We start from the raw sequence: 108,670 nt of genomic DNA, 5'->3' as shown, positions 1-108,670 counted from the left end.
CGGTGTTGATGTCCTGGTCGAAGAAGAGCTGGCCGGTGTGGATGATCTCGCCGCCGGTGTACGAGTCGTCGGTCAGCGTCACATCGGTGTGCACCCGCAGATGCACGTGGATGGCGCGGGAGACGTAGTGCCCGGGCCAGATGGAGACGAGGCTCACCTGGCCGTTCGCGTCGGTCACCTGACCGCCGCGCAGGAAGGTGCCGTTGTCCTCCTCCTCGTGGCCGTTGCCGCCGACGAAGCCGGAGTACTCGCCGAGGTGGTCGCAGTGCCAGATCTCCACGAGGGCGTTGGCGAGCGGCGCGCAGTCGTTGTCCTGGTCGACGACCGTGAAGGTGTACTGGACCTCGAAGCCCTCCTTGTCCTCCCGGATGTCCTCACGCACGAGAGCACCGTCGAGGGAGTACGGGCCTTCGGTGACCTCGGCGTTGAGGGTGCAGATGCCGCTGGACGCGGAGGCCGACGCCGATGCGGAGGCCGAGGTGGACGCCTTCGTTTTGGCGGCCTTCTTCTTGCCGGGGTCGGCCGAGGCGATCCCGGCGATCGCGAGCCCGCCCGCCACGGCCGCGGTGCCGCCGCCGATCAGGACGCGGCGGCGCTGGACGCTCTTGTCCCTGCGGTGTTTGCCGGGCTCGCCGCTGTCGTGGTTGTCGTTGTTGTCGTGTTCTGCGGAGTGTTCCGTGTTTCCCGTCATGTCGAGAGAAGGTAAGGACGCAGTTAAGGAAATCCTTAATGTGCGGCTGTGAATGAGCTGGGGATGGACTGGCCAACTCTCCTTTATTTCAGCCGAGTTCATGACATAGCGTCGGGCGCGCTCGGTCGAGGCCGCGGTTCGGGGGGATTAGGATGTGCCGATGATTTCGGGCTATGACGGAGACGCGCTCCTTTCGGAACTCGAAGCGCTTTCCGACTCGCAGCGCGTGGCCTTCGCCGCGGCCTGCGCCGAGGCGCTGCTGACGTACTTCGGATCCGGCTCGACAGCCTCAGCGGCCATGGGTGCGGCGAAGTGCGCGCCGGCGGTCGCTTTCTGTTGGGGTTCGATCGAATCCTCGGGCTCCCCGGAGGCCGTGGACCCCTTTCTCGCGGAACTGGAGGAAATCCTTTCCGAGGACGAAGAGGGCGAGCTCGGAGTCATGGAGCACGTGATCGCCGGTGCGTATTACGCACTTGAGTGCTCCAAGGCCGGTGATGCGGGCCAGGCCGAGCTGGTGGCCAAGAACCTGTACGAGGCGGCTGACTATCTGGTTCTGGAGGATTCCGGGATCGATCTCGCCGATCCGAATTCGGGCCGTGAAATCCTCGCGTCCGATCTGATGCAGAGAACACTCTCCGGTATCGCGCACATTCGTGATCTTGTGGCGGCTCGCACATTCCGGGGTGACGATCGGCCCGTGGAGATCTCCCAGGTGCGGGAATTCGTCGGACGAGGGCTGGGTGGATGAGATGAGCCGCTTGGGCGTGCGGCCGCAGGGCGCGCTGGTGGAGTACGTCGCGGACGCCGCCGCCGCGGTGGGTGCGACGGGGAGTCCGGTACTGGTACTGGCGCCGCACGGACGCAGGATCGCGGCGCGGGTGGTGGACACGGTGATCGCGTCCGTGTTCGCGTGCCTCGGATTCATGGCCGCGGCGGCATCGAGTGACGGCATCGCGCTGTTGGTTCTCGTGCCCATGGGCTGCGCGGCGGGCGGGCTGTTGTACTACCTGCCCCTGGTGCACTGGTGGGGCACGACCGTGGGCAAGTGGATCTTCGGGCTCCGGGTGGTCCCCCTGTGGTCGGACGGGAGCGGTCCGCCGTCCTGGAAGGCCACGTTCACCCGGGAGTTCGACCGGGCGGCATTCCTGTCCATCCCGGTGCTGAACCTGCTCGTCGGCGCGATCCTGCTGGCGCAGCTGGCCAAGGACCGGGACACCTACCACCACAGCAAGTACGACCGCGCGGCCGGCACGGTCGTGGTGCTCGCTAGGGGATCCCGGTGACCGCCACCGTGTAGAAACGGGTCGTCTGCGTCTTGCTCTTGTTGTCGTCCGTGACCAGGTAGAGGGGGTGCCTGCCCTGGTACTCGCCCCGGGTCAGGGGCGGGCCGAGCGCGATGCCCTCCGCGTTGTCGAGCAGGGGGTTGCTCTGGGGCTCCTTCGCCTTGGCGCCGGACGCGGGGCAGTCGGCCAGGTCGACTACGGCCTTCTTGCGGACGAAGGGGGAGGGGGAGGCTGAGGTGAGGCCGGAGAGGGACGGGGTCTTCGTGATGTCGGGCAGGCCCGCGAAGGAGATCTCGTAGATGTGGACGCTGTTGCCCTGGCCGTCGGCGAAACCGCGCTCCAGGGCCAGAAAGCGGTCGCCCTCTCCCGTGGGGGTGAGGTCAGCGAGGCGCAGGCCCGAGTCCGTCTCGTAGGCGAACTCGGCGTCGGGGGCGTACCGGCCGCCCGGGGTGCCCGTGTAGCGCAGGACGCGGATGAGTTCGCGTCCCTGGGCGGAGCCGTCACCGCCGAGGGGCTCCTCCAGGCCGACGTACAGATGGCGGCCGTCCGGGGTGAGGGCCAGCGACTCGAAGGCCGCGTTGGCCACCGCGTGGCCGCCCTTCCCGGCCAGTCGGAAGCGCTCCGGCACCGGGAAGTCGTCGAGCAGTCGGCCGGTCTCCAGGCTGTAGCGGCTGACGGAGGGCCCGGCCTCGGAGGCCACCAGGACGGTCCTCCCGCCCTTCTCCAGGGCGACGGCCTCACCGTCGAAGTCCTTGTCCGCCGCCGAGTAGGGCGTTCCGTCGGCCTTGCGCAGCTGCGTCATCGCCGTGATCCGGGGCTCCGGCGGCTCACCCGGCTTCCCCAGCGACAGCCGGTACAGGTACGGCGGTGAGTTGTCCGCGAGCGACAGCGCCTCGGACTCGCCGGTCAGGGTGAGGGAGGAGAGGCCGTAGACGTCCTGCCCCCGGAACGCCGACTTGTCGAGACGGTCGGAGAAGCCGACCAGCGAGGCTCGCGGCGAGCACGCGGCGGACCCGGTGCCGCTGCCCGAGGGCCACCACAGCGGGGACGTCCCCGCGGCCAGCACCGTGACACCCGCCGCCACGACGACCGAGCAGCGTCTCCAACGCGAGGACGGGGGAGGGGGATCGGGCTCCCGGGCCACATTGCGTACGAAGGGCAGCCGGCCGATCTGCCCGCGGTCCTGCTGCTGCGGTCTGGGTCTGTTCTTGCCCTGGAGCGCGTCCCTGACCTGCCGGTAGATCATGTCGAGTGTGAGGTACGGCGAGGTCTCCTCGCCCTCCTCGCCGGGCACGCCGTACCGCAGCACATGCACCAGCTCGCCCGTGAACGCCGTGCACGGCTCCTTGTCCGGGGCCAGCGCCTTGACGTTCGCCGCGGCGGAGGTGAGCAGATAGCTGCCCTCGACGTCCGCCGCCGTCCTGAGCGGCGTCACCGACGGGCCGGCCATGTCCCCGATGGCACGTCCGCTGTAACAGCAGTCCAGGACGATGACCCGGCGCCGCGCCCGGTTGTGCTCCAGGAGGGCCTCCCGCAGCCAGTCGTACGGCACCGCCGTGTGCCGTGCCCCGTCCCGCGAGCCGACGCCGGTGAGGTGGAAGGCGCCGTGCCGGTCGACGAAGCCGTGCCCGGCGTAGTAGACGATCAGCAGGTCCCGGGCCTTGGTGGCCGCGGAGATGACCGGGTCGATCATGTCGCCCGACGTGCTCGGATCGGTGACCGTGACGCAGTTGTCGGCCGGCAGCCCCCAGATCTCCCGGTCGGTCAGGGCTTCCTTGAGCTGCGTGAGGTTGTTCGCCACGGTGGGCAGCCGGGGCAGGTGCCGGTAGCCGCTGACGCCGATGAGGACGGCGGCCGAGCGCGCGGGGTCGGGCAGGGACGCGCCCGGCGGGCTGGGTTGGTTCGGCTGGTTCTGCCGGTCCGGCTGGTTCACCGGCCGTCGCCTTCCGGTCCGCCCGGTGTGTCCTCGGGTTCCTCCGGCTCGTCCGGGTCCTCCGGTTCGGGCGGTGGCTCGAGCTCGTTCAGCAGATCCAGCGCGGCCAGGATCTGCTCGCGATCCATGTCGGCCGACACGACGACGGTGGAGTCGCCCCGCCGGATCTCCACGGACGAGCGCGGCCGCTGCGCCTGGCGCCAGAGCCCGATCGCGAGTCCGAGCGAGGCCAGCTGGATCCCGGAGTCGAGGACGAGCTGGATGATGTCGAAGGCGCTGCCCATGCTGGTGCCGGGCTCGTCCCGCGACGCAGTTGATGTATCGGGCTCCGCGGACAGCGTGATGTCCGCGAAGTGGCGCAGTTCCTGATCTCTCGTCAACCAGTCGTACAGCTGCTTCAGTTCGCCGCCGTCCGGGTCGTCGGGCAGCCGAAGACGAACGTCCATGCCCTACCTTCGCCCCCTGCCGAAATGGGCCCTGGGTAACCGCACTTCCAGCGTACGGTCACCCAGGGCGCGTTGGGGCGGGAGTTACGGGCTAGCTCTGGTCGACTCCCAACGTGAGCGTCCCGGCGTAACCGGCGGAGGTCGAGCTGCCCAGGGCGGTGAGGGTGAGGAGGCCGGAAGCGGCGCCTCCCTCGTCGTAGATGGAGTCCTGGGCGAGGGTCGTTCGGGTGACGGTGTTGGCCGCGTAGGTCGAGAGTGCGGCGACCTCAGTCGTGATCGCCTCGTCGAAGAAGAGCTGCCCGGTGTGGAGCTCCGTGCCGCCGGTGAACGAGCCGTCGGAGGTGAGCGTGACGTCGACGTGCACCTTGATGTGGATGTGCACGCAGCGGCCTCTGTACCAGCCGGGGTAGACCGTGGTGATGTTCGCGACGCCGCTGGAGCCCGTGAGGACGCCGCCGCGCAGGAAGGTGCCGTTGTCCGGTTCGTCGTGGCCGTTGTTGCCGACGAAGCCCGAGTACTCGCCGAGCGCGTCGCAGTGCCAGATCTCGACGAGGGCGTTGCTCAGGAGCGCGCAGGTGTCGTCATCGACGACGGTGAGGGCGAGCTCGAGCGGGATACCTGTCTTGTCCTCGCTGATGTCGGAGCGGACGTACTGTCCGTCGAGGTAGTAGGGGCCTTCGGTCATCTCCTTCGTGAGGGTGCAGACGGCCGCGGCGGCCACGGGGGTCGTGTCGTCGGCGGCTGTGGGGGCTTCGGGCGCGGCGGCGCCGACGGCCAGGGTGGCGGCCGTGGCTCCGGTGGCGATCAGTACGGTGCGGCGCCCGATCGTGGTCTGGGGGGCTTCCGAAGTGTCTGTCATGAACACGGCACCGTAGGAACGGATTCTGTCGCTCAGCTGTCAGTTGCGTAAAGTGACGGATCGTCAAGTTCCTTGCGAGACAACCTGTGCGCCGACACGGCCCGCGGCGTGCCCGGCGGCGGGCACGGTTTTCGCGGGGCTGTGGGCAGGGGTGGGGGCGGCTGCCGGGTTCGCAGGGCACGTCTCACGGCTCCGGCGGCCGGGTGGTCACGGTAGCGTGGCAGGGCAAAAGGTGAGAAGGAGGGCAAATGGGGCTGAGTGTGCGCGTCGAACGGCGTATCGCCGAGGACTTTCCCGGACGGGACGGCGAGGTGGTGGGGAACCTCCTCGCCGAGCTGGTGAACCATCTGACCGACAGAGGTGACCAGGAGGACAAGGAACGGATCGCCGCCGCCACCCTCCTGTGCGGACGCGGCCGCGTGGACCGTCTCCTCGACGCCGTCCAGCTGGCCAAGGAGGACTGGCGTGACGTGCTGGTCGGTGCGGGGCTGGCCGACGCGGGGTGGCGCGAACAGCTGGATGCGGACTTCGGTCCGCCGGGCCCGTCCGGACCGGCCGACTGACGCTTCCGGGGCCGAGTGACCGTGGGGTCGCCCCGCGGTCACCTGGAAACGGCGGTGAGAAAGTCGGCCCGGGCGGTGGGGAGAGGGCGACCTCGACGCAGTCGCCATCGCCGCCGCTGTTGTAGCTGCCGACCTTCCCGTTCACAGGTTTCACAGAGAAACGCTTCAGGTACGGCAGGGACTCTGCTCCGCATGCACGGACACCGACCCCGAACCCCCGAAGCCGAACGCAGCCGTCGCTGGTTCATGAACAAGGCGCTGCTCGCCGGCGGAGTCGCCGCCGTGGCGACCATGACCGGCTGCTCCTCGAGCTCCTCCGACACGGCGAGTTCCAGCTCCGCCGCCCCCAGTGGCATGCCCTCCGGTGGCCCCGGTGGTGGCGGAGCCGGCGGTATGGGCCCCGGCGCCTCCGAGGTGAAGTACGCCGACTTCGTGGGCGTCACCAACGACGGCAAGGTCGCGGGCGACCTGTACTCGATCCACTCCACCGACGTCTCCACCGACAAGGTGGTCAAGGCCGCCCAGGCCTTCCTGGACGGGCTCACCACCAAGGAGCACAAGGCCTCCGTCTTCGACGTCGACGACGACGAGTGGCTGAAGTGGAGCAACGTCGACGGCTACGAGCGCCAGGGCGCCCGCATGGGCGACCTGACCGAGAAGCAGCGCGACCTCGGCTGCGCCCTGCTCGGCGTCGCCCTGTCCGCCGACGGGCTCACCCAGACCCGCAACATCATGAAGCTCAACGCGTTCCTGGGCGACTACAGCGGCGGCGGCCGGGACACCCTCACCGAGGGCGCCTACTTCTTCACCTTCATGGGCACGCCGTCCACCACCAAGCCCTGGGGCTTCCAGTACGAGGGCCACCACGTGGCCGTCAACTACTTCGTCCTCGGCGACCAGGTCGTCATGACACCCACCTTCATGGGCTCCGAGCCGACCTCCGCCACCTACAACGGCGAGAAGATCACCCTCTTCAAGAAGGAGACCAAGGCCGGGCTCACCGTTCTGCGGTCCCTGACCTCCGCCCAGCAGAAGAAGGTCATCTCCTCCGAGAGCAAGGGCGGCGACAACCTCAAGGCCGGCGCCGGCCAGGACAATCTCAAGCTCGCCTACCAGGGCCTGGTCGCCAAGGGGTGGACCGAGACGCAGAAGAACCACCTCCTCGACCTGGTCCGTGTCTACGTCGGCAACATGAACGACGGTCACGCCGAGGTGAAGATGTCCGAGGTCGAGGACCACCTCGACGACACGTACTTCTACTGGATCGGCGAGACCAAGGACAGCTCGGCCTTCTACTACCGCGTGCACAGCCCGGTCGTGCTGATCGAGTACGACGCCCAGTCCCCGCTCGCCTACGGCAACAAGTCCAGCAGCGGCACCGGCGGGGGCGGGATGGGCGGCCCGAACGGTACGCCCACCCAGCAGCACATCCACACCATCATCCGCACGCCCAACGGCGGTGACTACGGCGTCGATCTCCTCAAGCTGCACCTGGAGAACGACCACTGACGCACCACTGGGGTTGCGCGGGCCATTGACGCGCAAGGGGTTCGATTCTACGGTCCCGTCCGAAGCTCTGATCGGCGATCGAAATACCGAACGGATTCCGAACGGACCGTATCCCCCCACCCCTTGGGAGCGTCAGCGTGAGCCGCACCTCTCGCACGTCTCGCAGAAGAACGGCCCTCCTCGCCGTCCCCGCCGCCGTCCTGCTCGCCCTGATCCCGAGCAGCGCGTCGGCGTACCCCAACCCCGGGACGGTCACCGGCGACACCGTCGTCCACGACCCGACGATGATCCGTACATCGTCGGGTCGTTACCTGCTCTACGGCACCGGAGGCGGCCTCGGCTACAAGACCTCCACCGACCGGATCGCGTTCACGGCCGGCAGCGACGCCTTCACCACCAAGCCGAGCTGGTGGTCGTCGTACGCCACCGAGGCCTGGGCGCCCGACATCTCGTACCACGGCGGCAAGTACCTGATGTACTACGCCGTCTCGACCTTCGGGTCCAACAAGTCGGCCATCGGTCTTGCCGGTTCTAGCACCGGTCTGCCCGGCTCCTGGACCGACTACGGCACCGTCTACACCTCCACCACCTCCAGCGACTACAACGCCATCGACCCGAACCTCTTCGTGGACGACGACGGCAAGTGGTGGCTGTCCTTCGGCAGTTGGTGGACGGGCCTGAAGATGATCCAGATCGACCCGTCCAGCGGGAAGCAGCTCTCCTCCAACACCACCCGGTACTCGATCGCCTCCCGCCCGACCGGGACCAAGGCGGTCGAGGCGCCGTACATCGTCAAGCGGAACGGCTACTACTACCTCTTCGCCTCGTACGACACCTGCTGCGCCGGCACCAGCTCCACCTACAAGGTCAAGGTCGGCCGCGCCACCAGCGTCACCGGGCCGTACTACGACCAGAGCGGCGTCGCGATGACGAACAACGGCGGGACGCCCGTGCTGGAGTCGCACGGCCGGTACATCGGCCCCGGCGGCCAGTCGATCATGAACGACTCCGACGGCGACCTGATCGTCTACCACTACTACGACGGCAACGACAACGGCACGCCCAAGCTCGGTATCAACCTTCTGAACTGGAGCAGCGGATGGCCCGTCGCGTACTGACCCTGCTGGCCGCGCTGATCCTCGCCCTGTCGCTCGGGCAGTCCTCCGCGAGCGCGGCCTCGTTCACGAACCCGGTCAAGGCGCAGAAGGGCGCCGACCCCTGGATCTCGTACTACAGCGGCAACTACTACATGGTGACGACGAGTTGGACCAACGCCATCACCATGCGCAAGTCGACGACCCTGGCCGGTCTCGCCACCGCGCCCAGCGTCCAGGTGTGGACCGGGGACGCCTCCTCGCGGTGCTGCAACATCTGGGCGCCGGAGATCCACTTCATCAACGGCCGCTGGTACCTGTACTACGTCGCCGGCCAGAACGTCTCCGACTACATCCCGACCCAGCGCACCCACGTCCTGGAGAGCGCGGGCTCGGACCCGATGGGCCCGTACACCTACCGCAACCAGCTCAACTCCGCCTGGATGCTGGACCCGACGGTGGCGACCATCAACGGCCAGCTGTATCTCTTCGGCAGTGCGAGCGGTGGGACGCAGAACCTCGTCGCGGCGAGGATGTCCAACCCGTACACCCTCGCCACCGGCTTCTCGACGATCTCCACGCCCACCAACTCCTGGGAGACGTCCGGAGGTTCGGTCAACGAAGGGCCGGAGATCCTCCAGCGCAACGGCCGGACCTTCCTGATCTACTCGGCGAGCGGCTGCTGGACCCCCGACTACAAGCTCGGCCAGCTGACGCTCACCGGCTCGGACCCGCTCTCGGCCTCCTCCTGGACGAAGAAGTCCACACCCGTCTTCCAGCGCAACGACTCCGCCGGGGTCTACGGGCCGGGCCACAACGGCTTCTTCACCTCACCCGACGGCACCGAGAACTGGATCGTCTACCACGCCAACGACTCCGCGTCCGACGGCTGCGACAACGGCCGTACGACCCGGGCGCAGAAGTTCACCTGGAACTCCGACGGCACACCGAACCTCGGTACGCCCGTCGCCCTGGGCGCGGGCCTGACCGGCCCGTCCGGCGAGCCGTCGTCCACCTCGACGACGTACACGATCACGAACCGTAACAGCGGCAAGTGCCTTGATGTCGCCGGGAGTTCGACGGCCGACGGCGCCAACGTCCAGCAGTACACCTGTAGCGGCGGCAACAACCAGAAGTGGCGCATCGAGGACCAGGGAGACGACACGAGCAGACTCGTGAACGTGGCGACCGGCAAGGTCCTGGACACCGCCGACTGCTCGACAGCCGACGGCGCGGACCTACGCCAGTGGACCTGGCTCAACAACACCTGCCAGAGGTTCCGCTTCCTCGTGACCGACAGCGGCTACGTAAGGATCGTCAACCAGGCAACGGGCAAGGTGGCGGACGTGGCGAACTGCTCGACAGCGGATGCAGCTGACGTCAGGCAGTGGACCTGGTTGAGCAACAACTGCCAACAGTGGCGATTGAACCCGGTGTAGAGCTGCCAACCCAGGGGCGCGGGGCTGTGTCGATTTGCGGCTCCGCCCCGCGAGGGCGTCAGCCGACCTGCTGCCCCATCCCCGCAGCGTTGGGCCAACTCCCCGCATTCGGCCACCCGCTAGCCGGAGCCGCCGTGAGATCCGACGGCGCGGCGCCGGGGGCCGTCATGCCGCGCACCTGCGCGGCGGTGAGCCCGCCACGCGCGGGCACCCCGGTAGGCGTAGGCCCGGCCATCGCGGCAGCGGCGGGCATCGGCGCAGGTGCCGGAACCCCGTACGGCTGCTGCGGAGCCGCCGCCGGCATCGGCATGGGCATCGGCTGCGGCTGCATGCCGCCCGGGAACCCCTGCCCGCCGGTGGCCATGGCCTGCGCGGCAAGCCCCTGCATGCCGGCGCCGTTGCTGGCGCCGACCAACCGGTCCACTGCCGCCGTACCCGAGCTGTAGCTGGTCCCTGTAGCGAGCTCGGGCACGGCGGCTCCCCTCCTGGTCCCGTAGAGCACCTGTTCCAGGCCGGACACCAGGCGACGCACGTCCACCTGGGGGCGCACCACAAGGCGCAGGAAGCGGCTGGAGGAACCGATCTTGTTGCCGCACTCGCGGACGAGGATCCGGTGCTCGGTGAGCAGCCGGTCCCGCACCACGGTGCCTTCGGCGCCCACGGGGAGGCGCACGAAGAGGAAGTTGCCCTGTGACGGATAGACCGTCAGACCGGGCAGCGCGGAGAGCTGGCTCGCCATGTCCAGGCGGTCCCGGTACACCTGGTGGAGGCTCTGCGCGTATTCGGCGCCGTGCTCCTTGAGCATGAACACCACGTACTCGGCGAAGGCGTTGAGGTTCCACTTCGGCAGCATCGAACGGACCCGGCCCGCGAGCGACGGGTTGGCGACCATGTAGCCGAAACGTATGCCGTGCAGGCCGAAGTTCTTGCCGAGGCTGCGCAGCACGATGACGTTCGGGCGGAGCATCGCTTCCTGGACGACGGACGGCTCGGCCTCCGCGTCCGCGAACTCCAGGAAGGACTCGTCGATGACGACCAGGTCCAGGTCGGCCATCGCGTCCATGAACTGCACCAGCGCGTGCTTGTGGAGGAAGCCGCCGTCGGGGTTGTTGGGGTTGCAGATGACGGCGACGCGGGTGCCGCGGGCCCGTATGAACTCGGCGTACTGCGCGAGGTCGAGGGCGAAACCGCTGGACTCCTGGAGCGGGAACATGTCGACCCGCTTGCCGGTCTCCATCGGCTGGTCGGTCCAGCGGCCGAAGGTGGGGACGGGGATGGCGAGGGACTCGCGGACCAGCAGGTGGTCGATCCAGGTGATGAGCTCAGTGGAGCCGTTGCCCATCGCGACGGCCTGCGGCGGCAGCTGGAGCAGGTTGCACAGCTCGGCCGTGATCGTGTCGGCACTGCTCGGGTAGTACGTGATGATGTCGCGCATCCGGTGCGACATCTCGTCGAACATGGCCGCGGTGGGGAAGTACGGGTTGCACGGGATACAGAAGTCGACCGGCCCGGCGCCGTCGCCGCCCTCACGCGTCAGTGCCGCCATCGACGGACTGTGCGCCGCGGTGCTGCGGAACAGCGAGGTGACGTTGTCGGCCATGGAACCTCCGTATGGGGCGGACCCGGTGGGGACGACCGGGTCCGTCGTCATTGGGTGGCCCGCGCGGGGGAGCACGGGCCGCCCTTACATACGGAGGCTGGGGTGACGTTGTTCAACGGGTGTGAAAAGAGTGTGAGTTCTGGAACCTCACGCTCCTGTTCTGCGTCACGCTCCCGAAGTCACGCTCTGAATCTATGAGTTGAACGAGTGAATCGTAGTCGTCCGGTACGTCTGCCCGGGCCGCAGCACGGTCGACGGGAACGACGGGTGGTTCGGCGAGTCGGGGAAGTGCTGGGTCTCCAGGCACAGCGCGTCGCCCTGGCGGTAGGTGTGCCCGCCGGGACCGACGAGGGTGCCGTCGAGGAAGTTGCCCGAGTAGAACTGCAGGCCAGGCTCGTTGGTGGCGATCTCCAGGGTGCGGCCGGAGGCCGGGTCGCGGAGGGTCGCCACGTGCTCGGGCTCGGCCGTGACGCCCTTGTCCAGCACCCAGTTGTGGTCGTAGCCCTTGGCGGCGAGCAGGTCCGGGTGCCCGGTGCGCAGGTCCCGGCCGATCGGCTTGGCCCGACGGAAGTCGAAGGCGGTGCCGGCGACCTCCGCCAGTTCACCGGTCGGGATCAGGCCCGGGTCGGTGGGCGTGTAGCGGGAGGCGGCGATCTCCAGCTCGTGGTCCTCGATCGTGCCGCTGCCCGCGCCGGCGAGGTTCCAGTAGACGTGGCTGGTGAGGTTGACGACCGTGGCCCTGTCGGTGGTGGCCTCGTAGTCGATACGCCAGTCGCCCCGCTCGGTGAGGGTGTACGTCACCTTCATCTCGAGCGTGCCCGGGTAGCCCATCTCGCCGTCGGCGGACGTGTAGGACAGGCGCAGGCCGACGTCGGAGCCCTCGGTGAACGGCTCGACGTCCCACACGCGCCGGTCGAAGCCGTCGGCGCCGCCGTGCAGGCTGTTCTCCCCGTCGTCGACGGAGAGTTGGTACGTCTCGCCGTCCAGTGTGAACCGGCCGTTGCCGATGCGGTTGCCGTACCGGCCGATCAGCGCGCCGAAGTACGGGCTGGAGGCGACGTACTCCTCGATGCGGTCGAAGCCCAGGGAGACGTCGGCGTACCGGCCGTGCCGGTCGGGGACCTCCAGGGACTGCACGATCCCGCCGTAGGACAGGACCTTCATGCGGGTGCCGCCGTTCTCCAGCGACCAGCTGTGGATCTCCGTACCGTCGGCGAGCCTGCCGAAGAGTGATGTCACCGGTCTCCCTCTCCCTCCCATGGGAAGGGCCCCGCCAGGAGGCGGGGCCCGATCCGGTCGAACCGGTCTACGAACCGACCTTGCGCTTGTTCCACACGTCGAACCCGACCGCCGCCAGCAGCGCGAGGCCCTTGATGACCTGCTGCCAGTCGGAACCGACGCTGAGAAGGTTCATGCCGTTGTTCAGCACGCCGAGGACGAGACCGCCGATGATCGCGCCGAGGACGGTGCCCACACCGCCGCTCATGGACGCGCCACCGATGAACGCCGAGGCGATCGCCTCGAGTTCGTAGTTCAGGCCCGCCTTCGGGGAGGCCGCGTTCAGTCGGGCGGCGATCGCCAGACCCGCCAGGGCCGCGAGCGCGCCCATGTTCAGGAAGACCAGGAAGGTGACCTTCTTGTCCTTCACACCGGACAGCTTCGCCGCCGGCAGGTTGCCGCCGATCGCGTAGATGTGGCGGCCGAAGACGGCGTTGCGCATGACGTAGCCGTAGCCGACGATCAGCACGCCCAGGATCAGCAGGATGATCGGCGCGCCCTTGTAGCTGGCGAGCAGCAGCGTGACGACGAGGGCCGCGGAGACGATCGAGACGAGCTTGAGCAGGAAGATGTTCCGCGGCAGCACGTCGAGCGAGAACTCCTGCTGGCGCTTGCGGTCCCGGACTTCCTGAAGGACCACGAAGACGATCAGGACCAGGCCGAGGAGCAGCGTGATGTTGTGATAGTTGGTCTCCGGGCCGGTCTCCGGCAGGAAGCCGTTGCCGATCTTCTGGAGGCTGTCCGGGAACGGGCCGAGGGTCTGGCCCTCCAGCAGGATCTCGGTGAAGCCGCGGAAGACGAGCATTCCGGCGAGGGTGACGATGAACGACGGTATGCCGAGATACGCGATGAAGAAGCCCTGTATCGCACCGGCTATCGCGCCGACCACGAGGCACAGCGCCACGGCGACCGGCCACGGCACGTCGTGCTGCACGGTCAGCACGGCCGCGAACGCGCCCACGAACGCCGTCAGCGAGCCGACCGAGAGGTCGATGTGGCCCGCGATGATGACCATCATCATGCCGATGGCGAGGATCAGGACGTAGCTGTTCTGCAGGACCAGGTTGGAGACGTTGCGCGGCTCGAGCAGGACACCGTCGGTCCACACCGCGAACAGGGCGACGATCAGACCCAGCGCGATCAGCATGCCGTACTGGCGCATGTTGCGCCGCAGGCCGTCCAGCATCAGCTGCAGCAGGCCGCCTCCCGCGGCCGCACCCCCGCTCTTCCCGGGCGGCGCCGGGGCCGGGGACTTGGCGGTCACATCCGTGCTCATCGCGTTACCTCTTTGTCCTTCGTCATCTGGCGCATCAACACTTCCTGCGAGGCCTCGGCCCGCAGGACCTCACCGGTGAGCCGCCCGGCGGCCATGGTGTAGATGCGGTCGCACATACCGAGCAGTTCGGGCAGCTCGGAGGAGATGAAGACGACCGCCTTGCCCTCGGCGGCCAGCTGGTCGATGACCGTGTAGATCTCGTACTTGGCGCCCACGTCGATGCCGCGCGTCGGCTCGTCCAGGATCAGCACCTCGGGACCCGCGAAGATCCACTTGCTGAGGACGACCTTCTGCTGGTTGCCGCCGGACAGCTTGCCCACTGGCTCGAAGACGGTCGGCGCCTTGATGTTCATGGACTTGCGGAAGCGCTCGGCGACCTGCCGCTCCTCGTGCTCGTCGACCACACCGCGCTTGGTGACCTTGTTGAGCGCGGTCAGCGAGATGTTGCGGTTGATGGTGTCGATGAGGTTGAGGCCGTAGTGCTTGCGGTCCTCGGTGACGTACGCGATCCCGTGTTTGACCGCCTCGGCGACGGTCTTCGTACGGATCTCCTTGCCGTCCTTGAGGACGGTGCCGCCCGCGTGCCGGCCGTAGGAGCGCCCGAAGACGCTCATCGCGAGCTCGGTACGCCCCGCGCCCATCAGGCCCGCGATACCGACGATCTCCCCGCGCTTGACGCTGATCGACACGTCGTCGACCACCTTGCGCTGCTGGTCGATCGGGTGGTGCACGGTCCAGTTGCGGATCTCAAGAGCCGGAGCCGCGTCCAACTCCTCTTCGTACGCGGTGCGTTCGGGGAAGCGGTGGTCGAGGTCGCGGCCCACCATGCCGGAGATGATCCGGTCCTCGGTGGTCTCCGCGGCCTTCACGTCGAGCGTCTCGATGGTCTGCCCGTCGCGCAGGATCGTCACCGAGTCGGCGACCTTGCGGATCTCGTTGAGCTTGTGGGAGATGATGATCGCGGTGATGCCCTGCTTCTTCAACTCCAGGATGAGATCCAGGAGTTTGCCGCTGTCCTCGTCGTTCAGAGCCGCGGTCGGCTCGTCGAGGATGAGCAGCTTCACCTTCTTGGAGAGCGCCTTGGCGATCTCCACGAGCTGCTGCTTGCCCACGCCGATGTCGGCGACGCGGGTCTCCGGGTGGTCGCTGAGACCGACCCGGCGCAGCAGCTCACTGGCGTGCCGCAGGGTCTCGTTCCAGTTGATGAGCCCGCCCTTGGCGTGCTCGTTGCCGAGGAAGATGTTCTCCGCGAGGGAGAGGTACGGCACCAGCGCCAGCTCCTGGTGGATGATGACGATGCCGCGCGCCTCGCTCGCCCGGATGTCCTTGAACTCGCAGGCCTCTCCCTCGAAGAGGATGTCGCCCTCGTACGTGCCGTGCGGATGGACGCCGGAGAGCACCTTCATCAAGGTGGACTTGCCGGCGCCGTTCTCGCCGCAGATGGCGTGGACCTCGCCCTGCCGGACGGTCAGCGTGACGTCCGAGAGCGCTTTGACACCGGGAAAGGTCTTGACGATCGAGCGCATTTCCAGGACGGGTCCCGCCATGGTCGTGCCTTCCAATCTGTGTTTGTTACAGGCGCCGACGGATTACTTGAGGTCGGCCGCGGTGTAGTAGCCGCCGTCGACCAGGACCTTCTCGTAGTTGGTCTTGTCGACGCTCACCGGCTCCAGCAGGTAGGCCGGGATGACCTTCGCACCGTTGTCGTACGTCTTGTCGTCGTTGATCTCCGGCTTCTTGCCGTTGAGCGCGGCGTCCACCATGTTCGAGGCGACCTTGGCCAGCTCACGGGTGTCCTTGTAGACGGTCTGCGTCTGACCGCCCGCGATGATCGACTTCACCGAGGCCAGCTCGGCGTCCTGGCCGGTGAGGACCGGCAGCGGCTTGGCCTTGGTGCCGTAGCCGTCGGACTTCAGCGCGGACAGGATGCCGATCGAGATGCCGTCGTACGGCGAGAGCACCGCGTCGACCCGGCCGCTCGTGTAGGTACGGGTCAGGATGTCGTCCATGCGCCGCTGGGCGGTGGCGCCGTCCCAGCGCAGGGTGGTGACCTGGGTGAGCTTGGTCTGGCCGGACTTGACGACGAGCTTCTTGTCGTTGATGTACGGCTGCAGGACGCTCATCGCGCCGTTGAAGAAGTACTTGGTGTTGTTGTCGTCGTTGGAGCCGGCGAAGAGCTCGATGTTGAAGGGGCCCTTGCCCTCCTTCAGGCCGAGCTTCTCGACGATGTAGTTGGCCTGGAGCTCGCCGACCTTGCTGTTGTCGAAGGACGCGTAGTAGTCGACGTTCGGGGTGCCGAGGATCAGGCGGTCGTAGGCGATGACCGGGATGCCCGCATCCTTGGCCTGCTGCAGCACGCCGTTCAGCGACTTGTTGTCGATCGCCGCGACGATCAGCGCCTTGACGTTCTGGGTGATCAGGTTCTCGATCTGCGAGACCTGGTTCTCCGGGTCGTCCTCGCCGAAGACCAGCTTGGTCTTGTAGCCCTTGGACTCCAGGTTCTTGACGACGTTGTTGCCGTCGGCGATCCAGCGCTCGGAGGACTTGGTCGGCATCGCGATGCCGATGGTGCCTCCCTTGGCGCTTTCGGTCTTCTCCTCGCTGCCGCCTTCGCTGCTCTGGCCGCAGGCGGTCAGGGTCAGTGCGAGGGAGGCGGCGGAGGCTATCGCGGCGAGTGCGGCTCTGCGAGTACGCATGATCATCTTCCTTGATGTCTTGGGGCAGGGGGCGGTCTGGCGGTACGGGCGCCCTGTAGGCAGTGCGAGAGGAGACCGAGAGGAGTCGTGTGGGAGTCTGTGCGACTGCGTCGTGTTTTGTGAAGGGGCGTTGTCCGGAACGTTATGCAGGTGTTTCGAACCGCTTCAGCGCGCCCGGCAGCCGTGAGCCGAGCGGCGCCATGTCGCCGTCCGCGCCGTGCCGCGCGAGCAGGTCCAGGGCGAGCCGGCCGCGCCGCACTCTTTCCTTGGCCGTGTTCAGCGTCAGGTCGCGCATGTGGTGCCCGTAGGGGTAGATCCCGGGCGCCTTCGACAGGCCGAACTTCAGGTAGAGCGGTGCGCCGCGCCGGATCAGCTCGGCGACCTCGTACATCCGCACATAGCCGCCGAGATCGTCGGGAGCCTCGATGTACATGTCCATGGGGGCGGCCGACACCCGCCGGATCTCGGTGAGGTGATCGAGCGTCAGATCGCTCGGCACGTTGAGCGAGTCGCCGCCGAGTTGCTCGTACACGGCGTACGCGGCCGGGTTCACCGGCCCGATCAGCGCCGACACCTTCAGCGTCGTGTCGGCCGGGATGATCCCGGCGACCCGCGCCCGGTGCAGGGTCCACAGCACCCCCTCGTCGGCGACGAGCAGGCACTTCACCCCCAGCTCGGTCGCGCGTACGGCGTCCTCGACGCACCCGGCGACCGCGTCGTGGCCGCGGGCCCGCAGCCCGGCGCCCTTGGAGTCGGTACGGGTGGAGCCGCCGATGTCCCAGGTGCCGCGCGGGCCGGTGAACAGGCAGAGCTCGATGTCACGCTCCGCCGTCGCCTCCACCATCTCGGTGATCTCGGCGTCGGTGAGCATCCAGACACCGCTGCCCTGGCTGACCCGGTGGATCGGTACATCGAGCCGCGAGGCCTCCTTGAGGACCACGGAGAGCGCCTCGGGCCCCTCCACGGAGGGAACCTCGGTACGCCAGCGGCCGCCGCCGGGGAAGGTGTGCGGAGAGGCGTCGGAGGGGTCGAGGGCCGGCGTGTTCAGGCCGAGCGCGGCGAGCGCCTGCTCACCGGGCCGTCGGGATGCGGGGGCGGTGGAGTCGGTCACAATCTGTCCTTCAGGTTCGGCAGGTTCGGTATTTCGGACGAGGTTCGCGGCTCTGGGTGCACAAGACTTTGGATGTATGCCGGTACGGAGTCGTCAGGCGCCCCGTACCGGCATACGGCTCAGGGGTGTGTCATGGCCGCAGCAGGACCTTCCCGACCTTCGGATCGCCGGACCCCACCAACTCGATGGCCTGCGGGAACTCGTCCAGCGGCAGCTCGTGCGTGACGAGCGGCAGCGGATCGAGGAGCCCGGCGCCGAAGACCCGCACGGTGTGCGCCCAGGCATCCGGCGCCGCACCGAACACGGTGTGCACCTCCAGCTGCCGTACGACGAGATCGGTCGGGTCGAGCCCGTCCGCACCCGGCGCGGGAATCCCCGTGAGGACCAGCCGCCCACCGCGTCTCAGCAGGGCGGCGGCGGTGCGTGCCGCGTCCGCGGACCCGGCGGTCTCGATGACGACGTCGAAGTCGTCGGGGAGTGCCTGGTCCTTCGTCCGGAAGTCCGTGGCGCCGAACCGCTTCGACAGCTCCGCCCGGTCCGGACGCGTCCCCACGACGAGCAGCTCGGCCGGCGATCCCGCCTTCAGGAACTGAACGGCGAACATCCCGAGCGTTCCCGTGCCCACGACGGCGACCCTCTCGCCCGGCAGCGCGTTCGCCTTGATCGCGGCGGCCGCGATGCACGCGGCCGGCTCCAGCAGCGCCGCCGCCGTCAGATCCGCGTCGTCGGACAGAACGTGCAGCAGACGGGCGGGCAGCGTGAGGGTGGTGGCCATGGCGCCCGGCTGGGTGAACCCGGTCTCCTCGTACCCGGCCGTGCACAGGGTGGTCTCGCCCGCGTGACAGCGGTCGCACACCTGGCAGTTCCGGAACCCCTCGCCAACTACCTTGCGGCCTACGAGACTCGAAGGCACCCCGGCCCCGACCGCCTCGACCGTTCCGGACCACTCGTGACCCGGGGTGAGGGGGTAACGGACGTACCCTTCCGGCCGGTTGCCCTGGTAGACCTCGCGGTCGCTGCCGCAGATGCCGGAGGCGTGGACCCGGACGAGCGCCTCGCCGGCCGCCGGCTGCCGCGGCTCGTGCGCGACGAGGCGGTGCTCGCCGGGAGCCTCGATGACGACGGCGGTGCCCCCGGCGTCAGCGGTGCTCACTTCTCGCTGCCCTTCGGCTTGCGCTGCTCCCAGCCCTCGGCCCACAGGTCGAACCGGGCCTGCTGCTGTGGGAACTCCGCCGCCGCGTCCACGTCCAGCTCGACACCGAGGCCGGGCTTGTCGGAGAGGTGGAAGTAGCCGTCCACGACCTCCGGCGCCCCCGAGATCACCTTCTTGATCTCCGCGTCCGCGAAGTCGTTGAAGTGCTCGAGGATCTTGAAGTTCGGCGAGGTGAACCCGACCTGGAGGGAGGCGGCGGTCAGGACCGGCCCGCCCACGTTGTGCGGCGCGACCAGCACGTAGTGCGCCTCGGCGGTCGCGGCCAGCTTGCGGGTCTCCCAGATGCCGCCGATGTGACCCACGTCCGGCTGGATGATGTCCACGGCCTGGCTCTCGAAGAGCTCCCGGAACTCGATCCGGTCGTGGATCCGCTCACCCGTGGCGACCGGGATGTCGACCTTGGCGGCGACCTTCTCCAGCGCCTTCAGGTTCTCCGGCGGGCAGGGCTCCTCCAGCCACGCGGGCTTGAAGGGCGCGAGCTCCTTGGCGAGGCGGATGGCGGTGGCGGGGGAGAAGCGGCCGTGCATCTCCAGCATCAGCTCGGAGTCCGGCCCGATGGCGTCGCGCACGGCCTCGATCAGGGAGACCGAGTACAGGGTCTCCTCGTGGTCCAGCTCGAAGTGCCCGGTCCCGAAGGGGTCGATCTTGAGCGCCTTGTAACCGCGCTCCATGACCTTCTGGGCCGCCTTGTGGTACGCCTCCGGGGTGCGCTCGGTGGTGTACCAGCCGTTGGCGTAGGCCTTGACCTTGTCGGTCACCTTGCCGCCGAGCAGCTGCCACACCGGCACCCCGAGGGCCTTGCCCTTGATGTCCCAGCAGGCCATCTCGATCACGGCGATGCCGGACATCACGATCTCGCCGGCGCGCCCGTAGTCGCCGTACTTCATCCGGCGGACCAGGTCCTCGACAGCGAACGGGTCCGACCCGAGAATGTGGTTGGCCTCTGCCTCGCGCAGATAGCCGAGCAGCGCGTCGGTGTGGCCCAGCATGCGGGTCTCGCCGACGCCGGTGAGTCCCTCGTCGGTGTGCACCTGGACGTAGGTCAGGTTCCGCCACGGCGTCCCGACCACGTGCGTGCTGATTCCCGTGATGCGCACGGTACTCCCCAGTCCTCTTTGACTTGTTCGAGATATCGTCACTTGTTCGAAATGCTGTCGCGACAGTAGGGACGACCCGGTCGGAGTGTCAATGGGTCGAACCCACAACGGTTCACAACGGTTCCTGCGCGACGGCCGGGACGGCGTCCGCCGGTCCGGTCCGCCCGACTTTCACGGCCGCACCCAGGGACGTTACCGGTCCCTCGTCGGTCGGGGCGGCCGCCTGCCGCGTTATCCAACCGTGACGACTTCCCTGATGCAGCCCTCTTGACCGCCATCAATTGTTAGCGCTCACAATGACGTCCGCATTCACCAGTCGTCTCCCAACGGCATCCAAGGAGGTACGAGCGTCGTGTCGGCAGTGCCTCAACCCGCTTTTCCGCCCGGTGTCTTGGGGCTTTCCGGAATCCCGGCGTGAAGCCGACGGCGCGGAACCATCCGCCCGCCCCACAGGACTTACCGGCAGACGACCACCAAGGAGGTGCGGCCGTGACCCACATCCAGCTCCGGCCGCCCACCATGGCCGACGTGGCACGCCTGGCCGGCGTGTCCCATCAGACCGTGTCCCGCGTGTTGGGGGATCACCCCAATGTGCGGGACGAGACACGGGCCAAGGTGCTGCACGCCATCGAGGAGATGGGCTACCGCCGCAACTCCTCCGCCCGGGCCCTGGCCACCCGGCGCACCCGCACCCTCGGTGTCGTCGCCTCCAACACCACGCTCTACGGACCGGCCAGCACGCTGTTCGCGCTGGAGGAGGCGGCGCGTGCCGAGGGGTATGTCGTCTCGACGGTCAGTCTGCGCAGGCTGACGGTGGAGACGCTGTCCGAGGCCCTGGCCCACCTCAGTGAGGGTGGGGTGGAGGGGGTGATCGCCCTCGCCCCGCAGCGGTCGGCGGTCGAGGCCCTCGCCGAACTCCGCCACCCCTTCCCGGTGGTGGCCGTGGGAACCGGGTCCGGCGTGGAGATCCCCAGCGTCAACGTGGACCAGCATCTGGGCGCGCGGTTGGCCACCGGCCATCTGCTGGCCTCCGGTCACCGCACGGTCTGGCATCTCGCCGGACCCGAGGACTGGCAGGAGGCGGCGGACCGGGCCGAGGGCTGGCGATCGACCCTCGAAGAGGCGGGTGTCGAACCGCCGCTGCCGCTGGGGGGTGACTGGAGTCCGCTGTCGGGCTACCGTGCGGGCCAGGAACTGGCCGGCTGGGTGGGCCGCGGCCTCACCGCCGTCTTCGTCGCCAACGACCAGATGGCACTGGGGGTGTTGCGGGCTCTGCGTGAGGCGGGAGTGCGCACTCCCCAGGACGTCGCGGTGGTCGGCTTCGACGACATCCCGGAGTCGGAGTTCTTCGCTCCGCCGCTCACCACCGTCCGGCAGGACTTCGCGACGGTGGGCAAGCGGAGCATCGGCCTGCTCCTCGATCTCATCGAGGGCCGTACCCCCTCCGGGACGTCCCGGATCGCCATCGAACCTCAACTCGTCGTCCGCGCCAGCACCTTTCCGTACATCCCCCAGCCGGGGGCCGCTCCCGGCTGAGGTGGCACCAACGGCACCAACGGCACCGACCGATCGACTTCCCGCCATCGGTGTGGCCGATATTTCGAACAATGATCGACAGGCTGGACGCAGCGCGGCCGGTCCCATCGAGCACCAGTGGTCCATCCCCGGACCGGCTCTTCAAAGGAGAAGACACATGCTCAGCAGAAGGAACTTCCTCACCGCGGCGGTCGGCGTGGCGGCTGCGACGGGCCTGGCGGCCTGCGCCAAGGAGGACGACAGCGCCTCGGACTCCACCTCCGGCGGCAGCAAGGCGCTCGTCCTCGGCTTCTCCCAGGTCGGCTCGGAGAGCGGCTGGCGCAGCGCCAACACCGACTCGGTGAAGGAAGCGGCCAAGACCGCGGGCTACACCCTGAAGTTCTCCGACGCGCAGCAGAAGCAGGAGAACCAGATCTCCGCGATCCGCAGCTACATCACCCAGGGCGTGGACGTCATAGCCTTCTCGCCGGTGGTCGTCACCGGCTGGGACGCGGTGCTGAAGGAGGCCAAGGCCAAGAAGATCCCGGTGGTCCTCACCGACCGCTCCGTCGAGACCTCCGACGAGTCCCTGTACGTGACCCTGGTCGGCTCCGACTTCACGGACGAGGGCCGGCGCGCCGCCAAGATCCTGGAGAAGGTCCTGGAGAAGGCCGGTCACAAGGGCGCCGTGAAGATCGCCCAGCTGGAGGGCACCACCGGTGCCGCCCCCGCGATCGAGCGCGCCAAGGGCTTCAAGGAGGTCATGGACGCCGACCACGCGGACGACTGGAAGATCGTCGTCAGCCAGACCGGCGACTTCACCCGGGCCGGCGGCAAGCAGGTCATGGCCGCCTTCCTGCAGTCCAACCCGGACATCGACGTGCTGTTCGCGCACAACGACGACATGGGCATCGGCGCCATCCAGGCCATCGAGGCGGCCGGCAAGAAGCCCGGCAAGGACATCCTGATCGTCACGGTCGACGGTGTGAAGGACGGCTTCATCGCCATGTCCGAGGGCAAGATCAACGCCATCGTCGAGTGCAACCCGCTGCTCGGCCCCCAGCTGATGGAGGTCGTCCAGAAGGTCAAGGACGGCGAGACGGTCGAGCGCTGGATCAAGACCAAGGAGGGCGACTTCATGCAGGACCAGGCCAAGGCCGCCCTCCCCACCCGCAAGTACTGACCGACCGCACCCACCGCCAGGGAGCCCCCGCCCGACCGAACCCTCAGTCGAGGGGGGCTGTCCAGGGGGCTCCCTGCGGGCCTGAACGAAATCGATGAGGAGCGCTGCCATGGCAGAGCCGCTGCCCGTCCTGGAGATGACGGGCATAGTCAAGGAGTTTCCGGGGGTACGGGCTCTGTCGGGCGTCGACTTCCGGCTCTTCCCCGGCGAGATCCACGCCCTGATGGGCGAGAACGGCGCCGGTAAATCCACTCTGATCAAGGTGCTGACCGGCGTCTACTCGCTGGACGGCGGCACGGTCACCCTCGACGGGAAGGCCGTGCGGATCGGCAGCCCGCTCCAGGCGCAGCAGGCCGGCATCAGCACGGTCTACCAGGAGGTGAACCTCTGCCCCAACCTGTCGGTGGCGGAGAACATCTTCATCGGACGTGAACCCACCCGCGCGGGCCGCATCCAGTGGAAGCGCATGCGCAAGGAGGCGGCGGAGCTGGTCGACCGGCTCGGCCTCGACATCGACGTCACCGCGCCCCTGTCCTCGTACCCGCTGGCCGTGCAGCAACTGGTCGCGATCGTACGGTCGGTCGGCACCGGCGACAGCGACGGCGCGGGAGCCGGCACCAAGGTGCTGGTCCTGGACGAGCCGACGTCCAGCCTCGACCGCGACGAGGTCCTCGAACTGTTCCGCCTGATGCGGCAGTTGAGGGACGAGGGCGTCGCGATCCTGTTCGTCTCGCACTTCCTCGACCAGATCTACGAGATCTGCGACCGCATGACCGTGCTGCGCAACGGCGCCCTGGTCGGCGAGCATCTGGTCAGCGAGCTCGACCAGGTCGGACTGATCCATCTCATGATCGGCAAGGCCATGGACCAGCTGGAGGAGCTCCACGAGCACCAGCTGCACGCCGACGTCGGCGAGGCGCTGCTGCACGCGGACGGCCTCGGCCGGACGGGCGGCATCGCGCCCTTCGATCTGGAGATCAAGAAGGGCGAGGTCGTCGGACTGGCCGGTCTGCTCGGCTCCGGCCGTACCGAACTCGCCCGGCTGCTCTTCGGCGCCGACCAGCCCGACAGCGGCAAGGTCACCATCGGCGGCAAGCAGGTCTCGATGAGTGCCCCGAACGACGCGATCTCCGCGGGCGTCGCCTTCTGCTCGGAGAACCGCAAGACCGAGGGCCTGGTACCCGACCTGACGGTGCGGGAGAACATCATCCTCGCCCTCCAGGCGGCCCGCGGCTGGACCCGGCCCATCCCGGCCGCCCAGCGCGACGAACTCGTCGCCAAGTACATCAAGGCGCTGGACATCCGCCCCGCCAACCCGGAGGCCCGGGTCGGCCAGTTGAGCGGCGGCAACCAGCAGAAGGTGCTGCTCGCCCGCTGGCTCATCACCCAGCCGAAGCTGCTGATCCTGGACGAACCGACGCGCGGCATCGACGTCGGCGCGAAGGCGGAGATCCAGAAACTCGTGGTCTCGCTCTCCGAGGAAGGCATGTCCGTGCTGTACATCGCGGCCGAACTGGAAGAGGTACTCCGGCTCAGCCACACCATCGGCGTGCTGCGCGACCGCAAGCTCGTCGCACAGATCGCCAACGGGCCCGAGATCACCCCCACCCGGATCCTGGAGACCATCGCGAGCGGAGAGCACCAGTGACCACCACTCCCCGATGGCGAGCGCTGACGCAGCATCACCTGTTCTGGCCGGTGGCCGTACTGGTCTTCCTGCTGCTGATCAACGTTCCCTTCACCCCCGACTTCTTCTCGATCAAGATGACGGACGGTCACCTCTACGGCAGCCTCGTCTCGATCGTGCTGTTCGGCTCGCCGCTCATCCTGGTGGCGGTCGGCATGACCCTGGTCATCGCCACCGGTGGCATCGACCTCTCCGTCGGCGCCGTGGTCGCCATCACCGGCGCCCTGACCTGTTCCTACATCAGCGACCAGGCCGACCAGAGCGCCCTGTCCGCGGTGCTGCTGGCCATGGGCATCGGACTGGTGGCCGCGGTGGTCTGCGGTCTGTGGAACGGCTTCCTGGTCGCCCGGATGGGCATCCAGCCGATCATCGCCACGCTGATCATCATGGTCGCCGGGCGCGGTGTCGCCCAGCTGATCACCGACGGCCAGATCATCACCATCAACAGCGAGCCGTACAAGCTGATCGGCGGCGGCTACTGGCTGACCCTGCCCTTCTCCATCTTCGTGGTGGCCGCGGTCGTGGCCGTCACCGTGGCACTGACCCGCCGCACGGCCCTCGGCCTGCTGGTCGAGTCGGTCGGCGGCAACGCCGAGGCCAGCCGCCTGGTCGGCATCAGGTCCCGCCGCATCAAGATCATGGTGTACGTGTTCTGCGCGCTGTGCGCCGGTATCGCGGGCCTGATGATCAGCTCCAACACCTCGGCCGCGGACGGCAACAACGCCGGTCTGTGGATCGAGCTCGACGCGATCCTCGCCGTGGTGATCGGCGGCACCTCGCTCCTGGGCGGCCGGTTCTCCATCGGCGGCACGGTGGTGGGCGCCCTCGTCATCCAGACCCTGACCACCACGATCTACACCATCGGTGTGCCCACCCAGACCAACCTGGTCTTCAAGGCCGCCGTCGTCATCGTCGTCTGCCTGCTGCAGTCCCCGAAGTTCCGCGCCAAGGTCTTCGGTGCCAAGTTCGGCTCCGGGTCCGGCGCGAAGGGCGGCGGCAAGCCGTCCGCCACCCCGGCGGACACCGCCCCGACGACCGCGGCAGCCCCCAAGATGGAGGTGTCGTGATGAGCACGGCCACCAAGACCCCCACCGTCCCGGACAGCCGTACGACGTCCAAGGGCGCGCGGCTGCTCGGCGACCGGCGCCTGCCCGTCCTGGTGACCGCCACGCTCTTCCTCGCGATGTACATCGCGGGCCTGAGCCGCTACACGAACTACGGTTTCGGCGAACCGCAGGTCTTCCTCAACCTCTTCATCGACAACGGCTACCTGCTGGTCGCCGCCGTCGGCGCCACCTTCGTGATTCTCTCCGGCGGCATCGACCTGTCGGTCGGCTCCGTGATCGGCTTCACGACCATGCTCACGGCATGGCTGGTGGAGAAGCAGGGCCTGCCCATCCTGGTCGTCATCCCCATCGCGCTGGGCGTGGGCGCCTTCGGCGGCTTCCTGATGGGCTATGTGATCCACAACTTCGAGATCCAGCCCTTCATCGTGACCCTCGCCGGCCTCTTCCTCTTCCGGGGCCTGTGCCTGGTCATCAGCAAGGAGTCGATCTCCATCGGCGACGCCTCGGTGAGCAGCATGGCGCAGGCGCAGGCGTCGCTGGGGGTGGGCTTCCTGTCGGTCGGCGCCATCGTCTCGCTCGTCGTCCTCGCCGTGGCGTTCTACGTCCTGCACTACACGCGCTTCGGACGCCGGGTGTACGCCATCGGCGGCAACGAGCAGTCGGCCATGCTGATGGGCCTGCCGCAGGGCGGCACCAAGATCGCCGTGTACACGGTGAGCGGCTTCTGCTCGGCCCTGGCCGGCCTGCTCTTCACCCTGTACATCCAGTCCGGTGACCCGCTGCACGCGACCGGCATGGAACTCGACGCGATCGCCGCGGTCGTCATCGGCGGCACGCTGCTGACGGGCGGCTCCGGCTACATCCTGGGCACCCTCTTCGGCGTCCTCGTCCTGGGCCTGATCAAGAGCATCATCCAGTTCGAGGGCACGCTCAGCTCCTGGTGGACGAAGATCGCCACCGGTGTGCTGCTGTGCGCGTTCATCCTGATCCAGCGCGCCATGACGACCCGTAAGAAGACCTGAGCGGAGAAGGACGCTTTTCGGGCCGGAGCGGTCCGTCGCACGGACCGTGCGACGGACCGCTCCGGTGTGTCGGAAGATGGCGCGGAATGGTGGGGCTTGACCTCAACTGGGCAAACGCGAAACGCCAGTTCCGCACGGAACCTTCACAGAGATCTCTAGGAACGCTCCCTGTGTGGAACTTATTCTTCCCGCGTCATGGACTACTGCTTCCCGTGCCGACGGCACCTCAACGGCGCCCTCGCCTGCCCGGGCTGCGGCACCTCGGTCGAAGAACTACGGGCGTACGCGGCGCAGCCGCATGCGCCTGTGTCTGCGCCTGTCCAGCCGCAGCAGGCGTACGGGGCCGACGGAGCGTACGGCGGCGGATACGCGGATGCCGGCCACACGGATGCGTACGGGAGCGCGGGCGCGCCCGCCGCGTACGGCGAGGGCCACGCGGCCGCCTCGTACGGGGACGGCCATGAGGCGGCGTCGTACGAGGCCGAGGCGGAGCCGGAGTCGTCGAGCGACCGGTCCGAGCCGCCGGCGGAGCCGACGGGCGGCCGAGCGGCTCGGCGCCGCGCACGGGGCCGTGGCGGCCGGACCGCTGCGGCGGCCGAAGCTCCCGAGGACCACGACGACTCCGAGTACCCCGATGACGACGGCGAGGAAGACCCCGACGGCTCCACGGCCGGCGCCAGCCGCCGCGACCGCAAAGCCGCGGCCCACCGCCGCCGGCGCCGCCGGGTCCTCCTGATCACCGCGGCCTGCGTCCTGGCGGCCGGCGGCCTCAGCCTCGCGGAACTCGGCATGGACGCCCCCGGCTCGTCCCCCACGCCGGCCGCGGCGGGCGCGACGGCCGAGCCGCTGGACGACCCGAGCGGAGCCGTCGCCTCGGCCACCCCGGACGCCTCGAAGTCCCCGTCCGCCTCGGCGTCGAAGAGCGAGAAGCCGGACAAGGACAAGGACGACGCCGACAAGGAGGCCCAGTCGGCGACGACCACGGCCCCGGACACGTCGGCCTCGGACCCGGCGACCACTCCGGCCGACCCCGCGACCCCCACCGCCGACCCGACGACCGCGGACCCGAGCCCGGATCCGTCACCCTCGGAGTGCGAGCGGTTCCTGTGGTGGTGCACCTGAGGCGGTTGCCTCTGTGGATCGGCTGAACGGTTCAGGCGGATGTCCCGCCCGCCTGATCACCCGTCGTCGCCCTGCGTGTCCGTGTCCAGCATCCGCCTCAACAGGTCCCGCAGGGACTCCCGTTCGCCGTGGGACAGTCCGGCGAGCGGTTCGCGGGCGAAGCGCAGTTCCTCTCGCAGTCCCCGGGCCACCCGCCGCCCCTCCTCCGTCGCCGCGGCCACCTTCACGCGGCGGTCCGTGGGATCCGGGCGGCGCTCCACGAGTCCCCGTGTCTCCAGGCGGTCCACGATCCCGGTGACGTTCGACGGCTCGCACTTCAGTTTCCGGGCGAGCTTGCGCATGGGCAGCGGTTCCAGGGACAGCAGGCTCAGCAGCCGCGCCTGCGCGCCGGTCAGCGCGTGTCCCGCGGCGGCGTCCTCGAAGTCCTCGTAGAAACGCGCCACGACGTCTCCGATGAGCTCGACGACCTCCATGGTCAGCGCGTCGGGTCGGCGGGTCTTCTCGGGTGTGGCCATGCGGTCCAGGATACCCCGTTACTTGACAACATGAAATATTCAGGCGCATTGTTGTTTCAGGTACTGAAGTAAATCGAAAGGCTCCGTCATGATCAACCGCGAGTGGCACCTCCTCTCCCGCCCCGTCGGCTGGCCCAAGCCCGAGGACTTCGCCCTGGTCGAGGCGGAGATCCGGCAGCCCGGCGAGGGTCAGGTCCTGGTCCGGAACAAGTACCTGTCCGTCGACCCGTACATGCGCGGCCGCATGAGCGCCGCCAAGTCGTACGTCGCCCCCTTCGAGCTCGGCAAGGCCATGCAGGGCGGCGCGGTCGGCGAGGTCGTCGCCTCGAGCGCCGAGGGCATCGCGGCCGGCGACCACGTCCTGCACTTCGGCGGCTGGCGCGAGTACGCCACGTTCGACGCCGCGCAGGCCGTCAAGGTCGACCCGGAGGCCGCGCCCCTCTCCACCTACCTCGGCGTCCTCGGCATGACCGGCCTCACCGCCTATGCCGGCCTCCTGCGCACCGCCGCCTTCAAGGAGGGCGACTCGGTCTTCGTCTCCGGCGCCGCTGGTGCCGTCGGCAGCCAGGTCGGCCAGATCGCCAAGCTCAAGGGCGCCTCCCGGGTCATCGGCTCGGCCGGCTCCGACGAGAAGGTCAAGATCCTCGTCGAGGAGTACGGCTTCGACGCGGCCTTCAACTACAAGAACGGTTCGGTCAGCGAGCAGCTGCGCGCCGCCGCTCCCGACGGCGTGGACGTCTACTTCGACAACGTCGGCGGCGACCACCTCGAGGCGGCCATCGGCTCCCTCAACCTGCACGGCCGTATCGCCATCTGCGGCATGATCTCCGTCTACAACAACACCGAGGCCGCCCCCGGTCCGAAGAATCTCGCCCGCCTCATCGCGACCCGCGGCCGCATCGAGGGCCTCCTGGTCGGCGACCACTACGACCTCCAGTCGCAGTTCGTCCAGGAGGTCGGCCCCTGGGTCGCCTCTGGCGCGCTGAAGTACCGCGAGACGGTCGTCGAGGGCATCGAGAACAACCTGGAGGCCTTCCTCGGCGTCCTGCGCGGCGACAACACCGGGAAGATGATCGTCAAGCTCTGACTCTGTCCTGGATTTCCGTCATGCGGTAACTTCTTTCCGAATTCCGTCGTCGATCGTGGGCGCGAGTCGCGGCGGACCGAGGAGGAAGACACCGCATGTCCATCCAGCAGTCCGACGTCCTGTACACCGCCGTCGCCACCGCCGAGAACGGTCGCGACGGCCGGGTCGCCACCGACGACGGCAAGCTCGACCTCGTCGTCAGCCCGCCCAAGGAGATGGGCGGCAGCGGCACCGGCACCAACCCGGAGCAGCTGTTCGCCGCCGGCTACAGCGCCTGCTTCCAGGGTGCCCTCGGCGTCGTCGCCCGCCAGGAGAAGGCCGATCTCTCCGGCTCGACCGTCACCGCGAAGGTCGGCATCGGCAAGAACAGCGACGGCTTCGGGCTCGTCGTCGAGATCTCGGCACACATCCCGGCCATCGACGCCGAGACCGCCAGGGCCCTGATTGAGAAGGCCCACCAGGTCTGCCCGTACTCGAAGGCGACGAGCGGCAACATCACCGTGACGCTTGTCTGAGCGCACTCGTTGCGCTTGACGGAGGCCGCACCCCTGGACGTGGGGTGCGGCTTCCTTTTTGGCTCTTTCGCCTGCGGGGCGCGGCTCTTTCGCGGCCGGTGGCCTGGGGACAGTGGACGTTGGTGGGCACTCGCCGGAGTCTCCGCGTCGCCGTCGGTTCAGCCGGCCAGTGCTGCCGTGTGCACCGCCTTCACCAGCCGTTGGTTCTCAGGGGCCGCCCCTCCCGGGAAAGCCATCCGCCTGCGTGTGTAGCCGTACGCCAGCCCGCTGCGCGGATCCGCGAAGGCCTGCGAACCGCCCGCGCCGCTGTGGCCGAACGTCCCGGCGCCCAGGAAGGGGTGCCAGGTGTCCGCGGTGGCCTGGAAGCCGAGGCCGTACGACTTGTGTGTCCGGGCCACCAGGTCGTACCCGATCGAATGGATCTGGCCGACCTCGGCGACGGTGTCCGGCTTCAGCAGTGGCGGACGCCCGTCCACCTCGCTGATCGCCGCCGCGTACATCCCGGCGAGCCCGCGCGCGGCGGCCACACCGCCCGCCGACGCGGGGCCCTTCGCCCGTACGGCACGGGAGTTGGCGTAGCTCTCCAGCGTCCCGGGCTCCGGCACATGGGTGTTGAACGCGATCGAGGCCAGCGTGTGCGGCCCCCTCGGCAGTGAGTCCAGCAGGGCCTGTTGCTCGTCCGTCGGGGTCATCGGCCGCACCGAGCGGTAACGGGGTTCCAGCGCCGCGGGCAGTCCCAGGAAGAAGTCCAGCCCGTACGGGGCGCGGATCCGCTCCTCGTACACCTCCTGGAGCGTACGGCCCGTCGCCCGCCGTACGACCTCACCGGCCAGCGCGCCGATCACGAGGGCGTGGTAGCCGAAGGCCGTGCCCGGTCGCCAGAACGGCTTCTGGTCCGCGAGCCGTTCGGCGATCGCACGGTCGTCGGCCAGCTCGTCGTCGGTGAAGCCCCCGTCGAGTCCGATCACACCGGCCCGGTGCGCGAGCAGGTCCCGCAGGGTCAGCTGGCCCTTGCCCTCGGCCCCGAACTCCGGCCAGTAGTACGTCACTTTGCGGTCCGGTTCGAGCGTGCCGTCCTGGACGAGGAGCGCGACCACGAGGTGTGCGGCGCCCTTGGTGGACGAGAACACGCCGTGCAGGGAGGTGGCGTCGGAGCCGTCCCTCACCCACAGGTCGACGACTCTGCGGCCGTGCACATACGCGCACAACTGCCCTTCGTAGTCCGGCCGTTCGCCCGTCACGAACGCGGCGAACTCCTCCCGCACCGCCTCGAAGCCGTCCGCGACGGTGCCGTGGATCTCCTGCGTCATCCGCTCTCCTCACCTGAACCGCTTCACGTGCCGACCACTGTGAACAACGCCCGTCCGACCTGGGCGAATTCCCCCTTCGGGTGGTCCCGGAAGAGGGGCTCCGTGCCGAACAGAACGGTCTGCGGGCCACTGACGACCGAGGCCTGTCCGGCCGCCGCGGCGGGCCCGCCCGAGCCGTCCGCGAGCGCCCGCCAGTGCCCGGACACGAGCGGGTTGCCGGTCGCGTACGACTGCTCCACGCGGACCTCCGGTCCGAGGTCGGTGAACCAGACGGGCGCGTACACGAAACCGTGGTCCGGGGCACCGGCGGTGACCGGTCCCGAATTCACCACGCGCACCACGCCGTTGGCGTCCCCGTTGCCCTCGACGGGCTTGGCCGCCAGGAGTCCGGCCGCCGTGCTGAGGTCCGCCCCGACGACACCGCGCCCGACGAGACCGTGTCCGGCATCGAGGAACGCCTCCAGCGCCCCGCGAGCGGCCGCGGTCAGGCCGCCGTACTCCAGCCCCGCCGACACGAACAGCACGTCCACCGTCGACCAGTCGAAGGAGCCCGTGTTCAGGACGGCCGTCGAGACCGGCGTGACCTCGAAGTTCATCTCGCGAAGCGCGAACAGCTCACCCGGCGTCACGGCGGCTGCCACCCGGAGGCGGTGCAGTGCGCTCGTGCCGGTCAGCCTCGTCGCGTCGAAGACGACGTCGTAGGACTGTGCCGCGGCCGCTGCTCTGGCGCGCGCCGACGCCGGCACGATCGCACTCCCGTCGGCAGCCCGTCGTACCGAAACGCCGTGCTGGAGGAGGGAGTTGAGCGCCGCGATCTCCTGCGGGTCGTCGAGCCGCAGCCGCAGGTCGCCGCGCGGGGCGACGTAACCGACACGCGCGGCCTTCCGGACGGTCCGCAGTGCGACGCCCGTCAGGTTCCCGGAGGTCACCGGCTCGACGGTGGCGCCCCACAGCCGGCCCAGGCTCCAGCCCGAGATGTCGTACATCACCGAGACCTTGTCGCTGATGTCCGTGCCGTCGGCGAGCAGCACGTTCGCCAGCCCCCGCTTCGGCTGGTGCATGTCGACGACGTACGAGCCCTTCGCGTACGACCGTCCGCCGAGCCGGAAGTCGCGGGCCGCGCGGGCCACCCGGACGTCGTTGGCGACGAGGTGGTCGACGAGCCGGGCGGCGGCGGTGCTGCCGGACGGGATGACGTACGCGCGGGGGAAGTCGGTGGTGTACACGTCCTCCGGACCGATGCCCGGAACCCCGGGGACCGTCTCCTCGGACACCGGCACCTGAGCCGCGCCTGCCGCCCCGCGCCGGAAGACCTCGATCTGGTCGGCGACGAGCGAAGTCCGCTTCTCCTGCACGAAGTTGAGCGTGGCGCGGATGGCCGCACCGGCGACGTCGACGTTGATCGCGGACCGGCGGCGCAGCTCTTCGACGGGCAGGCTGTCGTAGGCGTCGTTGTTCACCTGCAACGGGATCTCCACCGTGTGCGCGGCGACCGTGCCGTGGAAGGCGGCGTACTGCGGGGTGAAGATCGGCGGCCAGTCGTCCCAGCCCTCCTCCTGGTCCCGGAAGGGGATCTGCACGGGCTCGACGCCGTCCTGCGCGGGCGTGTAGCCGAGGCCGTTGACGGCGGCCTCCATGCCGAGGGCGTTGGCGTAGGTGTTCTTCAGGAAGAGGTCGTACTCGTAGTTCTCGCCGTGCGGGGGAGTGGTGGGCTCGATGAGCGTGCCGTTGACGTAGCCGTGCAGGTCGAGCATGACGGCCGGCTGCTTGTCGATCTCGATCTGCCGCATCGCGCGCACCTCGGGCTGCGAGGCGGTGACGAAGTCCCGGTTCAGGTCGAAGCCGTTGGCGTTCGCGCGGGTCCCGGCGATCCGGCCGTCGGGGTTCGCGGTGATGTTGAAGTACAGGCGGCTGTGGGAGAGGAGATCGCGCGTCTTGTGGTCCTTCGCGGTCGCGAGCTGCTCGACGAGCTTCAGGGAGGCGTCGGTGCCCTCCCACTCGTTGCCGTGGATGTTGTTGTTGAGGAACACGGGCGCCTTGTAACTCGCCTTGATCTCCCGCGACTTGGCGGCCGTGGCGGGCGCGTTCTCGATGAGCTCGCGCATCCGCTCCTGGGCCCGGGCCTGACCCGCGGTCTCCGGGGCGGTGACGGTGACGAGGTAGAGCCGGTGCCCACCGGCCGACTGCCCGGCGACCTCGACGCTCACCCGGTCGCCGAGCCGCTGCAGGGCGTTCAGCTTCGGGGCGATGCCGTGGTACGGGGTGAGGCCGAGCTTGATGGACTTGTCGGCCGGGTTCTCCGGGTCGGGGGTGAGGACCTGCTCGCGCGGGTAGCCGCGCACGGCCCCCGTGGTGCTCTGTGCGGCGGTGAGGGCTCGCTGAGCGGCGCTCTCCGGGGCCCGGGCGGCGCGCTGGGCCTCGACGCCGGCGCCCTCCCTGGTGACGGGCTGGGGATCCGCGCTCGCCGTGTGGGGGGTCAGCAGGAGCGCACCCGCCGTGGTGACGGCGAGTGCGGTGAACAGGACGGGTCTCGCAGGAACGGTTCTCGTGGTGCGCACGCGTACCTCCTGTGGGGCTTCCTGTGGATCGGTACGGCGAGGTGTACCCGTTCGACTCAACCGCAACAAGAGGGAGTTGGTGTCGCGGATGCCCCGGATGGCGCATCTCGTGGGGGCCGGACGGGGCATGCTGAGGACACCGGCGTGCGAGGCGTTGTCAGCCAAGGAGGGCCCATGTCCACGATCCCTTCGCTCCCCAGCAGGGACGACGTGCTGCGCATGGCACGGAACACCACCGACATCACCGGCCAACTCCTGGACACGGCCGGGAACATCACCAGGATCGCGATCAACACCTTCGACCCGCGCGACGGTTCGGGCACCGAGGTGCTGCGCGTCCTGCGCGAGACCACCGCGGAACTGGCCGAGGCGAGCGCGTCCCCGCAGGCCCAGGAGGCGTTCTACCGGATCGTCGACACCCTCACCCGGCTCGGCACGACCGGGGCACCGCTCGCCGTCCACCCGGTCAGCGAACCGGCACAGGCCCTGCTCGCGGCGCTGGGCGACAGCCTCCTGCCCGTCCTGGACGCGGTGGAGCCCGCGGTCGAGGAGTTCGCGACGGCGCTGGGTGACTTCGTCGAGGCGACGTCACCGCTGCTGCCCGCGGCGGCGGGCGTCTTCGCCGGCCTGCTCCTCGCCCTCACGCCCCTGATCCGGGCGGCCACCGACGTCCTGCGCGACTCGACCCCCGAACTCCGCCGCATCGCCGACGCCCTGACGGCCGCGCTGGCCCCCCTGATGCCTCTCCAGGTGGCCCTCGCGGAACGCGCGGCCGCCGCCGGCGCCAACGTCGTACGAGGAACGCTCCCGCCCCTCGCCGACCTCACGGAGGCGGCTGCGGCGACGGCGAAGGCGGCGCGGCCGGTGCTGATCGCAGGGGAGGAACTCCTGGTCTCGGGCCTCGAGCAGCTCCAGCCGTTGTTCCTGGCCACCGCCTCCCGTACGGGCCGCGTGGCCAGGGCGGCGGCGGTGCGGGTGTCGGCGGCGGTGTCGCCGACGGCGGAACCGGGGGTCGTGGTGGCGGTGACTCCCCTGGGATGAGGCGGCCTGAGCCGGCAGCCGGACCGCCGTGATACGGACCGCGATGATGGCGGGATCCCAGCGGGCGGCGCGCGGCGAAGCGGGTGACGCCGAGCGACGTGGCCGCGGCGAGCGGGGTGTCGCGGGCCACCGTGAGCTTCGTCCTGAACGACGACCCGAACCAGACGATCTCCGCGGCCACCCGCGACCGCGTACGCCGGGCCGCGGCCTGCCGCCGCTCACCCTCTTGGTGGTGCCGCGGCCGGCACGGAGGCGCTGGGGGCGTTCCTGCCCGCACACCCGGAGGTGACGGCGGTGGCCGCGTACGCCGACGACATCGCCCGGCGCACCATGACGGCCCCTTCGGGACCTCGGCCGCGCGGTCCCCGACGACCTCGCCGTCATCGGCTTCGACGACACCGAGTACGGCGCCCTCGTCACCCCCGCCCGGGTGGCCCTCGGCCTGGACCCGGTGGCGCGGACCCCGGCGCCGGGGTCGGTCATCGTGCGTGAGCCGACGTCAGTAAAGTTCACCCCATGCGCGATCTCGGGGCGGGCTTCAACTACCTTCTGCAGGGCCAACGCTGGGTGGCCCGGCACGGCAAGCAGTACGGCTTCGGGCTGATCCCGGGTCTGATCACCCTGGTCCTCTACGCGGCGGCGCTCGTCGCCCTCGCGCTGTGGGGCGTGGACTTCGTGGCCTGGGCGACGCCGTTCGCCGACGACTGGTCGAGCCCGTGGCTGGGCCTCTTCCGAGGCTTCCTCACCGTGGTGTTGTTCGCCCTCGCCCTCCTCCTGTCGGTCCTCACCTTCACGGCCGTGACCCTCCTCCTCGGCCAGCCCTTCTACGAGAACCTCTCCGAGAAGGTCGACCGGGACGTCTCCCCGGACGGCACGGCTCCCGAGTCCGGCCTCCCGCTCTGGCGCGAGCTGCTGATCTCGGCGAGGGACAGCCTCCGCGTCCTTGCCCGCGCGGGTCTCTGGGGCGTCCTTCTCTTCGCTCTGGGCTTCATCCCGGTCCTCGGCCAGACAGCCGTCCCGGTGATCGGCTTCTTCGTCACCGGCTTCTTCCTCACCGAGGAGCTCACCGGCGTCGCCCTCCAGCGCCGCGGCGTCGAACTCCACGACCGCCTGGCGCTCCTCCGCTCCCGCAAGACCCTGATCTGGGGCTTCGGCACCCCACTGGCCGTGGCCTTCCTGATCCCGTTCGTCGCGGTGTTCCTGATGCCGGGGGCGGTGGCGGGGGCGACACTGATGGCCCGGGACCTGCTGGGCGAGGAGAACACCGAGGAGCCGGCGGAGGCCGCGGACGTGTCCGGGGAGTAACTGGGTTCGTTCGCCCCCGCCGCCCCTACCCGTCCCGTCCCCAGGGGGCTCTGCCCCCTGGACCCCCGCTCCTCAAACGCCGGAGGGGCTGGATTTCGTCCGGCGTTTGAGGACGAGGCCCCTTCAGGGCCGACAGCGGGGGTCTGGGGGCGGCAGCCCCCAGGGACGGGACGGGTAGGGGCGGCGGGGGCGAAAAAAGAACCCCTACGCCCCGGCCGCCCCCTCAACCGCCACCCGCAGAATCCCCGTCACCTGAGCGATGATGTCCAGCCGATTCCGCACGAACTCCGGATCCGTCACCACCCCCGTCGCCGGATCCGTGTTCCCCGCCCCGAACTGCAGCACCGGCGTGTGCACATGCCCACCCGGCAGCACGTCATGCAGCCCCAACCGGTCCCGCAACAACGTGGCCCGATAGGCGATCTCGTTGGAGAGATAGTTCCCACCGCCCCCCGAACGGGCGGTGGACCCCGGCGTAGGCCCGTCCGCCCGCACCACAGGCTCCGTCCCACCCGCCGGAATCTCGGTCACGCTCGTGTTGTCGTACACAGGGAACCGCCCGGTGCCGGCCGCCACAATCTCCTTGTACGGCAGGGTCGTCGAAGTCCACTGCGGCTGCGAGCCCGGATCGCTCACCGGCACGGTCTCCGTCAGCCCGATGTTCTGGTTGTCCGGATACCCGCCCCGCCACGCCCCGTTGGTCCGCTCCACGTCGAACCGCCCGACCCGCCCCTGGCTCACGGTGGTGAAGAGGTCGACCTTCTTCAGATACGGCCGCAGCGTCCGCTCCACCGTCCCCTCCGTGAAGTCCTGCCAGCGCACGGGGAAGACGACGGTCTCGACCCGCGCGGGCCCGTCCGCCGTCTCGATCACCGTGCCGTCGAGAGCGAGCGCGGTGGCCCCGGACGGATTGGAGATCCGGATGTCCCGGTCCAGCGTGAAGGGGTCGAACCCGGTGACGAGCACCCGCTTGAGTCCCTTGCCGGCGGCCGGATAGCGGATGGCGGTCTGCCCGCGCGAGGTCCGCTCCAACGCATCGAGCAGCGAGGCCCGTTGCCCCTCGGTCAGCCCGAACTCCGGTTCCCAGGTCCGTACTTCCCGCGTCATCCCCAGCCGCGCCCAGTACAGCGGCCGGTCGTCGTCCCGGCTCAGGTCCCCACCGGCCGGCCCCCGCCCCTGCGCCCGGTCGACCGCCCGCCGCCACAGCGCCGACCCCTGCCGTACGACGACGCGGCGGGCCTCCGCGTAGGAGCGCACCGAGCCGAGCGCCCGTACGAACCCGGGTGGCACGGCGTCGAACCCGGACCGCCGGAGGATCTCCTGCGGCACGGTCTTGTCGAGCCGCTGCTCCTCGACCGTGGGCGAGGGCGCGGCTTCGGCCGCCGCCGGGGTCGCGGGAGCCGCCAGTCCGGCGAGCAGGGTCAGTCCGAGGATGCCGATCCGAACACGTATGGAGGACAAGGGAGTTCAGAACCTTCCGTCGCAGCAATACGGCGCATGGAGCCTGACGGCCGCAGTATCGCGTGACGGAAGTGGTCTACGCCATGGTGCGTGACGTGGGGGGTGACGGATGTGGCGGTGTGTGCGGCGATGCGTGCGGGATCCGCCCCACCGCCTCCCGCAGCGCCCCGACGAACGCCTCCACCGCCGGCGCCGATGACCGCCCCCGCACCGTCGCCGCGTACACCGCCCGGGCCGGCGCGCCCTCGTCGAGCACCGGAAGCAGCACCACGTCCGGCCGGACGGACTCCGCGGCGAGTGCCGGCACCAGGGTCACGCCGAGGCCCGCGGCGACGTACCCCTGCTTGGCGGTCCACTCGCCGACGACATGCGCGACGCGCGGCCGGAAGCCCTGGCGCAGGGCCACCTCCAGGAGCGTGCCCTCGGGGCGCGGACTGCCGGAGATCCAGTCGGCGTCGGCGAGTCGACCGAGCCGGACCGGACCGCCGCCCGCCAGGACATGGCCGCCCGGGACGGCGACGTACAGCGACTCGTCGAGGAGGTGGTGGAGTTCGTACGCCTCCAGCCGCGCACCGCCCGTCGTCGAGACGACCGCGAGGTCGAGGTGACCGGCGGTGAGCCGGTCCAGGAGCCCGGGAGTGAAGCCCTCCTCGCGGGTCACCTCGACCCCGGGATGACGGGCTCGGAAGGCCGCGAGGGCGTGCGGCACCAGCGCCGCGTCGGCCGTCGCGAACGCCCCGAACCGCAGCCGCCCACCGGCCACTTCACGCAGCGCGGCCAGCTCACGCCCGGCCCCCTGCAAGGCCTCGGCGACGCCCTCCGCGTACGGCACCAGGACCCGGCCGGCCTCGGTGAGCCGTACGCCTCGGGGCAGCCGGTCGAACAACGGGCCGCCGCCCAGGGCGCCTTCGAGCGAGGAGATCTGCCGCGACACCGCCGACTGCGTCCAGCCGAGAGTGCGGGCGGCGACGGTGAACGAGCCCTGGCGGGCGACTTCCAGGAAGGCCCGCAGCCACACGGTGGAAAGGTCCGGGACCTCGACTGACGGATGCGAGTTCGGCATGGCAGCCATGCTAGACATTCGCTTGTCGCATCCCGGGCCCCGTCCTAGCGTCGACGGCATGCAGATCACCCTCGACAACCCCGCCACCGCCCCCCAGCCCCTGAACCCCTACTACTCCCAGGTCGCCCGCGTCGAACACGCCGACGGCAGCGCCCTGTTGTTCGTCTCCGGCCAGATCGCGGAGGGCGCCACGCTCGCCGAGCAGAGCCGCGGTGTCTTCGAGACGATCGCCGCCCTGCTGAAGGCCCACGGCGGCACACTCGCCGACGTCATCAACATCCGCACGTACCTGACCGACATCGACAAGCTGCACGAATACGGCGCCGTACGAAGGGAGTTCCTCACCGGAGCCCCGCCCACCAGCATGACCTTCGAGGTGCCGAAGCTGTTCCGGCCGGAGGCGCAGATCGAGGTGGAGGTGGTGGCCGCGGTCAGCCGGGGTTCTCGCCCAGCAGCGTGAGGAAGTCCCGGAACGCCCCCGGCATGTCCACCGCGTCCGGGTCCAGCAGCCACTGGTACTGCAGACCGTCCATCACCGCGACGAGCAGCGGGGCCGTGCGCTCCGGCGTGAGTCCGTTCGGCAGCCGGTCGCCGTACTCGGCGCGCAGTACCTCCGCCATGCCCGCCCGCACCTGCGCGTACCGCTCGGTGAAGTAGCCGCGCGTCGGATGCTCCTCCGTCACGCTCTCACCGAGCAGCGCCGAGAAGGTCTGGATGATGCCGGGCCGCATCGCGTTGTACTCGACGAGCGAGGCCAGCAGATCCAGCCGCAACGGCCGGGTCGGCACGGCGTCCCAGCGGTCCCGCTCCTCCAGCACGGCGACCAGCAGCGCGTCCTTCGTCGGGAAGTAGTGCAGCAGCCCCTGCTGGGTCAGCCCCACCCGCTCGGCCACCGCCGCGAGGCTCGCGCCCCGGTAACCGCGCTCGGCGATCACCTCCAGCGCGGCCGTGACGATCGCGGCCCGCCGCTCCTCACTCCTGACTCTCGCGCTCATGTCGTCACCGTACGACACCGGCTTCCGTTGAATATAACGTCAAGATAACGAAACCTGCCGCTCTACAGGTAATCGATGCAGGATGGAGGAACCGCACGGACTTCAACGAGGAGGCACCGCCATGGCGGGAACCCCGACATCCCCGGACACCGAGGCAGCCGTGGAGGCGGCTCTGGGCAAGCTCGATCTGGAGGCCAAGACCCGTCTCCTGGCCGGCCAGGACACGTGGTCCCTGCCCGCCCTGCCGGAGATCGGCCTGGAGTCCCTTGTGATGTCGGACGGCCCGATCGGCGTCCGGGGCGTGCGCTGGAGCGCCGACGACCCGTCCATCGCCCTCCCGTCCCCGACCGCGCTCGCCGCCACCTGGGACCCGGAGCTCGCCCGCCGCGCCGGCACCCTCCTCGCCCAGGAGGCCCGCCGCAAGGGCGTCCACGTCCTGCTCGCCCCCACCGTCAACCTGCACCGCTCCCCGCTCGGCGGCCGCCACTTCGAGGCCTACAGCGAGGATCCGTACCTGACCGGCCTGATCGGCGCGGGCTATGTGAACGGCGTCCAGTCCGGCGGCGTCGGCACCACCGTCAAGCACTTCGTCGCCAACGACGCCGAGACCGACCGCTTCACCGTGAACAACCTGGTCTCCGAACGCGCGCTGCGCGAGCTGTACTTGGCCCCCTTCGAGCTCATCGTCGAGAACGCCCACCCGTGGGGCATCATGACCGCCTACAACACGGTCAACGGCACGACGATGACCGAACACCACCACCTGGTGAACGAGGTCCTGCGCGCCGAATGGGGATTCGACGGCTACAACGTCTCCGACTGGATGGCCGCCCGGTCGACGAAGGGCGCCATCGAGGGCGGCCTCGACGTCGCCATGCCCGGCCCGAAGACCGTCTACGGCGAGGCGCTCGCCCGGGCCGTACGGGACGGCGAGGTCGACGAGGCCACCGTCGACGGCGCCGTACGCAATGTTCTCCGGCTCGCCGCCCGCGTCGGCATCCTGGCGGGCGCCGAACCCGTCGTCACCGAGCCGCCGGAGACCGTCGACGGCATCGAACTGGCCCGCGAGATCGCGCGCCGCTCCTTCGTTCTCGTACGGAACGAGAACCAGGCGCTTCCGCTGAAGCAGGGCACGGTCGCCCTCATCGGCGCCGCCGCCCGCGACGCCCGCGTCCTCGGCGGCGGCTCCGCCACCGTCTTCCCGTCCCGGATCGTCTCCCCGCTCGACGGCCTCACCGCCGCCCTTCCCGAGGGCGCCCTGAGCTACGCCGTCGGCGCCGACCCGAACACCGAACTCGCCGTCGCCGACAAGGGGTTCGAGCTGAGGGCGATCTGCCGTGACGCCGACGGGCAGGTCATCGGCACGGCCTCGGCGCCCAACGGCCAGATCCAGTGGATGGGCACCGACCTCCCCGAGGGCGTCACCCACGACCGTCTGCACACCGTCGAACTGACCGGCACCTTCACCCCGCGAGAGAGCGGCCCGCACACCTTCGGCATCAAGGGCCTGGGCGCCTTCGGCCTGACGATCGCCGGCACGACGTACTTCGACGACGTCCAGCGCACCGACAAGGACGACCCCTTCGAGGCGTTCTTCGGCGCACCCGTGCCGTGTGCCGAGGCCGAACTGACCGCGGGCGAGCTGGTCGACGTCTCGCTGACCTACGTCGTCGTCCTCCCCGAGGACGTCCCGATGAAGGTCATCTCCTTCGCCCTCGCCCACCAGGAACCGCAGCGCGACCCCGACGAGCTGATCGCCGAGGCGGCCCGGGCCGCCCGCGCCGCCGACACGGCCGTCGTCGTGGTCGCCACCACCGACCGCGTCGAGTCCGAGGGCTTCGACCGGGGGGACCTCCGGCTGCCCGGCCGCCAGGACGAACTGGTCCGCGCGGTCGCCGCCGCCAACCCGAACACCGTCGTGGTCGTCAACTCCGGCTCCCCGGTGGAGCTGCCGTGGCGCGAGGACGTCGCCGCGGTCCTGCTCAGCTGGTTCCCCGGCCAGGAGGGCGGCGCGGCCCTCGCGGACGTGCTGACCGGCGCCCACGAGCCCGGCGGGCGGCTGCCGAGCACCTGGGGCTCCCTGACCGACGCCCCCGTCACCCGGGTCCTCCCCGAGGACGGTGAACTCCCTTACGACGAGGGCGTCTTCATCGGCTACGCCGCCTGGGAGAAGGAGGGCCGCACCCCGGCGTACCCCTTCGGCCACGGGCTCGGCTACACCGACTGGACGTACGAGTCGGTCGAGGTCCAGGGCAGCACCGTCCGGGTCCGCCTGCGCAACTCCGGCACCCGCGCCGGCCGCGAGGTCGTGCAGGTCTATCTGGCGCCCGCCGAAGCCGAAGCCGGGGCCGAGCGCCCCGCTCGCCGGCTCGCGGGTTTCGCGGGGGTGGCGGCCGCCCCCGGCGAGAGCGTCGAGGCCACGGTGGAGCTGCCGCGTCGCGCCTTCGAGATCTGGGACGAGAAGACCGCGTCCTGGTCATTTGTGAAGGGTTCGTACGAGATCCAGGTGGGACGGTCGATTGACGACCGTCGCGTCACCACGACGATTAACGTCTGATCCCAGGGGGCACAGCCCTCACACAAGCCAGCCCCGGCCCGGGACCTGACCCCTGGGCCGGGGCTCGTGTGTGTCTACCGACTCGTGAACCCGTAGACGGTCTCCGAGCGGTAGGTCTCTCCCGGCCGCAGCACCGTGCTCGGGAACTCCGGCCGGTTCGGGGAGTCGGGGAAGTGCTGGGTCTCCAGCGCGATGCCGTCGCCGGGCGCGAAGGGCTCGCTCAGGTGGTCCGCGGTGTACAGCTGCAGGCCCGGCTCGGTGGTCGCCACCGTCAGCACCCGCCCGGAGGCGGGGTCGTGCAGCTCGGCGACCTCGACGGGCGCCGGCGTGACCCCCTTGTCGAGCACGAAGTTGTGGTCGTACCCGGCGCCGACCTTCCTGTCCTCCCGGAAGTCGAAGCGCGTGTCGGCGACGTCCTCCACTCCCGTCGGAATCAGATCCGCGTCGACCGGCGTGAACCGCGAGGCGGCGATGCGCAGTTCGTGCCCGCCCGCGTTCCCGGACCCGCCCAGGTTGAAGTAGCTGTGGTTGGTCAGGTTCACCACGGTCGGCGCGTCGGTGACCGCCTCGTACGCGATCCGTAGCGCGCCGGACTCGTCCAGCGTGTAGGTCGCCGAGACCTCCAGACGCCCCGGGAAGCCCTCCTCGCCGTGCGGGCTGACCCGGCTCAGGCGCACCCCGTGCTCGACCGGCTCGACGTCCCACACCCGCTTGTCGAAGCCGCGCTCGCCGCCGTGCAGGGAGTTCGGCGCGTTGTTGAGCGCCAGCGCGTACGTCAGCCCGTCCAGCGGGAAGCGGCCGCCCGCGATCCGGTTCGCGTACCGGCCGACCAGAGCGCCGAGGTACGGGCCCGGGTTCTCGAGATAACCGTCCAGGTCCGCGAAGCCCAGCACCACGTTCGCCACGCGCCCGTCCCGGTCCGGGACCTCGGCCGACTGCACGATCCCGCCGTACGACAGGATCCGCACACGGACGCCCGCGCGCTCCAAGGTCCAGCGGTGGACCGGCGTGCCGTCGGAAAGTGTGGCAAAGAGTTCGTTCATGTGCGGAACTTTAGGACACGGACGTGACCTTGCGGTATGCGAGCTCGGCCAGCCGTGCCTGTCCGTTCACACTCGGATGGAACCAGTCCCAGTGGCTGAGCTGGGCGGTGCCGAACCGGTAGTCGTACACCGCGCCCCCGTCGTAGCGGCACCGCTCGTCCTTGGCGCACACCTCCTTCAGCACGGCGTTGTAGGCCTCCACCCGCTCCTGCACGGTGTCCCGCCGCGCGGTCGCCGCCGCGTCCAGGGCATCCGCGTCGGCCAGCATCGACGGGCAGAGGCCCAGCTTCCACACCTGCTTGCCCACCGGGTTGGTGCGCCCCTGCGACCACAGCCGCTTGAGGTTCGGCACGCTCGCCACGTACACCTGTGTCTTCGGCGCCTTCTTCCGCAGCACGCTCAGCGCGTCCTCGAAGCCAGCCCGGAAGTCGGCCGCCGACGTCATCGCCGCGGTGGAGTCCCTGCAGGCGTCGTTGGCGCCCGCCATCACCGTCACCAGCCCGGGCGCGCGCGCCGCCGCCTGTGCCATCTGCGTGGACAGGTCCGCCATCCGCGACCCGGAGACCGCGTAGTTCCAGCTCCGCGAGGCGGCCTTCGCCTTCCCCAGCAGTCGTACGGCGAGACTGTCGACCTCGGTGCTGGCGCCGGTCGCCCATGACACCTCCGGGCAGTCCGTCAGCACCGAGCACGCGTCGAAGCCGCGGGTGATGGAGTCGCCCACCGCGGCGACCGAACCCGGGCTGCTGTCCCAGGCCGGGGTCGGCTTCGGGGAGGGCTTGGCCTTCCGGGTGTCCGTGGGCGCCGGTGAGTCGCCACCGACGGCGTCACAGCCGGCGACGCCCAGGACGGCCGCCGTGAGGAGGGCGACGACGGCCCGTGAGCGGTGGCCCTGCTTCCGCATCCGTGGTGATCCCCTCGTGAAATGGTCGTCCCCTATAACAACGCGCGGGAGTTCCCGGCCGCCGCGAGGGAACGATCTGCACCCCTACTAGCGTCCTGCCGGGTGAATGGCGGGTGTTTCACGGCATCGGGACCGACGGTACGTCACACTCCTTGCGCCGTCGCACGGTAGCCTCGCCATCAACGCGGCTGCCTGCCATCGCCGCCATGCCAGCCTGCAAGACTTGTCCCGCTCTGCCCGGAGGTCCCGGTGACGACACGTGGAGTTCTGTACGTGCACTCCGCGCCGCGCGCGCTGTGCCCGCACGTCGAGTGGGCCGTCGCCGGGGTGCTCGGCACGCGCGTCAACCTCGACTGGATCCGGCAGCCCGCCGCGCCGGGCACCTGGCGCGCGGAGTTCTCCTGGCAGGCCGAGGTCGGCACGGCCTCCAAACTCGCCTCCGCCCTGCGCGGCTGGCACCTCCTCCGCTTCGAGGTCACCGCCGAGCCCTGCCCCACCGCCGAGGGCGAGCGCTACAGCTGCACCCCCGAGCTCGGCATCTTCCACGCGGTCACCGGCATCCACGGCGACATCCTGATCCCGGAGGACCGCCTGCGGGCGGCCCTGACCCGTTCCCAGCGCGGAGAGACGGACCTGGAGGCGGAGATCGCCAAGCTCCTGGGCAAGCCGTGGGACGACGAGTTGGAGCCGTTCAGATACGCGGGCGAGGGCGCGCCGGTGCGCTGGTTGCACCAGGTCGTCTGAAATATCGCCCTCAGGGGCATCGCCGCCAGGGGCGCGGGGCTGTATCAATCTGCGGCTCCGCCGCGTGGGCGCGACCAGCCCCCACCGGCCGGTAGACGAAAAACGACGTGTGGCCCGCCCCCAGAACCCGGGGTGCGGGCCACACGCCGTGAACGGCAGAAATCAGACCGTACGGAACGCCAAGACCACGTTGTGCCCACCGAACCCGAACGAGTCGTTCAGCGCGGCAATCCGCCCCTCAACAGGAAGCTTGCGAGCCTCACCGCGCACGATGTCCGCGTTGGCCTCCGCCTCCGGGTCGAGGTTCTCGACGTTGATGGTCGGCGGAGCGACCCGGTTGTACAGCGCGAGGACCGTCGCGACGGACTCGACACCGCCCGCGCCACCGAGCAGGTGCCCCGTCATCGACTTGGTCGCGGAGACCGCCATGTGGTCCGTGTCGTCGCCGAACACCTTGCGCAGCGCCTTCAGTTCGGCCACGTCACCGGCCGGCGTGGAGGTCGCGTGCGCGTTGACGTGCACGATCTCGGCCGGGTCCAGGTCGGTGCTGTCGAGCAGGTTCTGCAGGGCGTGGGCGATGCCACGCCCCGCCGGCTCCGGCTGCACGATGTCGTGGCCGTCGGCGGAGATGCCCTGCCCGACCGCCTCGGCGTACACGCGGGCACCGCGCGCGGCGGCGTGCTCGGCGGACTCCAGGACGATCACGCCGGCACCCTCGCCGAGGACGAAGCCGTCCCGGCCGGTGTCGTAGGGACGTGAGGCGCCCTGCGGGTCGTCGTTGTTCTTGGACATCGCCATCATGTTGCCGAACGCGGCGATGGGCAGCGGGTGGATCGCCGCCTCCGTGCCACCGGCGATGACGACATCGGCGCGGCCGGTGCGGATCATCTCGATGGCGTAGCCGATGGCCTCGGCACCCGAGGCACAGGCCGAGACCGGCGTGTGCACACCGGCGCGGGCGCCCACGAGCAGCCCCACGTTGGCGGACGGGCCGTTCGGCATCAGCATGGGGACGGTGTGCGGGGAGACGCGGCGGACGCCCTTCTCCTTGAGCACGTCGTACTGGTCGAGCAGGGTCGTCACACCGCCGATGCCGGAGGCGATGACCGCACCGAGCCGGTCCGGGTCGACAGTTGCGTCCTCACCGGCCTTGTCGGTGTAGCCCGCGTCCGCCCAGGCCTCCTTGGCCGCGATCAGCGCGAACTGCGCCGAGCGGTCCAGGCGGCGGGCCTGCGGCCGTGGAATGACCTCGGTCGGCTCCACGGCGATCTGCGCTGCGATACGGACCGCCTGGTCGGCGGCCCACTCCTGCTCCAGGGGCTTCACACCGGACTTGCCGGCGATCAGGCCCTCCCAGGTAGAGGCTGCGTCGCCACCCAGCGGTGTGGTTGCGCCGATACCGGTGACGACCACGGTGCGATTGGTCGAGCTCACGGGAATTCTTTCTCCAACGGATCCGAGGATTAAGCGGCGCCACCGCCGGGTGGCGGGGCCATGCATCCGGCCTAAGAAGTGGCTCAGGCCTGGTGCTTGAGGATGTAGGTGGTCGCGTCGCCGACCGTCTTGAGGTTCTTGACGTCGTCGTCCGGGATCTTGACGTCGAAGCGCTCTTCGGCGGCGACGACGACCTCGACCATGGACAGCGAGTCGACGTCCAGGTCGTCGGTGAAGGACTTGTCCAGCTGGACGTCCTCAACCGGGATGCCGGCGATCTCGTTCACGATGTCGGCGAGACCGGCGACGATCTCTTCCTGAGTGGCGGCCATTTCGGGCGCTCCTTCGTTGTGATCCAGAGGGTTTGGCAGTGCCCGCCGCGGCAGCGGCAGGTAAGTACAGCCGCACCGGATCCGATGATGATCCGGCACGGAGTGCCTAGGGGAGGGTAACGACAGTGGCGGCGTAGACGAGACCCGCCCCGAAGCCGATGACGAGCGCGGTGTCGCCACTCTTCGCCTCGCCGGTCGCCAGAAGCCGCTCCATGGCGAGCGGAATCGACGCGGCCGAGGTGTTGCCGGTGGTGCGCACGTCGCGGGCGACCGTGACGTGCTCCGGCAGCTTGAGCGTCTTCACCATCGAGTCGATGATCCGCTCGTTGGCCTGGTGGGGAATGAAGACGTCCAGGTCGTCCGAGGTGATCCCGGCCGCGTCCAGCGCCTGCTGGGCGACCTTCGCCATCTCGAACACGGCCCAGCGGAACACCGCCTGGCCCTCCTGCGTGATCGCAGGGAACTTGACGTTGCCCTTGCTGTCGAGCGGGAGCTTGGAGACATCGCCGACGTGGAACTCGTTCCACGGCACCGTCTGCTTGATCGTCTCGGACTTGTCGCCCTCGGAACCCCACACGGTCGGGCCGATGTGCGGCTCCTCGGAGGGGCCCACGACGACCGCGCCCGCGCCGTCACCGAACAGGAAGGCCGTCGCGCGGTCCTCCAGGTCGGTCAGGTCGGACAGCCGCTCCACGCCGATGACGAGGACGTACTCCGCGCTGCCCTCGACGACCATGCCCTTGGCGAGGGTCAGGCCGTAGCCGAAGCCCGCGCAGCCGGCCGAGATGTCGAAGGCGGCGGCCTTGTTCGTGCCCAGCTTGTCGGCGATCTCGGTCGCGACGGCCGGGGTCTGCTTGAAGTGCGAGACGGTCGAGACGATCACGCCGCCGATCTGCTCGGCGGAGATCCCGGCGTCGGCGATCGCCTTCCCCGACGCCTCGATCGACATCGCGGCGACGGTCTCCTCGGGGGAGGCCCAGTGCCGGGTCTCGATGCCGGAGCGTGAGCGGATCCACTCGTCGGACGAGTCGATCGTCTCGAGGATCACCTCGTTCGGCACAACCCGGGTCGGGCGGTAGCCGCCGACACCGAGGATGCGCGCGTACGGGGCGCCCTTGCTGGGCTTGATCTTCGACATTGCTCTCTGGGCTCCTTTTCAGGCGCTGTGCTCGGCGATGAGCTCGCGAGCAGCGTCGAGGTCGTCGGGGGTCTTGAGCGCCAGGGTCTTGACGCCCGGCAGCGCGCGCTTGGCGAGGCCGACCAGCGTGCCGCCGGGGGAGACCTCGATGATCGCGGTGGCGCCGAGCTCCTTGAACGTCTCCATGCACAGGTCCCAGCGGACCGGGTTGGCGACCTGGCCGACCAGGCGCTCGAGCACCTCGGCACCGGTGGCCACGACCTTGCCGTCCTTGTTCGAGACGTAGGCGACCGTCGGGTCCGCCGGCGTCAGGTCCGCGGCAGCCTTCGCCAGCGCGTCGACCGCGGGGGCCATGTGGCGCGTGTGGAAGGCGCCGGCCACCTTCAGCGGGATGACCTTGCGGACGCCCTCGGGCTTGTCCTCGTTCAGCACGGCGAGCTGCTCCAGCGTGCCCGCGGCCACGATCTGACCGGCGCCGTTGACGTTCGCCGGGGTCAGCCCGAGCTTCTCCAGGTGCGCGACGCTCACCTCGGGGTCGCCGCCGAGCAGCGCGGACATGCCGGTCTCGGTGATCGCGGCGGCCTCGGCCATGGCCAGACCCCGCTTGCGTACGAGGGTCAGCGCCGCGGTGTCGTCCAGTACGCCCGTGAAGGCGGCGGCGGTGATCTCGCCGACGCTGTGGCCGGCGACGGCGCCCGGCGCAACGTCACCGAGTGCCGCGGCGGACAGGATCCCGGCCGCGACAAGGAGCGGCTGGGCGACAGCCGTGTCCCGGATCGCGTCCGCGTCGGCCTGGGTGCCGTAGTGGGCGAGGTCCAGGCCGATGGCGTCCGACCACGCGGCGACGCGGGCGGCGGCACCGGGGAGTTCGAGCCAGGGAGTCAGGAAGCCGGGCGTCTGGGCGCCCTGGCCGGGAGCGACGAGTACGAGCACTCTCACACTCTCTCTTGTGGACGGCCATAGCCGCCCGTGGGGACAGGGACGAAGAACACGAGGGGGTTTTGTGGGGCTCCGACAAAAGCCTAGGGTTGGAGATCTCCGTCGGCCAGACGCCCCAGGATCAGCGCGATCCGCAACGTGAACGCCGAACGCACATCCGAAGGCGACCAGCCGGTGACGTCAGTCACACGTCGAAGCCGGTAGCGCACGGTGTTGGGATGGACGAACAGCATCCGCGCCGCCCCCTCCAGACTGCTCGCCTGTTCGAGATAGACGGAGAGCGTCTCCAGGAGGGCGGACCCGGCCTCCTCCAGCGGTCTGTAGATCTCCTCCACCAACTGCTCGCGCGCACTCGGATCCCCGGCCATCGCGCGCTCCGGAAGCAGATCGTCCGCCAGCACCGGCCGCGGGGCGTCCTGCCAGGCGGAACACGCCTTGAGCCCGGCGGCCGCGGCCTGCGCGGACCGGGTGGCGGCGAGCAGATCGGGTACGACGGGACCGGCGACCACGGGCCCGGCCGCGTACGGCCCGATCAGCGACTTGGCCACGGCCAGCGGGTTGTCGCTGCCACCCGCGATCACGACGAGCCGGGTTCCGAGCACGCCGGTGAGGACCTGCAGCTTGGCGTGCCGGGCGGCCCGCCGGATGGCCTCGACGGTCAGCTCGCTGTCACCGTCGGGCGCGGTGCCCAACACGACGCACACATGCTCGGGAGAGTTCCACCCGAGGGCCGCGGCCCTGCTGACCGCACCCTCGTCGGCCTCCCCGCTCAGGACGGCGTTGACGACCAGCGACTCCAGCCGCGCGTCCCAGGCGCCGCGTGCCTCGGCGGCCTGTGCGTAGACCTGAGCGGTGGCGAAGGCGATCTCACGGGCGTAGACGAGCAGCGCCTCGCGCAGGATGTTCTCGTCCCCGGGGGCCGCGACCTCGTCGATCGCGCTCTCCATGACCTCGATGGTGGTGCGCACCATCTCGACGGTCTGCCGCAGTGTGATGGCCCGGGTCAGCTCGCGGGGAGCGGTCCCGAAGACATCGGTGGAGATGGCCTGAGGCGCGTCAGGATGCCGGAACCACTCAGTAAAGGCGGCGATACCGGCCTGGGCGACGAGCCCGATCCAGGAACGGTTCTCCGGTGGCATGGCCCGGTACCACGGCAGTGTCTCGTCCATGCGCGTGATGGCCTGCGCGGCGAGAGAGCCGGACGACTTCTCCAGCCTCTTCAGGGTCGCCGCGTGCGGGTGGACGTCGGGCGCTGCGGGGTTGCCCCTGCGGGCTTCGGATTCGGGCACGTGGACAAGACTGCCTTATCCGGACGTGAGTGCGCGCCGCCGGGTGCCGAGTGAGGGCTACGGTGGTGCCCGTGATGGACGTACGGCGCGCGACGGAGCGCTACCCGGGCGGCGACGCCTCCGCCGGAATCGAGTCGTGGCACGCCTTCTCCTTCGGCCCGCACTACGACCCCGACAACCTGCGCTTCGGCGCGCTGATCGCCTGCAACGAGGAGTGGCTCGCCCCCGGCGCGGGCTTCGACGAACACCCGCACAGCCACACGGAGATCGTGACCTGGGTGGTGGAGGGCGAGCTGACCCACCGCGACTCCACGGGCCACGAGACGGTGGTGCGCCCCGGGGACGTGCAGCGCCTGAGCGCGGCGGCGGGCGTACGGCACGTGGAGCGCAACGGCGGCTCGCTCCCCCTGACCTTCGTACAGACCTGGCTGGCGCCGTTGCACCCGGGTGGCGAACCCTCCTACGAGATCGTCCACGGCATCGCCGACTCGACGCCGTACGCGATCCCGGAGGCGGGTGCGATGCTGCACGTACGTCGCCTGGGGCCGGGGGAGCGGACGGCGGTGCCGGACGGAGGATACGTCTACGTCCACGTCGTCCGTGGCGAAGTGCGCCTGGAGGAAGCCCGGTTGGGCCCGGGGGACGCGGCGCGCATCACGGACGCGAAGGCCGCCCCTTCCCATTCCCGTCCCTGGGGGCTGCGCCCCCAGACCCCCCTTTTCGGCCCTGAAGGGGCCTCGTCCTCAAACGCCGGACGGGCTGAAAAGACCAAGCCCCGGCCGGCAAAATCCAGCCCCTCCGGCGTTTGAGGAGCGGGGTCTGGGGCGGAGCCCCAGAAGGATGGGACGGGTAGGGGCGGCGGGGGCGAGAAAAGCCCGACCTCAGCCCCGCACCTCCGCCAGCACCGTATCCGTGAACACCGGCCACACCTCAACCGCCCACGCCCCGAACGCCCGATCCGTCAGCGCCACGCACGCCACCCCCGCAACCGGGTCGATCCACAGAAACGTACCGGACTGCCCGAAGTGCCCGAAGGCACGCGGCGAGGACGAAGACCCCGTCCAGTGCGGCGACTTGGAATCCCGGATCTCGAAGCCCAGCCCCCAGTCGTTCGGGTTCTGGTGCCCGTACCCCGGCAGCACCCCCTTCGTCCCCGGATACTGCACGGTCATCGCCTCAGCGACCGTACGAGGATCCAGCAGCCGCGGCGCCTGCACCTCCGCCGCGAACCGCAGGAGGTCTTCCACGGAAGACACCCCGTCCTTCGCGGGAGAGCCCTCCAGCGAGGTCGAGGCCATCCCCAGCGGCTCCAGCACCGCCTGCCGCAGATACTCCCCGAACGGAATGTCCGTGGCCTTCGCGATGTGATCCCCGAGCTGCTCGAACCCGGCGTTGGAGTACAACCGCCGCTCCCCGGGAGGGGAGGTCACCCGGTGCTCGTCGAAGGCCAGCCCCGAGGTGTGCGCGAGCAGATGACGTACCGTCGCCCCGGCGGGCCCGGCCGGCTCGTCGAGTTCGATCGCCCCCTCCTCGTACGCGACGAGCGCGGCGTACGCGGCGAGCGGCTTGGTGACGGAGGCGAGCGCGAACCGCCGCCCAACCGGACCATGGTTCCCGAGGACGGTCCCGTCGGCCCGCACCACACCCGCCGCAGCGGTGGGAACCGGCCAGTTCTCGATCAGTGCGAGGCTCTGCAAGGACATGCCGACGAGCCTAATTCGTCGCCCAGGGCCCCTGTGACATCGGGTTGATTTCTTACCTGTACCGCTTGCTTGGAGTGCACTCCAAGGCCATAGCGTGGAGCTCATGACGGTGATGGAGACCACGGGTACCAGGACCGACAGCTGCGGCGCCCCGCCGCACCCCCACAGGCGCCCGGAAGGCCAGGACAGCTACACGATCAGCGAGGTCGTCGCCTTCACCGGCCTGACCGCGCACACCCTGCGCTGGTACGAGCGCATCGGGCTGATGCCGCACATCGACCGCTCGCACACCGGCCAGCGCCGCTACAGCAACCGCGACCTCGACTGGCTCGACCTCGTCGGCAAGCTCCGGCTCACCGGCATGCCGGTCGCCGGCATGGTGCGGTACGCGGAACTGGTCCGCGAGGGAGACCACACATTCGGCGAGCGCCACGAACTCCTGGAGGCGACCCGCCGGGACGTCCTGTCCCGGATCGCGGAACTCCAGGACACGCTCGCCGTACTCGACCGGAAGATCAGCTTCTACGCCGACGCCGGTCACGCATACGAAACGGAGAAGGCCGGATGACCGACAGCAGGATCGCCACCGCACGGCTGGGCGACACGGGCCCCGAGGTCGGTGTGCAGGGCCTCGGCTGCATGGGCATGAGCTTCGCGTACGGCCCCTCGGACGCGAAGGAGTCGCGGGCCACCCTGGAGCGGGCGCTGGAGCTCGGCGTCACGCTGTACGACACGGCGGACGCGTACGGCGCGGGGGAGAACGAGAAGTTCCTCTCCCCGTTCTTCAAGGCGCACCGCGACGAACTCGTGATCGCCACCAAGTTCGCCCTGGCGATCCCGGCGGACGACCCGAGCCGGCGGATCATCCGCAACGACCCGCCCTACATCCGGCAGGCCGTCGAGGCGAGCCTGAAGCGCCTGGACGTCGATGTCATCGACCTCTACTACATGCACCGGCGCGATGTGAACGTACCGATCGAGGAGTCGGTCGGCGTCATGGCCGATCTGGTGCGCGAGGGCAAGGTCAAGCACCTGGGCCTGAGCGAGGTCACGGCCGCCGAGCTGCGTACGGCGCACGCCCTGCACCCCATCGCCGCCGTGCAGTCGGAGTGGTCGCTCTTCAGCCGGGACATCGAGGCGCAGGTCGTCCCGGCGGCCCGCGAACTGGGCGTGGCCCTCGTGCCGTACTCCCCGCTCGGCCGCGGCTTCCTCACCGGCTCCTTCGCCAACGCCGACAAGGACCTCACCTCCGACGACTTCCGCCGCCAGCAGCCCCGCTTCACCGGCGAGAACGCGGACGCGAACGTCGCCCTCCTGGACCCGATCCGCACGATCGCCAAGACCCACAACGCCTCGACCGGCCAGATCGCCCTGGCCTGGGTCCAGCAGCAGGCGGCCGTCCACGCCCTCCCGGTGATCCCGATCCCGGGTACCCGCAAGCCGAGCCGGGTGGAGGAGAACGCTGCGGCGACGAGGATCGAGCTCAGCAAGGAGGAACTGGAGCTCCTGGAGCCGATCGCGGGCAGGGTGGCAGGAGACCGCTACTCGGACATGACGTTCACCTCTGCAGGCAGGGAGTAACTAGAGCTCCGCCAGCAACTCCGCCTTCTTCACGGAGAACTCCTCATCAGTGACCAACCCGGCCTGATGCAGCTCCCCAAGATGGCGAATCCGCTCGGCGATATCCGCGGGGTCCCGGCGCGGCGCGGCCGGGACCGCCGCGACCGGCCCTCGCTCGCGTACAGCGGCCAGAACCGCCGCGGCGAACGGCAACGACTCATGCACCGGCCCGTACCCCAGCCCGAACACCACCGCCGCCGGATCCTGATCGGCCTGCACCGGCTGCTCACCCACATCGCGCCGCAACAGCCGCAGATGCCCTTCGAACACCTCCGGCGACCGCCACTCCACGCCGCCCAGTTCGGACACGGCGAAACTCTGGTCCCCGGCCTTCCACTTCGCCGACGACGCCCCGGTCCAGAACCACCGGAAGTGCACGGTCTTCCCGTCGAAGGACGCCTTCCCGTCGTACGCCTTGAACTGCAGGGGCACTTCAGGGGCCGGCACCAGAAAACGCTCGGCCGGCTCGCCGTCGTCGCCCTTCAGCTGCGCACGCAACTCGTCGGCGTAGTACTCGGCGAGCGTCTCCTTGTCGGCCGGCAGCACCAGCCGATAGGGATCGCACCCTTCCTTGAGCTGCCCCGCCGCCGCTTCCATCAGGGGATCGGCACCCGGACGCGGCTCGGCGCGCAGCACCACGGTGCCGCGCCTGCCGGGCGTCAGCGTCACTCCGCAGAGCGCCTCCAGGGGGATACGCCGTTCCCCCAGCGCCTGAAAGAGCTTAGGTGTTCGAATCCCCCGTTCGTAGCGGATGAGCACGGAGTCGGACTCGAACTCCCAGGCGGCATGAAATCCGGCCAGTACGTCACCCATGCGGCTCATCGTATGCGGCACGAGCTTCTTCGTCCCCTCCCCGCGCAGACCGCAGTTCCTGCGTTCTCTACGCGCGTCCGGCCGTCGCCGTGCCGGGCAAACCGGCGCGGCAGGCTTCGTCGTCGTGGGCGCAGTGCACCGAGCGGTATGCGCCAATGCCGATCTCGGCGAAGTTCAACAGGCTCTCCGTGCCCGGCTCGAAGTACCCGCTGTGCCCGTCCGCGCCCTGCGCCGACAGCACGCGGGAGCCGAACGCGGAGGACACCGGGTCGGCGCCGTGGCCCAGCCCGCCGACCTCCATGTACGGCACGTCCTGGATCCAGTCGTCGGCGTCCCGCATCGCCCACACATGCGCGGAGGTGCGCAGTTGGGAGGCGTTCGTGACGCGCATGCCCGGGCTGCCGGCGACCGCGATGTCGGCCACCCGGTCCGGCAGCGTGTGCGCGGCGACGCCGCACACCACGGAGCCGTAGCTGTGGCAGAACAGCGAGACCGGCGAGCTGCCGGGCAGTGCGCGGACCAGGGCGTTGAGCCGCAGCGCGCCGTCCTTGGCGCGCATCGCGGTGGCCGAGTCGATGCCGAGCCCGGCGGGTGCCGTGTAGTCGGCCCAGGCGATCACCGCCGTACGCGTCGAGGGACTCGCCGAGCGCTCGGCCCTGTACAGGGACTTGGCCATGCCGAAGGGCGCCGAGTATCTGCGGGTGGTGCGCTGGAAGTTGAGCAGGTTGGTATCGACGCCGGGGACGACGACCGAGACCCGCTCCGCCTTGCGCAGGCTGCCGAAGACCTCGGCGACCCGGCCGGAGCCGTCGGGGTCGAAGGCGAGGATGTGGCGGCCCTTGGTCATCAGTGACGCGAAGCGGTGCATACGTTCGCCCGCCTCCTGCTGCCCGGCCGGGCTGAGCCGGGTGTCGTGCATGCGCTTCAGCTCGACTTTGCGGGCCTGGCCGAGGGCGATGCGGTTGGCGCGGTAGCGCAGCTCGACGGGGGCGCCGTTCATGTTGCCGACCGCGAGCGGATAACGCTGAGCGAGGTCGACGCGCTCCTGAGCGGTGAGCGCGGCGAAGAAGCGGGCGAGGTGGCCGGGGGTGTCGTCCGGGTCGGGCAGGTCCTGTCCGTGGATACGGCCGTGCTGCCAGGCCCTGAGCGAGGCCTGGAGCGGGGTGGACTCCCGCTGGTTGCGCAGCGCGGTCCAGCCCGTGGTCGCCAACATCACGAACACCACGGCCAGCGCGAGCAGTGCGCGCCAGACGTTCAGTTGGGGGGAGGTGTCGAAGGAAGTCACTGAAAGGACACACTAGGAGAACGGGAGGGTCTCGGGTTAATCGAGTGACAGGGATCACGTTTCGGTGTATGGGTGCCCTGAGGTGTCCGTACGCCAACTACCGGTCAACGCGGGGCCCAACTGTTCGAGATGCGAAACCGTCAGGTCACGCATCGCCCGAAGGCTGAAGTCCTCGCCGGTGGTCCACTGCCGTTCGGTCACCCGCATCACCCCGCCGAAGACGGCCACCGTCAGCCGGGGACGCGGATCGGTGTCCATGTCGACCCCCTCCCGCTCGGCGAGCACGCGCGCGAGGACCTCCTCGACCTCCTCGGAACGCCGCAGATGGGCGGCGAGCAGCACGGGCGTCGACTCGATCACCCGGAACATGCGCAGATACAGCTCCACCGGTACGACGGACTCGACGACCTCGTTGAGCGTGTCCCACCCGTCCAGCACGGCCTGGCGCAGCGCCTCCAGCGGGGCCTCGTGCGGCGGACGCTCGCGCACCGACTCGACGAAGCGGTTCACCGTCATCTCCTGGACGGCGAGAGCGGCCTCCTCCTTGCCGGCGAAGTAGCGGAAGAAGGTGCGCTGCGAGACGTCGACGGTCTCGGCGATGTCGTCGACCGTCGTCCCCTCGTATCCACGCGTGGTGAACAGTTCGAGGGCGGCCCGCAGCAGGGCCTCCCGGGTGCGCTGTTTCTTGCGTTCGCGCAGGGTTTCCATGGTTGTCAGTTACCGACTTGTGAATTGGTTTGTCAATTGTCAGTGGCTGTCATTAGCCTCGATGGCATGACTAGTCAGACCACGCTCGACAAGACGGGGCCGGGGGACGACGCGGTATCCGCCCCGTCCGACCGGTCACCGGCCTCCGGGCTGCGCGGCCATCCCTGGTTCACTCTCATCACCGTGGCGGTCGGGGTCATGATGGTGGCCCTCGACGGCACCATCGTCGCCATCGCCAACCCGGCCATCCAGAAGGACCTCGGCGCCACCTTCGCCCAGGTCCAGTGGATCACCAACGGCTACTTCCTGGCCCTCGCGGTCTCCCTGATCACCGCGGGCAAGCTCGGTGACCGCTTCGGCCACCGCCAGACCTTCCTGATAGGTGTCGTCGGCTTCGCGGCCGCCTCCGGTGTCATCGGGCTGTCCGACAGCATCGCGATGGTCGTCACCTTCCGTGTCCTCCAGGGCCTGTTCGGCGCCCTGCTGATGCCGGCCGCGCTCGGTCTGCTGCGCGCGACCTTCCCGGCCGAGAAGCTCAACATGGCCATCGGTATCTGGGGCATGGTGATCGGTGCCTCCACCGCGGGCGGCCCGATCCTCGGCGGTGTCCTGGTCGAGCACGTCAACTGGCAGTCGGTGTTTTTCATCAACGTGCCGGTCGGCGTCCTCGCCCTCGTCCTGGGCGTCCTGATCCTCCTCGACCACCGTGCCGAGAACGCCCCGCGCTCCTTCGACATCCTGGGCATCGCCCTGCTGTCGGCCGCGATGTTCTGCCTGGTCTGGGCCCTCATCAAGGCACCGGAGTGGGGCTGGACCGACGGACAGACGTGGACCTTCATCGCCGCGTCGGTCCTGGGCTTCGCGCTCTTCGCCTTCTGGGAGACGAAGGTCAAGGAGCCGCTGATCCCGCTGGCGCTGTTCCGCTCCGTCCCCCTCTCCGCGGGCGTGGTCCTGATGGTCCTGATGGCCATCGCCTTCATGGGCGGCCTGTTCTTCGTGACGTTCTATCTGCAGAACGTCCACGGTATGAGCCCGATCGACGCCGGCATGCACCTGCTCCCGCTCACCGGGATGATGATCGTCGGCTCCCCGCTCGCGGGCGCGATGATCACCAAGCTGGGCCCGCGCGTTCCGCTGGCCGGCGGCATGGCGGCCGTCGCCGTCGCCATGTTCGGCATGTCCACGCTGGAGACGGACACGGGCAGCGGCCTCATGTCCCTCTGGTTCGCCCTGCTGGGCCTCGGCCTCGCCCCGGTGATGGTCGGCGCCACCGAGGTCATCGTCGGCAACGCGCCCATGGAGCTGTCCGGCGTCGCCGGCGGTCTCCAGCAGGCCGCGATGCAGATCGGCGGCAGCCTCGGCACCGCCGTCCTCGGCGCCGTGATGGCCTCCAAGGTCGACAGCGACCTCGCCGGCAACTGGAAGTCCGCGGGCCTCCCGGAGCTCACCCCGACCCAGTTGGACCAGGCCTCCGAGGCCGTTCAGGTCGGTGTCGCACCGGTCGCCAAGGGCACCCCGGAGGCGGTCGTCGCGAAGATCACGGACGTCGCGCACGACACCTTCATCTCCGGCATGAGCCTGGCGTCCCTGGTCGCCGCCGCGGTGGCCGGCATCGCGGTCCTCGTCGCCCTGCTCACCAAGCGCGGCGAGAACGCGGAGGCGGGCGCGGGCGTCGGCCACATCTGACGGGAGTTCCGCAGGCCACAACTGACGGGATTTCAGGCGACTTCGCCTATCAGGGTGAAGACGCTAAAGATTCCTCGCACCCGGCACGCGCCGCACGTCACAGTTGGTGAAGCCCTCCGGTACGGCATGTTCCCCCGGCAAGTTCGGGGATCTCGTACGACGAAGAGGGCGACCGGTGCTGCGGCGCGCTGCCGGAGGGGGGCGGCGCGCCGCAAGTCCGGAGGATTGGGGACCGTACCGGGGGTACTCGTCCCACCGAACCCAACCAACCGAGGGGTTTCGGGAGTTGATGATGGCGGGCTTCGCACGTGGAACGCGCAGGTACCCCCGCTCACGTGGCCGGACGGGGTCACGGACCGGGCCGGATCGCGCGACGCTCGGAATCATCGGAGTCATCTGCGCGATCGCGGGCTTCTTCGTGCTGGGGATCATCCTCGGCCCCGTGGCGATCGTCTGCGGCTGGCTCGGATTGGGCCGCCGCTGGACGGGCTCCCGCCCGGTGACGGCCCTGGTCGCCCTCGTGCTGGGCGCCATAGACACGCTCCTGGCCGTCATCTGGCTGGCCGGAGCGGCGACCCCGGGCAACGGACTGCTCTGAGCCGGGGGGAGTGAGGGAAGGGCCCCCGGTGGAGGCGCCGGGGGCCCGCCTCAGTGTCTGACCGACTCCTCCTGCAACGCCGCCACTTGAGCCCGCAGCGCCCGCACCTCCTCGGTCAGCGCCACGATCGCCTCCGTCTGCCGCCGCTCCTCCACGTCGTCCTTCTCGAACCGCGCGATGAACCACGCCGCGATGTTCGCGGTGACGACACCGAGCAGCGCGATGCCGGACAGCATCAGCCCCACCGCGATCATCCGCCCGAGGCCGGTGGTCGGCGCGTGGTCGCCGTACCCCACGGTCGTCATCGTCGTGAACGACCACCACACCGCGTCACCCAGCGTGCGGATGTTCCCGTTCGGTGAGTCCCGCTCCACCGAGAGCACGGCCAGCGACCCGAACATCAGCAGCCCGACCACGGCCCCCGCGACATACGTCGTCAGCCGGATCTGCGAGGCCATCCGTGCCCGCCGCTGCACCAGCAGCAGCGTGGCGACGAGCCGCAGCAGGCGCAGCGGCTGGATCAGCGGCAGCACCACCGCGCACAGGTCGAGCCAGTGCTGTCGTACGAACCGTCGGCGGTCCCGCGAGAGCGACAACCGCACCAGGTAGTCGACGGCGAACGCGCCCCACACCGCCCACTCGATCGCCGTGCACACGGTCGTCAACGACCGGCCGGCCGTGTCGTCCACGATCGGCACGGCATAGGCGACGGCGAACAGCACCGCGAGCGCCATCAGGGGCCGTTGGGTCAGGTGTTCCCAACGCGCCTGCGCCGATTGTTGCTTCATGGCCGCATCGTAAAGAAACGGTGAGGGCGGTGGAGCCGTAGCCCCACCGCCCTTCAAGCCGTCCTGGTGGTTACGCATCGCCTCCGGCAGCACCCGGGTCGGCCGCGGACACGTCGAGCAGCTGGTACCGGTCGATCGCCTGCTTCAGCGCGGACCGGTCCACCTTCCCTTCCTTCGCCAGCTCGGTCAGCACGCCCACCACGATCGACTGCGCGTCGATGTGGAAGAACCGCCGCGCCGCACCCCGGGTGTCCGCGAACCCGAACCCGTCGGCGCCCAGCGACTGGTAGCTCCCCGGCACCCAGCGCGCGATCTGGTCCGGCACCGCCCGCATCCAGTCGGACACGGCCACGAACGGGCCCTGCGCACCCGTCAGCTTCCGCGTCACGTACGGCACGCGCTGCTCCTCCTCGGGGTGCAGCAGGTTGTGCCGCTCGACGTCGATCGCGTCGCGCCGCAGCTCGTTCCAGGAGGTCGCCGACCAGACGTCGGCCTTGACGTTCCACTCCTCGGCGAGGATCTTCTGCGCTTCGATCGCCCACGGAACCGCGACACCGGACGCCATAATCTGCGCCGGGATCGACCCCGAAGTGCCCGCGCTGTAGCGGTGGATGCCCTTGAGGATGCCCTCGACGTCCACGCTCTCCGGCTCGGCCGGGTGCTGGATCGGCTCGTTGTAGACGGTGAGGTAGTAGAAGACGTTCTCGCTGTCCGGGCCGTACATCCGGCGCAGACCGTCCTGCACGATGTGCGCGATCTCGAAGCCGTACGCCGGGTCGTAGGCGACACAGCCCGGGTTCGTCGAGGCGAGCAGCTGCGAGTGGCCGTCCGCGTGCTGCAGGCCTTCACCGGTCAGCGTCGTACGTCCGGCGGTCGCACCCAGCACGAAACCGCGCGCCAACTGGTCGGCCATCTGCCAGAACTGGTCGCCGGTGCGCTGGAAACCGAACATCGAGTAGAAGACGTAGACCGGGATGAGCGGCTCGCCGTGCGTCGCGTACGCCGAACCGGCCGCGATCAGCGAGGCCGTGCAGCCCGCCTCCGAGATGCCGTCGTGCAGCATCTGCCCGGTCGGCGACTCCTTGTAGGCGAGGAGCAGATCGCGGTCCACGGACTCGTACTGCTGGCCGAGCGGGTTGTAGATCTTCGCGCTCGGGAAGAACGAGTCCATGCCGAAGGTGCGGTACTCGTCCGGCGCGATCAGCACGAATCGCTTGCCGAGCTCCTTGTCCCGCATGAGGTCCTTGAGCAGTCGTACGAAGGCCATGGTGGTGGCGATCGACTGCTGGCCGGAGCCCTTCTTCACACTCGCGTACGTCTTCTCGTCCGGCAGCGCGAGCGGCTCGGCGCGCACGACACGCGTCGGGACGTAACCGCCGAGCGAGTTGCGGCGGTCGTGCATGTACTGGATCTCCTCCGAGTCCCGGCCCGGGTGGTAGTAGGGCGGCGCGCCCGACTCCAGCTCCTTGTCGGAGATCGGCAGGTGCAGCCGGTCGCGGAAGCCCTTGAGGTCGGCGACCGTCAGCTTCTTCATCTGGTGCGTGGCGTTGCGGCCCTCGAAGTTGGGGCCCAGCGTCCAGCCCTTGATGGTCTTCGCGAGGATGACCGTCGGCTGGCCCTTGTGTTCCTTGGCCGCCTTGAACGCCGCGTAGATCTTCCGGTGGTCGTGACCGCCGCGGCCCAGGTGCAGGATCTGGTCGTCGGTCATGCCCTCGACCATCGCGCGCAGCCGCTGGTCGTCGCCGAAGAAGTGCTCGCGGATGTAGGCGCCGGACTCGGTCGCGTACGTCTGGTACTGGCCGTCCGGCGTCGTGTTCATCCGGTTGACCAGCACGCCGTCGCGGTCCTGGGCGAGCAGCGGGTCCCAGGAGCGGTCCCAGACCAGCTTGATGACGTTCCAGCCGGCGCCCCGGAAGACCGACTCCAGCTCCTGGATGACCTTGCCGTTGCCGCGCACCGGCCCGTCCAGGCGCTGCAGGTTGCAGTTGACGACGAAGGTCAGGTTGTCCAGGCCCTCGCGCGCGGCGATGGTCAGCTGGCCGAGCGACTCCGGCTCGTCCATCTCGCCGTCGCCGAGGAAGGCCCACACGTGCGACTTCGAGGTGTCGGCGATCTCGCGCGCGTGCATGTAGCGGTTCATCCGCGCCTGGTAGATCGCGCCGATCGGGCCGAGGCCCATCGACACGGTCGGAAACTCCCAGAAGTCCGGCATCAGCCGCGGGTGGGGGTACGAGGACAGCCCGTGCGGCGCCTTCGACTTCTCCTGGCGGAAGGCGTCCAGGTTCTGCTCGCTGAGCCGGTCCAGCAGGAACGCGCGTGCGTAGATGCCCGGTGAGGCGTGCCCCTGGAAGAAGACCTGGTCGCCGCCGTCGCCCTCGTCCTTGCCGCGGAAGAAGTGGTTGAAGCCGACGTCGTAGAGCGACGCGGAGGAGGCGAAGGTGGCGATGTGGCCGCCGACGCCGATCCCGGGCCGCTGGGCGCGCGAGACCATCACCGCGGCGTTCCAGCGGGTCGCGTTCAGGACCTTCCGCTCGATCTCCTCGTTGCCCGGGAAGAACGGCTCGGCCTTGGTCGGGATCGTGTTGACGTAGTCCGTGCTGCGCATCTCGGGCACGGCCACGCGCTTCTCGCGGGCCCGCTCGATCAGTCGCAGCATCAGATAGCGGGCCCGTTCCCGGCCGCGCTCGTCCACGGCGGCGTCGAGGGAGTCGAGCCACTCCTGGGTTTCCTCGGGGTCGAAGTCAGGAACCTGACTCGGAAGGCCGCCAATGATGATCGGGTTGCGATCGGATCCGGAAGCCACGCTGTTCCTTACCTGTCAGAGGGCTGTTTTGCTGGTGATTTTCAAGGGGGCGTTCGGTATGCCTGCACCGTCCCCCATCGTGTACCTAGGGGCGCCAAACGTCATCTCTACTGTGGGGTAACCAGGGCCTTGTACTCTCGGGCGGTTCCCAAACACACAAACAGGGCAGAAAGGTGTGGGCTACGTCACCTCGGGTCGGAACGGTGTGCCGTAAGTTGCGGCGACACGGCCGGGAACGTCACCGTTTCGGCGGTCTGAACGGCCGGGTACTTGCGCGATCCGCCCCGCCCGTGTGGACTACGGCCAACGCTGCGCGCACGCGCGTGGCTGAGACTCCCCCAAACCCTGAACGGGTTCGGGGGGACCCCCATCCGAAACATGATCAGGAGGCAACCCGTGAGCGCGACCGCGGACCACGCGGAGGAGCGGACTAGCCCTGCCGTCAGGCTGGGGTTCCAGCCCGAGCAGGTGGTCCAGGAGATCGGCTACGACGACGACGTAGACCAGGAACTCCGCGAGGCCATCGAGGAAGTAATCGGCAGCGACCTTGTGGACGAGGACTACGACGACGTCGCCGACGCCGTTGTGCTGTGGTTCCGCGACGAGGACGGCGACCTGACCGACGTACTGGTGGATGCCATCACGTACATCGAAGAGGGCGGTTCGATCCTGCTGCTGACCCCGAAGACCGGCCGGGACGGCTACGTGGAGCCGAGCGACATCTCTGAAGCCGCGACCACGGCAGGGCTGTCCGCGTCCAAGTCCGTCAGTGTCGGCAAGGACTGGAGTGGCAGCCGGCTGGTGACGCCCAAGGCGGCCAAGTCCAAGAAGTAGTAACCAGTAGTACCCCTCGCACCCCGGACGGGCTGGCACGGCCAGCCCGTCCGTTGTCGTGTGGTGATCGCTGCGTAGGGTGGGTCTCACCCGAACAGCCCCACCGAAGGGACATCTGCAGCGATGGCGATCCAGGTCGGCGACAAGGCCCCCGACTTCGAGCTCAAGGACAACCACGGCAAGACCGTGAAGCTGTCCGACTTCCGCGGCAGCAAGAACGTGGTGCTGCTCTTCTACCCCTTCGCCTTCACGGGCGTGTGCACGGGCGAGCTGTGCGAGCTGCGTGACCATCTGCCGCAGTTCTCCGACCGCGACACACAGCTGCTCGCCGTGTCGAACGACTCCATCCACACCCTGCGCGTCTTCGCCGAGCAGGAGGGCCTGGACTACCCGCTGCTCAGCGACTTCTGGCCGCACGGCGAGGTCAGCCGCGCGTACGGCGTCTTCGCCGAGGACAAGGGCTGCGCGGTGCGCGGCACCTTCGTCATCGACAAGGAGGGCGTCGTGCGCTGGACCGTCGTCAACGCCCTGCCGGACGCCCGTGACCTGAACGAGTACGTCAAGGCGCTCGACACCCTGTGATTCATCGGGTCCAGGGACTGCGGGGGTCGGGAACCCGTCACTAGGATCGACTCGTTGATCCGACATCGAACGCACGGCGGGGCTCCCCGCCCCTGGACACCAATGGAGGACTCGTGGGAGTCAGCCTCAGTAAGGGCGGCAACGTATCACTGAGCAAGGAGGCGCCTGGCCTGACCGCGGTCATCGTCGGTCTCGGGTGGGACGTCCGCACCACGACCGGCACCGACTTCGACCTGGATGCCAGCGCCCTGCTGGTGAACTCGGCCGGCAAGGTCGCCAGTGATGCGAACTTCGTCTTCTTCAACAACCTCAAGAGCGCCGACGGCTCGGTCGAGCACACCGGCGACAACATCACCGGTGAGGGGGAGGGCGACGACGAGCAGGTCAAGGTCAACCTCGCGGGCGTCCCGGCCGACGTCGACAAGATCGTCTTCCCGGTGTCGATCTACGACGCCGAGAACCGTCAGCAGTCCTTCGGTCAGGTGCGCAACGCGTTCATCCGCGTCGTGAACCAGGCCGGCGGCGCCGAGATCGCCCGGTACGACCTCTCCGAGGACGCCTCCACCGAGACCGCCATGGTCTTCGGCGAGCTCTACCGCAACGGCGCGGAGTGGAAGTTCCGCGCCATCGGCCAGGGCTACGCCTCGGGCCTGCGCGGCATCGCCCAGGACTTCGGCGTCAACGTCTGAGTCGGCGCGTCTCGTCCTCCGGCGCCGCACCGTCTGCGTGCGGCGCCTGGGGGTCCCCTCTGGGGAAGTGCAGGACAAGCAGAGAAGCAGCACCGTCTCGGGGAGGACAAGCATCATGGGCGTCACGCTCGCCAAGGGAGGCAATGTCTCCCTGTCCAAAGCCGCACCCAACCTCACCCAGGTGTTGGTCGGGCTCGGCTGGGACGCGCGCTCCACCACCGGCGCGCCCTTCGACCTCGACGCCAGCGCACTGATGTGCAACAACGGCCGGGTGCTGGGGGATGAGTGGTTCGTCTTCTACAACCAGCTCAAGAGCCCGGACGGCTCGGTCGAGCACACCGGCGACAACCTCACCGGTGAGGGCGAGGGCGACGACGAGTCGCTGCTGATCGACCTCTCCAAGGTGCCCGCCGACGTCGACAAGATCGTCTTCCCGGTCTCCATCCATATGGCCGACGAGCGCGGCCAGACCTTCGGCCAGGTCAGCAACGCCTTCATCCGCGTGGCCAACCAGGCCGACGGCCAGGAACTCGCCCGCTACGACCTCAGCGAGGACGCCTCCACCGAGACTGCGATGATCTTCGGCGAGGTCTACCGGTACCAGGGCGAATGGAAGTTCAGGGCCGTTGGGCAGGGGTACGCGTCGGGCCTGCGCGGCATCGCTCTAGACTTCGGAGTCAACGTTTCGTAAAGCCGAGTACGGCGCGGCAGAGACCCGTACTTACAGGATTGGGTAGCCAGTGGTTCTGAAAACCTTCGGCTGGTCGTTCGCGGTCACCGCGCTCGGCCTCGTCGCGGCGGTCTTCTACGGGGGGTGGACCGGCTTCGGTATCGTGGCGATCCTCTCCGTCCTCGAGATCTCGCTGTCCTTCGACAACGCAGTGGTCAACGCCGGAATCCTGAAGAAGATGAGTGCCTTCTGGCAGAAGATCTTCCTCACCATCGGCGTCCTCATCGCCGTCTTCGGCATGCGACTGGTGTTCCCCGTCGTCATCGTGGCGGTCAGCGCCTCGATGGGCCCGATCGAGGCCGTCGACCTCGCCCTCACCGACAAGGACCGTTACCAGCAGCTGGTGACGGACGCCCACCCGTCGATCGCCGCCTTCGGTGGCATGTTCCTGCTGATGATCTTCCTCGACTTCATCTTCGAGGACCGCGACATCAAGTGGCTCGCCTGGCTGGAGCGGCCGCTGGCCAAGCTCGGCAAGATCGACATGCTGTCGGTCTGCATCGCCCTGATCGTGCTGATGATCTCCGCGATGACCTTTGCGACCCACGCCCACCAGCACGGCGGCACACACGTCGACAAGGCGGAGACGGTCCTCATCTCCGGTGTCGCGGGCCTCATCACCTACATGATCGTCGGTGGTCTCTCCGGCTACTTCGAGGACAGGCTCGAAGAGGAGGAGGAACGCGAGCACGAGGCGGAGGAAGCCGCCGAACGACAGGGCAAGCCCCGCTCGGCGGTCGTCATGGCCGGCAAGGCCGCGTTCTTCATGTTCCTCTACCTCGAGGTCCTGGACGCGTCCTTCTCCTTCGACGGTGTGATCGGTGCGTTCGCCATCACCAACGACATCGTCCTGATGGCGCTGGGTCTGGGCATCGGCGCGATGTACGTCCGGTCCCTGACCGTGTACCTCGTCCGCCAGGGCACCCTCGACGACTACGTCTACCTGGAGCACGGCGCGCACTACGCGATCGGCGCCCTCGCCGTGATCCTTCTGGTCACCATCCAGTACGAGATCAGCGAGCTCATCACCGGTGGGGTCGGTGTGCTCCTGATCGGCTGGTCCTTCTGGTCCTCCGTGCGCCGCAACAAGCGCCTGGCGGAGGCCGAGGGAAAAGCGACGGGCTCTGACGAGAAGACTGAGGTCTCGGCGGGGCTGTAGCACGGCTCGGTTCGCCTCCGGGGGCGCACCTGCGGCTCAGAGCCTGTGTCACATGCTCACCCGGGCGCACGCCGCCCGGCTGGGGATGTGACACAGGCTTTCTTTTGCCGCGGGTGCGTGTCGCCGCGCGTGTGAACCGGGTCCGGGTGAGGAACGCTCTGTGCGGGGCGGCCGTCAGGGACGTGTCCTTCGGCCGCCCCGCCGGTCTTTGACGAACGTGGGGGCGGTAATGGGTTTCTTCGACGGACTCCGGCGTGGGCGCGAGGCCGAGTTCGACTCGGGCAGTGCCGCCACCAACTCGATTCGGCTGACCAAACGGCACGACCGGGTCTCGCTCACCAAGCAGGGCGCGGCCACCGGGCATCTGCGCATCAACCTGAACTGGCGGATGCGGACGTCCGACTTCGGCGGCTCGCAGCGCGACAGTCTGCTGCGGCACCCCTTCAAGGCGCTCAAGCCGCCGGAGGTGCTCGGCCACAGCCAGAGCATGGTCAACGTCGACCTCGACCTGGGCTGCCTGTACGAGCTCCAGGACGGCTCCAAGGGCGTCGTACAGCCGCTCGGCAGCTACTTCGGCGACGTCAACGCGGCGCCGTACGTGAAGCTCAGCGGGGACGACCGGTTCGGGTCGGCGTCCGGCGAGACGATCTACGTCAACCTCGACCACCGGGACGCGATCAAGCGGCTCCTGGTCTTCGTGTACATCTACGACCAGACGCCGGCGTTCGACCGCACGCACGCGATCGTGACGCTGTACCCGAGCAACGGGCCGCGCATCGAGATAGGCCTCGACGAACGCCACCCGCAGGCCCGCTCCTGCGCGGTCGTCATGATCGAGAACGTCAAGGGCGAGTTGATCGTCCGGCGCGAGGTGCAGTTCGTGTACGGGTTCCAGGCGGAGCTGGATCGGTTGTACGGGTGGGGACTGCAGTGGGGACGGGGCTACAAGGCGGGGGCGGGACGCTGACGCCGAGTCTCGGCCCTTCGCCCGACAGCTCGGGGTGTTCGCCGAGACGGCGGCTGCGGGTCGTGTCCGGCTTGTCGCGTCCACGCGGCGGAGCCGCACATCGATACGGCCCCGCGCCCCTGGGGCGCTTCCCCTAGCGCCCGATGAACTGTGGCCCTTGGGGTGGCAGGCGGAACTCCGTGGACGTGGCCGGTACCGCGGCCACCGGGGGCGGATAGCCGTAGCCCGACGGTGCACCTGCTGTCGCCGCCGCAGCCGGAGTCTGGGTCGCCGGCTGCGGGTAGCCGTAGGCGGGCTGGGTGGCCGGCTGGGGGAAGCCGTACGCGGGCTGGGCCGGTACGCCTGCCGTGGGCTGTTCCGGGGGCAGGGGCTGGGAGACCTCGGGTACGGCCTGGGCCGCCTCCGACTCGTCCACCGAGATGCCGAAGTCGGTCGCGAGGCCCTTCAGCCCGTTCGAATAGCCCTCGCCCAGGGCACGGAACTTCCAGCTGTCCCCGCGCCGGTACAGCTCGCCGCAGATCAGCGCGGTCTCCTCGCCGGTCTCCGGCTTGATGTCGAAGTGGAACAGTGGTTCGCCGCCCGCGACGGCCGCGTCGTACAGCAGGATGCGCAGCCCCGTCACGCGGTCGAAGGTGTCGTCGTCCGCCGAAGCGACCAGCAGAATCTGGCTGACGTCGGGCTCGACACCGGTGAGATCTGTCTGGATCGTGTCGGTGGGGCCTTCGGTGTCCCGCTTCTTGCCGAGTAGCCAGACCTTCCCGGAGGGGTGCCGGGGTTGGTTGTAGAAGACGAAGTCCTCGTCGGAGCGCACACGACCGTCGGGGCCGAGGAGCAGTGCCGAGGCGTCCACGACCGGGACCCCCTGCCCGGGCGCCCAGCGCAGCACGGCGCGCACCGTGGTGGCCTCCAGCGGGACGTTCGACCCTTTCAGCATCGCGTGCGTCATGCGGTCATCCTGCCCTCTCCGTCCTGATCACGACAACGTGGGGGTGCCGGATCCCCGGCTGTTTCGAATTGACGTCGACATGGCCGAGTTACCTGAAGTTCATGCCCGGTGGGAACCTCTGACATGGGTTTGTACGTACTATTACCGGCCACCTGTGAAGGGTTCACAGATGACACAGCTGCCACGGGGGAGTCATATGCGTCATTTCGGGCACATCGCCCCTGAGGTGCGTCAGCGCCTCTTCCACCAGGAGCCCTGCGAGTTCACCGCGGACTCCTCGTCCCGGCTGCTCTCCGTGGCCCTGGGTGCCACGCTCTACAGCCCGGCCACGCGGCCCCGGCTGGCCGACGACATCCTCAAGCAGGCCGGACTCGGCGTGGTCTCGATGGTGCTGTGCCTGGAAGACTCGATCGGTGACGAGGACGTCCCGGAGGGCGAGGAGAACCTCGTCCGCCAGTTCACGGACCTCGCCGGACGCGGGCCGCAGGCGGATCTGCCGCTGCTGTTCATCCGCGTCCGTGCCCCCGAACAGATCCCCGATCTAGTACGGCGCCTCGGTCCCGCCGTCCGGCTGCTGTCCGGATTCGTGCTCCCGAAGTTCACCGAGGAGCGCGGCATCCCCTTCCTGGAGGCCTTGACCAGCGCCGAGAGCGCGAGCGGCCGTCGCCTGTTCGCCATGCCGGTGCTGGAGTCGCCCGAGCTGATGTACCGCGAGTCGCGGGTGGAGACCCTGGAGGGCATCGCCCGCGCGGTCGACAAGTACCGCGACCGGGTGCTCGCGATCCGCCTCGGCGTGACCGACTTCTGCTCCTCGTACGGCCTGCGCCGGGCCCCCGACATGACCGCCTGGGACGTCCAGATCGTCGCCTCCGTGATCGCCGACGTGGTGAACATGCTGGGGCGGGCCGACGGCACCGGGTTCACGGTGACCGGGCCGGTCTGGGAGTACTTCCGCGTCCAGGAGCGCATGTTCAAGCCGCAGCTGCGCCGCAGCCCCTTCCTGGAGGGCCAGGCCGAGGAGCTGCGCGAGGCGCTCATCGAGCACGCCATGGACGGCCTGCTGCGCGAGATCTCCCTCGACCAGGCCAACGGCCTGCTCGGCAAGACCTGCATCCACCCCTCCCACGTCCTGCCCGTACACGCGCTGTCGGTGGTCAGTCACGAGGAGTTCAGTGATGCGCAGGACATTCTGCGGCCCGAGCGCGACGGTGGAGGTGTGCTGCGGTCGCAGTACACGAACAAGATGAACGAGGTGAAGCCGCACCGCGCCTGGGCCGAGCGCACCATGCTGCGCGCCGAGGTCTTCGGGGTGGCGAACGAGGACATCGGCTTCGTGGAGCTGCTCGCCGCCGGACTTCCCGGCTGATTACCGCTGAACACCAAGGGACGTATGAACAAGGCAGTGAACAACGGGGTGCCGGACGGAGTCTGGTCCGGCACCTGGGTCGCCGAGCGGCTCGGTGTCGAACTCGTCGGCGACGACCGGCTGACCGACCTGCTGGGGCTCGCGCTGCGCCGCAACCCCAAGCGGGCGCATCTGCTCGTGTCGAACGTGCTGGGCAAGCACGTGCCGCAGTCGCCGTCCGTCGTGTACGGCCACGGGTTCGCGCTCGGCCGCCGCGTCCGTGACCTCCTCGGCGCCGAGGAGGCCCGTACGGCGGTCGTCCTCGGGTACGCGGAGACCGCCACCGGCCTCGGCCACTCCGTCGCCGACGGCGTGGGCCTCGCCCCTTACCTCCACTCCACCCGCCGCCCCGTCCCCGGCATCGCCCCGGCGGGCGGCTTCGAGGAGTCCCACTCCCACGCCACCTCCCACCTCCTCCTCCCGGAGGACCCGGCCCTGCTGGTCGGCGACGGCCCCCTGGTCCTCGTCGACGACGAGTTCTCCACGGGCAACACTGTCCTGAACACGATCCGGGATCTTCACGAGCGCTATCCGCGGCGCCGGTACGTAGTGGTGGCCCTGGTCGACATGCGCTCGCCCGCGGACGCAGGCCGGTTGGACGACTTCGCGCGGGAGATCGGCGCGAGGGTGGACCTGGTGGCAGCGGCGTCGGGCACCGTACGACTGCCCGAGGGGGTACTGGAGAAGGGCCAGGCCCTGGTGGCAAGGTTCGAGTCGACCCACCTAGGGGCGCGGGGAACTGCGCGACCAGCCCCCACCGGCCCGCAGCCACCGCACAACGTCAAGCGAGTTGAACTGCGCTGGCCTCGCGGCCTCCCCGACGGCGGAAGGCACGGCTTCACCCCCCACCACCGCACCCGCCTCGAAGGCGCCCTGCCCGCGATGGCGGCAAGGCTCGCAGAGGCACTCCCGGAAGATGCGCACCGCGTGCACGTCCTCGGCTTCGAGGAGCTGATGTACGCGCCCCTCAGGCTCGCCCGCGAACTCGAGCAGGTCGCCGACGCCGAGGTGCGTTACTCCACCACCACCCGCTCACCCGTCCTCGCGGTCGACGACCCCGGCTACGCGATACGCAGCCGCATGGTCTTCCCGGCGCACGACGACCCCGCCGACGGCCCCGGCGAGCGCTACGCCTACAACGTCGCAGGCGCCGGCTTCGACGCCGTGATCGCCGTCGTCGACTCGGCCGCCGACACCCCCGCACTGCACGCGCCGGACGGCCTGCTGGCCCAGCTCGCCGCGCACACCCCGCACGTCCTGCTCGCGGTCGTCCCGTCGTACGTCCCCGAGCCGCTGTACGTCCCCGAAAGGCCCGCCATGCTGCCCGAGCCCCTCCGCGGCCCCGCCTTCTCCTCGTACGCCCCCGAGGAGGTCGGCTGGCTGCTGCAGGACCTCTCGGACGTGACGCTGGAGGCGCCGACCGAGGAGCGCGAGGAGGCCATCCAGAGCGGCGGCGCGCACTACGCGGAGTCGCTGCCGGTGGAGTACCAGCCGAGCGAGCAGTACCAGGCGCTGTTCCACACCGCGCTGGAGGAGTCGGCCTCCCGCCTCGCGCAGGCGGTCGGCGCGGTCACCGAGCTCGTGCTCGCCGAGCGTTCACCGAGGCCCGTGCTCGTCTCCCTCGCCCGCGCCGGCACCCCCGTCGGCGTCCTGATGCGACGCTGGGCCCAGTTCCGGCACGGCCTCGACCTGCCGCACTACGCCGTCTCGATCGTCCGCGGCCGCGGCATCGACGCCAACGCCCTGCGCTATCTGGCCGCCCACCACGACCCGGCCGACGTCGTCTTCGTCGACGGCTGGACCGGCAAGGGCGCGATCACCCGCGAACTCGCCGACGCCATCAAGGAGTTCGAGGTCTCCGACGGCATCACCGGCTTCGACCCGGAGATCGCGGTGCTCGCCGACCCGGGCTCGTGCGTGCGGACGTACGGCACCCGCGAGGACTTCCTCATACCGTCCGCGTGCCTCAACTCGACGGTCTCGGGCCTCATTTCGCGCACCGTCCTGCGCTCCGACCTCGTCGGCCCGCACGACTTCCACGGCGCGAAGTTCTACCGCGAACTCGCCGGCGCCGACGTCTCGGTGGACTTCCTCGACGCGGTCGCCGCCCGCTACCCGGAGGTCGTGGACGCGGTCGACGCGACGGCGAAGGAACTGCTGTCCGGCGATCGGGAGCCCACCTGGGAGGGCTGGGCGGCCGTCGAGCGCATCAGCGAGGAGTACGGCATCCACGACGTGAACCTCGTCAAGCCCGGCGTCGGCGAGACCACCCGGGTGCTGCTGCGCCGGGTGCCCTGGAAGATCCTTGCGCGGGCCCGAGCGGGGGCCGACCTGGACCACGTACGCCTGCTCGCCGAACAGAGAGGTGTCCCGGTGGAAGAGGTCGCCGAACTCCCGTACACCTGCGTGGGGTTGATCCACCCCAAGTACACGCGGGGCGCCACCGGCGCCGACGGCAAGGCGGTGACGGTCTGATGCCGGTGCTGGTGGCGAGCGACCTCGACCGTACGCTCATCTACTCCGCCGCGGCCCTGGCGCTGACCATGCCGGACGCGCGGGCGCCCCGGCTGCTCTGCGTCGAGGTGCACGAAAGCAAGCCGCTGTCGTACATGACGGAGACGTCGGCCGCCCTGCTCACGGAGCTCGGCGACGCGGCGGTCTTCGTGCCGACGACGACCCGCACCCGCAAGCAGTACCAGCGCATCAACCTGCCCGGCCCCGAACCGACCTACGCGATCTGCGCGAACGGCGGCCACCTGCTGGTCGACGGCGTGACCGACCTCGACTGGCACGCGCAGGTGACGGCACGGCTGGCCGAGGAGTGCGCGCCGCTGGACGAGGTGCGCGAGTACCTGATGGAGACGGCCGACCCGGTGTGGGTGCGCAAGCACCGGGTCGCCGAGGACCTCTTCGCCTACCTGGTCGTCGAGCGCGAACTGCTGCCCGAGGACTGGGTCAAGGAGCTCGCGGTCTGGGCGGAGAACCGGGGCTGGACGGTCTCGCTCCAGGGCCGCAAGATCTACGCCGTCCCGAAGCCGCTCACCAAGAGCGCGGCCATGCGTGAGGTGGCCCGCCGCACGGGCGCCTCGTTGACACTGGCCGCCGGAGACTCCCTGCTCGACGCCGACCTGCTGCTGGCCGCCGACAAGGGCTGGCGCCCGGGACACGGCGAGCTGGCCGACGAGGGCTGGACGGCACCGGCCATCAGCGCACTGCCGGAGCGGGGCGTGCTGGCGGGGGAGCGGATCCTGCGGGAGTTCCTGCGGACCACCGCCCAGGGAGCCACGGCCTGAGCCGTCCGTCAGGGAGCGGTGTCGGCCCCCGGCCGCCGTGACAGTCGTAGGCCGAAGAACGCCACGACCGTCACGGCGGCCGCCACCAGGACCACTGTCGAGTACGCGGACACGAGCCGCGTGACCTCGGGCCAGTTCTCGCCGAGCGCGTACCCCGCGAACACGAACGCGGTGTTCCAGAGCGCACTGCCCAGCGTGGTCAGGCCGAGGAACACCGGCAGGGGCATGCGCTCGACGCCGGCCGGCACCGAGACGAGGCTGCGGAAGATCGGGATCATCCGGCCGAGGAACACCGCCTTGGTGCCGTGCCGCCGGAACCAGGCCTCGGTCCGCTCGATGTCCGAGACCTTCACCAGCGGCAGCCGGGCCGCGATCGCCACCGTGCGGTCCCGGCCGAGCAGCGCGCCGACGCCGTAGAGCGCGAGGGCGCCGACCACCGAACCCGCCGTCGTCCACAGCAGGACGGCGAGCAGGCTCATCCGGCCGGCGCTCGCCGCGAAGCCCGCGAGCGGCAGGATCGCCTCGCTCGGCAGGGGCGGGAAGAGATTCTCCAGGGCGATGGCGACACCGGCGCCGGGCGCGCCCAGCGTGTCCATGAGCCCGTCGACCCACTCGATGGCTGACATGCCGTCCAGGCTAGAAAACCGCACCTGAAGGTTTCCTGAGGACAAGGGCCCTCGAGGTCAGAGGAAAAGGTCCCTCGGGGCGTCAGCCGCAGCAGCCCCCGCCGCAGCAGCCGCCACCACCGGACTGCGGCGCCGGGGCGGGTGCGGAGGCCGAGCCGCCCACGGCCACCGTCGACAGCAGCTTCACCGTGTCGTCGTGGCCCGCTGGGCAGTCGGCGGGGGCGGAGGACTCCGCCATCGGACGGCTCAGTTCGAAGGTGTCGCCGCAGGTCCGGCAGCGGTACTCGTAGCGAGGCATGCGCACAGGTTAACCGGCGGCCCTGGATCGTCGTAGAGCCTTCTGCCGTAGAGCCCGCTGCCGTAGCGCCGTCTAGTGCCCGGCCCCGCGCTCGTCCCGGATCTGCGTGACCACCCGCGCCACCGACTGCCGTACCGCTTCCGTCTCGGTCAGGAAATGCCAGTAGTCCGGGTGCCGGCCCTCCAGCGTGCCGATCGCCCGCTCCAGCCGGGTCACCGCGTCGTCCAGCGGGCGGGCGTGCCGGGGGTCGGGGGTGTTGCGCCCGGCCATGGCGAGGCGCTGCGCGTCCCGGATGGCGAAGCGGGTGCGGTCGATCTCCTGCTGCGGATCCTTCTGTACGGCGTTCAGCCGGCGCAGCCGGTCACCGGCGGCCGAGACGGACTCGTCGGTGCTGTTCAGCAGGGCCCGTACCGTCGACAGCAGCGAGGTCGCGTCCGGCCAGCGCTGCTCGTCGCGCGCGGCCCGCGCCTCCCGCAGCTTCTGCTCGGCCTGCGCCACGTTCTGCTCGGCCTGGTCCGGCACATGCTGCAGGTCCTGCCAGCACGCGGCCGTGAACCGCCGCCGCAGCTCGCTCAGCACCGGCTCGACCTGACCCGCGCGGGTGGTGAGCGCCTGGGCGCGGGTGCGCAGGGAGACGAGCCGGTGGTCGATCTCGGCGGCCCGCTCCGGCAGCCGCTCGGACTCCACCCGGACGGCTTCGGCCTCCCGTGCCACACGCTCGGCGCGCTCCAGGGTCTGCGGGACGCCGTGCGCGCCGGCGCCCTGGTTCAGCTTGGTCAGCTCGGGCCCGAGGGCGGCGAGTCGGGCGGCCAGGTCGTCCGCCTTCAGCCCCGACTGCCGTACGGCGTCCAGGGCGTTGGAGGCCGCGAGCAGCCCCTGCCGGGCGCGCTCCACCGCGGGGGCCAGCCGGGCGAGCTGGGTCTCGGCCTTGCCGAGCAGCGGGCCGAGGCTGTCGCCGAAGCGGTCCAGCTCCCGCTTGACGTTGGCAAGCTCGTCCTTGGCCTTGGTCAGCTCGGTACGCGCGTGTGCGGCGACCGAGGCCTCCAGGCCGTCCCGGTCGAGGTCATGGGCGTCGACGGCCTCGATGTACCGATGGCTGGCCTCGTCGATCCGCCTGCTGATCGCCTCGAAGCCGGCGACCGCCTGGCGGGCGTCGGGGGAGGCGTCGACGGCCGTGATGGTCTCTATCGAGATCCGCAGATCCCGCTGGGCGGTGTCCAGCTCGTAGAACGCGGCCGCGGCGGCGTCCTTCGCGGCCTGCGCCTCGGCCCGCTGGCTCTCCGACCGCCCGCCGAACCAGCGCCGGGTGCCGCCGCCGGCGAACGCGGCGGGCAGCGCGAGGGCGGCGACGAGCGGCAGTGCGATCAGTGTGAGGGCATCCCCGAGCACCTGGAGGCGTGCGCGCGGCACCAACGGCGAGTCCGACTGCGAAGGTGTCGCCGTCACATCCCTCTCCCGTGCTGTGCTTCATCCGGCCCGGTGTCATTCTCCCACCGGTTAAGGACGAACACACGGGCCGGTCAGTTCGCGGTTCGGACCGTGACTTTGCCGTCTCCGCTCTGGGCGGACACGACGTGGGAGCTGGAGTCGTCCCGGGGCACGGACACGTCCACCCCGCCGTCCCCCGTCTTCGTCGTCACCCGGTACGTGGCCTCGGGCAGTGAGATCGTCACGGAGCCGTCGCCGCTGCGGGTCTCCACCCGGTCCGGTACGGCGCCCAGCTCGAGGTGGACCGAGCCGTCCCCGGTCCGCGCGCTGACCTGGCGCGAGCTGACCTCCGCGCGCATCGACCCGTCGCCGGTGCGCAGCTCCAGCGGCCCGCTGGAGTCGGTGACCCGGACGGAACCGTCCCCCGTACGAATGCTCAGCGCCTGCTCGAACCCGCGCGCCCGCACACTCCCGTCCCCGTCCTCGACCTTCACGGCGACATCCCGGGGCACCTCGATCCGGTGCTTGACCGCGCAGTCGGCGACCACGCCGGTGCACTTCATCCGCAGCACCAGCCGGTCGTCCTTCATCGACCAGGTCACCTTGGGATCCGAACCGATGGCGACCGACCCCTGGAACCAGCGGGTCACCTCGACCTGACCCGCCTTGTTCGAGTCCGCGGCGACGATCTCCAGCGCCGAGTCGTCCGAGTCGACGGTGAGCGTGCGGCCCTCAAGAGCGAAGGACCGCTGATCGGGATGCTTGTCGTCCCCGGCGGAGGCGCCACAGGCGCTGGCGCCCCCGACGAGAACCACGACGGCCCCGGCGGCGAGGGCTGCGCGGGCGGTGACGGTACGGGCCATGAGGATCTCCCCCTGAGACGGATTGTGAAGACTCTCTGACCGTACGGAGCCGGGGTCTGCAGGGGGATCCGGGGCACTCCCGGATTCGGGGTGGGGATAACCCCCGATACGCGTTTGCGGGGCACCGTCACTGGCAAGGTAGGCTGTCGACTCGTCTCGGGTGCGTAGCTCAGGGGTAGAGCGCCTGCCTTACAAGCAGGATGTCGGCGGTTCGAAACCGTCCGCGCCCACATCAGGAGAGGACCCCGGCCGATCGCGGCCGGGGTCTTCTTGTGTCACGCCTCGTGTGCGTGCTTCAGCTTCATGCGGGCGTCCACCCGCTCCGGTGCCGTGACCTCCGTCCAGAAGCGGTGGCAGCTGACAAAGACCGCGAGTTCGTGTTCGCGCTGGCGGAGCTTCTCCACCTCGGCCTGTTCGTCGGCCGTCCAGCCGGGGGAGGCGGGGCGTTCCACCTTGCGCCAGCCACCGGAGTCGCTGAATCCGTCCAGGGGTGCGACCGACCAGGGGAGCCGCTTGAGCAGGGCCGACAGCTCGGACCGGACCTGGTGCAGCTCCTCCTGACCGGTCAGGAGGTCACTCGGAAAGTCATGGGTCGTAGCCACGCGGCAATGCTACGCCTGTTCGATTTAGGGGTGCGAGTCTCTTTGGGGGGTTCATGTGTTCGAGTCCCGTGAGGGGTGCGGCCGCCTGCTACCCGGCGGGCCCGGAAGAGCAGGTGCAGCACCCGGTCGCCCTGGATCACCCGGTGCGGGTTCTCCAGCAGGTGGTGAGCGTCGACCGATCCGAAGTACCGCTTGCCCGAGCCGAAGACCACCGGTACGACGTCCATCGCCACCTCGTCCACCAGGCCGAGGGCGAAGGCCTGCCCGCCGACCTCGCCGGCCGCCACACCGACCGTGCGCTCTCCCGCGAGCTCCTTCGCCTTGGCGATCGCCTCCGCCACGCCGTCGACGAAGTGGTACGGCGCCTCGGGGTGCCATCCCTCGGGCCTGGGCCGGTGCGACACCACGACCACGTGCTCGCCCGCCGGCGGTGACCCCTCCCAGCCGTTGGTGATGTCGAAGACGTGGCGCCCGACCACCAACGTCCCGATGCCCGCCGACATCGGCCTGACGTACTCGGCCGAGGCCTTCGAGACCTTGGCGCCGGCCGCGCCGAGCTCGACGTCGCCGTTGGAGTACCAGTCGAACAGCGGGCCGACCTGGTCGTCAGCGTCGGCGATGAAGCCGTCCACGGACACGACGTTGTGCATCACCACGGTGCTCATCACATCTCCTGGGAGTTCGGAGGGGGTCCTGTGCACACAGACCCAGCACACCTCCGAAACTCATCGCCGCGCCACCGGGCTCAGCGTTTCCAGCCAGTCGAGGAGGTGGCGGCCGACCTCCTCGGGGCGTTCCTGCTGGATCCAGTGGCCGCAGCCTTCGAGGAGGTGCGCGGCGTGCAGGCCGGGCAGGGTGGCCGGGAAGGCGTCGATCGCGTCGGCCAGCCAGGTGGTGGAGGCGTCCAGGGATCCGCCGAGGAACAGGGACGGCTGGGTGACCGGCGCACCGGCCAGGTCGGCGAGGTCCTTCCAGTCGTGGTCCATGGCGCGGTAGCGGTTCAGGGCGCCGCTGAGGCCCGTGCGCTCGAACTCGCCTGTGTAGACGTCGAGTTCGTCCTCGCCGAGCCAGGCCGGCAAGGGACCGGCTGACGGGAAGCGGTCGCGCAATCGACCTCCCTGGCTCACGAAGTGGGGATCCGGTCCACCCGTCATGGTGTCGGCCGACAGGGCGGCGTAGAAACCGGCGAGCCAGCCCCGTACGTCCGGTTCGATCTCGCGCTCGGCCCGGCCGGGCTCCTGGAGGTAGGAGACGTAGAACTCCTCCTCCCCGCCGCCCAGTTGGGCGAAGACCTCGCTCGGCCTCGGGCCGCCCGGCGGGGTGTACGGCACGCTCAGCAGGCCGACCGCGTGGAACACGTCGGGCCTCAGCAGGGCGGAGTGCGCGGCGATCGTCGCGCCCCAGTCGTGTCCGACGACCACCGCGGAGTGCGCCCCCAGCGCCTCCACCACGGCGACGTTGTCCGCCACGAGTTCACGCATCCGGTACGCCTCCACCGCCTCCGGCCGTGAGGAACGCCCGTACCCGCGCACGTCGACGGCCACCGCGCGGTACCCGGCCGCGGCCAGCACCGGCAACTGGTGCCGCCACGAGTACCAGGACTCCGGGAACCCGTGCACCAGCAGCACCAGGGGCCCGCTGCCCTGCTCCACGAGGTGGATCCGGCCCGCGGGGCCGGGGACGAGGCGGTGGATGACGTCCGTGAGTCGGTACGGGTGCGGCATGCGTCGTCCTCCGAGGGGTCTACGGCTCCTACGGCTCTACGGCGATCCTGTGCCGTACCGCCGACCGCCGCGAGGCTTGTTGCCGGTTCGGCAAACCGGCCCCCGTCCCGACGCCCGGGGATTGTCAGACCCGGCGCCTACCGTGGGGGCATGGATGCGGAGAAGGCGGAAGGTGTGCGGCTGGTGCCCTGGGCGGAGGGCGACTTCTGGCTGCTGGAGAGAAACAACAGTCCCGAGATGACCGAGCACTTGGGCGGCCCCGAGAGCGAGGAGAAGCTCGCCGGACGGCATCGGCGGTATGTCGAGCTGGCGACGGGTCAGATGTACCGGGTCACGCTGGCCGACGGCGGTGAGACCGTCGGGTCGGTGGGCTTCTGGGAGCGGGAGTGGCGGGACGGCACGGTGTGGGAGACCGGGTGGGGGGTGCTGCCCGAGTTCCAGGGGCGGGGGCTCGCGGCGCTCGCCGCCCGGGCCGTCGTGGAGGCCGCGCGGGCAGAGGGGCGGCACCGGTATCTGCACGCGTTCCCGAGCGTGGAGCACCTGGCGTCGAACTCCGTGTGCCGCCGGGCCGGGTTCATGCTGCTGGGGCAGGTCGACTTCGAGTACCCGAAGGGGCACTGGATCACGTCGAACGACTGGCGGGTGGACCTGGCGGGCGACGGCGACCGGGCTCCCTGAGACACCCGGTCGCCGCGCGCCCGTTCCGTCAGTGGCCGGCGTCCCCCAACTCCCGTACCAGACGGGCCGCCACCGGTGTCTTCACGCCGTGCCGCTCGGCCGCGCGCAGCAACGCCCCGCCGATCGCGTCCAGTTCGAGCGGGCGGCTCGCCTCCGCGTCGCGCTGCATCGACGACCTGGTCTGCGGCGGGAAGCCGTCGTAGCGGGCGAGTGCCTGGGCGGGGTCGGCCGGGCCGCCGGTGACGGCGGAGCTGACCGCGGCCGTCTCCTCCACGAGGGTCGTCAGCTCCTCGCGGTGGCGCGTGCGTACGTCACCCAGCGGGAGGCCGTAGCGGGTCGTCAGGAGGGCGAGGGGTGCCAGGAAGGACATCTTCGCCCACAGGGCCGCCGACTCGTCGTCCAGGACCCGGGTGGTCGGGCCGGCCGCCGTCAGGGCCTCGGCCAGCGCGTCGAGGCGCTCGCGGGGCACGCCGTCGCCGGTCAGGTCGACCTCGGCGAACGGGCTGCCGTGTTCGATCACCCCCGGGGCCACCCGGGTCGACTCGACGCGGATGACGGCCGGGGCGACGCGGTCCGGGCGGTAGCGGGCGCGCAGGGTCGCCGGGTGTTCGACGCCGTTCAGGAGCGGTACGACCAGGCCGTCGCCGAGGGCCGCGGGCGGGACGCGGTCGAGGGCGGCGTCGAGGGAGGTGTGCTTGACCGCGATCACGCACGCGTCGACCGGTTCGCGCAGCTCGGTGTCCGCCTCGACGGAGGCCGTGAAGTCGCCGAACGTACCGCTGCGGACCTGGATTCCGGCCGTGCGCAGGGTCGCGGCGGTGTCCTCGCCGGCCAGGCAGATCACCCGGTGTCCGGCTCGGGCCAGGAGCCCGGCGAGCAGGCCGCCGGTGCCGCCGGGGCCCAGGACCGCCACGGTGAGTTCCTCGTGTGCCATGTGGGGTTGTTCCTCTCTTCGGTCGGCCCCGGGGTCGGTGGCCGCCTCGGAAACGATCATGTCAGCAGCTGCAGACGCACGGAAGTCCCCGGTGCGAGCAGGTGCGGCTGCCTCTCCACGGTGGTCGTGTTCTGTGCAATCCGGTGGAGGTGCGGCGCTCTTGCCCGTGCGGGGTGAGACTGGGGGTATGTGCCGCAGCATCAAAACACTTCGCCCGCCCGCGTTGCCCGAAGAGGCGACGGAGGATGAGATCCGGGCCGCCGCTCTGCAGTATGTGCGGAAGGTGTCCGGCTTCCGGGCGCCTGCCGCGCACAACCGGGAGGTCTTCGACCGGGCGGTCGATGCGATCGCCGAGGCCACGGGGGAGTTGTTGGCGGGGCTCGAGGTGCGGGGGGTTGCCGGGCGGCAGGCCGGCTGAGCGGGGTTCGTGGCTTGCCCGGCGTGGGGCTGGGCGGGGGTAGGGTGCGCAGCCCGGCGCTGCGGGGTGCCGCTTCTGTGGGGCGGCCGTAGCTGCGGCAGGGGCGCCGACTACGGCAGTGCCGGTGCCGGTGGGCGCTGCCGTAGCCGGCACGACTGCCCGCAGACGCGGCAGATGCGCCGCCTATCGTGCCGCTGCCGCTGCCGCTGCCGCTGCCGCTGCCGCTGCCGCTGCCGCTGCCGCTGCCGCTGCCGCTGCCGCTGCCGCTGCCGTCAGGCCGGCTGGCGGCGCATGACGTACGCCGCTCCCGCACCCGCTCCGAACAGCGCCAGCACGGACACCCCCGTCGCCACCCACGTCGTGCCCAGCCACTGGGCGCCGTAGTAGCCGAGGGCCACGCTGTACGCGGCCCAGGTCAGGCCTGCCAGGGCGGACCAGGGGAGGAAGTCGCGGGCGCGGCGGTGGGCGGCGCCGGCGACGAGGGAGACGACCGAACGGCCGGCCGGGGCGAAGCGGGCGAGGACCACCAGGGCGCCGCCGCCGGTGGCGAGGGCGCCGCCGAGACGTTCCTGCGCGGTGGTCAGCCGGCGGGAGCGGGCGATCGCGCGGTCCAGGCGGGGGCTGCCGCGCCAGGCCAGCCGGTACGCCACCAGGTCGCCCAGCACGGACGCGGTGGCGGCGCACAGGATCAGGGCGAGGATGTCGGGCACCTCGTCGGGGACCCGCGCCGCGCCGGAGCCCGCGGCGGCCGCCGTCGCGGCCGTGATGACCAGGACGCCGCTCGGCAGGACCGGGAGGAACACGTCGAGGAGCACCGAAACGGCCACCGCCGCATAGATCCATGGGCTGCCGGTCAGCGACCCCACACTCTCCAACACCGCGACTCCCCGTAATTCCCCCGAGTACAGCCATACAGCGTACGCCTGGGGTGTGACAGGAGATTCACGGGGGGCTCATGCGTTCGGCGCGATCCGTTCACCCGGCTGCCGCTTCCCGAGGGCGGCCCGGGCGGGTGTCCCGTAGCGCGGAGAGGGGCGACAAAAGCGACAAAAACGGGAGAAGACCCGTAGAAGCTTAGGAACGGTACACATCATGTTGGCAGGAATATGCGCGGGCGCCGTCGCCGCGGCCGTACTCGCAAGCGGCACCGGCGGTGCCCACGGCTACTGGATGCGGACGGAGGCGCAGTTCGCGCCGCCCACCGCCTTCATCCCGTCGGCGGCGGTGACGTACGACATGAAGCTCGTCCCGGCCGCCGCCTGGATCGAGGTGGGCCAGCGCACCGAGGAGAGCGGCGCGACCACCGTGCGGCTGCGGGTGGAGGGGTTGAACCCCGGGCACGAGTACGGCGTCCATGTGCACCGGAAGCCCTGCGCGGCCGACCCGGCCGCCGCGGGCGGGCACTACCAGCACAAGCCGTCCACCGACCCCGCCGACGTCAACGCGGACAACGAGGTCTGGCTCGACTTCACCGCCGACGGTGACGGCTCGGGTGAGGCGAGCGCCCGGCACAAGTGGGGCTTCCGGCAGGGCGAGGCGTCCTCCGTCGTCGTCCACGACATGCCCGGCACCCATGGAGTACGCGTGGCCTGCTTCACCGTGCCGTTCGGCTGGACCGCCTGAGTGCACGACGGTGCCCTCCTCCTCGCCGGTGAGGGGGAGGGCACCGCGGCTACAGGGTTACGCGGCCACCGGCGTCTGCTCGGTCACCGGCTTCTCCGCTGCCGTCGTGCGCTTGGTGAACAGCCGGTCCAGGCCGAAGGCGCCGGAGCCGGTGAAGACCAGCAGCAGGAAGGCCCAGCAGAACATCGCCGAGGCCTCGCCGCCGTTCTGCAGGGGCCACAGGGTCTCCGGCTGGTGGACCTTGAAGTACGCGTACGCCATGGATCCGGAGGCGATGAGCGCGGCGGCGCGGGTACCCAGGCCCAGCAGTACGAGGCTGCCGCCGACCAACTGGATCACGGCCGCGTACCAGCCCGGCCAGGTGCCGGCGTCGATCGTGCCGCCGCCCATGGCGCCGCCGAGGACGCCGAAGAGCGAGGCGGCGCCGTGGCAGGCGAAGAGCAGGCCGACGACGATCCGGAAGAGGCCGAGGGCGTACGGCTGCGCCTTGTTGAGGCTTGCAGTCATGTGGGGGGTGACTCCTTCGGTGTGCCGGTCCCTTGTGGGAACCGGTGACCGGTCCCTCGTGAGGACCGGTTTGGGGACAGAACCGAGTGAGCCATTTACGTTAGGTGAACCTAATCAATGCTTGCAAGTTCAACATTTGGCCACCGGTTTACCTCCGCTTGGGGCTCCGTTTCAGGCCCCACCGCACGTAGAACCGCTCTCGCCACCGCATCCGCGTCCGAAAGCGTGACCGAATCCACACCCGGCCTGGCGCCCGCCGCGGTCACCCAGTGCACGCCCTCCGTCGGCACCCCGAAGGCGAACCGCCTTGCGTGGACACCACCTTGACGGTCGATCAGACGGTACGGTCGCTGTGTTACGTCCAGCCCTCCCGTCTCGTAACCGTCCACGGCGTGCGGCCGGCACTGGCCGGTCTTCAGCAGCCGGGCGAGCAGCGGGTCGGCGGTGTGCCGCAGATCCGGTTCCGGCAGCCGCGCCTCGACGAGCGTCGTCACGCGTACGGCGGACCCCGGCACCTCGGGGGAGCGCGCCACCCAGGCCTCGTCCTCCTCGCGGACCTCGAGCCGCGGGCCCAGCACCTCCACCACGCCCGCCTCCACGAGCGCGGCCAGTTCCTCGATGCGCCGCCGGGGCGGACCGATGGACAGGAAGGCGTTGAGCGGGGTGTACCAGCGGTCCAGATGGTCCCGGCGGGACGTGCCCGCGAGGCCGCCGTGGTCGACGATCCGCCGCAGCTCGTTGCGCAGGTCCCGCAGCACGTCCAGGGCCGCCTTCAGCGGGCCGGCGACATTGCCGAGCGCGGCCTCGGCCGCGTCCGCCCGGAGGTGGCCGAGCAGCCAGTCCCGCCAGGCGCCGGGGCCGGTGAAGTCGTGCCCCGCGTACGGCCGTGAGATCCGGTCCCAGGACCAGCGGTCGGCCGGGGTCACCCCGAACTCGTCCAGCACGGCGGCCTCTTCGGGGCTGCGGTGAACGGTGGCCAGGAAGCGGTCCCTGAACTCCCGTGCCCCGATGAGGGCTTCGTAGTGGACCGTCTCCACCTCCTTCGCCACCAGCGGCCATATCTCCGCGAGGAAGTCCGGTGCCTCGCCGGAGTCGGCGCGCTTGCGGAAGCGGGCGATCACCTCGTCGGTGAGGACGAGCGGGAGGTGACGGCCGTAGGGGCCCTTGGCGTTGTCGCCGCGCGCCTGGTACGGGATGCCGCGCCGCGAACCGGCGTACAGGCGCGGCTCGCGGCCGGAGGGCAGGTAGCGCAGGCCCTCGCGATCGGATACGAAACGGCCGCCGCGGCCGGTCGTCAACAGGGCCGTGTGGTCGAAGAAGTTGAGGCCCAGACCGCGCAGCAGCACCCGCTCGCCCGGCGGTATACGAGACAGGTCCACGTCGGCCGGGTTGGCGGGCGGTATGTGGTGCAGGCCGTGGCGTTCGGCGTACGCGGCCAGCCGCCGTTGCGCGGCGTCCGCGGCCACCGGGAGATGGCCCTGGGCGAGGACGACGGCGGACAGGCCGGTCAGCCGGCGGCCGTCGTCGAGAGTGAGGGACTGGCTGCCGTCGGGGGCGTCGTCGAGCCCCACCGCCCGTGCGGCGTGCGTCTCGACGCGCAGCGACTCCGGCGCCTCGCGCACCGTCCGCGCGAACACCCACTCCAGATACCGGCCGTAGAGCGCGCGGGTCGGGTAGTCGTCCGGGCCCAGCTCGCCGCCCGCCCACGTGTGCAGGCTGGGGCCCGGTGTGATCGGCCCCGAGCAGTCCACGCTGTCGTCGGTGAACAGGGTCACCTGGGAGGCCACGGTGTTCATCAGCAGCTCGGCCGACTGCGCGGTGCGCCAGACCCGGCCGGGGCCCGGCGGGGCCGGGTCCACGACATGGACGGTCAGCCGTACCCCGGGCGGGAGGAGTTCCGGGGCGGAGGCGCAGAGGCGTTCCAGGACGCTGGTGCCGCGCGGGCCCGCGCCGACCAGGGCGACGGAGACGGGCACGTGGTCCGTGGTCGGTGCGGGCAAGAGGGGGACTCCCGGGCGTGTGGGGCGCGTGGTGAAGCCGTATGGCATACAACCGCCCACTGGAAGCGGACGGTCCGCCTCATCATGCCGTCGGGGGCAGGGAGAGCCGACCCCTGGGGGCGGGGACTGTGGGATGCATCACGAGCATCCCGGGCCACGGCCGCAACAAACGGTCCAAAGAGGCCGATTACCGGGCGACTTCGGACTCCGTGACGGTCACCAGTTGCGGTCGTCCACCGCGCACCTCCCGCGCCTGCTCCAGCCGCAGCAGCGCCGAACGCCCGCGCAGCGTCAGCGTCATGAGCTGGTTGCCGAACCAGGGCCCGCCCGTCTTGCGCCAGCTGACCGGCGGCCGCGAACAGTCGCCGTGCGCGGCGAAACGGCGGCCGAGAGCCCGGGCCACGGCACTCCAGCCGAAGCGGAAACCGAGCCGTATGTACGGCGGTATCGAGTTGTGGACAGGAGAGCAGGTGAGCTGGAGGACCCGTGCGTCCGGGGCGTCGGAGGGCCACCTCGGCTCGGCCACGTACGCGTGGTGCACGTCCCCGGACAGCACGAGCACCGTCGCCGGCGCCTCGGGCCCCGAGCCCGCCTCGGCGATCAGCGCCGTGAGCGCCTCGAAGGACGCGGGGAACGCCGCCCAGTGCTCCAGGTCCGCCGCCCGCCGCAGGTTCTCCCCGAACCGCGCCCAGCGTGCCCCCTTCTCGCCCCGACACAGCGCCGCGTTCCACGCCTCGGCGTCGTGCACGAGGTGCGGCAGCAGCCAGGGCAGCGAGGTGCCGATGAGGAGATGGTCGCAGGAACCGGGCTCCTCCAGCATCTGCTCGCGCAGCCACCGGGCCTCGCCCGGATCGAGCATCGCCCGGCTCTGCTCGTCGAGGACGCGGGCCGCGCGGGTGTCCACCATCAGCAGGCGGGTGCGGCCGAAGTCGCGCCGGTAGCTCCAGCGGACGGTGGCCGGGTCGGCGTCGGCCTTGCAGGCGAAGGCACGCAACTCGTCGGTGCCGTCCGGGGTTTCGCGTACGGCGGCGTAGAGCGGGTCGGTCGCCAGCTCGTCCGGGGACAGGTTCCCCAGGTGCTGGTGGACCCAGTACGACATCAGGCCGCTCAGCAGCCGCTCGCGCCACCAGTCGGTGGCCCGGATGTCCTCGACCCAGGCGGCAGAGGTGTTCCAGTCGTCTATGACGTCGTGGTCGTCGAAGATCATGCAGCTGGGCACGGTGGACAGCAGCCAGCGGACCTCGGGGTCGAGCCAGGACTCGTAGTAGAGGTGGGTGTACTCCTCGTAGTCCGCCACCTGGTTGCCCGGCGGGTCGCTCAGATCGCGGCGGGCGGCCAGCCAGCGGCGGGTGGCCGGGGAGGTCTCGTCGGCGTAGACCTGGTCGCCCAACAGGAGGAGTACGTCGGGACGTTCGCCGGCCGGGTCGCCCGCGATCCGGGACGCCAGCGTGTCCAGGGCGTCCGGGCCGACCGGGTCCCGCTCGCCGGACGGGGGCGCGGCCCAGCGGCAGGAGCCGAAGGCGACGCGGACGCTGTCGTCCTCACTCGGCGTGCGGATCACGGACGGCGGAAACGCCGAGAAGGGGGCGTCGGACAGCGGCCACACGCGCGTGCCGTCCAGGAACACCTCGTACGGCCGTGTCGTGCCCGGTGCGAAGCCGCTCACCGGGACGAGGGCGTAGTGATGGCCCGCGACCTGGAAGGTGGGGGCCTCGCCGCGGGCGCCGTCCGCGCAGCGCACCTCGGCGGTGCACGGACGGCTCGCCTCGACCCAGACGGTCGCGGACGAGCCGTCGGCGTATCTCAGCAGTGGTCCCAGGCGCAGTTCGGCCACGTGATGCCCCTCCTCCGTCGCCCCGTACGGTACGGAACGACGGAGGTGGGCGGGGAGGTTCCGCGGATCACGGTTCGGGAACCGGTGTGCGGAATCCGTGGATTGCGGAGCCCGGGATCAGCAGCCGCTGAGGACCGAGCTCAGCTTGGTCTTCTCCGCGGAGTCGACCGAGAGGTCGTAGTAGTACTTCACCTGGACCCAGGCACGGACGTAGGTGCAGGCGTACGAGCTGACCGGGGGCATCCACTCGGCCGGGTCCTGGTCGCTCTTCGACTGGTTCACGTTGTCCGTGACGGCGATGAGCTGCGGGCGGGTCAGGTCGTTGGCGAAGGCCTGGCGCTGGGCGGTGGTCCAGCTGTCGGCGCCGGAGTCCCAGGCCTCGGCCAGCGGGACCAGGTGGTCGATGTCGAGGTCGGAGGCGGCGGTCCAGGTGGCGCCGTCGTACACGGAGTACCAGGAGCCGCTGGTCGCGGCACAGGCGGAGCTGGTGACGACGTTCGTACCGTCCCGCTTCAGGACCGTCTCACGGGTGTTGCAGGTGCCGGAGATGGTGATCCAGTGCGGGAAGAGATCACGGTCGTAGCCGGTGCGGTCCTCGGTCGCCACAGTGAGGGAGGCGAGGTAGGTGCGGGCGGTGGCGGCGCTGACCGGGGTGGGGAGAGCGGCGGAGGCGGTCGGACCGTTGAAAAGTCCGACCGAGGCTATGAGTCCGGTGAGTGCCGCGAGTATGCTGAGCCGTCGACGCGCGTAGAACTTCGGCATGCGAACTCCCTTGGGGGGTGGGGGTGTTGAGCGCGAGCGTTGGAATGCTCGCGGCTCTGTGTTGCCGGGAGGTGTGCGTTCGGTAAGAAGCTAGTGACGCGTACATGACATGACAAGGTTTATCGCGAAACGATCTCGTATGATTGACGGCGCAGAAGGGGAGTAGCTCTTCGCCGGACCGTCGACATACTGCTCAGCTCGTCTGAGCCGGCGCCCGGAGGCAGGTCACATGTGACCGGCCAGCGAGACCTTCGGCCAGTAGTGCACTGACTGTGTGCTGCCGTGCCGAGGTGTCGTTTTGCAGTAACACTCTCGGTGGGGCAGCCCCGACCGATTGAGGGACCTTGATCAGCTTCACCGTGACGGCCGTCGTCTTCGGCGTCGTCTTCCTCGCCGAACTGCCGGACAAGACCGCGCTCGCCGGCCTCGTCCTCGGCACCCGCTATCGCGCCTCGTACGTCTTCGCCGGCGTCGCCGCCGCCTTCGCGCTGCATGTCGCGCTCGCCGTCGCGGCGGGCAGTGTGCTGACGCTGCTGCCGCAGCAGCTCGTGCACGCGCTGACCGGCGTGCTGTTCCTGGGCGGCGCCGCTGTGCTGCTCATGAAGAAGGACGAGGACGAGGAGGAGATCCGGCGTCCCGAGAACCAGTCCTTCTGGAAGGTCGCGGGGGCGGGCTTCATGCTGATTCTGGTCGCCGAGTTCGGTGATCTCACCCAGATCATGACGGCGAACCTCGCGGCCCGTTACGACGACCCGCTCTCCGTCGGACTAGGCGCGGTGCTCGCGCTGTGGGCGGTGGCCGGACTCGGCATCGTCGGCGGAAAGGCCCTGATGAAGCGGGTTCCGCTGAAGCTCATCACCAAGGTCGCGGCGCTGCTGATGCTGGGGCTCGGGGTGTGGAGTCTGTGGGAAGCGGTGACCGGCTGAGGGCCGGCCGAGCTGAACGGTGAGCGACCGACCGAGCTGAACGGTGAGTGAACTGTGCCGGGAGGCGGTGGCGCAAAGCGGTTCGGTTTTGTACCGTGGAGAAACAAAGTGGCTCCCGCCCGTTTTCCCTGACCGGCGGGCGGGGCCGCCTTGTCCCTCCGGGGGTTGCCGGTACGCCCCCTTCTCGTCTGTGTCTGGAGCTGCCGATGACGGCCACCGCCGTGCTGACCGCCCGTGCCCTTCTGCTGGACATGGACGGCACTCTCGTCAACTCCGACGCCGTCGTCGAGCGCTGCTGGCGGCGCTGGGCCGAGCGGCACGGGCTGGACGCGGACGAGATCATGAAGGTCGTCCACGGGCGGCAGGGGCACGCGTCGATGGCACTGCTGCTGCCGGACCGGCCCATGGAGCAGAACCACGCCGACAACGCGCGGATGCTCGCGGAGGAGACCGCGGACATGGACGGTGTGGTCGCGATTCCGGGTGCGGCCGAGTTCCTCGCGTCGCTGCGGGGTGTACCGCATGCCCTGGTGACCTCCGCCGATGTCGCGCTGTCCACGGCACGGATGGCCGCGGCCGGTCTGGAGCTGCCGGACGTCCGGGTGACCGCCGAGTCCGTGGGGGCGAGCAAGCCCGACCCCGAGGGCTTTCTGAAGGGTGCCGCGGAACTGGGTGTGGCACCTGCCGACTGCATCGTCTTCGAGGACTCCGGGGCGGGTATCGCCGCGGGGCGCGCTGCGGGGATGCGGGTTGTGGGGGTCGGGTCACGGGCTGACTTCTACGGGCCGGATGTGGTGGTCCGGGACTTGACCCAGGTCCGGGTGGAGGCCGTGGAGGACGGGACGGTTCGGCTGTACGTCGGCTAGGTCTGGGGCGGCGTCGGCCCCCGCCGCCCCTACCCGTCCCGTCCCTGGGGGCTGCCGCCCCCAGACCCCCGCTGTCGGCCCTGAAGGGGCCTCGTCCTCAAACGCCGGACGGGCTGAATTTGCCTGGTCCGGCGCCTTGAAGTGACGGCCTCAGTGGGTGGGTGGGGGATCGGGACGGCAATTCCCGTCCTCGGATGTCGGGCGGGCTGAATTTGCCTGGTCCGGTGCCTCGAAGTGACGGCCTCAGTGGGTGGGTGGGGGATCGGGACGGCAATTTCTGTCCTCGGACGCCGGACGGGCTGGAGGTGCCGGACGGTGCTGAAGGCGTGCCCCTGTAGTGGGGGGGGCGGGATGGCCGTGCTTGTCCTCGGACGCCGGGCGGGCTGGGATTGTCTGGATCGGTGTTGAGGGGCGCACCCGCGACAGGTGCCCGACCCGCCGCCGGAGGCCTACGGCTCCGTCGTCTCCGATTCCAGCCGTTCCCGTGTCACCAGGTCGTAGACGCCGTACTCCTCCGCCTGGATGCCTCGCGTCCGCTGGTAGTTGCCGACCGCGTCCTCGACGCCCTCGTTGTAGTGGCCGCTCGCCTTTCTCGTGTAGAGGCCGAGCTGGGTCAGTCGTAGCTCGAGTTCGACGACCTCGTCGCCGTCGGAGCCGCGGCGCAGGACGGGGGGTGTCGTCTCGCGGGCGCTGTCGGAGTCGTCGGCCGACGTGGTGGAGCCGGAGGCCGTCGGCTCGGCGGCCGAGCCGGACGGGCTCGGGGAGGCGCTGGACCGGGATGCCGAGGGCGAGGTGGAGGGCGACGAGCCGGCGCTGTCGGACGGCGACGGTGACGGGGACGCGGATGTCGGCTGCGCGGAGCGGGACTGCGTGGCCGGCGCCACGGACGCCGCGCTGGTCGACGCGTCCGGCACGGCCGCCCGTACGCCCTCCGGCGCCGCCTGGTCCCGCGACGGCGTCTCGTAGGTGAACAGCCCGCTCCCGAACCCGGCCGCCGTCACCACCGTGACGAGCGCCCCGCCCACGCCCAGCAGAGCGGTACGGCGCCGGCTGCGGCGCGGACTCTCCCCGACGGGCGCGGCGCCTTCCTCGAACAGGCTCAGGTCGGCGGCGCTGGGCGCGGTGGCCGGGGGTGCCAGGGGTGTGGGGAGTGCGGAATCCGTGTCGGCCGCCCGGAGCGGCATGAGCGGCATCGTGGCCTCGACCGCGGGCAGCTCCGTCGTGTCGTCGGCCGCCGACGGGGGCTCCTGGACAGCCGCACCGCCCTCGAGCTCGACGTACGGCCGTATGCGCAGCGGATCGAAGTCCTCCGCCGCGGCCGCCTCCGCCGTACGCGCGTCACGCAGGGCCTCGGACGCCCGCTCCGTGCACCCGCACGACGGCGTGTTGTCGGCCCCTCTGGGTGCCCCGCACTCCGGGCACAAATGACCGTTCGACTCCGCCATGTGTTCGTCCCTCCCCTCGCGAACTCCAGAGATTATGCAGACCCTCTCCACACACGTGTCCCGGAAGCCCCCGGAATACCGGCTTCCAACAGGACTCAACAGGCCATAAGCGGTCACACCGATCACGATGGAGTTGTAACGAGTCCCCCGGGAGGTCTTCATGGCCGCGGATGCGCACGGTAGGACGGGGAAGGTGCGAGACACACGAGACCAGCACGTGTCCGGCAATGTCCTCGTCTCGATCGGCGCCCTGCTGCTCGGGATGCTGCTCGCCGCTCTCGACCAGACCATCGTGTCGACCGCGTTGCCCACGATCGTCAGCGATCTCGGCGGTATGGACCACCTGTCGTGGGTGGTCACGGCGTATTTGCTGGCCGCGACGGCCGCGACCCCGCTGTGGGGCAAGCTCGGCGACCAATACGGCCGGAAGAAGCTGTTCCAGACCGCGATCGTGATTTTCCTCGTCGGCTCCGCGCTGTGCGGAATGGCACAGAACATGCCCCAGCTGATCGCCTTCCGGGCGCTGCAGGGCCTGGGCGGCGGCGGGCTGATGGTGCTGTCGATGGCGATCGTCGGCGACCTCGTCCCGCCGCGTGAACGCGGGCGCTACCAGGGGCTGTTCGGTGCCGTCTTCGGGGCGACGAGTGTCCTCGGCCCGCTGCTCGGCGGGCTGTTCACCGAGCACCTGAGCTGGCGCTGGGTCTTCTACATCAACCTCCCGATCGGCGCCGTCGCCCTCGTCGTGATCGCGACCGTCCTGCGCATCCCGAGCAAGGCGACGCGGCACGTCATCGACTACCTCGGCACGTTCCTCATCGCCGCCGTCGCCACCTGCCTGGTGCTGGTGGCGTCCCTCGGCGGCACCACCTGGGGCTGGGGCTCGCCGCAGATCGTCGGCCTGGCCGTCCTGGGCGTGGTCCTCGCCGTCGCCTTCGTGGCCGTGGAGCGGAGGGCCGCCGAACCCGTCATCCCGCTCAAGCTCTTCCGGATCCGCACCTTCACGCTCTCCGCCGTCATCAGCTTCGTCGTCGGCTTCGCGATGTTCGGCGCGATGACCTATCTGCCGACGTTCCTGCAGGTCGTCCAGGGTGTCTCACCGACCATGTCCGGCGTGCACATGCTGCCGATGGTGTTCGGCCTGCTGCTGTCGTCGACCGCCTCCGGGCAGATCGTCAGCCGCACCGGCCGCTGGAAGGTGTTCCCGGTCATGGGCACGGCGGTCACCACCCTCGGGCTGCTCCTCCTCCACCAGCTCGACGAGAACAGCTCGACCGGCGAGATGAGCAGCTACTTCTTCGTCTTCGGCCTGGGGCTCGGTCTGGTCATGCAGGTGCTGGTCCTGATCGTGCAGAACGCCGTCTCGTACGAGGATCTCGGCGTCGCCACCTCCGGTGCGACCTTCTTCCGGTCCATCGGGGCCTCGTTCGGCGTCGCCATCTTCGGCACGATCTTCACCAACCGGCTCGGCGACAAGCTGGCCGACGCCTTCCAGGGCACCCAGCTTCCGTCCGGCATCTCGATCGACGGGCTGGAGTCCGACCCGCGGGGCATCGCCGAACTCCCGGCCGCGCTGCGCCCGCCGGCACTGGACGCGTACGCCTCGTCCATCACCGACGTCTTCCTGTACGCCGCCCCCGTCGCCCTCCTCGGCTTCGTGCTGGCCTGGTTCCTCAGGGAGGACCCGCTGCGCGGCTCCGTCACGGCGCCCGACCTCACGGAGACGCTCGCCAGCAACCCGGTCGAACGGTCCTCGTACGACGAGGTGTGCCGTGCGCTGTCGGTGCTCGGCACGCGGGAGGGGCGGCGCGAGATCTACAAGACGATCACGGTACGGGCGGGCTACGACCTGCTGCCCGCGGCGAGTTGGCTGCTGCTGCGGATCAGGAGGTACGGCTGGGTGGAGCCGGCCGTGCTCGCCGAGCGGACCACGGTTCCGCTGACCGTCATCATCGAGGCCGCCCGCCAGGTCGAGGAGCGCCGGCTGGGCGAACGCCGGGGCCTCGACCTCGTCCTCACCGACCAGGGCCACGAGGTCGCCGACCGCCTCGCCCAGGCCCGCGAGGAGTCCCTCGCCGAACTCCTCGGCGACTGGTGGGGGCCGGACCGGCCCACCGATCTGGCCCAGCTGGTCAAGGAGTTGAACAACGAACTGTGCGGTTCGGATCGCGAGCAGCCGCACAACGGGTCGGCGACGCGGGTCAGTTGAGCTGCTTGCGGAACCAGTGCTCGGCGTACTTGTCGTCGTTGTGCGGCTCGGTCTCCTCGTAGCCGAGGCGGGCGTACAGGGTGCGGGCCTCGATCAGGTCGCCGCGGGTGTCGAGGATCATCCGGGTGGCGCCCAGTTCACGGGCCGCGTCCTCGGCGGCCCGCACGAGGGGTGCGGCCCCGCCCTTGCCGCGCATCTCCTCGTACAGGAACACCCGCGTGAGCTCGGCGACCCCGCCGCCCAGCAGCCGTACGCCCGCGCTGCCGGCCGGCTCGCCGTCGTACCGCCCGACCAGCAACTGCCCGCCGGGCGGCGTGAGCTCGGCGCCCGGGTGCGCGGCGATCTCGCGCTCCAGCTCGGCCGGGTCGGTCCGGCGTCCCTCGTGCAGGAGGTAGTAGCGGTCGCTGACCTCCGTGTAGTACGCCCGCCAGAGGGCGGCGGCGACGGGGGAGTCGTAGGGCTCCGGGGTGATCGTCCAGGTCATGCCCTCATTCTCGGTAGGGGGCGCGCGGCGGCCGCAACCGAATATGCGTGACCTCCGGCGAGTCCGGCACGACGCGCAGGAGCAGTCCGTCCAGCCAGCCCGCCCGCGGGGGAGGCGTCCTTGCCACCGACGGCCTCCCGGGCCGGTTCCAGGGCGCGCTCCGGGCCCTCGGTGACGAAGTGGAGGGTGGTGCCGCCCTGCTTGACGAGGGGCTTGCGAGGGTGCTCGCGGCACGACTCGGGAACCGCGATGTGTCCGTCGAGCGACATGGCCAGCCGTGCGATGACCCCACTCGTCACTCTCTCCTCGGCAGTGGTTCGTGTCCTTCAGCCCTGCGTCGGTCGGGGTGCCGCCGAATCGACACGACGGTCCGGGTAAATCCCGGAAACCGTTTGAGCCGCGCTGCTCGGGCTACCCGGTCGGCGGAACCGGCCCGTACCGAGGGTCGATTGGGTCGAGAACCCGGAAGGCATTCATGTCCACAGGCGTGATCATCGCTCTGATCGTGATCGTGGCGGCCGTCGTCGTCATCGCGGCTGCCCTTGCCCTGCGTGCCCGGGGGCCGCAGCACGGCCGGGGCCTGAAGCGGCGCTTCGGGCCCGAGTACGACCGGGCCGTGGCCCGGCACGACGGGGACGAGAAGGCCGCCGAGCACGAGCTCACCGAGCGCGTGGAGCGGCACGGATCGCTGCGCGAGCGGCCGCTGGAACCCGCGCAGCGCGAGCAGTACGAGGCCCGCTGGACGGCAGCCCAGGAACGCTTCGTCGAGTCCCCGCAGGAGGCGGTGGCCGAGGCGGACCGGCTGCTCGCCGAGGTGGCCGGCGCCCGGGGCTTCCCGGACGGTGCACAGTACGAGGAGCAGTTCGCCGCGCTGTCCGTGCACCACGCGGACCATGTGCACGGCTACCGGCGTGTGCACCGCGTCGCCCGCACCCGCGCGAGCGGGGCGCAGACGCAGGAGCAGGACGGCGGCGGGGGCGGTACGGAGGAGATGCGCGCGGCCATGGTCGAGGCCCGGGCCCTGTTCGAGGACCTGGTGGGCCCGGCACGGAGCCGCGAGGAGTCCCGTACACCCACCGAGAAGTCCCACACACACGAGGGTGAGTCGCGCGACGCCCGCAGCAACGGCCGCGCCCACCTGCCGTGGGTGTCCACCAGGCTCCCCCACGCTCGAAAGCGCTCGCGCGGGGGGACCCCCACCGCGAAGGAGAGTTGAGCGACATGGCAGACACCACGAGCGGTCCGGGCGAGGGCAGGACAGGCAGGACCGACAAGGCCTCGGGCGACCGGGCGGAGGAGCGGAGCCCCCTCGTGACTCCCGCCGGGGCGACTCCCGACCGGGACCGCGGGACCGGCACCCCGGGCGGCGAGACCGCGCGCGGCCGGGACATCACCCCGGACCCGATCGGCAGGCCCGGCGAACCGGGCAAGCCCGGCACCGCGACCGACGCAGGGCTGAAGGACACGAACCGCACCTCCAGCCGTGAGCCCCACGAGGCCCGTGAGCCCCACGAGGCCCGTGAGTCCCGTGAGCCCCGCGAAGCTCGCGAGTCCCACGCGTCCCGTCTCCTCCCGCACGACGAGTGCGACAAGCTCACCTTGCAGCTGCAGCACGCGGTCGCCGGGTTCGTCGACGGGCCGCGGTCCGCCGTGGAGGAGGCCGACCACGTGCTGGAGGAGGTCGCCACCCGTTTCACGGACGCCGTGAAGCAGCGCCGCCGCACCCTGCGCACGTCCTGGCAGTCCGGCGACGGCGGCGAGGGCAAGCCCGCGTCGACGACCGACACCGAACAACTCCGCCTGGCCCTGCGGGACTACCGCGAGCTGGCGGATCGGCTGCTGCGCCTCTGACGCAGGGCCGCGACGCAGGACCGGCCCGCCGCCCGAACCGGGTGGCGGGCCGGTCGTCGGCGCATGCGGCGGACGCCGTGCCTCTGGGCGAATTATCATGCGGCGGCGGAGCCAATGGAGCTGCCGCGCAGGGACGTTCCAGGAGGACCGCACGTGCTCGAACTCACCATGGCCGCCGTCTCCGCGGCGGAATCGGGTGCCACGGCCGGTATGCAGATGGCCGACGCGCCCAGTGACCCGGGCGCCGTGCTGCGAGTCGGCCGGGACAAGTCCGTGTGCCGGCTCGCGACGCCCGACGACTGGCTGTTCGTCTCCAGGGTCCATCTGGAGTTCCTGTGCGGCCCGGACGGTGCCTGGCAGGTGACCTGGCTGCCGGGCTCCCAGCCCGAGCCGTCCTCCGAGGTCCACCTGGTGGTCGGCCAGTACGCACAGCCCCTCGTCTACGGCGGGACCGTCCCGCTGCCCCGGGGCGGCAACGGCGAGATCATCGTCCGGGACCGCACCGCCCCTCGCAGCGTCAACGTCGGCTTCTACCACGAGAGTTGACGGTCGAAGCCTTACGCCAGCACCCGGGCCAGCGCGAAGCCGTCGTAGCCCTTGCTGCCCACCGTCTGGATCGCCGTGCCGCTCAGCCTCGGGTGCCGGCCGATCAGTTCGATGGCGGTCCGGGTGCCCTGGACGTCGGAGGCGGTGCTGCCGGCGTCGGCGACCCGGCCGCCCCGTACGACGTTGTCCACGATGATCAGGCTGCCCGCGCGGGAGAGCTTGAGGGCCCACTCGACGTAGTGCGGGTTGTTGCTCTTGTCGGCGTCGATGAAGACGAGGTCGAAGGGGGCGGGGTTCTCGTCGGCGAGCTGGGGCAGCGAGTCCAGGGCCGCGCCCACCCGCACCTCGACGATCTTGTCGAGGCCGGCGCGCGCGATGTTGCGGGTGGCGACCTCGGCGTGCCGTGGGCTGTACTCGAGCGAGACCAGTCGGCCGTCGGCGGGCAGCGCGCGGGCCAGCCAGATGGTGCTGTAGCCGCCGAGGGTGCCGATCTCCAGGACGGTGCGGGCGCCCTGGGTCTGCGCGAGGAGGTGGAGGAGCTTGCCCTGCGGTGCCGTGACGGCGACGTGCGGGAGTTCGGCGGCCTCGCTGTCGCGCACGGCCGCGGTCAGGTCTTCGTCTTCGGGCGCGAGGTGGGTGGTGAAGTAGTCGTCGACGTCGTCCCAGAGCTGCGACTCGCTCATGCGCCTGTGCCTTTCATATGCCTAGTTAGGGCAGCTAACTAGCTGCCCTAACGAACATACTCGCCGTCCCGCCGTCTTTCCCGGGAACCGTGTGATCCATGTCGCGCCCTGCGGAGGCAAGGCAACCATCGGCGCACTATCGTCATCCGGACAAAAGGAGGACGGACGTCAGGTGAATCGGGGGTAGCCTGCGTCTCTCTCCGGGGGTGGTGCGAGCCTCATAGGGTTCGCAAAGAGAGTCCCGCGCATCCGACGCGTGGGACGAACGGGGCGGGAGGCCGACGAGGCGTGGCGAATGCGGAGCACAGCGGGCGACCGGCGGAAGCTTTCGGAGCGACGGCCGTCGGCACCGCCACGACTGCCCAGGCACGCCTGCGCGCGGCGCGGCTCGGCCTGTGGCTGGTCGCGGCCGTCCTCGCGGTACGACAGGTGGCCGTCGTCCTCAGTACGCCCCGGGGGGAGCGGCTGACGGACCTGGAGACCTGGGTCGGCCCGAACGGCGTCCTGCATGTGAAGGGTTCCTTGTACGACTCGACGCAGTTCACGGGCACCCCCTTCGGGGGACTTGTCATGAAGCCGTTGACCAGGGCCGCCGAGCAGGCGCTCGGCTGGGGCTGGACCTTCGGCACCCTGCTGCTGGTCGTCGCCCTCGGCCTGGTCGCCGCCCGCGCGCTGCCCCAGCCGGTGAGCCGCAGGACCTCCCTGCTCGCCGCGCCGGTCGCGATCAGCCTGCTGATGCTGTCGCTGCCGGTGCGCAACACGCTGTGGCTCGGGCAGACCAGCATCATCCCGGTCCTGCTCGTGCTGGTCGGCTGCTTCGCCGTACGAGGAGAGCGCGCCGGCGGTGTCCTGATCGGTCTCGCCGCCGCCCTCCAGCCGACCGTCCTGCTCTTCGCCCCGCTCCTGTGGTTCACCGGCCGCCGCAAGGCCGCCCTGACCACGGGCGTGACCTTCGCCGGATCCACGGCGCTCGCCTGGGCGGCGATGCCGCACGACTCGTACATCTACTGGGTGCACCACATGGCGGGCACCGGCCTCGGCGGCGCCGCCGACGACCTCGCCAACCAGTCCCTGCACGGCTTCCTGCTGCGGCTGGGCCTGTCCGGGCCCCTGGAGATCGCCCTCTTCCTGGTGCTGGGCGCGGTCGTCGCCACCCTCGGCGTGCGCCGAGCCGTGCACTACGCGCGCGACGGACAGCTGCTGCTCGCCGTGGCGATCACCGGCTGCGCCGCGATCGCCGTGTCGCCGACCACCTGGCAGCACCAGCTGCTGTGGGTGCTGCTCGCGGTCGTCGGGCGGGTCGGCAAGCGGGCCTCCGACCGGAACGTGTGGCCGGTCGCCGTCGTCCTGGTCATGACGCTCCCGGCGAAGATGATGCTGCCGAACATGCCGGTGCTGTTCGCCCTGCGGGACAACGTGGTGCTGCTCGCCGCGCTGGCGGCCGCGACGCTGATCCCGTTCCTGTCGCGCACGTCGCCGTACTACCGGTCGCCGATCCCGACGGAGTACGCCGCCCCGGTCCCCGCCCGCTTCAGACGCGTCCCCCTGCTGCCGTTCCTGCGCAGAGTCCTGACCCGCCCGAACCTCCTCCTGGAACTGCTCCTCATCCGCGTCACGTACGCCGCCTACCAGCAGGTGCGGCTCGCGGCGACCGGCGGGAGCAACGCGGAGGGGCGGGCCACCGCCGAGAAGCACGGCCGCGAGATCCTCGACATGGAGCGCTGGCTCCACATCGACATCGAGCACTGGGCCAACCACGCGGTCGTCAAGGTCGACTGGCTGCGGAACTTCTTCGACTTCTACTACGAGTCGTTCCACTTCGTGGTGCCGCTGTCGGTGCTGGCCGTCCTGTACTGGCGCCGCCCCGTCGACTACCGCTGGGCCCGCGCCTCCCTCGGCTTCGCCACCCTGCTGGCCCTCGTCGGCTTCTGGCTCTACCCGCTCGCCCCGCCGCGCCTGATGCCCGGCCTCGGCGTCATCGACACCGTGCACGGCGTCCAGGACTTCTCCAAGCCGGACTACGGCACGCTGACGGCGCTGACGAACCAGTACGCGGCGATGCCGTCCCTGCACTTCGGCTGGTCCCTGTGGTGCGGTGTCGTCATCGCGATCATCGCGCCCAAGGCGTGGATGAAGGCGCTGGGGCTTCTGCATCCGTTCTTCACCGCCTCGGCGATCGTGGCCACCGGCAACCACTGGTTGCTGGACGCGGCGGGCGGCGCGGTGGTCGTCGCGGGCGGCTTCGGGCTGGCGTATCTGTTCCAGGGGCCACGGGCGCGGGCGGCTGCCGCCGAGGTGGGCGGGGAACGGGAGTTGGTGAAGTCCGGCACGTAGGCGCTCCGCTGGGGGTGCGGTGTCGACTGCGGGTCCGCTGTGGCTGGTCGCGCAGTTCCCCGCGCCCCTATGGGGCGCTGCCGCGATGTGTCGTCGTTCCGCTGCTGCGCCGTCGTGGCCGGTCGCGCCGTTCCTCACGCCCCTGTGGGGCGCTGCCGAGCCGTCGGACTTCACACGACCCGCCTGGATCAGCGCCTCCTCGCGCCGGGTGACAGCCTCGCCCCCGGCGCGGTGCAATGGGTGACGGAGGCGCCATGGACCTGGACGCGGAGCTGGTGAAGGGGCGGGAGGCCTGCCTTCGGCTGGCGTGGGCGGAGGCTTACGCGCTGCTCGGCGCGGCTGATGCGGTACGACCCCTCGAAGCCGGCGATCTCGAGCGGCTTGCCGAGGCCGCGGACATGCTGGGGCGCGGTGACGATGCCGTTGCCCTGTTGCGCCGGGCTTTTACCGCCTACGCCGAGGTCCGTGCCGTCGGCCCCGCGCTGCGCTGTGCGTACTGGCTGTGCAAGGCGCTGTCCTGGGGCGGCGAGTTCGCGCAGTCGGGCGCCTGGCTGGCCCGGGCCCGGCGGCTGGCGGCGACCGATCCCGGCTGCCATGAGTGCGGGTATCTGCTGATGCTCGAAGCCGAGCTGCACTTCCGCGCGGGCGAGCACGCCCCGATGCTGGAGGTCGCGCGGCGGCTGGCCGACTCGGTCGGGCCCGGCGCGGATCCCGACCTCGTGGCGGGTACGGCGATGACCCTGGGCCTCGCCCTGGTGAGCAACGGCGAGACCGCGGCCGGGCTCGCCGAGCTCGACGAGGGCATGACGGCGGTGGCCGAGGGGGACCTCTCCGCCCGGGCCGTCGGGATGATCTACTGCGTCGTCATCGGCACCTGCCAGGACCTGCAGGAACTGCGCCGCGCCCAGGAGTGGAGCGAGGCCCTGGCCGAGTGGTGCGCGGCCCAGCCCGACTTCACGGGGGCGTATCGCGGACTGTGCCGGGTGCACCGGGTCGTGCTGATGCAGCTCGGTGGGGAGTGGCCGGACGCGGTGCGGGAGGCGCGGCTGGCCTGCGCGCAGCTCACGGCCGGGTACGGAGAGGGCGTCGCGGGCGGGGCGTACTACCAGCTCGCGGAGCTGCACCGGTTGCGGGGCGAGTACGCCGAGGCCGAGCAGGCCTACCGGGACACGTTGAGGTACGGCTGGGACACACAGCCGGGACTGGCTCTGCTGAGGCTGGCCCAGGGCAGGGGGAGATCGGCCGCGGCTGCGATCCGGCGGGCGCTGGCGGAGACGCGCGAGCCGATGCGGAGGGCGCGACTGCTGCCGGCGGCGGTGGAGATCCTCGCCGGTGACGACCCCGCCGAGGCCGCCCGGGCCACCGACGAGCTCGACCTCATCGCCCGCGCCCATGACACCGCCGCCCTCCGAGCGATGGCCGGGCAGGCCCGTGGTGCCGTACGGCTGGCCGAAGGGGACGCGCAGGAGGCGTTGCCCGCGTTGCGGGAGGCCGGGCGGCTCTGGCGGGAACTGGAGGTGCCCTACGAGGCGGCGCGGGTGGGGGTGCTGGTCGGGCTGGCCTGCCGGGCGCTCGGGGACGAGGACGGTGCGGGGCTGGAGTTCGACGCGGCGAGGCAGACCTTCGGGCGGCTCGGGGCCGGGCCGGATGCGGGGCGGGTGGAGCGGCTCGTCGGCGTCGGGGACCGGTCCGTGCTGTCGCCCCGGGAGCTGGAAGTCGTACGACTGCTCGCGCAGGGCCGCACCAACCATGCCATCGCGGCCGAACTGGTCCTCAGCGAGAAGACGGTGGCCCGGCATGTCAGCAACATCTTCGCGAAGCTCGACGTCGGCTCCCGCACGGCGGTCGCGGCGTACGCCTTCGAGCACGGGCTGCTGAAGCGGGACGGCTCTGCGTAGAAGTACCCATGCCGGTGTGCGTCCGGTTGGGCATTGCTGTCGATGCGGGTGAGGGCTTCCCGCCACGAACATCGAAGCGTGTCCGACGACGCACCCACCCTCCGCGAACAGGTACGGGCGGCCCGGCTGAGGCTCGCCGACAGTGCCGCGGAGCTCGGCACGCTGTTGCGGCTGCGGGGTGAGCACGCCGAGGCCGAGCGTCTGCTGCGGCAGGCGGTGGAGATCTACGAGACGGAACGCACGATTGGGGAGCCGACATGAGTACCACCGAACACATCGAGACCGTGATCGTCGGCGGCGGCCAGGCGGGCCTCGCGACGGGCTACCACCTGGCGCGCGGCGGACGGCCGTTCGTGATCCTGGAGGTGGGGGAGCGGATCGGCGACTGCTGGCGGGGGCGGTGGGATTCGCTACGGCTGTTCAGCCCGGCGAGGTTCGACGGCCTGCCCGGCCTGCCCTACCCGGGGGATGCCTGGTCGTTCCCCACGCGTGAGGAGTTCGCCGACTATCTGCAGGCATACGCGGCTTGGGCGGAGCTGCCGGTGCGAACGGGGGTGCGGGTGCGGCGGGTGTCGTACGACGGCTCGCGGTACCTCGTGGAGACAGAGCACGAGCGATACGTGGCGGAGAACGTCGTGATCGCGGCCGGGTACGACCGCCTCCCGAAGACCCCGCCCTACGCCACCGAACTCGCCCCGGACATCAGGCAGTTGCACGCCATCGACTACCGCAACCCGGACCAACTCCGCGACGGCCCGGTCCTGATCGTCGGCGCCGGGAACTCGGGCGCGGACATCGCGATGGAACTGTCGGCGAGCCGCCGGGTCCTGCTGTCGGGCCCGCATCCGGGACAGATCCCGTGGCGGATCGAGCGCCGGGCGGCCCGGGTGCTGACGCCGGCGCTGTTCTTCCTCTTCCGGCACGTGCTGACCGTACGCACGCCGATGGGGCGGAAGTTGCGGCCCAAGGTGCTGGCGCACAGTGCACCGCTGATCCGGATCAAGTCGGCCGATCTCAAGGCTGCGGGCGTGGAGCGGGTGGCCCGGACCGCCGGGGTCCGCGACGGCCTGCCCGAGCTCGTGGACGGCCAACGCCCCGACGTGGCCAACGTGTTGTGGTGCACCGGCTTCAAGCCGGACATCTCGTGGATCGACCTGCCCGTCTTCGACGAGGACGGCGAACCCGCCCAGCGGCGCGGGGTGGTCGAGGGGCAGCCCGGGCTGTACTTCGTGGGGCGGCTGTTCCAGTACGCGGTGGCCTCTTCGATGATCCAGGGGGTCGGGCGGGACGCCGAGCATGTCGTACGGCACCTCGTGGCGCGGGCGGCCGTGAGGTCAGCTTCTACGGAAGATGCCCACATCGGCGCCGAAGGAGCAGATCAGGAGGCCGGTTTCATCTAGAGCCACGGCGTCGCAGGGGCCGGGGACGTGGATGGTGTCGACATGGCTGCTGGTCTGGAGGTCCCAGATGCGCACGGTGTTGTCCCAGGAACCGGTCACGGCTACCGGGCGGCCGTCCAAGTGGGCGCATACCAAGGCATTCACGTGCTTGGTGTGGCCGGACATCGGTCGGCCCACAGGCTGGCCCGTTCGCAGATCCCAGATCTGCATCGTCCTGTCGTCCCGGAGGTTCACGACGACCGGGCGGTCTTCCAACACCGTGCACGCGACGCTGCCCCGGCCGCCGGGCATGCCGACGCCCACGGGACGGCCGGTCGCCAGGTCCCAGACGCGCAGACCCTCTCTTGAGGTGGCGACGGCCACCGGCCGACCGTCCAGGGCGGTGCAGGACACTCCATACATCAGATCGTCGGACTCGTTGAGGGGTACGTACAGGTCCTCGCCCGTTTCGATGTCCCATGCCAGCAGCATCCCGCTCCCGCAGGCGGCGAGTGCGATCGGGCGCCCGTTCAGGACGGTGGCTGCCACACCTGTGACGGTCATGTAGGGCAGTTCGTGCGGCGCGTAGAGGGGCCGGCCCGTCTCCACGTCCCAGACCTTCACTTTGTCGTCGAAGCTGGTACTCACAGCCACCGGGCGGTTCCCGAGCACCGTGCAGGCCAGCAGACCTCCCGTGGCGTCGTGACCGGCCATGGGTGGCCCCAGAGGCTGACCGGTGGCGCGATCCCACAAGCGCACTGTTCCGTCGTTGGAAATGGTGACGAAGACCGGTCGGCCGTTCACCATGGCAAGGTCCAGGTCGGTGACGTGGCTGGTGTGCGCGGTCACCGGGCGGCCGATGGTCTGACGAGGGGACAGGTCCCAGACCCGGACCGAGTTGTCGAACGAGCCGGTGACGACGATCAACTGCCCGGACAACGACGAGCATGCCACCGCTCCCACGGCCGCGCTGTGCCCCTTCAGGAGAGGCCCCACCTGTTGATGGTCTGCCAGGTCGGAGATCCTCACGGTGGCATCGCGGCAGCCGGTGATCGCGACGCCACGACCGTTCAGTTCCGTACACACCACTTCGTTCGGAACACCGCTGGGCTCCTGCCACGTGGTCAGGAGCCGGCATGTACGCAGATCCCAGAGAAACCCCTTCCCGGTACTGCTGTATCCGACAGCGACCGGATGGCCGTTCCATTCGGTACATGTCAACGCCGTGAACCAGAATTCCTCGTCACCCTGCCAGTGCCCCAGTGGGCTCTGGGTCCTCAAGTCCCACACGGCCAGCCTCGGCCCGAAAGAGCCCGTGACGACGACGGGGCGGCCCTCCACCACGGTGCAGGCCATCGCGTTCAGGTTGGTCACATCTTCCACGGGGTTGCCCACGGGACGGCCGGTGTTCAGATCCCAGATCCGGAACGTGCTGTCGTCCGAGCCGCTGACGACGACCGGACGGCCGTCCAGTTCCGTACACGCGAGGTGATCGACCCTCCCGACGTGGCCGGTCAGGGGCTCCCTGACGGATCGGCCCGTGGTCAGGTCCCAGATCCGCACCGTGCTGTCGTCGGAGCCGGAGACGGCGACCGGGCGGCCGTCCACGTTCGTACATGCCAGCGCGAACAGCTCGCCGGTGTGGCCGGTCATCGGTGTGCCCACGGGCTGACCGGTGGTCAGGTCCCAGATCCGGAGCGTCTGGTCCCGCGATGCGGAGACGGCGACCGGGTGGCCGTTCACCTCCGTGCACGCCACCGCGTTCACGCTGCCGGTGTGGCCCGCGAGGACATGACGCACGTTGGCAGACACCTGAGCACCGGTCGCCGCGAGGGGCTTCCACGTCCCTTCGGGCGCCGGGCCGTTGAGCGCCTCCAGGACGGACGGCTCGTTGAAGCGGGCGGCGTTCACTGCGAGAAGCCGACGACGGCTCTCCACGTCGAGGCCGCGGTGGATCTGGAGGGAGATGACGTAGACGGCCGCATGGAGCCGTGCGGTGTCGCTCTCGGCCTTCAGCAGATGGGGCGCCAGCGTGTCGCAGTCCGCGTGTACCAGGTATTCGAGGTCGGCCAGCAGAGAGTCGAGCATCCCCGCCGCGGCCGCGTGCGTGGCAAGGTGCCGCAGCGCATAGGGATGGGCCCGCCCCCAGTCCCGCGTCCCGTCCACCAGGTACGGCAACGCCCGCCGCAAGACGTTGGTGAACGCCCGGTGCGCAGCCTCCGCGTCCCGCCCCTGCCGCAGATACTCCGCCATCGCCTCGTGGTACAGCCGATACACAGACCGCCCGTCCTCCACGGCCTCGACCACATACGCCCCCGCATCCCGCCGCAGCTGATGCAGATCCTCGTTCGTGTACCGCTGGCCCGACAGTTCCGAGGCGAGTGGCGCCCAGATGTCCTCCCAGGGCAGGCCCTGGCCCTCGGCGTACGCCAAAGGTCGCAGCAGGTCGAGGATGCGCACCGCGCTCTCGCCGAAGCGCTGGTGCAGGTCGTGGTGCATGGCGTCGGCCGCCGCGCTCGGCAGTGACCGGCGCCAGGCGGGGTTCCAGGGGTCGGGCAACAGGCGTGTCGCCGCCAGCGTTCCGGCGGTGATGCGGGCGACGAGGAACGAATGGTCGGCTGCCTCGGCGACGGCCTGGGCCACGGCGAGACGGTGTTGGTGAGGGCAGTCGAGATACGGCGACTCGGGATGCGCGTCGATGAGGTTGCGGACGGCGTAGGCCAGCACGGCCCGTGGGTCGGCGTAGTGGGGTGCGTCCAGGTCGATGTGGTCCCGGCGGTTCAGGCCGAGCGGGTCGAGGAGATGAGGGCGGGTCCCCAGCAGCAGGCGTAGATGTGAACCCGCCAGTTCCATCAGCGGCCGCAGCACCTGGCCGCACAACGTCGTCGGCGTCGCCGCCTCGTCCAGGCCGTCGATCAGGATGACGTCCGGACGCTCGGGCTCGGGGCGGGAGTTGAGATGGTTCAGCAAGTCGGCCACCGCCTCCGCCGGAGGCAGTCGCAGCCCTGCCGCGAGCGCGCGTACGACCTGCTGGTCGGTGAGGTTCTGGGCGTAGACCGCCGTACCGATCGCCTTCGGGGGCGGCAGTTGCCCCGCGTGGAGGCCCAGGCTCGACAGGGGGACCGTGCGCCGGTACTCCGGGTCGCTCACCGCCGCCAGCAGACCCAGCACCGCCGTCTTGCCCGAGCCCGGACCGGCGGTGACCACCAACGTCGGCCGTTCACACGGCAATTCCCGCAGCCAGCCAGTGATGTCCCCCAGCGCCCGGTGCCGTCCCGAGAACCACCACCCCACCCGGTTCGCGTCGCTGTGCCCCATCGCCCGCCGCAGCAACCGCGTCCGGAACTCCACGTCCCGTCGCTCGTCCTGCTCGTCCCACTCGGCGGCCTGCTGCAACGCCATGTCGGTGTGGGAGAGGCGAGGGCTGTGCTTGGCGTTGGGGAGGAAGGGCGGGATCTCGCCCGTCAGGCCGATGATCTCCAGGCCGATGTGCTGGAAGTCGGGGCGCTTGGGGTTGGCGCGGGTGGCGTTGACGACCGCGTCCAGGGACAGGAGTTGGGGCGTGTAGCCGGCCGTCGCCAGACTGGTCACCGCTTCGGACAGCAGGTCGGGGAAGGTGCCGGTCTGGGCGAGTTCGTTCGGCTGGGCCGATGTGATGAGCGCCAGGCCCGCGTCCTTCTCGCGCCAGTTGCTCTTCAACTTGGCCATGGAGGCGAGGACTTCATTGCCACCCTGCCCGGAGTAGCACGTGTCCAGCATCAGCAGCAGCCGGCGCACCTTCGTCCCCGCGAGGATCTTGCGGGCCAGCTGGCCGGGCTGCAGCGCGTCGTACAGGTCGTCGGGGTTGGTGTCCGAGGTGAGGAGGACGTACTCCTCGTTGTCGAGGCGCTCGCCGTGCCCGGCGATGTAGACGGCGACGATGTCGTCGGGGCGGCGGTCGGCGGAGCGGCAGAACTCCCGTAGCTCCCAGAGCAGTTGATGCTGCGTCGGGTTCGCACCCAGGTCGGACACGTGCTCGTAGCCGAGCTTGCCGGTGAACAGTTCCACCATCTTGCGGCGGGCCTCGACGAGCCCGGGGCGGTCCCACTCGGGGGCGTGCGGATAGTGGCTGACGGCGGTGGCGATGAGGAAGCGGCGCGGTTCGCTCATGCCAGGCCCTCCGCCACCGCCCGGCCGGTCTCCTTCGCCGTGAGGTACGACGTCGCGTCGTGCGCGTGCGAGCCGTTGTGTACGACCTTCCCCGTGACCTCGGTGCCGAAGAGCAGCGACAGGTCCTTCACGGCGGCCACCACATCGCCCTCGTCCACGACATTCGTCCAGCGAAACCCATCGCCACCCGGCCACGCCCCCGGTTCCGGCCGCAGCCGGTCAAACACCATCCGCATCCCCAACGGCGAACCCAACGTCACCAGCGCCCGCACCCGATGGTCGGAGGCGCGGGCGCACAACGCCTCGTACGCCACCACCGAGCCCAGCGAGTGCGCTACCACTACCCGCGTGTCCGGTCCGATGGCCGCCTCCACCCGGCCCCGGGCCGTCTCCCGCAGCTCGCCGTCCGTCAGATAGCGCCGCACCTGCTTCAGGTCGAAGACCAGTGCCCGCAGGGAGAGTTCGGCGAAGTAGCGCGAATTCTGCAGCACCCGCAGAGCCGTCTGTACGGCGCGAGGGGAGCGGGCCAGGGTGTCCGCGCCCGGTGGAGGTACGGCCGGGTCGGTGCGGGCGCAGGCCTCCCACCACTCAAGCAGCAGCTCGGCCTCGAAGCCCTCGTCGACGTCGTCGGCGGTGAACATCGGGTCGCCGACGGCCAGGGTGTTGCCCGGGGGGCGGAACAGGTCGCCGTAGAACGCCATGTGCAGGTCGTTCGCGGCGAGCCCCGGGCCGCCCGCCCGATCGAGTCCGTCGGCGAGCGCCGGCTGCCAGTCCTTCAGCAGTGTGTTGCCGCCCAGCCGCTGCTTCCCCACACCGTGCACACCAACGATCCGCGCCATGCCTCGTCCCCCGAGTCCCGCAAGGTGCTCTCACCTTAGGGGAACGCCGCAGGAACGCACCTCAGAACGGGTATCTCCAGGCCCCGGCGCGCGGGGTGCAACCCCGGAGTTCACAGCTGTTGAGCCTCGGTTACAGCGCGCTCCAGTCCAGCGTCGTACGGGCCAGTCCCGCCACCTCGCCCAGCAGGGCCAGTCGGGCCGCGCGGATTGCGGGCTCGGGGTCCATCACCAGGACTTCGTCGAAGAAGGTGTTGATCCCGGCGACCAGCGGGGCGGAGACCTCGATCAGAGCGCCAAGGTCGTTCTCGTGGCCGTGCAGGGCCCGGCGGACGGCCTCGACGCTCTCGGCGAGGCGCAGCTCGCAAGGCGCGGTCAGCAGAGACCGGTTCACCGTGCTGGTGCCGTCCTGCGGGGCGTCCTCCGGGAGGATGCGCACCACCCGCTGCAGCGCGGCGGCGAGCGCGTCGAACGCCTCGGTGCCGACGTGGCGCTCCAGCGTGGCCAGGGTGCGGTCGCCGTGGGCGGGGCGATCGGCCCACGGCAGGACCGCCTGCACCAGGCGGTGCTCGTGTCCCGCGTCCGTGAGCTGCTGCTCATAGCGGCGGGCGATCAGCTCGGCGGCCTCCGCGAGGCGCTCGGCGGGCACGTCCACGCCTTGGGCGGCGTAGCGTCCGGCCGCCGCGCGCAGTCCGTCGCCCACCCGGATCTCAGCCAGCGCGGGCACGCTCCGCAGAACGTTGAGGAGACCGATGGCGGCCCTGCGCACACCGTACGGGTCGGAGCTTCCGGTGGGCGCGGCGCCGATCACGAACATGCCTGTCACCAGGTCGAACCGGTCGGCCAGCGAGAGCACGGCACCCGCGTCGCCGGTGGGCAGGGCACCGCCGGCGGAACGCGGCAGTTCCATCTCGGCCAGGGCCTGCGCGACCTGAGCGGACTCGCCGGCGCGGCGTGCGTACTCCTCGGCCATCACCCCGGCCAGGCCGGAGAACTCGACCACCATCTGCGATGCCAGATCGAACTTCGCCAGTTCACCGGCGCGGCGCACCGTGGCCATCGTGTCCTCCGCGATCCCGGCGCGTCCGGCCAGGTCGAGGGCGAGGGAGGCGATGCGCTCGGCGCGGTCCGCGACCGTACCCAGCCGGTCCTCGAAGGTCAGCTTGTCCAGCCGGCGGTGGAACTCTTCGGGCGACACCTTGAGATCGGCGCGCCAGAAGAAGGCGGCGTCCTCGTAACGGGCCCGCAGCACCGCCTCGTTGCCCGACCGCACCACGTCGTCGTCACATGTGCCGTTGGCGAAGGTGACGAAGTGCGGCGTGAGACGGTCGCCGTCCAGCACCGGCAGATAGCGCTGGTGCTTGCGCATCACGGTGGTCAGGACGCTCGCGGGCAGATCGAGGTAGCGCTCGTCGAAGGACCCCTGGACGGGGTGCGGGAACTCCACGATGTCGGTGATCTCGTCGATCAGTCCGGCCTGGCCGGCCACGTCGATGCGCCCGCCCACCTCGGCCGCCGCCTCCTGGGCGCCGCGCACCACCGTGTCCCGCCGGGCGTCCCGGTCCAGCAGGATGCCGTGCATCCTGAGGAAGTGGGCGTAGCCCTCGGCGGACGTCACCCGCACGACGGGGTCGGGGGCGGTGCGGTGGACCCGTGTGGTGTCGCCCGAGGCGAGCGCGGAGACGGCCACGGGCAGGGGGGTGCGGCCGAGCAGGGCCAGCAGCCAGCGGACCGGGCGGGAGAACGACAGGGTCGGGTCGTTCCACCGCATGTTGCGGGTGGAGCGCAGCCCGGCCACGACCTCGGCCAGCAGTTCGCTGAGCACCTCGGCCGCCGTGCGGCCCGGCTCGTCGCGGGTGACCGCCACGTAGTCGACACCGCCGGCCTCGACGATCCGCGCGGCTGCCGGGTCGACGCCCTGGCCGCGGGCGAAGCCCAGCAGAGCGGGAGTGGGGGCGCCGTCCCGGTAGGCGGCGGCCGCCTTGGGGCCACGCACGGTCTTGGTGGTGTCCGGCTCGCGCGGGGCCACGGACTCGACCGTGACCACGACGCGGCGCGGCGTGGCCATCGCGGTGATCGCGCCGTGCGGCAGGCGGGTGGCGGCCAGCTTGGCCGTGATCGCCTCGCGTACCGCCTCGCAGGTGGCCGGCACGTCGGCGTACGGCAGTTCCTCCACGCCGATCTCGAACAGCAGGGTCTCGGTGCCGGTCGTCGTGGGCAACGCGGCCCGCGCGACCGGGGCTGCCGCGG

General features: G+C 70.2%; 97 protein-coding genes, 1 tRNA gene and 2 pseudogenes (1 of these 100 running past the window's edge). 48 read left to right on the top strand and 52 right to left on the bottom strand.

Features of this window, described 5'->3' with window-relative positions; all coding sequences use genetic code 11:
- The coding region (locus tag IG08_RS0110110; protein ID WP_043453720.1) for a dioxygenase family protein at positions 1 to 691 on the bottom strand (691 nt) is incomplete at its 3' end.
- A gap of 160 nt (positions 692 to 851) precedes the next feature.
- On the opposite strand from IG08_RS0110110, the gene IG08_RS0110105 reads away from it, so the two are divergent.
- Together IG08_RS0110105 and IG08_RS0110100 are read left to right on the top strand one after the other, a co-directional pair.
- Complete coding sequence (locus IG08_RS0110105; protein ID WP_030599080.1) at positions 852 to 1,439, top strand: hypothetical protein; 588 nt, start codon at positions 852 to 854, stop codon at positions 1,437 to 1,439.
- A 1-nt stretch (position 1,440) separates the two neighbouring features.
- Positions 1,441 to 1,974: an RDD family protein gene (locus tag IG08_RS0110100; protein ID WP_030599078.1), complete on the top strand. Its 534-nt coding sequence runs from the start codon at positions 1,441 to 1,443 to the stop codon at positions 1,972 to 1,974.
- Here the strand turns inward: IG08_RS0110100 and IG08_RS0110095 are convergent.
- The 3 genes from IG08_RS0110095 to IG08_RS0110085 form a co-directional block, all read right to left on the bottom strand.
- Entirely contained in the window at positions 1,958 to 3,907 is a 1,950-nt protein-coding gene (locus IG08_RS0110095; protein ID WP_030599076.1) for a caspase, EACC1-associated type, read from the bottom strand. The two genes, IG08_RS0110100 and IG08_RS0110095, sit on opposite strands and share 17 nt — an antisense overlap.
- Positions 3,904 to 4,353 carry an effector-associated constant component EACC1 gene (locus IG08_RS60010; protein ID WP_043453717.1) on the bottom strand — a complete coding sequence of 150 codons (450 nt, stop codon included), beginning with the start codon at positions 4,351 to 4,353 and terminating at the stop codon, positions 3,904 to 3,906. The genes IG08_RS0110095 and IG08_RS60010 overlap by 4 nt, the downstream gene beginning before the upstream one ends.
- 91 nt (positions 4,354 to 4,444) lie before the next feature.
- Complete coding sequence (locus tag IG08_RS0110085; RefSeq protein ID WP_030599075.1) at positions 4,445 to 5,212, bottom strand: intradiol ring-cleavage dioxygenase; 768 nt, start codon at positions 5,210 to 5,212, stop codon at positions 4,445 to 4,447.
- Between the two features lie 248 nt (positions 5,213 to 5,460).
- Between IG08_RS0110085 and IG08_RS0110080 the strand changes: the two genes are divergently transcribed.
- The 4 genes from IG08_RS0110080 (at position 5,461) to IG08_RS0110065 (ending at position 9,817) form a co-directional block, all read left to right on the top strand.
- Entirely contained in the window at positions 5,461 to 5,775 is a 315-nt protein-coding gene (locus IG08_RS0110080; protein WP_030599072.1) for a hypothetical protein, read from the top strand.
- A gap of 192 nt (positions 5,776 to 5,967) precedes the next feature.
- Positions 5,968 to 7,284, top strand: coding sequence for a DUF3500 domain-containing protein (locus IG08_RS0110075; protein ID WP_052424570.1), 1,317 nt, complete (start codon positions 5,968 to 5,970; stop codon positions 7,282 to 7,284).
- A 137-nt stretch (positions 7,285 to 7,421) separates the two neighbouring features.
- The gene (locus IG08_RS0110070; RefSeq protein WP_030599065.1) at positions 7,422 to 8,402 is read left to right on the top strand and encodes an arabinan endo-1,5-alpha-L-arabinosidase; all 981 of its coding nucleotides are present in this window, start codon (positions 7,422 to 7,424) and stop codon (positions 8,400 to 8,402) included.
- On the top strand, positions 8,384 to 9,817 hold the full coding sequence (locus IG08_RS0110065) for a family 43 glycosylhydrolase (protein WP_030599062.1): 1,434 nt from the start codon (positions 8,384 to 8,386) through the stop codon (positions 9,815 to 9,817). Before IG08_RS0110070 ends, IG08_RS0110065 begins: the two co-directional genes overlap by 19 nt.
- A gap of 58 nt (positions 9,818 to 9,875) precedes the next feature.
- On the opposite strand, the gene IG08_RS0110060 is transcribed toward IG08_RS0110065, so the two are convergent.
- The 8 genes and pseudogenes from IG08_RS0110060 to IG08_RS0110025 form a co-directional block, all read right to left on the bottom strand.
- The gene (locus IG08_RS0110060; protein WP_030599059.1) at positions 9,876 to 11,417 is read right to left on the bottom strand and encodes a pyridoxal phosphate-dependent aminotransferase; all 1,542 of its coding nucleotides are present in this window, start codon (positions 11,415 to 11,417) and stop codon (positions 9,876 to 9,878) included.
- A gap of 192 nt (positions 11,418 to 11,609) precedes the next feature.
- A pseudogene (locus IG08_RS0110055) lies at positions 11,610 to 12,671 on the bottom strand (aldose epimerase family protein); the annotation flags it as partial.
- A 52-nt stretch (positions 12,672 to 12,723) separates the two neighbouring features.
- Positions 12,724 to 13,971 (bottom strand): multiple monosaccharide ABC transporter permease, encoded by a 1,248-nt coding sequence (mmsB, locus tag IG08_RS0110050; protein WP_030599054.1) that lies wholly within the window; start codon positions 13,969 to 13,971, stop codon positions 12,724 to 12,726.
- The gene (mmsA, locus tag IG08_RS0110045; RefSeq protein ID WP_030599051.1) at positions 13,968 to 15,518 is read right to left on the bottom strand and encodes a multiple monosaccharide ABC transporter ATP-binding protein; all 1,551 of its coding nucleotides are present in this window, start codon (positions 15,516 to 15,518) and stop codon (positions 13,968 to 13,970) included. The genes mmsB and mmsA overlap by 4 nt, the downstream gene beginning before the upstream one ends.
- 42 nt (positions 15,519 to 15,560) lie before the next feature.
- On the bottom strand, positions 15,561 to 16,667 hold the full coding sequence (gene chvE, locus IG08_RS0110040) for a multiple monosaccharide ABC transporter substrate-binding protein (RefSeq protein WP_030599049.1): 1,107 nt from the start codon (positions 16,665 to 16,667) through the stop codon (positions 15,561 to 15,563).
- 142 nt (positions 16,668 to 16,809) lie between these two features.
- Positions 16,810 to 17,778: a glycosyltransferase family protein gene (locus IG08_RS0110035; RefSeq protein ID WP_030599047.1), complete on the bottom strand. Its 969-nt coding sequence runs from the start codon at positions 17,776 to 17,778 to the stop codon at positions 16,810 to 16,812.
- 130 nt (positions 17,779 to 17,908) lie between these two features.
- Complete coding sequence (locus tag IG08_RS0110030) at positions 17,909 to 18,931, bottom strand: zinc-dependent alcohol dehydrogenase (protein WP_030599045.1); 1,023 nt, start codon at positions 18,929 to 18,931, stop codon at positions 17,909 to 17,911.
- Positions 18,928 to 20,088: a mandelate racemase/muconate lactonizing enzyme family protein gene (locus tag IG08_RS0110025; protein WP_030599043.1), complete on the bottom strand. Its 1,161-nt coding sequence runs from the start codon at positions 20,086 to 20,088 to the stop codon at positions 18,928 to 18,930. The genes IG08_RS0110030 and IG08_RS0110025 overlap by 4 nt, the downstream gene beginning before the upstream one ends.
- Before the next feature lie 489 nt (positions 20,089 to 20,577).
- Between IG08_RS0110025 and IG08_RS0110020 the strand changes: the two genes are divergently transcribed.
- From IG08_RS0110020 to IG08_RS0109995, 6 genes are all read left to right on the top strand, one after another.
- Positions 20,578 to 21,624, top strand: coding sequence for a LacI family DNA-binding transcriptional regulator (locus IG08_RS0110020; protein WP_030599040.1), 1,047 nt, complete (start codon positions 20,578 to 20,580; stop codon positions 21,622 to 21,624).
- Between the two features lie 157 nt (positions 21,625 to 21,781).
- Complete coding sequence (locus IG08_RS0110015) at positions 21,782 to 22,786, top strand: ABC transporter substrate-binding protein (protein ID WP_030599038.1); 1,005 nt, start codon at positions 21,782 to 21,784, stop codon at positions 22,784 to 22,786.
- A gap of 109 nt (positions 22,787 to 22,895) precedes the next feature.
- Entirely contained in the window at positions 22,896 to 24,434 is a 1,539-nt protein-coding gene (locus tag IG08_RS0110010; protein ID WP_030599034.1) for a sugar ABC transporter ATP-binding protein, read from the top strand.
- Entirely contained in the window at positions 24,431 to 25,540 is a 1,110-nt protein-coding gene (locus tag IG08_RS0110005; RefSeq protein ID WP_030599031.1) for an ABC transporter permease, read from the top strand. The genes IG08_RS0110010 and IG08_RS0110005 overlap by 4 nt, the downstream gene beginning before the upstream one ends.
- The gene (gene yjfF, locus IG08_RS0110000) at positions 25,540 to 26,562 is read left to right on the top strand and encodes a galactofuranose ABC transporter, permease protein YjfF (protein ID WP_030599029.1); all 1,023 of its coding nucleotides are present in this window, start codon (positions 25,540 to 25,542) and stop codon (positions 26,560 to 26,562) included. Before IG08_RS0110005 ends, yjfF begins: the two co-directional genes overlap by 1 nt.
- Positions 26,563 to 26,757: 195 nt before the next feature.
- On the top strand, positions 26,758 to 27,684 hold the full coding sequence (locus IG08_RS0109995) for an SCO2400 family protein (RefSeq protein WP_030599027.1): 927 nt from the start codon (positions 26,758 to 26,760) through the stop codon (positions 27,682 to 27,684).
- A gap of 56 nt (positions 27,685 to 27,740) precedes the next feature.
- Here IG08_RS0109995 and IG08_RS0109990 read toward each other — a convergent pair whose 3' ends face one another.
- The gene (locus tag IG08_RS0109990) at positions 27,741 to 28,199 is read right to left on the bottom strand and encodes a MarR family winged helix-turn-helix transcriptional regulator (protein WP_030599025.1); all 459 of its coding nucleotides are present in this window, start codon (positions 28,197 to 28,199) and stop codon (positions 27,741 to 27,743) included.
- Between the two features lie 88 nt (positions 28,200 to 28,287).
- On the opposite strand from IG08_RS0109990, the gene IG08_RS0109985 reads away from it, so the two are divergent.
- Positions 28,288 to 29,286, top strand: a complete 999-nt coding sequence (locus tag IG08_RS0109985; protein ID WP_030599022.1) for an NADP-dependent oxidoreductase — start codon at positions 28,288 to 28,290, stop codon at positions 29,284 to 29,286.
- A gap of 95 nt (positions 29,287 to 29,381) precedes the next feature.
- The gene (locus IG08_RS0109980) at positions 29,382 to 29,801 is read left to right on the top strand and encodes an organic hydroperoxide resistance protein (protein ID WP_030599019.1); all 420 of its coding nucleotides are present in this window, start codon (positions 29,382 to 29,384) and stop codon (positions 29,799 to 29,801) included.
- Between the two features lie 158 nt (positions 29,802 to 29,959).
- Here IG08_RS0109980 and IG08_RS0109975 read toward each other — a convergent pair whose 3' ends face one another.
- Together IG08_RS0109975 and IG08_RS0109970 are read right to left on the bottom strand one after the other, a co-directional pair.
- Positions 29,960 to 31,111, bottom strand: a complete 1,152-nt coding sequence (locus IG08_RS0109975; RefSeq protein WP_030599016.1) for an EstA family serine hydrolase — start codon at positions 31,109 to 31,111, stop codon at positions 29,960 to 29,962.
- 23 nt (positions 31,112 to 31,134) lie between these two features.
- On the bottom strand, positions 31,135 to 33,669 hold the full coding sequence (locus tag IG08_RS0109970; RefSeq protein WP_030599014.1) for a M14 family zinc carboxypeptidase: 2,535 nt from the start codon (positions 33,667 to 33,669) through the stop codon (positions 31,135 to 31,137).
- Between the two features lie 174 nt (positions 33,670 to 33,843).
- Between IG08_RS0109970 and IG08_RS0109965 the strand changes: the two genes are divergently transcribed.
- The 3 genes from IG08_RS0109965 to IG08_RS0109960 all read left to right on the top strand — a co-directional run bounded on the left by IG08_RS0109965 (position 33,844) and on the right by IG08_RS0109960 (position 36,015).
- Complete coding sequence (locus IG08_RS0109965) at positions 33,844 to 34,710, top strand: hypothetical protein (protein WP_030599011.1); 867 nt, start codon at positions 33,844 to 33,846, stop codon at positions 34,708 to 34,710.
- 83 nt (positions 34,711 to 34,793) lie between these two features.
- Complete coding sequence (locus tag IG08_RS60615) at positions 34,794 to 35,216, top strand: LacI family DNA-binding transcriptional regulator (protein WP_199820836.1); 423 nt, start codon at positions 34,794 to 34,796, stop codon at positions 35,214 to 35,216.
- Positions 35,217 to 35,226: 10 nt separating this feature from the next.
- Entirely contained in the window at positions 35,227 to 36,015 is a 789-nt protein-coding gene (locus IG08_RS0109960; RefSeq protein ID WP_030599009.1) for an EI24 domain-containing protein, read from the top strand.
- 204 nt (positions 36,016 to 36,219) lie between these two features.
- On the opposite strand, the gene IG08_RS0109955 is transcribed toward IG08_RS0109960, so the two are convergent.
- Positions 36,220 to 37,476 (bottom strand): pyroglutamyl-peptidase I, encoded by a 1,257-nt coding sequence (locus tag IG08_RS0109955; protein ID WP_030599007.1) that lies wholly within the window; start codon positions 37,474 to 37,476, stop codon positions 36,220 to 36,222.
- 76 nt (positions 37,477 to 37,552) lie between these two features.
- Entirely contained in the window at positions 37,553 to 38,548 is a 996-nt protein-coding gene (locus IG08_RS0109950; protein WP_078655516.1) for a LysR family transcriptional regulator, read from the bottom strand.
- Positions 38,549 to 38,597: 49 nt separating this feature from the next.
- On the opposite strand from IG08_RS0109950, the gene IG08_RS0109945 reads away from it, so the two are divergent.
- Entirely contained in the window at positions 38,598 to 38,999 is a 402-nt protein-coding gene (locus IG08_RS0109945; RefSeq protein WP_030599002.1) for a RidA family protein, read from the top strand.
- Here IG08_RS0109945 and IG08_RS0109940 read toward each other — a convergent pair.
- A complete protein-coding gene (locus IG08_RS0109940) occupies positions 38,971 to 39,552 on the bottom strand; it encodes a TetR/AcrR family transcriptional regulator (protein WP_030598999.1) in 582 nt (193 codons plus the stop codon). The two genes, IG08_RS0109945 and IG08_RS0109940, sit on opposite strands and share 29 nt — an antisense overlap.
- A gap of 103 nt (positions 39,553 to 39,655) precedes the next feature.
- Between IG08_RS0109940 and IG08_RS0109935 the strand changes: the two genes are divergently transcribed.
- Positions 39,656 to 42,091, top strand: coding sequence for a beta-glucosidase (locus tag IG08_RS0109935; RefSeq protein ID WP_030598996.1), 2,436 nt, complete (start codon positions 39,656 to 39,658; stop codon positions 42,089 to 42,091).
- 74 nt (positions 42,092 to 42,165) lie between these two features.
- On the opposite strand, the gene IG08_RS0109930 is transcribed toward IG08_RS0109935, so the two are convergent.
- Positions 42,166 to 43,134, bottom strand: a complete 969-nt coding sequence (locus tag IG08_RS0109930; RefSeq protein ID WP_030598994.1) for an aldose epimerase family protein — start codon at positions 43,132 to 43,134, stop codon at positions 42,166 to 42,168.
- A gap of 10 nt (positions 43,135 to 43,144) precedes the next feature.
- Positions 43,145 to 44,035 (bottom strand): SGNH/GDSL hydrolase family protein, encoded by an 891-nt coding sequence (locus tag IG08_RS0109925; protein ID WP_030598992.1) that lies wholly within the window; start codon positions 44,033 to 44,035, stop codon positions 43,145 to 43,147.
- Positions 44,036 to 44,284: 249 nt separating this feature from the next.
- Between IG08_RS0109925 and IG08_RS0109920 the strand changes: the two genes are divergently transcribed.
- Positions 44,285 to 44,779: a DUF3145 domain-containing protein gene (locus tag IG08_RS0109920; RefSeq protein WP_030598990.1), complete on the top strand. Its 495-nt coding sequence runs from the start codon at positions 44,285 to 44,287 to the stop codon at positions 44,777 to 44,779.
- Between the two features lie 162 nt (positions 44,780 to 44,941).
- Here the strand turns inward: IG08_RS0109920 and IG08_RS0109915 are convergent, their stop codons facing one another.
- From IG08_RS0109915 to IG08_RS0109895, 5 genes are all read right to left on the bottom strand, one after another.
- Positions 44,942 to 46,213, bottom strand: coding sequence for a beta-ketoacyl-[acyl-carrier-protein] synthase family protein (locus IG08_RS0109915; RefSeq protein ID WP_030598987.1), 1,272 nt, complete (start codon positions 46,211 to 46,213; stop codon positions 44,942 to 44,944).
- Positions 46,214 to 46,296: 83 nt separating this feature from the next.
- Positions 46,297 to 46,545, bottom strand: coding sequence for an acyl carrier protein (locus IG08_RS0109910; RefSeq protein ID WP_030598985.1), 249 nt, complete (start codon positions 46,543 to 46,545; stop codon positions 46,297 to 46,299).
- Positions 46,546 to 46,651: 106 nt separating this feature from the next.
- Entirely contained in the window at positions 46,652 to 47,683 is a 1,032-nt protein-coding gene (locus IG08_RS0109905; protein WP_030598983.1) for a ketoacyl-ACP synthase III, read from the bottom strand.
- Positions 47,684 to 47,701: 18 nt separating this feature from the next.
- Positions 47,702 to 48,616, bottom strand: coding sequence for an ACP S-malonyltransferase (locus IG08_RS0109900; RefSeq protein WP_030598980.1), 915 nt, complete (start codon positions 48,614 to 48,616; stop codon positions 47,702 to 47,704).
- An 89-nt stretch (positions 48,617 to 48,705) separates the two neighbouring features.
- Positions 48,706 to 49,911 (bottom strand): PucR family transcriptional regulator, encoded by a 1,206-nt coding sequence (locus IG08_RS0109895; RefSeq protein WP_030598978.1) that lies wholly within the window; start codon positions 49,909 to 49,911, stop codon positions 48,706 to 48,708.
- Positions 49,912 to 49,985: 74 nt separating this feature from the next.
- Here IG08_RS0109895 and IG08_RS0109890 point away from each other — a divergent pair, with 74 nt between their 5' ends.
- Positions 49,986 to 50,720, top strand: coding sequence for a pirin family protein (locus IG08_RS0109890; RefSeq protein WP_106980906.1), 735 nt, complete (start codon positions 49,986 to 49,988; stop codon positions 50,718 to 50,720).
- Positions 50,721 to 50,792: 72 nt separating this feature from the next.
- On the opposite strand, the gene IG08_RS0109885 is transcribed toward IG08_RS0109890, so the two are convergent.
- A complete protein-coding gene (locus IG08_RS0109885) occupies positions 50,793 to 51,614 on the bottom strand; it encodes a serine hydrolase domain-containing protein (protein ID WP_030598974.1) in 822 nt (273 codons plus the stop codon).
- A gap of 103 nt (positions 51,615 to 51,717) precedes the next feature.
- Here IG08_RS0109885 and IG08_RS0109880 point away from each other — a divergent pair, with 103 nt between their 5' ends.
- Together IG08_RS0109880 and IG08_RS0109875 are read left to right on the top strand one after the other, a co-directional pair.
- The gene (locus IG08_RS0109880) at positions 51,718 to 52,182 is read left to right on the top strand and encodes a MerR family transcriptional regulator (protein WP_030598972.1); all 465 of its coding nucleotides are present in this window, start codon (positions 51,718 to 51,720) and stop codon (positions 52,180 to 52,182) included.
- On the top strand, positions 52,179 to 53,195 hold the full coding sequence (locus tag IG08_RS0109875) for an aldo/keto reductase (protein ID WP_030598970.1): 1,017 nt from the start codon (positions 52,179 to 52,181) through the stop codon (positions 53,193 to 53,195). Before IG08_RS0109880 ends, IG08_RS0109875 begins: the two co-directional genes overlap by 4 nt.
- Here the strand turns inward: IG08_RS0109875 and IG08_RS0109870 are convergent, their stop codons facing one another.
- Genes IG08_RS0109870 through IG08_RS0109860 form a run of 3 tightly spaced genes read right to left on the bottom strand, consistent with a single transcriptional unit; the run spans position 53,196 to position 56,040 of the window.
- Positions 53,196 to 54,056, bottom strand: a complete 861-nt coding sequence (locus IG08_RS0109870) for a DUF4429 domain-containing protein (RefSeq protein ID WP_043453828.1) — start codon at positions 54,054 to 54,056, stop codon at positions 53,196 to 53,198.
- Between the two features lie 58 nt (positions 54,057 to 54,114).
- Positions 54,115 to 55,332: an alpha/beta hydrolase gene (locus IG08_RS0109865; RefSeq protein ID WP_030598963.1), complete on the bottom strand. Its 1,218-nt coding sequence runs from the start codon at positions 55,330 to 55,332 to the stop codon at positions 54,115 to 54,117.
- Between the two features lie 54 nt (positions 55,333 to 55,386).
- Complete coding sequence (locus IG08_RS0109860; protein ID WP_043453700.1) at positions 55,387 to 56,040, bottom strand: TetR/AcrR family transcriptional regulator; 654 nt, start codon at positions 56,038 to 56,040, stop codon at positions 55,387 to 55,389.
- Positions 56,041 to 56,106: 66 nt separating this feature from the next.
- Between IG08_RS0109860 and IG08_RS0109855 the strand changes: the two genes are divergently transcribed.
- Entirely contained in the window at positions 56,107 to 57,726 is a 1,620-nt protein-coding gene (locus IG08_RS0109855; RefSeq protein WP_030598959.1) for an MFS transporter, read from the top strand.
- Positions 57,727 to 58,015: 289 nt separating this feature from the next.
- Positions 58,016 to 58,324, top strand: coding sequence for a hypothetical protein (locus IG08_RS0109850; protein ID WP_030598956.1), 309 nt, complete (start codon positions 58,016 to 58,018; stop codon positions 58,322 to 58,324).
- Positions 58,325 to 58,374: 50 nt separating this feature from the next.
- Here IG08_RS0109850 and IG08_RS0109845 read toward each other — a convergent pair whose 3' ends face one another.
- A complete protein-coding gene (locus IG08_RS0109845) occupies positions 58,375 to 59,112 on the bottom strand; it encodes a potassium channel family protein (RefSeq protein WP_030598953.1) in 738 nt (245 codons plus the stop codon).
- 70 nt (positions 59,113 to 59,182) lie between these two features.
- The gene (aceE, locus tag IG08_RS0109840) at positions 59,183 to 61,915 is read right to left on the bottom strand and encodes a pyruvate dehydrogenase (acetyl-transferring), homodimeric type (protein ID WP_030598952.1); all 2,733 of its coding nucleotides are present in this window, start codon (positions 61,913 to 61,915) and stop codon (positions 59,183 to 59,185) included.
- 396 nt (positions 61,916 to 62,311) lie between these two features.
- Between aceE and IG08_RS0109835 the strand changes: the two genes are divergently transcribed.
- The 6 genes from IG08_RS0109835 to IG08_RS0109810 all read left to right on the top strand — a co-directional run bounded on the left by IG08_RS0109835 (position 62,312) and on the right by IG08_RS0109810 (position 66,876).
- Positions 62,312 to 62,749 carry a DUF3052 domain-containing protein gene (locus IG08_RS0109835; protein ID WP_030598950.1) on the top strand — a complete coding sequence of 146 codons (438 nt, stop codon included), beginning with the start codon at positions 62,312 to 62,314 and terminating at the stop codon, positions 62,747 to 62,749.
- A gap of 123 nt (positions 62,750 to 62,872) precedes the next feature.
- Positions 62,873 to 63,331 carry a peroxiredoxin gene (locus IG08_RS0109830; protein WP_030598948.1) on the top strand — a complete coding sequence of 153 codons (459 nt, stop codon included), beginning with the start codon at positions 62,873 to 62,875 and terminating at the stop codon, positions 63,329 to 63,331.
- Between the two features lie 113 nt (positions 63,332 to 63,444).
- Positions 63,445 to 64,020, top strand: coding sequence for a TerD family protein (locus IG08_RS0109825; RefSeq protein WP_030598945.1), 576 nt, complete (start codon positions 63,445 to 63,447; stop codon positions 64,018 to 64,020).
- A gap of 115 nt (positions 64,021 to 64,135) precedes the next feature.
- Positions 64,136 to 64,711: a TerD family protein gene (locus tag IG08_RS0109820; RefSeq protein ID WP_030598944.1), complete on the top strand. Its 576-nt coding sequence runs from the start codon at positions 64,136 to 64,138 to the stop codon at positions 64,709 to 64,711.
- A gap of 49 nt (positions 64,712 to 64,760) precedes the next feature.
- Positions 64,761 to 65,909 carry a DUF475 domain-containing protein gene (locus IG08_RS0109815; protein ID WP_030598942.1) on the top strand — a complete coding sequence of 383 codons (1,149 nt, stop codon included), beginning with the start codon at positions 64,761 to 64,763 and terminating at the stop codon, positions 65,907 to 65,909.
- A gap of 229 nt (positions 65,910 to 66,138) precedes the next feature.
- Complete coding sequence (locus IG08_RS0109810; protein ID WP_030598941.1) at positions 66,139 to 66,876, top strand: TerD family protein; 738 nt, start codon at positions 66,139 to 66,141, stop codon at positions 66,874 to 66,876.
- A gap of 133 nt (positions 66,877 to 67,009) precedes the next feature.
- Here the strand turns inward: IG08_RS0109810 and IG08_RS0109805 are convergent, their stop codons facing one another.
- Positions 67,010 to 67,822, bottom strand: a complete 813-nt coding sequence (locus IG08_RS0109805; protein WP_030598940.1) for a TerD family protein — start codon at positions 67,820 to 67,822, stop codon at positions 67,010 to 67,012.
- A gap of 196 nt (positions 67,823 to 68,018) precedes the next feature.
- Here IG08_RS0109805 and IG08_RS0109800 point away from each other — a divergent pair, with 196 nt between their 5' ends.
- From IG08_RS0109800 to IG08_RS0109790, 3 genes are read left to right on the top strand one after another with little or no spacing between them, the layout of a single operon-like run.
- Entirely contained in the window at positions 68,019 to 69,188 is a 1,170-nt protein-coding gene (locus IG08_RS0109800) for an HpcH/HpaI aldolase/citrate lyase family protein (RefSeq protein WP_030598938.1), read from the top strand.
- A gap of 24 nt (positions 69,189 to 69,212) precedes the next feature.
- Positions 69,213 to 71,702, top strand: a complete 2,490-nt coding sequence (locus IG08_RS0109795; RefSeq protein WP_030598936.1) for a phosphoribosyltransferase — start codon at positions 69,213 to 69,215, stop codon at positions 71,700 to 71,702.
- Positions 71,702 to 72,520 (top strand): HAD family hydrolase, encoded by an 819-nt coding sequence (locus IG08_RS0109790; protein WP_030598933.1) that lies wholly within the window; start codon positions 71,702 to 71,704, stop codon positions 72,518 to 72,520. The genes IG08_RS0109795 and IG08_RS0109790 overlap by 1 nt, the downstream gene beginning before the upstream one ends.
- 8 nt (positions 72,521 to 72,528) lie before the next feature.
- On the opposite strand, the gene IG08_RS0109785 is transcribed toward IG08_RS0109790, so the two are convergent.
- The 4 genes from IG08_RS0109785 to IG08_RS0109770 form a co-directional block, all read right to left on the bottom strand.
- On the bottom strand, positions 72,529 to 73,146 hold the full coding sequence (locus IG08_RS0109785; RefSeq protein WP_030598932.1) for a DedA family protein: 618 nt from the start codon (positions 73,144 to 73,146) through the stop codon (positions 72,529 to 72,531).
- An 82-nt stretch (positions 73,147 to 73,228) separates the two neighbouring features.
- Positions 73,229 to 73,444, bottom strand: a complete 216-nt coding sequence (locus IG08_RS0109780; protein WP_030598921.1) for an FmdB family zinc ribbon protein — start codon at positions 73,442 to 73,444, stop codon at positions 73,229 to 73,231.
- A 72-nt stretch (positions 73,445 to 73,516) separates the two neighbouring features.
- The gene (locus IG08_RS0109775) at positions 73,517 to 74,890 is read right to left on the bottom strand and encodes a hypothetical protein (RefSeq protein WP_030598918.1); all 1,374 of its coding nucleotides are present in this window, start codon (positions 74,888 to 74,890) and stop codon (positions 73,517 to 73,519) included.
- Positions 74,891 to 74,964: 74 nt separating this feature from the next.
- Positions 74,965 to 75,735, bottom strand: a complete 771-nt coding sequence (locus IG08_RS0109770; protein WP_030598916.1) for a DUF4097 family beta strand repeat-containing protein — start codon at positions 75,733 to 75,735, stop codon at positions 74,965 to 74,967.
- 158 nt (positions 75,736 to 75,893) lie between these two features.
- On the opposite strand from IG08_RS0109770, the gene IG08_RS0109765 reads away from it, so the two are divergent.
- Positions 75,894 to 75,965 (top strand) — tRNA-Val (locus IG08_RS0109765).
- 45 nt (positions 75,966 to 76,010) lie between these two features.
- On the opposite strand, the gene IG08_RS0109760 is transcribed toward IG08_RS0109765, so the two are convergent.
- From IG08_RS0109760 to IG08_RS0109750, 3 genes and pseudogenes are all read right to left on the bottom strand, one after another.
- Positions 76,011 to 76,337: a hypothetical protein gene (locus IG08_RS0109760; RefSeq protein WP_030598915.1), complete on the bottom strand. Its 327-nt coding sequence runs from the start codon at positions 76,335 to 76,337 to the stop codon at positions 76,011 to 76,013.
- A 92-nt stretch (positions 76,338 to 76,429) separates the two neighbouring features.
- Positions 76,430 to 77,002: pseudogene (locus IG08_RS0109755) on the bottom strand (dihydrofolate reductase family protein); the annotation flags it as partial.
- Between the two features lie 60 nt (positions 77,003 to 77,062).
- On the bottom strand, positions 77,063 to 78,061 hold the full coding sequence (locus IG08_RS0109750) for an alpha/beta fold hydrolase (RefSeq protein WP_030598909.1): 999 nt from the start codon (positions 78,059 to 78,061) through the stop codon (positions 77,063 to 77,065).
- A 150-nt stretch (positions 78,062 to 78,211) separates the two neighbouring features.
- Between IG08_RS0109750 and IG08_RS0109745 the strand changes: the two genes are divergently transcribed.
- Positions 78,212 to 78,739 carry a GNAT family N-acetyltransferase gene (locus tag IG08_RS0109745; RefSeq protein WP_030598907.1) on the top strand — a complete coding sequence of 176 codons (528 nt, stop codon included), beginning with the start codon at positions 78,212 to 78,214 and terminating at the stop codon, positions 78,737 to 78,739.
- A 28-nt stretch (positions 78,740 to 78,767) separates the two neighbouring features.
- Here the strand turns inward: IG08_RS0109745 and IG08_RS0109740 are convergent, their stop codons facing one another.
- Complete coding sequence (locus IG08_RS0109740; RefSeq protein ID WP_030598904.1) at positions 78,768 to 79,673, bottom strand: ketopantoate reductase family protein; 906 nt, start codon at positions 79,671 to 79,673, stop codon at positions 78,768 to 78,770.
- A gap of 187 nt (positions 79,674 to 79,860) precedes the next feature.
- On the opposite strand from IG08_RS0109740, the gene IG08_RS0109735 reads away from it, so the two are divergent.
- Positions 79,861 to 80,091 (top strand): DUF2277 domain-containing protein, encoded by a 231-nt coding sequence (locus IG08_RS0109735; RefSeq protein ID WP_030598902.1) that lies wholly within the window; start codon positions 79,861 to 79,863, stop codon positions 80,089 to 80,091.
- Between the two features lie 272 nt (positions 80,092 to 80,363).
- Here IG08_RS0109735 and IG08_RS0109730 read toward each other — a convergent pair whose 3' ends face one another.
- A complete protein-coding gene (locus IG08_RS0109730) occupies positions 80,364 to 80,969 on the bottom strand; it encodes a DedA family protein (protein WP_030598900.1) in 606 nt (201 codons plus the stop codon).
- A gap of 214 nt (positions 80,970 to 81,183) precedes the next feature.
- Here IG08_RS0109730 and IG08_RS0109725 point away from each other — a divergent pair, with 214 nt between their 5' ends.
- Positions 81,184 to 81,714, top strand: a complete 531-nt coding sequence (locus tag IG08_RS0109725; protein ID WP_030598898.1) for a superoxide dismutase family protein — start codon at positions 81,184 to 81,186, stop codon at positions 81,712 to 81,714.
- 57 nt (positions 81,715 to 81,771) lie between these two features.
- Here the strand turns inward: IG08_RS0109725 and IG08_RS0109720 are convergent, their stop codons facing one another.
- From IG08_RS0109720 to IG08_RS0109705, 4 genes are all read right to left on the bottom strand, one after another.
- A complete protein-coding gene (locus tag IG08_RS0109720; protein WP_030598895.1) occupies positions 81,772 to 82,221 on the bottom strand; it encodes a DoxX family protein in 450 nt (149 codons plus the stop codon).
- Positions 82,222 to 82,331: 110 nt separating this feature from the next.
- The gene (locus IG08_RS0109715; RefSeq protein WP_078655513.1) at positions 82,332 to 84,269 is read right to left on the bottom strand and encodes an FAD/NAD(P)-binding protein; all 1,938 of its coding nucleotides are present in this window, start codon (positions 84,267 to 84,269) and stop codon (positions 82,332 to 82,334) included.
- Between the two features lie 139 nt (positions 84,270 to 84,408).
- Positions 84,409 to 86,055, bottom strand: a complete 1,647-nt coding sequence (locus IG08_RS0109710; protein WP_030598888.1) for an alkaline phosphatase D family protein — start codon at positions 86,053 to 86,055, stop codon at positions 84,409 to 84,411.
- A gap of 117 nt (positions 86,056 to 86,172) precedes the next feature.
- Entirely contained in the window at positions 86,173 to 86,817 is a 645-nt protein-coding gene (locus IG08_RS0109705; protein ID WP_030598886.1) for an HNH endonuclease family protein, read from the bottom strand.
- Positions 86,818 to 87,161: 344 nt separating this feature from the next.
- Between IG08_RS0109705 and IG08_RS0109700 the strand changes: the two genes are divergently transcribed.
- Both IG08_RS0109700 and IG08_RS0109695 read left to right on the top strand, forming a co-directional pair.
- Positions 87,162 to 87,743, top strand: coding sequence for a TMEM165/GDT1 family protein (locus IG08_RS0109700; RefSeq protein ID WP_030598884.1), 582 nt, complete (start codon positions 87,162 to 87,164; stop codon positions 87,741 to 87,743).
- 206 nt (positions 87,744 to 87,949) lie between these two features.
- Complete coding sequence (locus IG08_RS0109695; protein WP_030598882.1) at positions 87,950 to 88,609, top strand: HAD-IA family hydrolase; 660 nt, start codon at positions 87,950 to 87,952, stop codon at positions 88,607 to 88,609.
- A gap of 449 nt (positions 88,610 to 89,058) precedes the next feature.
- Here the strand turns inward: IG08_RS0109695 and IG08_RS0109690 are convergent, their stop codons facing one another.
- Positions 89,059 to 90,054 (bottom strand): peptidoglycan-binding domain-containing protein, encoded by a 996-nt coding sequence (locus IG08_RS0109690; protein WP_030598880.1) that lies wholly within the window; start codon positions 90,052 to 90,054, stop codon positions 89,059 to 89,061.
- Positions 90,055 to 90,214: 160 nt separating this feature from the next.
- Here IG08_RS0109690 and IG08_RS0109685 point away from each other — a divergent pair, with 160 nt between their 5' ends.
- Positions 90,215 to 92,260 (top strand): MDR family MFS transporter, encoded by a 2,046-nt coding sequence (locus IG08_RS0109685; RefSeq protein WP_030598878.1) that lies wholly within the window; start codon positions 90,215 to 90,217, stop codon positions 92,258 to 92,260.
- Here the strand turns inward: IG08_RS0109685 and IG08_RS0109680 are convergent.
- On the bottom strand, positions 92,253 to 92,744 hold the full coding sequence (locus IG08_RS0109680; RefSeq protein WP_030598876.1) for a GNAT family N-acetyltransferase: 492 nt from the start codon (positions 92,742 to 92,744) through the stop codon (positions 92,253 to 92,255). The two genes, IG08_RS0109685 and IG08_RS0109680, sit on opposite strands and share 8 nt — an antisense overlap.
- Positions 92,741 to 93,043 (bottom strand): hypothetical protein, encoded by a 303-nt coding sequence (locus IG08_RS58880; RefSeq protein ID WP_158812200.1) that lies wholly within the window; start codon positions 93,041 to 93,043, stop codon positions 92,741 to 92,743. The genes IG08_RS0109680 and IG08_RS58880 overlap by 4 nt, the downstream gene beginning before the upstream one ends.
- A gap of 176 nt (positions 93,044 to 93,219) precedes the next feature.
- On the opposite strand from IG08_RS58880, the gene IG08_RS0109675 reads away from it, so the two are divergent.
- The 3 genes from IG08_RS0109675 to IG08_RS0109665 all read left to right on the top strand — a co-directional run bounded on the left by IG08_RS0109675 (position 93,220) and on the right by IG08_RS0109665 (position 95,141).
- Positions 93,220 to 93,960 (top strand): hypothetical protein, encoded by a 741-nt coding sequence (locus IG08_RS0109675; protein ID WP_052424568.1) that lies wholly within the window; start codon positions 93,220 to 93,222, stop codon positions 93,958 to 93,960.
- Between the two features lie 5 nt (positions 93,961 to 93,965).
- Positions 93,966 to 94,595 (top strand): hypothetical protein, encoded by a 630-nt coding sequence (locus IG08_RS0109670; RefSeq protein ID WP_030598873.1) that lies wholly within the window; start codon positions 93,966 to 93,968, stop codon positions 94,593 to 94,595.
- A gap of 153 nt (positions 94,596 to 94,748) precedes the next feature.
- Positions 94,749 to 95,141 carry an FHA domain-containing protein gene (locus IG08_RS0109665; RefSeq protein WP_030598871.1) on the top strand — a complete coding sequence of 131 codons (393 nt, stop codon included), beginning with the start codon at positions 94,749 to 94,751 and terminating at the stop codon, positions 95,139 to 95,141.
- An 11-nt stretch (positions 95,142 to 95,152) separates the two neighbouring features.
- On the opposite strand, the gene IG08_RS0109660 is transcribed toward IG08_RS0109665, so the two are convergent.
- Complete coding sequence (locus IG08_RS0109660) at positions 95,153 to 95,824, bottom strand: O-methyltransferase (RefSeq protein ID WP_030598869.1); 672 nt, start codon at positions 95,822 to 95,824, stop codon at positions 95,153 to 95,155.
- A 288-nt stretch (positions 95,825 to 96,112) separates the two neighbouring features.
- On the opposite strand from IG08_RS0109660, the gene IG08_RS0109655 reads away from it, so the two are divergent.
- The 4 genes from IG08_RS0109655 to IG08_RS0109640 all read left to right on the top strand — a co-directional run bounded on the left by IG08_RS0109655 (position 96,113) and on the right by IG08_RS0109640 (position 101,456).
- Positions 96,113 to 98,158 (top strand): bifunctional glycosyltransferase 87/phosphatase PAP2 family protein, encoded by a 2,046-nt coding sequence (locus IG08_RS0109655; protein WP_030598866.1) that lies wholly within the window; start codon positions 96,113 to 96,115, stop codon positions 98,156 to 98,158.
- Positions 98,159 to 98,412: 254 nt separating this feature from the next.
- Positions 98,413 to 100,056, top strand: a complete 1,644-nt coding sequence (locus IG08_RS62435; RefSeq protein WP_030598863.1) for a helix-turn-helix transcriptional regulator — start codon at positions 98,413 to 98,415, stop codon at positions 100,054 to 100,056.
- Positions 100,057 to 100,134: 78 nt separating this feature from the next.
- Positions 100,135 to 100,317, top strand: coding sequence for a tetratricopeptide repeat protein (locus IG08_RS0109645; RefSeq protein ID WP_030598861.1), 183 nt, complete (start codon positions 100,135 to 100,137; stop codon positions 100,315 to 100,317).
- Complete coding sequence (locus IG08_RS0109640; RefSeq protein WP_030598859.1) at positions 100,314 to 101,456, top strand: flavin-containing monooxygenase; 1,143 nt, start codon at positions 100,314 to 100,316, stop codon at positions 101,454 to 101,456. Before IG08_RS0109645 ends, IG08_RS0109640 begins: the two co-directional genes overlap by 4 nt.
- On the opposite strand, the gene IG08_RS0109635 is transcribed toward IG08_RS0109640, so the two are convergent.
- From IG08_RS0109635 to IG08_RS0109625, 3 genes are all read right to left on the bottom strand, one after another.
- Positions 101,391 to 105,584 (bottom strand): caspase family protein, encoded by a 4,194-nt coding sequence (locus tag IG08_RS0109635; protein ID WP_052424567.1) that lies wholly within the window; start codon positions 105,582 to 105,584, stop codon positions 101,391 to 101,393. The two genes, IG08_RS0109640 and IG08_RS0109635, sit on opposite strands and share 66 nt — an antisense overlap.
- Positions 105,581 to 106,423, bottom strand: a complete 843-nt coding sequence (locus IG08_RS0109630; protein ID WP_030598856.1) for a lipase family protein — start codon at positions 106,421 to 106,423, stop codon at positions 105,581 to 105,583. The genes IG08_RS0109635 and IG08_RS0109630 overlap by 4 nt, the downstream gene beginning before the upstream one ends.
- Before the next feature lie 130 nt (positions 106,424 to 106,553).
- On the bottom strand, positions 106,554 to 108,670 hold the 3' portion of the coding sequence (locus IG08_RS0109625) for a glycine--tRNA ligase (protein ID WP_234342840.1). The gene runs 901 nt beyond the window's last position; 2,117 of the gene's 3,018 nt are visible here — the last part of the coding sequence; its start codon lies beyond the right edge, outside the window — the gene reads right to left on this strand; it ends in the stop codon at positions 106,554 to 106,556.

This window comes from Streptomyces fulvoviolaceus, from assembly GCF_000718165.1.
Lineage (GTDB): Bacteria > Actinomycetota > Actinomycetes > Streptomycetales > Streptomycetaceae > Streptomyces > Streptomyces fulvoviolaceus.
The sequence above is the reverse complement of the archived record's forward strand: the minus strand, read 5'-3'. Positions and strand labels throughout refer to the sequence as shown.

Coding starts and splice junctions, on each gene's coding strand:
- IG08_RS0109995 (WP_030599027.1), top strand. CDS start 26,758: ATGGACTACTGCTTCCCGTGCCGACGGCACCTCAACGGCGCCCTCGCC.
- IG08_RS0109790 (WP_030598933.1), top strand. CDS start 71,702: ATGCCGGTGCTGGTGGCGAGCGACCTCGACCGTACGCTCATCTACTCC.
- IG08_RS0109635 (WP_052424567.1), bottom strand. CDS start 105,584: ATGAGCGAACCGCGCCGCTTCCTCATCGCCACCGCCGTCAGCCACTAT.
- IG08_RS0109870 (WP_043453828.1), bottom strand. CDS start 54,056: ATGAGCCGCATGGGTGACGTACTGGCCGGATTTCATGCCGCCTGGGAG.
- IG08_RS0109695 (WP_030598882.1), top strand. CDS start 87,950: ATGACGGCCACCGCCGTGCTGACCGCCCGTGCCCTTCTGCTGGACATG.
- IG08_RS0109735 (WP_030598902.1), top strand. CDS start 79,861: ATGTGCCGCAGCATCAAAACACTTCGCCCGCCCGCGTTGCCCGAAGAG.
- IG08_RS0109630 (WP_030598856.1), bottom strand. CDS start 106,423: ATGGCGCGGATCGTTGGTGTGCACGGTGTGGGGAAGCAGCGGCTGGGC.
- IG08_RS0109930 (WP_030598994.1), bottom strand. CDS start 43,134: ATGAACGAACTCTTTGCCACACTTTCCGACGGCACGCCGGTCCACCGC.
- IG08_RS0110080 (WP_030599072.1), top strand. CDS start 5,461: ATGGGGCTGAGTGTGCGCGTCGAACGGCGTATCGCCGAGGACTTTCCC.
- IG08_RS0110065 (WP_030599062.1), top strand. CDS start 8,384: ATGGCCCGTCGCGTACTGACCCTGCTGGCCGCGCTGATCCTCGCCCTG.
- IG08_RS0109830 (WP_030598948.1), top strand. CDS start 62,873: ATGGCGATCCAGGTCGGCGACAAGGCCCCCGACTTCGAGCTCAAGGAC.
- IG08_RS0109810 (WP_030598941.1), top strand. CDS start 66,139: ATGGGTTTCTTCGACGGACTCCGGCGTGGGCGCGAGGCCGAGTTCGAC.
- IG08_RS60010 (WP_043453717.1), bottom strand. CDS start 4,353: ATGGACGTTCGTCTTCGGCTGCCCGACGACCCGGACGGCGGCGAACTG.
- IG08_RS0109725 (WP_030598898.1), top strand. CDS start 81,184: ATGTTGGCAGGAATATGCGCGGGCGCCGTCGCCGCGGCCGTACTCGCA.
- IG08_RS0109990 (WP_030599025.1), bottom strand. CDS start 28,199: ATGGCCACACCCGAGAAGACCCGCCGACCCGACGCGCTGACCATGGAG.
- IG08_RS0109670 (WP_030598873.1), top strand. CDS start 93,966: ATGGCAGACACCACGAGCGGTCCGGGCGAGGGCAGGACAGGCAGGACC.
- IG08_RS0109845 (WP_030598953.1), bottom strand. CDS start 59,112: ATGAAGCAACAATCGGCGCAGGCGCGTTGGGAACACCTGACCCAACGG.
- IG08_RS0109690 (WP_030598880.1), bottom strand. CDS start 90,054: ATGGCGGAGTCGAACGGTCATTTGTGCCCGGAGTGCGGGGCACCCAGA.
- IG08_RS0110010 (WP_030599034.1), top strand. CDS start 22,896: ATGGCAGAGCCGCTGCCCGTCCTGGAGATGACGGGCATAGTCAAGGAG.
- IG08_RS0109745 (WP_030598907.1), top strand. CDS start 78,212: ATGGATGCGGAGAAGGCGGAAGGTGTGCGGCTGGTGCCCTGGGCGGAG.
- IG08_RS0109805 (WP_030598940.1), bottom strand. CDS start 67,822: ATGACGCACGCGATGCTGAAAGGGTCGAACGTCCCGCTGGAGGCCACC.
- IG08_RS0109880 (WP_030598972.1), top strand. CDS start 51,718: ATGACGGTGATGGAGACCACGGGTACCAGGACCGACAGCTGCGGCGCC.
- IG08_RS0109740 (WP_030598904.1), bottom strand. CDS start 79,673: ATGGCACACGAGGAACTCACCGTGGCGGTCCTGGGCCCCGGCGGCACC.
- IG08_RS0110075 (WP_052424570.1), top strand. CDS start 5,968: ATGCACGGACACCGACCCCGAACCCCCGAAGCCGAACGCAGCCGTCGC.
- yjfF (WP_030599029.1), top strand. CDS start 25,540: ATGAGCACGGCCACCAAGACCCCCACCGTCCCGGACAGCCGTACGACG.
- IG08_RS0109925 (WP_030598992.1), bottom strand. CDS start 44,035: ATGCGGAAGCAGGGCCACCGCTCACGGGCCGTCGTCGCCCTCCTCACG.
- IG08_RS0109980 (WP_030599019.1), top strand. CDS start 29,382: ATGTCCATCCAGCAGTCCGACGTCCTGTACACCGCCGTCGCCACCGCC.
- IG08_RS0110100 (WP_030599078.1), top strand. CDS start 1,441: ATGAGCCGCTTGGGCGTGCGGCCGCAGGGCGCGCTGGTGGAGTACGTC.
- IG08_RS0110085 (WP_030599075.1), bottom strand. CDS start 5,212: ATGACAGACACTTCGGAAGCCCCCCAGACCACGATCGGGCGCCGCACC.
- IG08_RS0109950 (WP_078655516.1), bottom strand. CDS start 38,548: ATGGCTGCCATGCCGAACTCGCATCCGTCAGTCGAGGTCCCGGACCTT.
- IG08_RS0109680 (WP_030598876.1), bottom strand. CDS start 92,744: ATGACCTGGACGATCACCCCGGAGCCCTACGACTCCCCCGTCGCCGCC.
- IG08_RS0109820 (WP_030598944.1), top strand. CDS start 64,136: ATGGGCGTCACGCTCGCCAAGGGAGGCAATGTCTCCCTGTCCAAAGCC.
- IG08_RS0109640 (WP_030598859.1), top strand. CDS start 100,314: ATGAGTACCACCGAACACATCGAGACCGTGATCGTCGGCGGCGGCCAG.
- IG08_RS0109705 (WP_030598886.1), bottom strand. CDS start 86,817: ATGCCGAAGTTCTACGCGCGTCGACGGCTCAGCATACTCGCGGCACTC.
- IG08_RS0110105 (WP_030599080.1), top strand. CDS start 852: ATGATTTCGGGCTATGACGGAGACGCGCTCCTTTCGGAACTCGAAGCG.
- IG08_RS0109910 (WP_030598985.1), bottom strand. CDS start 46,545: ATGGCCGCCACTCAGGAAGAGATCGTCGCCGGTCTCGCCGACATCGTG.
- IG08_RS0109850 (WP_030598956.1), top strand. CDS start 58,016: ATGATGGCGGGCTTCGCACGTGGAACGCGCAGGTACCCCCGCTCACGT.
- IG08_RS0109660 (WP_030598869.1), bottom strand. CDS start 95,824: ATGAGCGAGTCGCAGCTCTGGGACGACGTCGACGACTACTTCACCACC.
- IG08_RS0109935 (WP_030598996.1), top strand. CDS start 39,656: ATGGCGGGAACCCCGACATCCCCGGACACCGAGGCAGCCGTGGAGGCG.
- IG08_RS0109770 (WP_030598916.1), bottom strand. CDS start 75,735: ATGGCCCGTACCGTCACCGCCCGCGCAGCCCTCGCCGCCGGGGCCGTC.
- IG08_RS0109885 (WP_030598974.1), bottom strand. CDS start 51,614: ATGTCCTTGCAGAGCCTCGCACTGATCGAGAACTGGCCGGTTCCCACC.
- IG08_RS0109975 (WP_030599016.1), bottom strand. CDS start 31,111: ATGACGCAGGAGATCCACGGCACCGTCGCGGACGGCTTCGAGGCGGTG.
- IG08_RS0109750 (WP_030598909.1), bottom strand. CDS start 78,061: ATGCCGCACCCGTACCGACTCACGGACGTCATCCACCGCCTCGTCCCC.
- mmsA (WP_030599051.1), bottom strand. CDS start 15,518: ATGGCGGGACCCGTCCTGGAAATGCGCTCGATCGTCAAGACCTTTCCC.
- IG08_RS0109905 (WP_030598983.1), bottom strand. CDS start 47,683: ATGTCGAAGATCAAGCCCAGCAAGGGCGCCCCGTACGCGCGCATCCTC.
- IG08_RS0109675 (WP_052424568.1), top strand. CDS start 93,220: ATGTCCACAGGCGTGATCATCGCTCTGATCGTGATCGTGGCGGCCGTC.
- IG08_RS0109890 (WP_106980906.1), top strand. CDS start 49,986: ATGGACGTACGGCGCGCGACGGAGCGCTACCCGGGCGGCGACGCCTCC.
- IG08_RS0109965 (WP_030599011.1), top strand. CDS start 33,844: ATGTCCACGATCCCTTCGCTCCCCAGCAGGGACGACGTGCTGCGCATG.
- IG08_RS0109785 (WP_030598932.1), bottom strand. CDS start 73,146: ATGTCAGCCATCGAGTGGGTCGACGGGCTCATGGACACGCTGGGCGCG.
- IG08_RS0110015 (WP_030599038.1), top strand. CDS start 21,782: ATGCTCAGCAGAAGGAACTTCCTCACCGCGGCGGTCGGCGTGGCGGCT.
- chvE (WP_030599049.1), bottom strand. CDS start 16,667: ATGCGTACTCGCAGAGCCGCACTCGCCGCGATAGCCTCCGCCGCCTCC.
- IG08_RS0109800 (WP_030598938.1), top strand. CDS start 68,019: ATGCGTCATTTCGGGCACATCGCCCCTGAGGTGCGTCAGCGCCTCTTC.
- mmsB (WP_030599054.1), bottom strand. CDS start 13,971: ATGAGCACGGATGTGACCGCCAAGTCCCCGGCCCCGGCGCCGCCCGGG.
- IG08_RS0109685 (WP_030598878.1), top strand. CDS start 90,215: ATGGCCGCGGATGCGCACGGTAGGACGGGGAAGGTGCGAGACACACGA.
- IG08_RS0109875 (WP_030598970.1), top strand. CDS start 52,179: ATGACCGACAGCAGGATCGCCACCGCACGGCTGGGCGACACGGGCCCC.
- IG08_RS62435 (WP_030598863.1), top strand. CDS start 98,413: ATGGACCTGGACGCGGAGCTGGTGAAGGGGCGGGAGGCCTGCCTTCGG.
- IG08_RS0109720 (WP_030598895.1), bottom strand. CDS start 82,221: ATGACTGCAAGCCTCAACAAGGCGCAGCCGTACGCCCTCGGCCTCTTC.
- IG08_RS0109795 (WP_030598936.1), top strand. CDS start 69,213: ATGAACAAGGCAGTGAACAACGGGGTGCCGGACGGAGTCTGGTCCGGC.
- IG08_RS0110060 (WP_030599059.1), bottom strand. CDS start 11,417: ATGGCCGACAACGTCACCTCGCTGTTCCGCAGCACCGCGGCGCACAGT.
- IG08_RS0109715 (WP_078655513.1), bottom strand. CDS start 84,269: ATGCCATACGGCTTCACCACGCGCCCCACACGCCCGGGAGTCCCCCTC.
- IG08_RS0109985 (WP_030599022.1), top strand. CDS start 28,288: ATGATCAACCGCGAGTGGCACCTCCTCTCCCGCCCCGTCGGCTGGCCC.
- IG08_RS0109860 (WP_043453700.1), bottom strand. CDS start 56,040: ATGGAAACCCTGCGCGAACGCAAGAAACAGCGCACCCGGGAGGCCCTG.
- IG08_RS0109945 (WP_030599002.1), top strand. CDS start 38,598: ATGCAGATCACCCTCGACAACCCCGCCACCGCCCCCCAGCCCCTGAAC.
- IG08_RS0109960 (WP_030599009.1), top strand. CDS start 35,227: ATGCGCGATCTCGGGGCGGGCTTCAACTACCTTCTGCAGGGCCAACGC.
- IG08_RS0109780 (WP_030598921.1), bottom strand. CDS start 73,444: ATGCCTCGCTACGAGTACCGCTGCCGGACCTGCGGCGACACCTTCGAA.
- IG08_RS0109855 (WP_030598959.1), top strand. CDS start 56,107: ATGACTAGTCAGACCACGCTCGACAAGACGGGGCCGGGGGACGACGCG.